The sequence below is a fragment of the Bacillus sp. CZDM1 genome, assembly GCF_055502545.1.
This window is the reverse complement of record NZ_JBUESO010000002.1, coordinates 1-115,343: the sequence shown is the minus strand read 5'-3', so window position 1 is coordinate 115,343 and position 115,343 is coordinate 1. Positions and strand designations below refer to the sequence as shown.

Sequence of the window (115,343 nt, the reverse complement as noted above, 5' to 3'; positions counted from 1 at the left end):
TGAAGTATCAGATTTCAAAGGTTTAATCGATATGTGGGATGTGATCAATGAAGTTGTGATCATGCCAATCTTTGATAAGTATGACAATGGCATCACAAGAATCTCTAAAGATCTTGGCCGCGTTGGCATTATTAAAGAAATGTTTGCAAAGACCCGTGAATTTAATCCTGGGGCAACACTATTATTAAATGACTTTAATACTTCTATTAACTATGAAATCTTAATTGATGGCTGCTTGCAGGCTGGTATTTCCATTGATGCGATTGGCATTCAGTCACATCAGCATCAGGGATATTGGGGACGTGAGAAATTAGAAGAAGTACTAGATCGTTTCTCCCACTTTGGACTTCCCCTGCACTTTACAGAAAACACACTGACATCCGGGCATCTTATGCCGCCTGAAATAGAAGACCTGAATGATTATCAGATTCCTGAGTGGCCATCAACACCAGAGTTTGAAGAACGTCAGGCAAAAGAAGTTGAAGAAATGTATTCTATACTGTTTAAACATCCTCAGGTAGAAGCCATTACGACCTGGTCCTTTAGTGATGATGGTGCATGGCTTGGTGCTCCTGCTGGATTTGTTAGAAGAGACAATAGCCCAAAACCTGCTTATGAAGTATTAAAGAAACTCATTAAAGGTGACTGGTCTACAAATGTGACATGTAAGACAGATCAAAACGGTTTCGTTTCATTTGAAGGATTCCTTGGTGAATATGATCTTGTTTGTAGAGATAAGAAAGTAAGCTTTAAATTAGATAAAGATGCTGAACCAGTACAAATTACAATCTAATCGATGTACTTAAAAAAAGCTTCCGTCCAAATTCTGGCCGGAAGCTTTTCATTTATCTTATATTCTATCCATGATTACACTTTAGTGAATGCTAAGCGTTGTATTTTTCGCCAATATTGGTTATCACCGGATGTAAAGTGCACCATACTTGCATCAAAAACTAGCTCACGTTATTATTTAAGATTGGTAAGACACTTTTCAATCTTGTTTTTTTAACTCCTAGGAGGAAACGAAATGAATGTCATCGAGGTTCAAAATTTACGGAAAGAATTTAATTCATATACAAGCAGGCCCGGTTTGGCTGGAGCGTTTCGAGATTTATTTACGAGAAATTATAAAGTCCATGCGGCTGTTGATAATATTTCACTTACGGTTAAACAAGGGGAAATGGTTGGTTATATTGGTGAGAATGGTGCTGGTAAATCAACGACAATTAAGATGTTAACCGGCATATTGACTCCCACATCCGGTTCCATTATCGTAAATGGGATGAATCCCCATAAGCAGCGGGAGGAATTCGTGCGAACCATTGGCGTGGTGTTCGGTCAGCGGTCACAGCTATGGTGGGATATTGCGGTTCAAGAGTCTTTCCGGTTATTAAAAAAAGTATACCGTGTTTCGGATGACGACTATAACCATCATATGGGCCATGTGATCGAGACGTTAGAAATCGGTCCTTTACTAGATAAACCGGTCCGAAAGCTGTCTCTTGGACAACGGATGCGCTGCGAATTAGCCGCTGCTCTCGTACACAATCCTCCTCTTCTCTTTTTGGACGAGCCAACGATTGGGCTAGATGTATTGGTGAAATTAAAAATTCGAAAGTTTCTCCAGGAAATTAACGAACAATATAAAACCACCATTCTCTTGACGACACATGACTTAACGGATATTGAAGCTCTTTGTGAACGAGTGGTGTTATTAGATGAAGGAAAAATTATTTATGATGGCAAGTTAAATCAACTTCAACAACATGCCGTGGAAGGAAAACAAATCGAATTTGAATTTTTGTCAGAAGTTCCTCGCAGCTCCCTGCCTCGTGTCGAGAATATTCAATGGGAACAAAAGGATGCTACCACCTGGCTCGGGTATGTCAATGGGGATGAACAAATGGTCTCTCGATTGATTAGTGATGTCATCCAGAGGAATCCGATTAAGAATGTTCGAATCAATGAAGTTTCTACGGAAGAGATTGTACGGAAGATTTATGAAGAAGGTATGGCCCTCACATGAGTATGTATTTAGAAATGATTCGAGTGCGTTTTTTAATGATGCTCGCTTACCGGACAAACTATTATAGCGGGATTTTAATTTACAGCATTAATATTGGAGCCTACTATTTTTTATGGTCAGCGATTTATGGAGGGAAAGAAGAGATCCAGGGATTATCCGTCGCTCAAATGACTACCTATGTAGCAGTCGCTTGGATGGCAAGAGCGTTTTATTATAACAATATTGATCGTGAAATTGCGGCTGAAATCAAAGACGGCAAAGTCGCGATTGAAATGATCCGCCCTTATAACTATTTAGGGATGAAAACCATGCAGGCACTTGGGGAAGGCGTCTTTCGCTTATTGTTTTTCTCTGTCCCAGGTATGATTATTGTTGCCTTAATATTTCCAGTTCGCTTTGATGCTAGTTTGACAACGTGGATATTTTTCTTTATCTCGCTTGTTTTTAGTTTTATTGTTAATACGCATATCAACTTATTAACAGGTATAATGACGTTCTTTTTATTTAATAACACAGGGTTGATTCGAGCAAAACGTGTCGTGATTGATTTGTTCTCAGGATTACTTCTCCCAATCTCTTTTTATCCAGTATGGGCTCAGGACGTAATGTCGTATTTGCCCTTTCAAGCGATCAGCTATGTTCCTAGTATGATTTTTACAGAAGGCTTTGTTGGTCAAGAAATCTATAATGCTTTGCTTTCACAAGTATTCTGGGTGGTCATTTTACTGATTCCTATCCGCCTTCTATGGTCGCAGGCAAAAAAACACTTAATTGTACAAGGGGGCTGACCAATGTTTTATCTATCATTGTTCTTTCAATACGCCTCTCAATATTTAAAAACAAGGCTCACTTACCGTGTTGATACGATTATTGAAATCCTTTCTGACCTATTATTTCAAGGTGTCAACCTACTTTTCATAATAATCGTTTTCCGCCATACAGCTTTTTTAGGCGGCTGGAACCGGGATGAAATCATTTTTATTTATGGATTTTTCCTTGTTCCTTATTCGCTATTTTCGTCCTTTTTTAACATATGGGACTTTAATGAACGCTATATTGTCAAAGGCGAAATGGATCGTATTTTGACACGGCCGGTTCACAGTCTTTTCCAAATTATATTAGAACGAATCGAGCTGGAATCTTTATTCGGTGCGATTACAGGCTTATTGGTTATGGGTTATGCCATGTCGAACCTAGAACTTACTATTGCTTGGTACGATATTTTGATCTTTATTCTCATGGTGATTGGCGGGGCATTTATTTACGCTGGAGTCTTTATTTCGATTGCAACGATTGGATTCTGGTCAGACAGCCGTACCGATATTATGCCCATGATGTATAACATCAGCAATTACGGCCGCTATCCTATTAACATTTACAACAAGGTAATTCAATTTGTGTTAACGTGGATTCTACCTTTCGCCTTTGTCGGTGTATATCCAGCTTCCTATTTTTTGAATCGTGAAGAATGGTATGGCTACGCCTTTTTCACACCCGTTATGGGACTTCTGTTCTTCGGGATTGCGATTTTGCTGTGGAATGCTGGAGTCAAGAGGTATCGTGGGGCTGGGAATTAACCTTTGAATTAAAACGATAGAATCATATAGCCAACTCCTAAAACTATAATAAGCCCTTAGAAGCCATCAAGGCTTCTTAAGGGCTTTATTTCTCATTATCCCTTGAATGCATTCTGTAATTCCACAAGATCAAATTTCTTCATTTTAAGAAATGCTTTTGTTAGGCGCTCAAGTTGCTCCGGTGTGCCCTTACTCATCATCTCGTCCATCTCACTTGGCACAATCTGCCATGATATGCGAAACTTATCTTTCAGCCAGCCGCATTGCTCGGCTTCTGGAACTGCAGAGAGCCTGTCCCAGTAGTAATCAATCTCTTCTTGTGTGTCGCAATATACCATAAATGAGATAGCTTCGTTAAAATTGAATTTATGCTCATGCGCACTATCCATTGCAGCAAACCACTGATTTTCTAAGCAAAAGTCAGCGAACATGATAGTTCCTTCTTTATCAGGTTCCATGCCATCAGAGTAGCGGGCGATATGTCCCTGCTTTCCGTTCTTAAATACTGATAAATAAAAGTTAATCGCCTCTTCTGTTTTGCCGCATTGATCTCCGACAAACAAAAGTGACGTCACAATTGCAGGCCGCTCTTCACCTTCTGGATTGGAAAGCATTAATTGCCAGGATAAACCATACTTATCCTGAATCCAGCCATATCTCTCACTGAACGGATACTGATCAAGTGGCATTAAAGCTGTTCCGCCTTCGGACAATTTGTCCCAAACCTCATCTAATTTTTCACTCGCGTCTTTTTCTCGAGATGGGTCAAAATTTACGATAAAGGACACAGATGGATTGATCTTGAAATAAGGTCCTGCGCTGATTGACATGAACTTTTGCCCCCAAAGCTCAAAGGAGACGATATCGGAGTCGCCTGATGGTGTGTCATGGATCGTTGTTACATCCGTTATTTTTGAGTCCGGGAATATAGAAGCGTAAAACTCAGCTGCTTCTTTTGCTTCCTTGTCATACCATAAATGCGGAACAATTTTTTGATTTATTTTTGACATAATTAATCCTCCTTTAATTTCTACCATTTTTAGACAACATGGTTATGACCAAAAATCCAGTATAAGGCATCATTCAATATTATATTACCATTTTCCATCTGTTTGTAATTACTAATCATTTCTAAATGAAGCTATTCTCAACAAGAAAAGTGACAAACCCTATATGCTTGATAGGTGGAAAGACTATAATACAAAAAAACACTCGCAAACATTGATATAACAACGTTTGTGAGTGTTTCAATATCCAAGTAAGTGCTCGAATTGGTTTTTAGTTACCGTTATTATTATTGACCTTGCGACTTACCAATTATGCTGCTGGGTTAATTTCTAATTCAACCTTGATTTTGATGTCTTTTCCTACAAGCACGCCGCCTGTTTCAAGAGCTGCGTTCCAAGTAAGACCGAATTCTTCACGGTTAATTTTCGCTTCTGCTTCAAATCCGTAAACTTCTACGCCCCATGGGTTTGTACCCTTACCATTAAATTCAACAGCAAACGTTACTGGTTTTGTTACGTCCTTAATCGTTAAGTCACCAGTTACTCTGTAGTCATCTCCATCTCTTGTAATGCCTGTAGATGTAAATTCAATTGTTGGGTTACTTTCAACATCAAAGAAATCTGCAGATCTTAAGTGGTTATCACGATCTTCGCTGCGTGTGTTAATGCTTGCTACATCAAATTTGAAAGAAATTGAAGTTGAAGTTAAATCTGTTAAATCTGCAGCTTCTACTTCCGCAGTATAGGATTCAAATTGTCCTTTTACTTTGGATACCATCATGTGTTTTACTTCAAATCCTACGCTTGAGTGTGATTGGTCTACTGTCCATTTTGCCATTTTAAAATTCCCCCATTTTGTTTTATTGTTATCTCGAAGTTGAGATATATTACTAAAAAAATCGTTTACCTCAAAATTAAAGGCAAACTTGTTGAGATCTACAAATCCGAAAGTATAGTTCAGTTTATTGTCTCGAAATTATTTATCTCTAACTCGAGATAAATTTATCATATATTCCTTCGTACTGTCAACACTTTACGGAAATATTTTTTTGATCCAATAATTTTTAAAAAATCCTTGTACATTTTCATACAAAAAAAACACTCACAAGCGTTGAATAAACAACATTGGTGAGTGTTGTGTCTTTTCTAATAAGGCGGTATTGTTAGGAGTAATCTGTTTCTTTACTCCTACTCCTTTCATTCCCTCCAATATCCCCCATCATTTTTTTAAAGTCATTACCAGATGGACTCTGGAATAAATGAAGTCCAAATTCCGGTGCTACCGCGAAGAGATGATCAAAGATATCGGATTGTATGGTTTCATATACATCCCAGCGAATATCATTGGTAAATGCATAAATCTCAAGTGGCAATCCCATTTCAGTTGGTGCTAGTTGTCTTACGAGTAAAGTCATTTCCGGACTAATTCCTGGGTGATGTTGAAGATATTGATTAATATACGCTCTAAAAACCCCGATATTAGTAAGCGCACGGCCATTGACTGGATTATTCCGATTTATTTTATTCTTGGCATTGTATTCAGCAATTTCATGTTCCTTCGTAGTTATGTAATCTGATAGAAATTGGATCGTTTTAAATTTCTCTATCATTTCTTCTGTGCAAAACGTAATACTGTTGGTGTCGATAAATAAAGACCGCTTAATTCGGCGTCCGCCAGAAGCTTGCATCCCTCTCCAGTTTTTAAAGGAGTCAGAAATAAGAGCATAGCTTGGGATTGTGGTAATCGTTTTATCAAAGTTCTGAACTTTTACCGTATTCAAAGAGATATCAATAATATCTCCATCCGCATCATATTTAGGCATTTCAATCCAGTCACCCACTTGCACCATATCATTGGCAGCTAATTGAATCCCAGCTACAAGTCCTAAAAGTGAATCTCTAAACACGATTAGAAGAACAGCTGATAAAGCACCGATCCCGCTAAGAAGAATAAAAGGACTCTCCCCCATCAAATTGGCGATTACGACGAGTCCTCCAAGAATGAAAACAATAATTTGGACAACCTGAATATATCCTTTGATTGGCTTAGTCTTAGAGATTTCAAAGGTTAAATAAATATCATTTACGGCTTTTAAAAAGCTATTAATGACCATTAACCCAACAATAATTATATAGGTAATGGCTCCTTTTTCTATTAAGTGCTGATAGGCTGGAAAGGTGGTTGAAAAATAATAAATAATAATTGCCGGAACAATATGGGATAACCTGCGAAAAACCTTCCTTTCTAAAAGGATATTATCCCACTCGAATTTGTTATTTGTAATGATATGAGTTATGACCCTCAACACGATTTTCTGCGTAATAAAATTCGCAATAATACAGAGAATGCTTATAAAAAGAATCATAATAATAGCAGCAAGATTATCAGTAAGGACTGGATTCATCCCATATTCAAGCAGTTGATTCCGAATAAGATTCATATTTTCCTCCCTTGTATATCATCACATGTTGTCAGTTCGTTAAATACACCACCCTAATCACTCATTCTACATATATTTTTCCTAAATTGCATTTCAAAATACTCCGTTGCAAAATAGAAACATTAAACGCTACTGTAAGCTACTCAAGTGCTTCTTTTTCCATATTACTTTATTCAAAATTTTTAATTCAATCTAAAAAAGTCGAATTCCTTACTATTCTAAGGATTCGACTTTTATTAATGAGCTTTCCTAACACTATAAAAATTTACTATTATCGATTCTTGATGAATTACTCCCCTTAACCAGCTTCAACGTCGCTACGATAAGAAAGCTAACAATCACTAATAAGAGCCATGAACTCACCTTTCCTAGATGAACGAGACTCCATGCATCGCTTTGATTTGGGTATTCCCAAGCTCCAAAGAACGTGGCAATATTTTCAGCTATCCATATAAAAAATCCAATGAGCACAAAAGAAAGTGCCAGTGGCATTCGGTAACGGGTTCCACCAACCACGTATGTCACCCCTGATTTCCAAAAGACGATCATGACAAAAGCAGATAGCCACCAACGAACGTCAATCCAAAAATGGTGAGTGAAAAAGTTCAAATAAATCGCAGCTGCAAGAGGTACAACGACTAAAAACGGCGGCCACTTAACCAGTACTACCTTTAACCTCCTCCACGCCTGACAAAGATAACTCGCTACACTTGCATACATGAATCCGCTATACAACGGCACAGCTAAGATTTTGAAATATCCTTCTTCTGGATAAGACCAGGAACCCATGTGAGTCTTGAAAATTTCAAGCGCAAGTCCAATTAGATGGAACAAGGTGATAACCTTTAATTCATCTCGAGTTTCAAGCCCAGATCGCACCATCCACCACTGCATCAGAAGACAGATGATGAGCAGCCAATCATATCTTGGCAGGAAGGGAAGCTGCACAATCTGTGTTAAAGCCAAAGAGGCAAAAATAACAACAGAAAACAAACATGATAGGGCTTGCTCCCAACCAAAAAAAACGAGTTGTTTTAGTGCTCTCATAGTTTGTGCCTCCAAAGGGTTATTTCAGAGTTTGACTATCCTGTTTATGGGGTGTCTTCGTCACTTCGATATTCTAGAATATCTCCAGGTTGACAATCTAAGGCTTTGCAAATTGCCTCTAATGTAGATAATCGAATCGCTTTGGCTTTTCCATTTTTCAATATAGAAAGATTGGCCATCGTTATTCCAACCCTCTCCGAAAGTTCGGTGACACTCATTTTCCTTTTTGCCAACATCACATCAATATTTATTATAATTGCCATTGTTTTCACCTCAGACCGTTAAGTCATTTTCAGATTTTATATCGATCGCTTCTTGTAAAAGTCTTTGAAGAACGGCAGCAAAGACGGCAATCACCATTGAAGCGAAAACAGGGACCATTCCGACTATGACGAGTCCTGGTGCATCATCCAGGTCTGCTACGAGAAAAACAAATGGAATAATTAGCACATACAAACTACTGATTGTCATTGCACAGAATTTGATATTCTTTAGAGCTTTAACAGACAATTCAGAGAAGGCTTGGTTACTGTCTATATAGCTTAAAAGTTTAAAAGCCTGATACAATGCAGCGAAAAACGGTATCACTGATACATACATACCAATTACAATAGGATATAGCATATGGGCATATTCTGGATTTGCTGGATTTTTAGGTAACCATGTTAACCCAAATATACCCAAAGCAAGAACTGGAGTTCCAATAAGAAAAACAGCCATCCTTAAAAATAATGTTGAACCTCGTTTCATAAAAAGCACCTCACTAATTTATTTTCTATTTGATATTAACATGACATTTATCGTTTTACAATAAATTATTATTCTTTTTTATTATACTCTTATCGTTATGTAAAAATCCTTTTAATTTTAGACAAAAATAAAAGCAATTCCCTCATTACAATGAAATGCTCTTTATCTTTTAAGTATTTTGGAAATATTTTCAATAAAAACTTTTTAACTGCATTGATATTGAAGGAGAAAAAAGTACTGGCATAGAAATATTACCTATAGACAAACGAAAGGTGTGAGTGTGCAGTGGCGAAGATGGTAATTATGTATGAGGAACCAACGGATAAGGAGAAATTCGATCAGCATTATTTTGATGTTCATGTTCCACTTGGCAGGAAGATTCAAAATATTATTAAAGATTCTGTGCATCGCGTTGTAGATTCACAAAACACAAATTTAAACTTTTATCTGATGACCATATTAGAATTCGAGAATATGGAAAAACTTCAAGAAGCATTTGCAAGCCCCGAAGCAAAACAAGCAGAAGAAGACGGTCCAAATCTTTTTACATACCTGGAAAACCCTCCGATTATACGATTATTGAATAAAAATAAATGGGACGTTTCTTTTCCTCTATTATGAAGGAAAGACTCGTCCCATTTTCAGATTAGTTATTAAAGGAATGCTCATTACTTCCAACTACTTTTTAAATCCTTAAGAGAATAAAAGGTTCTTTTCCAGCTAATCCCTCCAGTAAATAACATAATTAGGCTAGCAATTTACATTTTCTTTATATGATATAGAACATGTGTATTTAAAGGGCTTTTTATCTCAACCTTCGGGTGATTAAAATATTTAATAAAACTCATACCGATTTTTATCATTACGTTTTTCGAAGGAGTATTAACATCAGCAGTAAAACTATAAATATTACTAAAACCCAATTCCTTAAATCCATATTGTAAACATGCTGCCGCTCCCTCGGTTGCATATCCTTTTCCCCAAGCCTCTTGTTTCAAGCGCCATCCAATTTCTACACATGGTGTAAAATCTGCCTCGAAGTTTGCCCGATGAAACCCTATAAACCCTATAAACTCTTTATTTTCCTTTACTTCCACGGCATATAACCCAAATCCACATTCTATAAATTCAGAGATAATTGATTTATAAAACACGGTTGTTTCTTCACTTGATAAGGTTTTAGGAAAATACTTCATAACCTTTTCATCCGCATTTAGTCGACTAAATGGCTCTAAGTCTGTATCTTCCCAGTCGCGTAGTTTCAATCTTGAGGTTTCTAAATAAATCATCATACACCTCCAAAAAAATTTTTATTTGAGAGTTTCATCACACTTTATTGCAATCTGAAAAGTATTAATCCAATGGCTTTTCGTTCAAAACTAAGGAATTCGAGCTTCGAATTCTAATCCTAGAAAATAACTAAGTCTACTTGCTTTAAAAAGATCCTCGAGATTGAACTCATTATAACATCCATCAATTTCATGATTTGCAATTGTAAGGTAAAATCTTTATAGAATCAAAAAATTGGGCTATGAAGCTTATTAGTAAAATATTGATCTGACTAGTAATAGATCTCGTGAAAAATATTTTAGAATAAAGGGGGAAGATAGGAATGACTGAATTAAAAGATTGGAAAAATGGTGCTAGCGGCCATAAATTCATAGCTTCTTTTAGCGGTGGAAAGGATAGTATCTTAGCGCTATATAAAGCTAGGAAGGATGGAGAAGCACTTGGACTGATTGTCATGCTGGAGGAAGAGGGGAAACGTTCGAGATCCCATGGAATGCCACCGGAGCTCATACATGCCCAGGCTAAATCAATAGGTTTGCCCGTATATACTGCAGCTGCAAGCTGGACAGATTATGAAAAAGTATTTATAAGCCTTTTAGAAAAAGCTAAAAACCAAGGAGCTGAAGTGTTAGTAACTGGAGACTTGGATATGCCTGCTCATGGCTGTTGGCATGAAAAAGTTACAAAGAATGCTGGATTAAAGCTGGGGATGCCCTTATGGGAAATGAATCACCGTGAAGCTGTCGAAGAGTTCATCAATCTAGGATTTGTAACGATCCTTGTTACTGTAAATCTATCTCTTGGAATGCTCGAAGAAGATTTAGGGAGAACATTAACCCATGAATATGTGAAGGAGCTTGAAGCTCGTGGGATTGATCCCTGCGGAGAAGGTGGAGAGTTTCATACCACAGTCATAGATGGTCCTATTTTTAAACATCACATTCCTGTTCGTAAATGTGAAATTATCAAGAACGGAGAATATGCTTTTTTACCTTTGGAGCTGGATCAGATGGCTGATATGGGTACCTTATAATAAGGCTCTTTTCGTAAATTTAGTTGTTTTTTTTGTACAAGATCCTGGACTAAGGACTAATCCTTATGGGGCACGCGAGATTTGTCCTCAAGACCCTGGATTAAGGACTAATCCTTATGGCGCCATGTGAGATTTGTCCTCAAGACCCTGGATTAAGGACTAATCCTTATGGCGGCACGTGAGATTTGTCCTCAAGACCCTGGATTAAGGACTAATCCTTATGTGACTCGTGAGATTTGTCCTCAATCCCATCGATTAAGGATGAATCTTCCTTGCCGCATTCAAACTGGTTTGGTAAATTCGAAGGCAACCGAGACATATTCAGCGGCCTTATCAAAATCCTAGAATTAAATCTGTTTGAAAACAACAATCAATACGAAAACAGCCTATAATAAAGACTTCCATCAGTGGTTTTTCCTCATCCCCCACTGATGGTGAGTAACATTTATAATAATTTCTAAGTAGAAACCTTCACAATAAAATGAATCATCATGGTTTTAAGATAACCTTTATGCAATCATCTTCATGATTATTAAATTTTTCATAGCCTAAACTTGCCTGTTCTAATGGCAAGGTATGTGTAATGATTGAGGTTGGATCAATTTCCTTTTTTACAATAAGGTCATAAATTTCAAGCATTAAATGTCTAGCCGGCGCTTGCCCCATTCGAATGTTTACGTTTCTTGTAAAGAACGGACCTAGTGGAAACATATTGTAAAGACCCCCGTAAACACCTGTGATTTGAAGTGTACCACCTTTTCTTATCGCCTTCGTTGCAATTTGGATCGGTCCAAGCGTACCGCCTTGTAGTTTTAATTTCTGTTCGATAAATTCTAACGGAGACTTCTTTCCATCCATACCGACACAATCAATTACTACATCTGCTCCCCCCTTTGTTACTTCTTTCAGAACTTCCCCCATATCTTCATGTTCGGTAAAGTTAAAGATCTCCACCTTGTTTTCACGTTTCGCGTGCTCTAGACGATAAGGAAGATAATCAACAGCAATGACTCTTTTAGCACCTTTTAACCACGCAAACTTTTGAGCATATAATCCAATCGGTCCACAGCCTAGTACGATGACGGTATCGCCCTTTTTCATCCCTGAATTGATTACACTCCAATACGCCGTGGGAAGTACATCTGATAAAAACAATAAATTTTCATCCTCTAATTCACAATCCTTTGGAACCACAAAAGGTGTAAAATTGCCAAAGGGAACTCTTAAATATTCTGCTTGACCTCCAGGGTAATCCCCAAATTTTTCTGAATAGCCAAAATAACCACCAGAGTCATAATGTGGATTCGAGTTATCACATTGGCTTTCTAGCTGATGATTACAGTAATAACACTTTCCACAACCAACAGTAAAAGGAACAACAACCCGGTCGCCCTTTTTCACTTTCGTTACATCAGGTCCGACTTCTTCTACTATTCCCATTGGTTCGTGTCCAATAACATATCCGATGGGAAGTGGAAAATTACCTTGATACAAATGTAAATCAGATCCACAAATAGCCGTCGAGGTAACTTTAATAATCACATCTTCTTTGTCTTCTATAGTAGCATCATCCACATTTTTAACGGCAACGGAATGTTTCCCTTGATACGTAACAGCCTTCAATTACAGATCCCCCTCGTATTCATTTACTCCTATTGTTTCCAAAAAGGTATAATTATAGCTACTAATGTTTAAAAAGAGATCCAATTGACTAATACGATTATTAATTAAATCATTCAGGCTCAGAGCACTTAGCCCTGAGCCTTCTGTGATTCGTATTAAATGTTCAAGTTTAATTCTCCATATTATCTACATAGAATGCATATTCCCAGTAGTTATCCTTAATTAAATGCACTTTCGTCCATATAAGCGATTTCCCAGATATGACCATCTATGTCTTGAAAGCCCCATACATACATAAAACCATGATCTTGCGGGTCGCTATAGGATTTCCCACCTGAAGACAATGCCTTATTTACTAACTCATCTACTTGTTCTCGACTTTCAGCTGATAGGCAGAAAATTGCTTCAGCAGAAGTAGTAGTATCCACAATTTCCTTTTTAGTAAATCCTTTGAAACGTTCTTCAACCATGATCATAGCATAGATATTGTCATAGATAATCATACAAGATGCAGTCTCATCGGAGAATTGTGGGTTGAACTCAAAACCTAATTCCTTGAAAAAGTTTGTGGATTTGTTTACGTCTTTCACAGGAAGATTGACAAAGATATTTTTGGATTTAAATTCCATTTTTTTCACCTCTTGCTGATACTATCATAGGCAATAAAGGCAAGTCAAAATGCTAAAAGAGGCCCTCAATGGACCCCTTTAAGAGTTATTTAGACATATATGAACTGCTAACCCAAAATATTGTGAACAAAGATACATTAATCGATTTCATTTACTTTAGTGGAACGAATCGACAGCCACGGATCAATCGCAAAAGCAAACTGTCCGGTTAGGCACAGAGATACATGTCCTGCCTCCACATGCTGATAGGTTTTATCTTCACTTGAAATAAGGTCCATGATTGGAAGGCTTTGTGATTCTAGCACTAATTCATCCCTTGTAGATGTTATTACCAATGTACTGCATTTAATATTGGTTAAATCCACCTTCTGACCGCCAATCTTCATTTCTCCTTTTACAAGCTTGTTATCTTTATATAATTCATTCATCATTTGCTTAAATGCTGCACCCGAAAATGTAACGGCATCATTCATCCATTTGTCCATATGCCGCCACTTATCAACATACTTTTGATCGTGAGCACGGGTGACCAGATTAATGATTGGTCCGATGTTAAATCCTTGGAGCGCCATAAAGATTGCATATAAAAACTCTGATGGAATCACTTCGTAAGCATCTGCAAACCGGTCAAAATTGATTGTCCCGTTTTGAAGTGCTTTAACCCATTTATTAGGAACAATGGCGTCGCTGTAGTCAACTGGTACTGCGGCCAGAACGAGATTTTTGATTGGCAGATCTGTTAGTGATGTTAGCACTGCTGAAAGCATTCCACCAAGACAATAACCCACCAAAGATATATCTTCTGCACCTGAATGCCTTAGGGTTCGTTTTACCGCAACTTCCAGATAGTCGATAAGGTAGTTATCTAAAGTGAGATCCTTGTCTTCCAAGCCAGGAGAACCCCAATCTAGTAAATAGACATCGTACCCCATTTTTGTAAGGTTGCCAACGACACTTCCTTCCTCAGAGATATCCAGAATATACGCTTTATTTAATAGAGAATACACCAAAAACAAGGGGGTCTTATACTTTTTCTCTGGAGCAGGGTGATACCACAAAACAGATTTATTTTTTTTCCAGACTGCTATTCTAGGTGTAGACTTAATTTCTGGCTTTGGTTCACTCATGACTTTATAAATAGTGTTCCACCTCTGCTTCTCAGTGTTAAGATTGAGAACAGGGATATTTACTAGTGATTTAACCGCCATCATTTATTCCACCTTTACATTATTTTCCTGTCAGAACTGGTTCTTTTTTTTCTTTCTGCAAAAGCTTCTTCATTGCCTCAATCTCATTTTGCATTTCAGATAATTTTGTAAGCTCCTGTGATGCCTTTTGCCATTCTGAATGGAGATGTTTGGTGAATTCTATTATTTCAGCAAGCATTTTATTTTGTTCCTCCGTAGCTAAAGCAAAGCTTTCTTGTAAATTCCAGATTTGCTCTTCGAGAATATCTATTTTTTCTTCAGCTTGGATGGTTTGTTTGACCGCATTGGCTACATCATTTTTGGTTGGTAGATTCATATAATTAGCCATTAATTCCCGATTTCTTTTTAACATCTCTATATATCTAGAATTTGCCTGAATGCCAACCTTTGTTATTTGGATCAATGGGTTGTTATTAAGGGATTGAAATAGTAATCCATTTAAACCTTTTTCCCACATTCCACTTACTTGTCTAAATGAATCGTAAGGATTATTTTCGGACATGAACTCTCACCTCTGTTTGATTTTTTTTGTTCTCCAATACATGTTTTTCGATTGTTTCCACTTCACTCCTATCAATATGAATGAGTACTCATTCATTACTTATTACCTGTATTTTACATTGGAAAATTGTAACTTACAATAGCCCAAATTGAAGATTCTGAAAACATTTATAAAATTGTTTAGAAAAACACCAATCAATGCGAAAACAGCCTTACAAAGTCCCCAATTTCTTTTACGGCCTTTTTGGCTTCAGGTAGTTTATTGCTTATTTGCCATACATGCCACATACCCTCCCAGACTTTTAAGTGTACCTCTACCCCAGCCTTACGAGCTTTATCCGCTAATAATTTGGCATCGCTTAACAAAATTTCAATACTTCCTACTTGAATAAACAATGGCGGAAACCCATTTAAATCAGCAAAAACGGGAGAAATCAATCTATTGTCAAGTGACTCCTCAGCTGCATATGCTTGAGCGGTCTTTCGCACAAGTTCCTTCACTAAATACGGATCTTTTTCCTTGTTTTCGATGTAGCTTTCACCCGAGCTTGTTAAATCAACCCAGGGAGACAGACAAATTACTGCTGCAGGGAGTGTTTCAGATTGATCTCTAAGCGCCAACGCAGCTGCCACCGATAAGCCCCCTCCTGCTGAATCACCTGCAAATATGATATTTGAAGATTCATAACCTTGCTTTAGAAGCCATCGATGAATTGTGAGAGTATCTTCAATTGCTGCAGGATATGGATGTTCAGGTGCAAGTCGATATTCAGGAAGGAGAACTTTTACACCTGATTCAATCATGATTCTTGCAGCCAACGATCGATGGGTATCTGCTGAGCAATAACCATATCCTCCTCCGTGCAAATAAAGAATCACCTTACCTGCCTCCGACTGATTGTTAGATATCCACTCAGCGTAAATTCCTTCAATCTGAATTTGTTCAACCTTACAGTTCTTTGGCAACTTGGAGAATTTCCGGGCAAATGAATCGATGACGTACCTGCTTTCACCAATATCCTTTTCCTTCAAATTAAGTTTTTTGGCGCCTACTTTAATACCTTTTTTAATAAAATAGCTGCTTACACTTGGCAAAACAATCCTCCCCTTTATAAAATAAATACAGGATGACTACTAAGCTAGTAAAATATGTAATTGTCTTTACACCTAATTTTACCAAAAACTATTTTTAGGCAAATAGTCACTTATGACAATTTTCGGAAGAACCATATTAAATGTCTCTCCCTTTAACTATTCTGTAACAACTTCCCATCAAAAGAGATGCACTGAAGTGGTCTGAAAAAAACTATCTAAATAGTAAAAAACCTTAGTCCGCATTCAATAGTCTAAGGTTTTCTTGATTTTGTGTTTATTGTATTTAGTAGATCGGGTGACAACCACGGATACCTTGTGGATATTTCCACCAATGTACTGGATTTAATATTGGTTAAGTCCAGACGTTAATCTATATTTTGCTTATATGCCGGTCCAGAAAATATAAAGGTGTCTCCATCTATTGGTCCAATAAATGAAGACACCTTCATATTTAAGAAAGGCTACCGTTTTTTAGAAGACTTGTACATAGTGAAGTACTAATTACTATTGGGTCTAAACCCAAAACATCGACAGTGCTGGAAAATAAGTAATTATTAATAGGTCACAGATCATTACTAAAATAAAAGGTACAATTGATTTTACTATCTTATCATATGAGACATTCGCAATACCTTTTACTATAAAAAGATCCAAACCAACCGGGGGTGTAATTAAACCTATAGAAAGATTAACAACCATGATAAGCCCAAAAAAGATAGGATCAATTCCTGCTGCCAATGCAATAGGTAAAAGTAATGGAGTTAATATTGTAATTGCGGCAGATGCGTTCAAAAAACATCCAGCAATAAAGAAAATGATATTGAACAAAATGAGTATAACGTATCTATTATCAGATATACCAGTAACAAGTTGAGTAAGATATGCTGGAATTTGTTCAGCAGTTAAAAGCCAGCCGAACAGGTTTGCAGCGGCAATAATAAACACGACCATTGCAGTCATTTTTGCAGCATTCAAAAATGCATGAGGGATATCCTTCCAATCCATATCTTTATAAACAAACTTATTTATAATAAATGCATATGCTGCGGCTGCGGCACCAGCTTCAGTTGGAGTGAAAATTCCTCCACGGATCCCAACTATAATAATTAAGGGTAAAATTAATGCCAATATACCTTCAAAGAAAGTTTTCCGAAATGACGAAAATTCAAACTTACCCGCTTCTTCAGAATAACCGTTCTTTTTTGTCAGCCAATAGTTTAACATCATGATAGATAGACCGATTAATATTCCTGGAACAATTCCTGCTGTAAATAAATCCCCGATAGAGACCCCCGCAGTTACTCCATAAACAATCATTGGGATGGAAGGTGGAATAACAACTGCAATCGTACCCGCACTTGCAACCGTTGCAGCAGCAAACCCTTTATCATATCCTTTACTTTCCATCATCGGAATCATCATTTTCCCAACAGCTGCTGTATCCGCAGCCCCAGATCCAGAAATCCCAGCAAAAAACATACTGGTTAATGTAGAAACTTGTGCTAACCCAGCTCGTACCCAACCAACTGCTGCAAAAGCAAATCCTGCTATTCTTCGACCCATGCTGCCTGACATCATTAATTCACCCGTAAGCATGAAAAAGGGAATGGCTAGGAGTGGAAACGAATCTACTGAAGTTATTAGTCTTTGAGGAATTACTTCCAATGGAATATAATAGATGCTGGACAGAAAACCCGCAACAGAGGCCATAATGAGAGAAATAGCAATTGGGACACCTATCATCATTAATATTAGTAATACTATCAGAACTACAATAGCTACTGTCATTGAAACTCCTCCTTTGTTATCCTATATTGGTACCTTCCCCGGTAACTTCGACACTAGTAATTTCACTTTTAGAAATTACCAATCCTACTAAATTAACTAAAGAATGGATGAGGCAAATTATGAAACAGATAAGTACTGCTCCGTAGATTATGGTCATATTAAGCCCCATTGAAGGAGAAATTTGTTGACTAGTAAACTTTAATATCCTTGAACCAAAAATGATTAAAAATAGGAATAAACTTGAATTTATTACTTCGATAAGTATTAATAACTTACTTTTATACTTTTTGGGTAAATAATGATGTAAAACTTCTACTTGTGCGTGTTCCTTGCTCTTGTAAACAACTCCAATTCCCAAAAAGACAATCCAAACAAACAAATAACGAATCAGCTCTTCAATCCAAGTTAAATTAAATACAGAAAAATCGACCATTGGAAGAATTTTTTGAACAAAAGCACTTTGCAAAACAAAACGTGAAAATACTTGATAAACAGTAGACAAGAAGGCAGTAACAAAAAATACAAATATGACAACTTGACTGGCTTTATTAACTGTTATACTCGTTTTCTCCATAAATTCTTTCAATTCACAGCCACCTCCACATTTTTATTTTAAAGCTTCTATTTTGTCGAATAATTCCTTACCAATAGATTCTTCGAATTCCTTATATACAGGTCTAACGGCCTCTCTAAAGGAGTTTAAATCAGGGTTTTCTTCAATTTCAATCTCCGTTTTTCGTAAATTCTCTAATAGCTCATTCTCATCTTCTAATGCAACTTTCCTTTCGTATTTAATAGCTTCTTTCGCAGATTCTTTCACAACTTTTTGAAGTTCTGCAGGTAAGGTATCAAATGTGGTTTTACTCATAATAAAAACAGCTGCATCATAATTATGGGCGGTTAATGTTAGATACTTTTGTACTTCATTAAACTTATTTAAATAAATTTGAGCAAGCGGATTTTCCTGCCCGTCTACAACTTTTTGTTCTAGAGCAGTATAAAGTTCTCCAAATGGGACTGGTACGGGAGTTGATCCAAGCGCTTTAATAAAGGAAATATATGGTGGTGATTCTTGTACCCTAATTTTCAAACTAGACGCATCCACACTCGTTTTTATTGGTTGTTTATTATTTGTCATATGCCTCCAACCGTTTTCCATAAAACCAAGATTGATTAAGCCTCTGTTTGGTAAATTGTCCGCAAGATCCTCTCCAATCTCCCCATCAAGAACTTTAAATGCATGCTCACGACTTTCAAATAAATATGGGATATTGAGTACATTAAACTTAGGAGCAAAGTTTGTAACAGGAGCGACAGATCCTATATGGAAATGTATTGAACCAATTTGAGCTCCCTCAATCTGATCTCTACCATTCCCCAGTTGACTGCTTGGGAATATATCAATTTGTATTTTTCCATCAGATTTACTTTCTACAAGTTCCTTAAATTTTGTTGCTCCTTTATGGTAAGGGTGAGTCACTGTTTGCAAATGTCCCAACCTAAGTATATATTCGGCCTTCGTTTCCTTGCTTGTTACATTGGAGCATCCACTTATGAACAAGATCACCATAAAAATTAAAATGGAAATAAACCTTTTCATTTAACAACCTCCCACGGTAATTGTAAGCCTTTTCATATTTTAAGGTGTAACAACTATCCTCTGTCCCCCTTCTCCCAAGGTACGGTCACCCAACCAATATATTCATTTTATTTTTAATTTTCTCAAAAATCAATCTTTTTTTATTTTTTTTATTTAAGATTAATAATTTTGTTGATTAGTTCATTTTAAAATGATTTAATAATAGTATGCAATATTGGTTGGGTCACCTAACCAATGGCACCAACCAATATTAACTCAGGGTTTTTGAAATTTTTAAAAGGAGGTAGAAGATTGAGTAATTTAGCTATGGAAAAAATAAAAGAAAAAAGTAATTCGATTCCTCTTTATTCCTACAAAAAAATCAAATCCCTAAAAAATAAAAAGGGATGGATACAAGGTTTACTCTTAACAATGGTACTGGCACTGCTATCTGGGCTAATAGCGAAAATTCCTGTTTTTTCTGTAATGGGTGTGATGATTATTTCCATCCTTTTAGGTATGAGTTGGAAAGGATTAATGGATGTTCCAGCAGGTTCTGATAGTGGAATTACATTTAGCAGTAAAACTTTACTTCGTGCCGGGATTATATTAATGGGATTACGATTAAATATTGAACAAATCATTTCAGCTGGTTTTTCTATTATTTTAATAGACATTGCAGTTATTACCTTCACACTTATCGTCATGATGTACCTCGGTAAGATTTTCTCCATTGACCGCCATCTTTCAGCTTTGATTGCTGTAGGAACAGCCGTATGTGGAGCTGCTGCTATTGTAGCAGTAGCTCCATTAATCGGAGCGAAAAAAGAGTTGACCGCAATTTCCGTAGCATTTATCGCCATAATGGGAACCGTCGTAACCATTGTTTACACATTTTTATACCCTTTTCTTGGATTAGACTCATACAGTTTTGGATTATTAACAGGGGCTACTCTCCATGAACTAGCACATGTAATAGCAGCAGCTGCTCCTGGAGGTGACATAAGCAGTGACACAGCATTACTTGTAAAATTAGGCCGTGTTGCGCTTCTGATTCCCGTTGCGTTTATTTTAGCAGCATTATTTAATAAAAAGCACCCTGATGCTCCAACACAAAAACGTAAGTTAAAGGATTTACCTATTCCATGGTTTATATTTGGTTTTTTACTAATGTGTCTTGTCAATACAGTCGGTATTTTATCCGAAACCATTACTCAAATGTTAATTGCTTTAAGTATCTTCTTATTATCAATGGCGATGGCTGGTTTAGGATTGAGCGTGAATTTTTTAGAATTTAAAAAGCTAAATAGTAAAGTTCTTCTTACCGGAACGATAGGATCAACAGCGTTAATTTTATTAGGATTTCTTTTCACAAAAATGTAGGAATGCTGCCTCAATTGAGGCAGCTTTAACATATTTAAATCATATAAAGTGATTTTTGTAATTACATTTGAAAATCCCTTTATGAGATGATTTAATAAAAAGGTTGGGCCAATGGAATACGGTATTTTTTTTATAAAGATAAATAAAACCATTCGAATGTAACTGGGGGTTAAGATTACTATGGAACTTAATAGAAAAGGTATTTCTGAACAAGTAGCCGATAGCATAAAGAAAAAAATTCAAGATGGAATATATAAGCCTGGGGAAAAAATTCCAGGTGAAAGGGATATGGGTATAGAGCTTTCCGTAAGTAGAAATACGGTGAGGGAAGCCTATAAAATTCTTGAAGCCTATGGATACCTTACTGCTAAACATGGTACAGGGGTTTTTGTTGCTTCACCCGAACATCAAATTCAAAAAATGGCCGAAGCATTTTTTGTTTCCTCCGATCAAATCAAAGACTTTTTCGCTGTTCGTCAAATTCTCGAAGAATCGACCGTAAAATGGGCAATCGAAAATTCAAATGTTGAACAAATTAATGAGTTAGAACAAATTATTAATGAAGCGAATGAGATCCTAGATGGCAGAATTGATTATAATCGTCTTGCGGAGTTGGATCATAAATTTCATATAAATTTAGCGAATAACTCAAAAAATGCAGTGTTAGTAAGACTCATGTATTATTTAATTGATTTACTATCAGAATCTCGAACGAAGTCCATTCAAATTCCCGGTCGAGTCAGACAATCAGTTCAAGAGCATACAAAAATTCTAGAGGCGATGAAACAAAAAGATATACCGCTTGCACAACAATATATGAAAGAACATTTAGGTAGTGTTGAGCAATCCATTACCCAGGCCACCACAACGAAATAAATAAAAAAGCTGATCTGTTTAAGGGCTCTCATACGTCCTAACCACAGACAGCTTTTATTACGTTTATTGGATTTTCTCCAGGGTAGCAGGTATAGGAAACCTTACATTAAAGTTCTTGCCTAATTTGATTAATTCCTCTTCGACATTTGCCGATAGTTGAATTCCTTCCACTAGCCGTTGCTCTCTATCTCTCTTTCTTCTTTCACCCGGATATCTAATTTCATTCGTTCCTGGTATTTTAGGAATATCCTTCATCTCACCTAAAAGGGTTTCAATTAACTCGAAAAAGCTATTTAAATCCATAAACTTCTCAATGTCCATCAAAATAAAGAAATGACCTACATTTGCTTGTTCTGTTTCATTATCATCGTAAATATTTTTTACATGAGGACCAAAAGCTGCACCTGATAGGATCCCAGTCAGAATTTCCACCGCTAATGCTAAGGCTGCACCTTTTGGTCCACCTAATGGCAAAACAGATCCTTTTAAAGCTGATTCAGGATCGTTTGTTGGCTGGCCATGTTCATCAATTGCCCACCCTTCAGGGATATTATTCCCCTGTTTAGCAGCTAAAATAATCTTCCCTCTTGCTACAATACTTGTCGATAAGTCTATGATAACAGGCTGATCATTCTTTGTAGGAAAGCCAAAAGCAATAGGATTCGTACCAAAAAAAGCATTCTTTCCACCCCAAGGAGCAATGCCTGGAGGAGAATTTGTAAATCCGATACAGGCAAGGTTATTTTCGCATGCTAATTGGCAAAAATAGGAAGCAGTTCCAAAATGATTGCTATTCTTAACAGCTATTGCAGTAATACCACTATCCTTTGTCATTCCAATCCCTTTTAAAATAGCATGATAACTAACTACATGCCCCAATCCATTATCTCCGTCTACTAAAAGAACAGAAGATGTCTTCCTATCCATTTTGAGGTTTGGATTTAGATTAATCCTTTTATCGAGGAAACGTTTGATATATATAGGGAGTCTGCTGATTCCATGACTATCAACACCTTCTAGATTTGCTCTAATTAAGGCATCAGCTACCACGGAAGAATTCTGTTTAGTCATACCCATACCTACTAATACATCTTCACAAAACACCTTAAGATCAGAATTACTATAAGTATTCATTCATATACTCCTTAAAATTTTGTCTAATTTCTACATACAAAACTTAGTGGCTAAAAAAGCTATCTCCCTACGCATAAAAGTGTAGGGAGAGAAAGATCAAGCACTTCTATATAATTTTGTCATGACAAATTCTCTATGTCCTAATGCCTCTGCACACGTGAGACGACCATTAACAGTACGAGCAATCATCTCCATTAACTTATCTCCAGCTTCTTCTAAAGAAATCTGACGAGAAAGCAAACCTTGCACGTCAACATCAATATGTTCACTCATCGTTCCTGCAGTAATTGGGTTTGCAGTAATTTTAACCACAGGTTCAATAGGATTACCGATAATATTTCCTTGTCCGGTAGGGAACAAGTGTAGTACAGCACCAGCAGCAGCCATTAATGTAATACATTCTGCAGCGGCTGAGGAAGTATCCATAAAGTATAGACCATTTCCATTTACAGGTTTTTCAGCAGGCTCCAGTACGCCAATTACTTGTTTTGTACCAGTCTTTGCAATATTTCCAAGTGCTTTTTCTTCAATAGTCGAAAGCCCGCCTGCGATGTTTCCTTGAGTCGGTTGGGATCCTAATAAATCGACACCTTTCGATTCAATTTCACCTATATAATCATTGTAGATATCCATAAATTTGTTTTTCAGTTCCGGAGTTGCCATACGCTGAGCAACTAGGTGCTCTCCACCTGTTAATTCAGATGTTTCCCCGAAGAATACGGTTGCTCCTGCATCTACTACCCGATCAACAGCTTGAGATACAGTTGGGCAAGAACCCAATCCAGTTGTCGTATCAGATTCACCACATTTAATACTAATTGTTAAATCTTTTAATTCGATTGGTTCTTTTTGCAGTTCTGTAGCCCATTGAACATACTCTTTCGCTTTCCAAGATGCCGCCCGAATTGTTTCTAAGTCTCCATTTCTTTCAATAGAGAAATAGGTTACTGGCTTACCAGTGTCTGCAATACCATCAGCAATTTTCTTTGCCCAATTTTCCTCAATCCCGATAACAACAACGGCTGCTACATTTGGATTAGACCCTGTTCCAATCATTGTTCTAAAATGCAAATCTAGATCCGGCCCATATTGAAGTCTGCCATAAGAATGTGGCAGAGCCATAGTTCCTTTTACTTGGTTTGCTACTGCTTCACAAGCTGCGTTTGATATGTCATCTACAGGTAAAATAATTACATGATTACGAATTCCAACCTTACCATTTTCTCTGCGATATCCAAAAAGTTGTGTCATTTTTTACCACCTCGCCGTTTTAATATTTTGAGTGTGAATATAGTCGCCGACTTCCCATTTAGCTGTAGTTATGCCGATTTGAACACCATATTTTAAGACAGGCTCTCCACAGTCTAAATTGACTAAAGAAATCTTGTGACCTAATGGAATATCTCCCTTAGCAGTTACTACCACATCAGAATTATCATCCATATAAATGCCGACTACTTTCTCACCCGTTTGAATAGGACTAGTCGCAACACCTACATGATCACCTCTATGATGGATTAAAAACTTATGAGTACTTACAGGGGTTGATTCCTGCTTTTCAGTCAAAGTGCTTGATTGACTATTGTTGCTCATTATATAGCCTCCTTTATTATTGGTTGGGTGACCCAACCAATTGGTATATCCTTATTAAACCACCTAAACCATTAATAGTCAATAATAATATTCAAATTTTCAAAATATTTTAATTAAATGGTTATATCGTACATAAAGAAGGATTTCCTTTTAAGATTTTTGCTACTTCCTTAGCCACTAATAAAGAGGTTCTTATCTGTGATTCATTCGTCAATCCAGCAATATGCGGCGTCAAAATGACTCTTTCACATGACAAAAGTCTATTAGATTGTGAGATTGGTTCTATCTCGAGGACATCTAGAAATGCTCCAGCAATGGTATGATTATTTAAAGCGATAGATAGTTCATTCTCATCAATAATTCCACCCCTGGAGGTATTAATAATAACGGCTGAAGGTTTCATCCTATTTAGTTCCGTTTCAGAAATTAGATACTTTGTAGCGGCGGTTAATGGAACATGTAAGGAAACAAAATCCGATACCGATAATAATTCTTCTAAAGAGTCTTTTACCTGGACACCCGTTTCAGAAACGATATGGTCATACTCAGTGATAAACGGGTCGAATCCAATTACCTTCATTCCAAAAGCGTTTGCTCTTTTAGCGACACGGTGAGATATTTCTCCTAACCCAATTAAGCCTAATGTCTTATCAGCTAGTTCTTCACCTGTATTTTTTTTTCGATTCCAATGCCCTTTTCTAATATCATAATCTGCTAGATGAAGTGGTCTATTTGCACTTAACATAGCAGCCATTACGTATTCAGCTACTGAGGTAGCATTTGCATGACGAGCGTAAATAACTTTAATGTCTCTTGCCTTTGCTGCAATTGTATCTATATTATCTAGACCGACCCCAAGACGACCAACTACCTTTAAGCGATTTCCAGCCTCTAAAAGCTCTTGATCTACTTTCGTTTGATTCCTGACTATAATTGCATCATAGTGCTTCACCACTTGGAGCAATTTTTCACGATTTCCCCATAAATTCTCATCATAATCCACTTCTAGTCCTTGTTTAACCAGTTCCTCTACTCCCTCATTCCAAATAATTTCTGTTATTAGTATTCTCATTAACAATCTCTCCTTTGTCTTAATTTTTTGTAAATTCTTAATTTATATAATACCATTTTAAATACATATGGTACAGTGACCCAACCAATTTATTCAAATAAATCTGCTCTTTTTTGTCAATTTCTTCCCCTTTTAAAAGAATAAAAATAATGTACATTAAAAAATTATAAAAAATTGTGGTCGTTTTATTTGTTGTGTTATATAATAACTAATAATAATAAACCTGTTATATAACATTGAGAAAAGGGGTAATGAAAATGAACAAAACAGATTCAATCGCACGGAGAATTCTTGGTTGGAAGCTAAATAGATGGGACCGCTGGTTTGATTATGAAAAGGGTATTTTCATTCATGATTCTGAATTTCAACCTGAGCAAAATCTTGAACATGCCATGATAATCGTTAAAAGACTAGAGGATTTCGGGTTTACTTTTTCAACAGCTGGAGAATCCGAAGTTAGCTTTAATAATATCCGCGCGAAAGGTGAAACATTAGCACAAGCGATTACCAATGCAGCCTATTCCATCATTGAACAACACTCCGTCGCCAATACCACTAGAATCTGGAGCACACTGTGCTAATATGTGAAATTCCTCCATTTTACTAAAACAACTGTCAAATGCCTAAATATATGTTAAAATCCAGTAGATATTATTACCTAGGAGATTACTACTATGATATATATTTGGGCGATTATTGGAAGTTTAATTGCTACTGTACTATTTGATATGATTTATTCCAAAATTGAGCTAGATAGAGAAATTGAAAAATCGTGGCAAGCTTTGAATGATCAGCTTGAACGTGAAGGAAAACCTCGCTGGGATCAAATGGACCCTGATGATGAAGGTAAAAAATAAGAGTCCAAAGACATGAAAGTCTTAGGACTCTTTACATAGGAAAATTTAATTTCTAATCCTAACCATTTGATTATTCACCAACAACAGTAAATCTTTCATTAAGATGCTTAGGATTTTCAACTTCATCTACCACCGCGATCGCAAAGTCAGCATAGCTGATATAACTTTCATTTTTTGAATTAACAAGAAGATGATCTTTCCCTGACTGATAAGATCCCGTTCTTTTTCCTTCTGGATTGAAAATAGCAGAAGGGCTGATAAACGTCCATGTTATATCAGAAGTCTCCTGTAATTCTTGTAGGTTCCTTGCTTGACCTTGTGCAGTTGGTTTAAACATATCCGGAAATTCAGGAGTATCGATTACTCTAACTGTTTTGTTCTCGTCGACAAAAAGACTTCCCGCACCCCCGACAACCATTAATCTTGTACTTGTTCTTTTTAACGCCTCGATTAAAGCATGGCCCGCATCCACATGAGCTTGTTCCTCTCCAAGCGGCGCTCCAAAGGCATTAATAACAACATCAAACGCTTTTAAATCATCTGATGTTAAATCGAATACGTTTTTCTCAATCACTGCAACATTTTTATCTTGAACTTTAGATACATCTCTTACGATAGCTGTTATGTTGTGTCCCCGATTTCCTGCTTCTTTCAAAATCAGGTTTCCTGCTTTTCCACTTGCTCCAATTACTGCGATGTTCATAATGATTTCCTCCAATTATATAATTTAGTTGCTTGTTGCCTTTTTTATCAATGGAACAACCTCAGTTGCCAATAATTCAATATTTTTGGCTACCTTATTAAAAGGTAATCCGCCTATATCCACTTGCGCTAGAAAACGTCTATGGCCAAAAAGCTCATGCTGATGAAGAACCTTCTCGACAATTTGCTGCGGACTTCCTACGAACAAAGCGGTATTTGGACTTGCCATATGTTCGAAGTCGGCCCTTGACATCCTTGTTCCCATTCCTCTTTGGCGATTCACATAGGACCAATAGTTTGAATAATAAGGAAAGAACTCGTCTTTGGCTTGCTGGGTAGTTTCAGCAATGAAAGCATGGCCTGTTACACCCACTTTTAATACATCCGGTGAATGACCTGCTTCCATTCCCGAATTACGGTAAAGATCCACAAGGTGTTTGAAACGCAATGGATCTCCGCCTAAAATGGCCAGGGCCATTCCAACTCCAAATTTCCCTGCACGGACGGCGCTATCAGGCGTCCCGCCAACACCAATCCAAATCGGTATTTGCTCTTGTATAGGTCGTGGTGAAATTTCTGCATTCCTTAAGGGAGAACGAAAATCACCCGACCAAGTGACTCGTTCATTTTTATTTAGCTGCAATAGCAATTCCATATGTTCAGAAAAAAGCTCATCATAATCATTGGTACTGTATCCAAAAAGCGGGAATGATTCTATAAATGCTCCTCGGCCAGCCAAGATTTCTGCACGACCATCTGAGAGCAAATCCAATGTGGCAAAATCCTCGAATAAGCGAACTGGGTCAAGCGTACTCAACACACTTGTAGTACTGGTTAATTTAATTCGATTTGTTGCTTGTGCAATAGCAGCTAAAATGACTGCAGGAGAAGAGGAAGCATAATCCAAACGGTGATGTTCCCCTACCCCAAAAACATCTAAACCAGCTTCATCCGCAAGCTTTGCCGCTTGTATCATTTCCTTCATTCGTTGTTTGGGAGTTATCGTTTTGTTCGTCAAGGGATCCGGACCGATATCAGCAAGTGTATAAATTCCTATTTCAATGCCGTTATGATTACTAGTAGACACTGTGAGTCCTCCTTATCTATACTGCTAACTCGACTTTGTTTCCAGAGGGGTCATAAGTTATAAAAGAATGGTTTACTTCCATTACATTAGCACCAATCTTTTTCAAATTAGATACTACGTGATTACGTACTTCTTCATTAGGCAAAATAAGTGTAAAAGATTCTAAACCTACACTATTTAAGGAAGGCGTTGGTGCCCCTGCTCCATTCCATGTATTTAGCCCAATATGATGGTGGTACTTTCCAGCGGAAAGAAATAGCGCCTGCACGCCATATCGATTGACAACATCAAATCCAAGTCCTTTTACATAAAATTGTTCCGTCTTCCTTAATTCAGAAATGTGTAAATGAATATGACCCATTACCGTTCCTTCCGGCATACCCTGCCACTTTTCACCTGGTTTAACAGTAGTCAATAGATTTTCAAAATCTAGCGGGTCCACTGTCATACCCACTTCTTCGCCTTTCCAGTTCCATTTAGAAGGCTCCCGATCGATATAAATTTCAATACCGTTTCCATCTGGATCATTTAAATACAATGCCTCACTTACAAGGTGATCGGAAGACCCAAATTTTATCCCCTTGTTCACCAAGTGAATCACAATATTGGCTAAATCCGTTCTTTCTGGTAAAAGGATAGCAAAATGATATAAACCTGTTGTTCTTCCTTGTTTTGGAATGACATTGTCAGGTTGTTCAAGTGATAAAATACTTGTTTTTCCATCACTTGTTAGTTTTACCGTTGAAATGGATTGCTCCAAAATATCGAAACCAAGAACATCTTGATAAAATTTTAATGAACGCTCTAAATTTTCTACCTTAATTTTGACATGCCCCACAAATGTAGTTGGTTTTGTGTGAAATCCCATAAACCCCCTCCTTGAGTCATTTTCTTATGATAATTTGTCAGCTAAAAACAAATAACATGTAGTTACTTTATGTAAGTAAGTGTATTATTGTTATTATGTATTGTCAAGTAACTAGATTTACTTTTGTTAACGAATAACATTTTGTGCTATACTATAAATAAGAGAGGTGTAATGTAATATGAAACAACCTACTATATGTCCAAAATTTGAAAAAGCCATCTCACTACTTAGTCAAAGATGGAGTGCATTAGTTATTTATCAGTTATTATCTGGTTCGCAACGGTTTACTGAAATACAGTCCGCCATTGGCATAAGTGGTAAAGTATTATCCGATCGTTTAAAGGATTTAGAACAACAAGGCATAGTAAAACGTAAGGTAATACCGGAAACACCAGTCATTATTGAGTACTCATTAACCAATAAAGGTCGGTCGCTAGAACCAGTCTTACGAGAAATAGAGAGCTGGTCTCAGCTTTGGGTGAAACCGGAACCTGAGTTATCTTAAATTCCAATTCATAACCTTTTATGGAAAAAAAAAAGAACGAATAAAGACAGTATCTTTTAATAACAAATAAGAGCAGGATACCTTGGTAAGGTTCCTGCTCTTTTCATTTTCCCTTTAATTTTCGGTGTACATATTCAATAAAAATTAACAGTGCCTAAATAAAATCCAACACAATATTTCCACTAATTCCTATTAATATAAAAAATTTTTAGGATTCAAATGGAAAGTTACTAGCAATTTCCTCAACTACAGAGATACTCTTTCTTGATAGAATATCAAACATTACCGAAGTTACCGAAGCTTCTGTGATAAGTTCGTCCGCTTGATTATAAATATATTGTTGTAATACAAAACTCTTATTTCCTAATTTTTTCGGAAAAGTCATGAATTTAAGCGTGTCTCCAAGTCTAGCTTCTTTCAAAAAGATAATATCCATCTTTAGGATAACAGTACCAACTTTTTTATTTCTCATTTTCTCATAAGAGATACCAACTCTTTTGTACCATTCACCTCGTGCATCCTCGAGGTAGGCTACAAATCGAACATTATTGACATGCCCAATGACATCAAGATCCTCTTCTTTTACTTTCATTTCATATAGAATCTCCACTTCATATTCCTCTCCTTTTATGACACTACATTATTATAGGGCTGATAAAAAGTTGGCTTCCAGCGGACAATATTTTGACCATTTACTCCAAAGATTTCCCCTGTTTCTTCAATATTACTGTCCTCTATTAATTTTGTAATAAACATCGCAACTTCATCAGAAGTTCCAATTTCCCAAAGTAGTGAAAGCGGTTCCCCTTTTTCAGCAGCTTTTTGTTTTGCTCTCTCGACATATGGCAGTGTCTTATCTGTTAGCGCTGCTGGTGCTATGGCGTTTACAATGATATGATCCCTTTTTAATTCTTTTGCCAGTGTCCAGGTCATTCCGTTTATCGCTGCCTTTGCTGCACTATAATTTATTTGTCCGATATTTCCCTCTAACCCGGAGTTTGACGTCATACTAATGATATGGCCACCTCCTTTTTGCTGCTTTATTTCTTGAACGAAAGGCTTTGTACAATAAAATGCACCTTTCACATGAACATCAATAACATCAGAAAATTCATCATCTGTCATTTTATAGGAAATTTGGTCATGTATGATACCTGCATTATTAATTAATATTGATACCTTTCCAAACTTATCTTTTGCTAGATCTACTAATTTTTTACCTGTCTGTGGATTTTCTACAGCCCCTGCTAGACCTGCTGCCCTGCCGCCCATAGAAATCAATTCATGTACGGTTTGGTTAACCTTTTCTTCATTACGCCCGTTGATGATAACAGCAATACCTTTTTGTACAAATGATTTTGCTATACTGTATCCAATCCCTTTTGTGGATCCAGTAATAATGGCTACTTGTTCATTTATTTTCATAAGCAGACCCCTTTAAATTAAATTAGTGTATTTGATCCGTTTACCTATTTAGAAATTGCTTCGTTCTTTCAATTGCTTCTTCAGAAACCATTAATTCCCCAATACTTTTCGAATCAGATATCAATGCGTCGTCTAAATTCATTTCTAGACCATTGCAAACAGATGATTTTAGAGAAGCAAGTGCCCCTGAAGGGAATTGTGAAATTTTGGTTGCATAATCAAATACGGTGTCTAGTAATGACTCTTGTGGAGTAATCTTTTCGACTAAGCCCATTTTTTCCGCTTCTTGTGCTGAAAAAATTTCTCCAGACAACATCAAATATAACCCCATGCCCTTACCAACTAATCTTGGCAGCCTTTGAGCACCACCATATCCTGGGAATAGACCTAATTTTATTTCCGGAAAACCAAATTTTGCATTATCGGATGCAAAGCGAAAATCACATGCAAGGGCTAATTCGAGTCCTCCGCCTAAGGCATACCCATTAATAGCACATATGACTGGTTTATTTAATCTAGAAATAGAAGAAAATACAGTTTGACCAAATCGTGAATTGTCTTGAGCAACTGTAGAATTTCTAAATGACAAAAATTCCTTAATATCTGCCCCAGCTACAAACGATTTATTCCCCTTCCCGGTAATAACGATTACTTTTACAGAATCATCTTCTTTAGCGTGATCAAGGTAATACTTTAATCCATTCATGACATCTTTATTTAAAGCATTCAATACTTCTGGTCTATTAATCGTTAGAAATAAAACGGCTTCCTTTTTTAATGTTTCGATCATATATGAACCTCCTTAAAGAAAACAACAATGTATTAAGTGTTTAATAGATTAAGAAAAGGATTAATGGCAAGTTTCTTGATGGGTATAGCATATGGACAAGGACAGCCAGCACAATCTTTACATTTTGTTATCCCTAGTTGTTGTGCTTTGTCTGTATAATTGTGCTCATTTTGAGGATGATTCTGAAGTTGTGCCAACTTGACGAAAAACAATGGTCCTGCAAAAGAATCCATATCTTCATAGATAAATTCCGGACACGCTGACATACAAGATTGACAGTCTGTACATTTATTTAAAATGTCAAACTCTTTCGTTGTGATAGGGTCTTTTGAGTGATTTAGATTTTGAGGGAAAAGTTCCTTATTTTTTATCATTTCGGTAATAAATTGCCTTTCAACAACTAGATCCTCGTGGACAGGTAAATTTTCTAATGCACCAACGACCATTCCGTCTTTTATTTTGGTCATACATGCCATTCTTGGACTCCCATTCACCGAAACCGCACACAAACCGCATTGTTTAAAACGGCACCCATATCGAATCGCTAGTGAATCATCTATGTTTTCTTGGACGGCCTGAAGTCCTTCTAAGACGGTCGATTCACCTGGGGTTATGGGAATGATAAATTTCTCTACTTTTTCTCTTTGCTTGCTATTTTTTAAGGTGGATTTCCTTTTTATATAAAACGATATTTCACCCAAAAAGTTCACCCCTCCACGAACAACTTTTCTTGCGTATATTTAACTAAAACATTTTTCTTTTGCCAAATTATATCCTTAATTGGGTAATCACCTCTATAATGACTTCCCCTTGATTCTGTCCGCTGAATTGCGCTTAAAACAACTGATTGGGCAGTTAATAACATAAATTGCAGCTCCATTGCTTCTAAAAACTGATGGTTATAGCTATGCTCAAATGAAATATGGATGAATTTTGACTTCTCTTTTATTTCATCTAGAGCCTTTAATGCAGATTTTAAACTGCTCTCTATTCGAATGATTCCGGCATTTTCCCACACTATTTTACTTAACTCTCTTTTTAAGCGAATTGCCTTATATTTATTACCATAATTAAATTGTTCGAGTATTTTTTGCTTCTCAAGCCTAAACTCCCCTTCTTCGATTTGATCTCCGTTGTTCGTATTTTTTATGATTTCCTCGCCAACCACTTTACCAAACGCTAATCCCTCAAATAATGACATCGATCCCATTCGACCCGCACCATGAAAGCCGCCTGCAGTTTCTCCGGCAGCATATAGACCAGAAATATTTGTTCTGCCAATTTCATCTATCTGAACGCCTCCCATGCAATAGTGCTGAGTAGGACTAACTTCAAACTTCTCTGCCCATTGCGCCGCTTTCGATCCATATGCCATTTTGAGAGTATTGGTCGTCCCTATCGACTTCCAATGCTGCCAGTTCTTTTCGCCATCTTCATATTTTCTATTCTCTGTTGGGTCTAACCAAAGTCCTCCATGAGGTGAACCATTTCCCTTTTGAACTTCTAATGCAATAGCACGGCTGACAAACTCTCTAGTTTTATTAGGTAAATTATCAACCACTATTTCTCCATTCCTATTCCTTAAGACACCATATGGACCTGCAGCCGAGGTATCTCCAACTTCTAATCCCTTCATGCCTTCCGGGTATAAAATACCAAATGGGATGAATTGGATTTGTTCCATGTCAATTAACTTCGCTCCAGCCAGTAATCCTAAAGCATATCCATCTCCCGTGGCACTTTTCATATTGTCTGAATGAGGATAATAGATCATTCCACCTCCACCACATGCTAGGATAATATTGGAGGAGACAATTCCGATCCATTTGTTATTTACCCAATCGTAACAAAGAACCCCTCCAGCCTTTCCTGCGCGAACCATAATTCTACAAACTACAACTTCCTCTAATGTTTTTATATCCATTTTTAAAAACTTGCTTCTTAGTGAATTAGCAATGGATATACCACGATTGAACGATTTTAAAGTTCGAGGAATAGTATGCCCTCCAGGTTTAACTAATTCTTTTTCACCCGGTTTGTCTGGGTTGCGTAAATAAATATGTCCCCACTTTTCTACCAAATCATTAATTGTTTTACTTCTGCTTAACAGTAATTCCACCAATTTTTTTTGATTGATATACTCCCCTGTCCTTAATACATCATCACATAGGGCTTTTTCATTTGATTCATTGGTGGTTACAATTCCACCTGAAATACGTGTATTTCCCCAGCCAATTTGATCTTTTGAAACGACACAAACATTTAAGCCGCGTTCCGCTGCAGAAATAGCTGCCATCATCCCTGCCACACCACTGCCAATGCAAACAAGATCATACTCATATATTTCCACTCGAAAGGCACCTCTGTAATAGAATTTTAAAAAAAATGCTGCAAAAAACTAAGGAGGTATGTATCCATATCCCCCTTATTGAAATAATCGTTTGGTTAATACATCTTGCTCGGTAAGAATAAAGCAATCTCTGGGAACAAATAGAGGAGAACAATCAGGATAAGGATTGGGATCATAAATCGAAATGCACCCTTAAAAATCACCTCTAGACTTAATTCTTTCACCGTACCATTTAGTACAAAACTATTCATACCCACCGGCGGGGAGATCATCGCCAGTTCAATCACCACGACTACAATTACACCAAACCAAATAAGATCAAAACCTAAAGCTTGCATAATTGGTAAGACAATTGGAATCGTAATCACGATCATCGCCAATGCATCCATGATTGCTCCCAGTAAAATATACATTAGGATAATTAGAGCAAAAGTAAGAACCTTTGGTAACGATAAATCTGAGAAAAAGTCGGCTAATAAAAGAGGAATTCTCGTAATGGTGAAGAAATAATTTAGAATAAACGCCATTATGATGATAGCGAACAGAAATCCTGTTGTTTTTAGTGTGCTGGACATCGCCTCAATCAGTGCATGAAACGTAAGCTTTTTCCTGATTAATGCAATGATAAAAGTAGCAAATGCACCAATCCCTGCCGCTTCTGTAGGATTAAATAATCCTAAATACATACCTCCAATTACAATGATAAATAACAGCAAGATCCAAATGGTTGATTTCAATGAGACAAATCGCTCTTTCCAACTTCCTTTTTCAAATGTAGTCGGAGCTAACTTTGGTTGAATTAATACAGAGACAAATATGGTTATGCAATATAATGTCATAAGCAGTATTCCTGGAAAAATCCCTGCTATCAATAATTGTCCTATTGACTGCTCTGTCAGCATTCCATAGATAATAAACGTGGTACTAGGCGGAATTAATATTCCTAATGTTCCCCCAGCTAATATGGAGCCCGCTGTTAGAGTCTTATCATAGCCTGAATTTAACATTTCTTTAGAAGAAATAACACCCATCGTAGCCGTAGTCGCTAGACTAGAACCAGAAGCTGCGGCAAAAACAGCCGATGAGGTTACCGTTGCAATCCCCAATCCTCCTCTTAATCTACCAAACCATGCTCGAAATGTTGTAAACAACTCACCACTAATTCCAGCTACAAATAAGAGTTCCCCCATCAAAACAAACATGGGGATTGTACTCATTGTGTAACTAAAACTGTGGGTCCAAACTATGGTTTCAACGGCTGTTGTCAGTACATCCCAGCCCCTAAGATAAATAATCCCTAAAAATGCCGGGGTAACCATCGCTATGGAAATGGGAACTCTTAAGAACATCAACAAAAACATTAACAATATTCCAATTAAACCGACTAATTCTACTGCCATATGCTGGGATCTCCCTTTCTCTTTTTGTCAGCGTGAATAAAATTAGTAATGGATGTAATCACCTTCAACAGTGCTTCTAATCCCCACATAAAAAAGCCAATCACAATAATAAAGTCAAACGGATAATAAGGAATGCTTAGGAGGTCTGTGCTTAATGGCATCGTTGTTTTATGTTCCATACCGACTCCAATAAAAATAAATCCGATTACTATCGTTATCAAAAAATTTAATAAGGAGCCAAAAATATCAAGGGCGTATTGGATTTTTTGAGGCAGCTTATCTACAATTAGACCTATTGAGATATGACCATCAATATTCTGGGTATAGGACAACCCAAACATAATTAAAATTACCATGCCCAATCTAACAATCTCTACATCACCCACAATGGGCGTAAAAAACATTCTTGTCAAAACAGCTATGGCGATAAATAACATCATCATACCCATTGTGATTAAAGCTAACCACTTTGCATATCTTGTCAAACTATTAACGGTTTTTGAAAACATCAAACCAACTCCTTACATATTTTTTATTAACGGCTTCTAACTCTTTCTTATTAAAAAGAGTTAGAAGCCGATTATTTTCATTAGAACGGAGTTGGATATCCTTTTTCTTCTAGCATTTTACTGAACTCTTCAACCATTTTTTCACCATCATACCCTTTTGCATTTGCATCTTTTATCCATGCATCCCAGGCAGTATTCCCTGCTTTTTTAAAATTCTGCATTTCTTCCTCAGAAAGCGTTATAATTTCACCTTTCTCTGACACTTCCTTTTCTAACGTTTTATAGGATTCTTCTAGTAAACTTGTATAATTCTCAGTAAATAATTCGGCGAATTTAGGGTTTAGGTCTTCTTCGAAAAGTTTTTTCAAATCATCAGGAAGTTCGTTAAAGAAGTCCTTATTCATAACTGGAACAAGCGGTGTTACTGAGACGCCCAGCTTTGTGATATAAGGGGCTGGCTCAAACATTTTCATGCCAATAGACCCAATAGGAGTGTAAAAAGCTGTATTAATCGTGCCCTTTTCAAGACCTTGATAAATTTCTTCTGTTACTAATGATACAGGGACACCACCCAATGCCTCAACAAATGCCGGTTCACTTTTTCCGTTTACACGCATTTTTAATTTTTTTAAGTCGTCAACAGATCGTATCGGACCACTGGAAAATATGTCATAGGCGTCTGTAGAAGTTGATCCCATTACTACAATATCCTTCAATTTATTCTCCGTATATTTTTGGGCAAATTGCCCTAAAACTTTATGAGCACTTTCAGAGCTATCAAAAGCAAAAGGTAAGCTACCGATTGTATAGGGAAAGAAACCAGTATCATAAAAATAGTTAGCAACCACTAAGCCAACATCATATAGCCCTCCTTTTACATCTTGATAAACTGAACCTGACCCGCCTAAGGCACCACCATGGTAAACATTTACCTTCACTCGTCCATTGGTTTTTTCTTCGACATATTTCTTCCATGGTTCATATACATTTGTACCCCAAGAATGAGTAGATGGATTGTAATTGCTTACATCCATTTCAATTACTTTCGTATCATTGCCACCACTTTTCCTGGATGTACTATCGCTTCCACAGCCAGCTAAAACAATCGAAACCACCAACAAAAGACTTACCATAAACAGAAGTTTCTTTTTATAGAACATTCAGTAGTCCTCCTTTTTAAAAATAAATAAAAATGATGAAATGATAATCGGTTATTTAAGGCTGCTGTTTAATATTTCAATCTTCTTCAGATTACTGATTACACAATTTGCTTCTTCTGCGATGATTTTTACGACATCCTCTGCACTTACAATTTCGTTTATTAAGCTTACACCTTGCCCTGCACTAGCCCAGCCATTTTCCAAATCCCCTTCAATTACCGCTTTTCTATTTTCTGTTCCGCGAACATAGGGTAATATTTCTTCAATTAAGTTAGACGTTTGGTCCACCTTTTGAACTTTGGTTGTATAGTTTGATTTTAGTGCTCGTATCACTCCACCTATTTTTCGTGTTAAAATAGTTGTCGCATCATCAGAAGAATCGATCAGATATTGCTTATAATTTTCATGTGCTTCACATTCTTTTGTCGCGACAAATCGTGTTCCGAGTTGAACACCATCTGCTCCTAACGACATTGCTGCCACCATTCCATGGCCATCCGTAATTCCTCCTGCCGCGACAACAGGTACGTCTACCACTCTTGTAATGTGAGGAACTAATGCAAATGTAGTTAATTCCGCCCCTCCATTATGACCGCCTGCCTCATACCCTTCACATACAATGATATTCGCACCACTCTTTTGAGCTTTCAATGCATGCTTAGCAGTCGCCGTTATCACCATCACCACTAATCCCATTTCCTTAAATATAGGAATAAAAGGAGTAGGGTTGCCTGCACTTATGCTAATAGCTTTAATCTTATCTTTATGTTTCGCTATTACATTTATATAGGGTTGATTGTCCTTGTGTTCACTAATAGGTAAATTCACCCCAAAAGGATATTTCGTTTGTTCTGTTGCAATCAAAATTTCCTCCTCAAAGTTTTCAGGAGTTCTCCCTGCTGAACCAATCTGCCCGAATCCACCTCCATTTGATACAGCTGCAGCCAATGCTCCATTTCCGACGTAAGCCATTCCACCCTCAATGATGGGATACCTAATATCAAGCAATTCACAAATCCTATTTTTCATCTTTATACCTCTCTAACATTAAAATAGTAGATACATAACCCTATAAAAAACAGGAGAAAGTATAAATCTTTGACTTTCTCCTCTAATTTTAAGGATTATAAGGTTCAATTTTGCCATCCTTAACTGTTAAAAGAGCATCCTCTGCCTGAGCCTGACCCTCTACGAAATCAACCATTCCTCTTGGTGATTCCCACTGGGTTTCATCTAAAACCTTCGAAATGGCATTATGATCATCAGTGGACCCAGCTTTATCCATCGCTTTTGCTAAGAACCAAATAGCTTCAAATCCAAGAGTCTGAATTTTTTCTGGCAGATAATTATATTCGTTCTCAAAGGCGGAAACGAATGATTGATTAAAGTCATTGTTTGCTGAATTTAGATAAATATCGGCTGAGATCGTACCCTCTACTGCCTCTAAACCTGCTAGCTTTATAAATTCTGTATTGAGGTTTCCAGGAGCCAAAAGTTTCAACGTATTTTCGTGGCCTAACTGATGGGCTTGTTTAAAGATTGCAGAATTAATTTCAATAGCAGAACTAACAACATAAATGGCTTCCGCATTTGCTGCCTTTAATTTTGTTAGCGGGTTAGTAAAATCTGTTTCCGTTAATTCGAAAAACTCAGTTCCGACTATTTTAGGTGCTCCATTTCCGGACCAATTCTTTTTCAATATTTCTAACTCCACTTGCCCATAATCTGTATTTTCAGCTATAACAGCAACAGTTTTAGGCTTTAATGTATCCTTAACAAAAGTATGGAATACCTTTCCTCTCATATCATTTGTCGTGTTCAAACGGAATCTATATGGATCACGATCGGCCATAATATCTGGGGCCGAGGAGATCGTCACAATATTGATCAGTTTATTTTTGGCTATATCCTTCTCTGCAATGGAAACTGAGCTGTTCACCCCGCCCGTAATCGCATTCACTCTGTCCTTGTTGATTAATTTATTGAACATACTGACGCCATTTTCTGGTTTTGATTGGTCATCTTCAACGACTAATTCAATTCTTCTTCCTCCAAGGATTCCCCCTTGGTCATTGATCATTTTTGCTGCTAATTTCCCACCTTCTTCAGCCTGTTGGCCATACAAAGCAGCAGGACCTGTTAAAGGGAGTACAACACCGATTTTTATTGGTTCTTTACTTGAACCTGACCCATTACTGCTGCTATTTCTGGTTGTTTGAGAACAACCTCCCAGGATTAAAACCATCCCTATTAACATCAACAAATAAACTCTCCACTTTTTCATTGATAACCTCCATTTTCATCAGAGAATTTCTAATGACGAAACCATGCTTAATAGGTATTTAGATGTGGAAAATTTAATATTTCTGCCGAATAACTGTAAAAGCCAGAGTTGGTTTTTTTACCTAAATACCCTGAATAAACCATATTTTGCAGTAATGAACATGGCAAAAATTTTGGGTTTCCTGTTCCTTGGTATAGGGAGTTCAACATATTTAAAACGTTATCTAATCCGATTAAATCTGCAAGCCGTAAAGGACCGAGCGATAGACCAAGTGCTAATTCCAATTCTTTATCGATATCATGTGGTGAGGAGATTCCTTCATTTAATAAATGTATGGCTTCATTAATTAAAACCACCGTCATCCTATTTAATAAAAACCCTGGGGAATCTTTTACAATGGTTATTTCTTTACCCATTTGAGACATCAGCCAATTTGCCTTTTCTAAAGTCTTCGTGGTTGTATGAATTCCTTTCACTAACTCTATTACTCTTGACTTTTCAAATGACTGTAAATATTGCAGTCCCACCACCGTCCTGGGATCCTGAATAAGTGAAGCGATTTTAGAAACAGAGAATAATTTACTCGTTGTAAAAAATACACTGCCAGTGGATGCTTCAATATAAAGCTGTTTAAGCAGGTTTATCTTCTCTTCGTTGTCAGGTAAAAAATCGAAAATAATCGCTAACCCTTTTGTTTCTATGTCAAAACTGGAAGTAAAGATAAACTTATTCATACTTCCTGATATTTCTCGTAGTTCATTGCCTAACTCATACTGAATGTTTTCTAGTAACTCATGGTCTTTTTCTATAAATGTAATGAAGCCTGCTTTATTTTTCCATGATAAGGCTAAGTTCAACGCATCCTCATTCGCCCCAAGGATTACGACATCCATCTAAGTCACCTCCAGTTCGTATTGAGTCGTTTATTTCAAGTTAATGTTAAACTTTTTTAACTTTTTATAAAAAGTTCTTCTGCTTACCCCAAGTCTTTCCATCGCTGCCGTTCTGTTATATTGTGATTCTTTTAAGGCTTCAATAAATTTTTCTCGTTCATCTAAACAATTTTCCTCATCACTGCTTATTTCTAGGTTTTCTTCCATTTTCACGTCACTAAAACTTCGATTTTGAATGATTTCTGGTGGTAAATGTTCAATCTGAATAACGGATTCGTCACATAAAATAACCCCATGTTCGATACTGTTCACCATTTGTCTTACATTACCTGGCCAAGAATAGGCTTTCAATGTTTCTATTACTTGCTTAGAGATAATTAACTTTTTATTATAAATATTCGAAAAATAATCTGTATAATAATTGGCTAATAATTCAATGTCCTGCGGCCTTTCTCGAAGTGCAGGTATGTGAATGGGCATGACATTAATGCGATAATAGAGATCCTCGCGAAATTGTTTCGTTTTTATCAATTCAGGAAGGTTTTGATGAGTTGCAGCAATAACTCTAATGTCAATACTAATTGGCAGTTCCCCTCCAATCCTCTCAATCTCTCTTTCTTGTAAAACTCTTAGTAATTTGGTTTGAGCATTGAGAGGCATGTCGCCAATTTCGTCTAAGAAAATCGTACCACCATCAGCTAATTCAAATTTCCCTTTCTTACCACCCTTTTTTGCACCTGTAAAGGCACCATTTTCATAACCAAAAAGTTCCGATTCTATCAAACTTTCTGGTATGGCGGAGCAATTAATTTTGATGAAAGGACCATCTTTCCGAGGGCTGGAATCATGAATAGCCTTTGCGAAAACTTCCTTTCCTACCCCGCTTTCCCCCCTTAATAAAATGGAAGCGTTTGAAAAAGCAACCAAAGAAGCTTTATTTAAGCAGGTCAAAAAAACAGGGTCACTTCCGATAATCCTTTTAAAAGGATCCTTAAGTTCATTTTTTTCGTTATACTCTTTTTGTTCTCTCTTTTTTATCTCATTTAATTTCGTAAGAGCATTATAATATCTAACTACTTCTTTGACCTGTTTAAATACGGTAACACCGCCAATCATTTTTCCATTACTGTAAAGCGGTGTTGCATCCAAAATAACTTCCGCTTTCAAATGATCCAAATAAAGAGGTTCCTGTAAGATCGGAACACCGGTTTCCATTACTTTTAGAATTCTTGCATTAGGTTCCACGTTTTTCATTTTCCTCCCGATGACTCTTTCCACTGGAACTTGCAAGATTCGAGTATAAGACGGGTTGGCATAGACGATGACTCCCTTTTCATCTACTACCACCACCCCATCATGGATATAATTCAAAACCTGTGCCAAAGGGAAGTCATGGACTGATGTTGGGCTAAAGCTTTCTTTATAAATAAATTCTTGTAAGGAATTATTATTTAATAGCATGATTTCCTGTTTTCCTCCCCTATTAATCAATAATTGCTAAAGCGCGCACTTGTCCTCCAGTTTTGCCAATGTACGGAATGGGGGCTCCAGAAAATGTAAATCTTGATTTAGGAATTTTATTGATATTTACCATATTTTCAATGATGGCAATAAAGTCATCGTTTGGTAAACCTAAAATACGCGGCCGAAGGAAATTCATGTGAACTGGCATGGAGAGGTGTCCGCATGCATCTACATTACAATTGTCAATTCCAACTGTTTTGACTTTTTTTTCCCTAAGCCATTCACCAGCATCCCTTGATAATCCCATATGTTGGAATGCATATATTAATGGATCATTCACAGTTGACCAGCCAGTAAAGATTAACACAATATCACCAGGCAAAATTTTCGATCCGCTCTTAAACTCAGCTTCTTTTAGATCTTTAGCCGTAACGATTTCTTTTGGGCCAAATCGATGGGACACATCCAGCCAGACAGCATTTCCATAACCACATTCAAGCGGCATTCTTTCAATGGTAAATTCTGATTCTGGATCACCATGGTAGCATGAATCCATATGGGTACCTGTGTGTCCGCAGATAATGATTTGCTCATTTTCAAACGAAATGATATCGTTTTTATCATATTGATTGCGTCTATTAAAATCTTTGTAAGCTTCATGATTTCGAGTACCTGATAAAAATAACGGTGTACGGCCATGTGCTGGATGCTGTGGCATTCCTTCGGATATTCCCATTGTTAAATCAATTATCTGCGTCAATGTGCTCCCCCACTTTGTATTAATTTGTTTTAATTAAAAACATTCAGATATTAAAACCCAATATGCGATCCGCCGGAAATGTTTAACACGTGGCCTGTAATATAATCAGAGCCGCTAGAGGATAAAAACACAATACCAGGTACAACGTCATCAACTTTTCCAAAGCGATTTAATACTATTTTACTTTTGTACGTATCCGCAAATTTGTCACTGCGAATCGTTTTTGTCATATCGGTTTCTACTACTCCAAATGCCACCGCATTAGTTTGAACTCGATATCTGCCCCACTCGCGGGCAGTAGACATGGTAACACCAATCACACCAGCTTTTGCTGCACTATAATTCACTTGCCCAATCGTTCCTCCTAATCCCGCGGTGGAAGTAACATTTATTATTTTTCCATTTGATAACGCTTCAGGATTTTCTTTCCCTCTTTCAATAAAAATCGGAGCAACTGCTTTTATACAATTAAATGTTCCTTTTAAACTAACGTCCAGTACCATATCCCACTGCTCTTCTTCCATTTTGTGAATCATGGCAGGTCTTATAATTCCCGCATTATTTACTAGAATATGAACTGTCCCAAAGGTCTCCCTTGCTTCCTCTACTAATCTCTTTGCGTCCTCATATACAGCCACATTTCCTTGGACTCCAATGGCTTCGCCATTTTGGTTTCTGATTTCTTGGACTGTCGCTGCAATATTTCCTTCATCAATATCATTGACAATCACTTTGGCACCTTGATTGGCTAAACCAATTGCCGTTGCCTTTCCAATTCCGTTTCCTGCTCCCGTTACAATTGCAACTTGATTTTGTAATAACATTCCCGCTTCCCCCTAACCTTTCATTTTCCTTATAAACTAGTGATATTAAAGTCCCAAATACGCTGTTTTTATTTCCTCATTATTTAACAATGAATTAGCCTTATCTTCTAATACGATCCTTCCCATCTCTAAAACATAAGCTCTGTCAGCTATCTTTAAGGCCATGTTCGCGTTTTGTTCAACTAGCAAAATACAGTGGCCTTTTTTGTGTAAAGTCTTAATGATTTTCACTACATTTTGTACTAACACTGGGCTTAAGCCTAAAGAGGGTTCATCGAACATCATGAGCTTAGGTTCAGACATGATCCCCCTTCCAATGGCAACCATTTGCTGTTGGCCTCCACTTAAGCTACTAGCAAGCTCTTTTCTTTTGCTGTACACATCAGGGAAGTATTCATAAACTCTTTCTAATAATTCTTGTAAACTTGCACCCTTTTTCGATTTTTTATATCCCATTTCTAAATTTTCCCTTACTGTCATGTCTGGGAATAATTGACGTCCTTCCGGTACAAGAGTAATCCCTAAATTATTAGTTTTATAGTAGGGGAGGTTGGAAATATCCTCTCCATTAAATTTTATTGCACCTGAATCAATGGATTCGATTCCTGCAATAGCTTTTAACGTAGTGCTTTTACCTGCTCCATTAGCACCGATTAAGGCAATCATTTCACCTTCATTTATTTGGAGAGATATCCCCTTAATTGCTTTAATGGGACCATATGAAACATGGACATTTTCTAAACTAAGCATATTCCACACTTCCTTCCTCTCTTGTGTGGTGATCATCATCTGGTGTACCCAGGTAAACCTCGATAACTTTTGGATTATTACTAACTTCTAGTGGAGTGCCTTCTGCGATTTTCTTTCCTTGATCCAGAACAATGATATAGTCACATAGATTCATAACTACCTTCATATCATGCTCAACAATTAAAATAGAAAGCCCTTGATCCTTAAGTTTCTTAATGATTTGGACTAATTTAGCTGATTCTGTTTCATTCATCCCCGCTGCTGGTTCATCCAATAATAATAATTTTGGATTTGCTGCTAAGGCTATGGCAATCTCAAGTTTCCTTTGTTCACCATAAGGAAGATTCTTAGCAATCAAATTTTTTTTATCTTCTAATTCCATCAATTCTAATATTTCAAGTGCGTTCTGTTTCATCATTTTTTCTTTTTCCAGATATCTTTTACGATTCAAGAATGCCAGCTTTAATAAGCCATTTGCTTCTAAATGTTGTCCAGTCAAAATGTTATCAAGTACAGAAAGTTCAGAAAACACACTGGTGTGCTGGAAAGTTCGAACCATTCCTAAGGATGCCGTCTGATGTGCCTTTAATTTGGTAATATTGGTCCCACTGAAGATCACTTCTCCCTCTGTAGGGGGCAAGAATCCGCTAATCAGATTAAAGAACGTCGTTTTTCCGGCACCATTTGGTCCGATAATACCCACAATACTTTCTTCCTCTACCTGGAAGGAAATATCCGAATTTGCACTTAATCCTCCAAACCGCTTAGTTAAATTAGAAACTGACAATAATACCACCTTATGACACCTCCTTTTTTTCCTCGGTAACATATTGAGAATTCATATGCCTATCCTTTGTCATTTTTGTTTTGATTATCTTAATAAGATGGGCAATCCCCTTTGGCATAAACATTATGGATAAAATTAAAATTACACCGAACACAAGCAATTGTACTTCTGGAGTCATCCATAAAAATTCTGGAATAACCGTGAAAATAAAAGCTCCAAACAATGGTCCAAGTAAAAATCCTTTTCCTCCAACGATTACCATTAATAAAGCCTCGGTTGTATAATGGACAGATAGCAAATCAGGCGTAATAATTCCCACAAATGGCCCATAAAGAGCTCCAGCCAAACCAGCAATGACAGCCGAAATCGTAAAGGCAATAATTTTATATTTGGATACATTAATTCCAATTGAACTTGCTAAAAGATTCCCTTCACGTATGGCAATAATTCCTCTTCCAAACTTTGTACCTAATATTAATTTCATGAAATAAAGGACCCCAATTAATATGAAACAAACAAAATAATAGTAATAAGTCGGTTGAGAAAGTGAAATTTGGGTAAAGGGGATCGTTGGAGAAGAAACACTAAGTCCCATCGCACCTCTGGTGATATCCGTTAAATTCAGAATAACTAAGCGAAAGACCTCCGCAAAGGCAAGTGTAATAATCGAAAAGTGAACACCTTGGAGTCTTAAAGATAAAAATCCAACACACATTCCAACAAAACCAGTTAATAATAAAGCGATAATTAAGCTAAACCAATATGGAATACTCAAGCTTTGATTTATTAAGGCAGTAAAGTATGCACCTAGTCCAAAGAAAGCAGCATGGCCAAACGAGATTTCACCTATGTAGCCAACAATAAAGTTTAAGCTGAAGGCAAATATCGAGAAGATCCCAAATGTGATAAGAATATTCAAATAATAAGGATTATTTAAAACAAACGGGAGAGAAAGTAAAACCAGGGATATGACGGCAATGTATAGTTTCTTCATTATTGAGACCTCCTTTGAAGCCCGAAGATACCTTGAGGTCTTACCAATAAGACAAGAATTAGAATAAGATAGCCAATAATTTCCTTCCAGGAGTTCCCTACTATGGATGACGCACCTGTCTCAACAAAACCTAGCAGCATCCCGCCAATAATGGCACCCGGAACACTTCCTAATCCTCCCAAAATGACAATAACAAACCCTTTTAGCATGACACTCATTCCCATGGTTGGGGTTACGAATGTGGTTGGTCCGATTAAGATCCCTGCCAGTGTAGCCAAAGAAACACCAAATATAAAAGTAAAGGAATAAATTCTTTTGATTGGAATTCCTGAAACCTTTGCCCCCATACTATTTTGTGCAACGGCCCGCATGAGTTTCCCTATATGACTGTGTTTAATAAAGAGGTTTAATAACACGATTACAACTAGCCCCAATAGTACGACTAGTATCTTTTGCTGGGTAATAAACACATTTCCGAAATGAATGACTCCATTAAAAGGGCTGTCAATTTCTCTAGGAGTGCTTCCATACGCAATTGTTACAATGTTTAATAAAACGATACTTAAGCCAAATGTTGCCAAAAGGGAATTTAGATGATCTGTTTCCAGTAACGATCTCAGCGTATAACGTTCAATTAACCAAGCAATTAATCCAATAATTATGATGGTTACTATTCCAGAGCTAAAATAATTTAAGCCTAATTCCTGTTGGAGGATATACGAGCCGAAAGCCCCAAGCATATAGAATTCACCGTGGGCGAAATTGATCATTCCTAAGATACCGAATATTAAGGTTAAACCAAGAGCAAATAATGTATATGTTAGTCCAATGACAAAACCATTTGCTAATAATTGATTAACGATTTCCATCAATAAATCCCCCTTTCTTCTTGTTACGGACATGTTCATTCGATTTAAACAGAAGGATGGCATATTTCGTATCTAAACTAAATAGCTTCCAATAATAATAGAAGCTATTTAGTTTTAGGGGTGAAGTTCTACTATTGATAACGAACGATTGAATCATCTTTAACAGTTAATGGGATTACTTCCCCTAACGCTTGACCGTCTTCAAACTTCAAATCGCCTCTTGGTGACTGCCAGTCATTACTTTCTAACGCTTTTGCTATTGCCTTATAATCATTGGAAGACCCTGCTTCCTCCATTGCTTTAACAACAAACCAGATGGATTCAAAGCCTAACATTTCCATTTTTTCTGGTTTACGGTTATATTCCTTTTCAAATGCTTCCACAAAATTTTTATTCACATCATTTTCAATGGTATTTTGATAGAGATCCGCTGAAATAATACCTTCAGCTCCGTCTCCTGCTAACTCCACCATTTTGGAATTTATATTTCCCGGAGCAAGCAGTTTCATGGAATCATTAAACCCTAGCTGATGAGCTTGTTTAAAAATGGCTGAATTTATTTCTATTGCCGCCCCAGCTACATACAAAGCGTCAGCATTTGCAGATTTTAACTTTGTTAGAGGATTCGTGAAATCTGTTTCCGTTAATTCAAAAAATTCTGTGGCAACAATTTCGGGTGCATTACTGCCTGACCAATTTTTTTTCAATGCTTCTAACTCCGCCTGACCATAGTCAGTATTTTCTGCGATTACAGCCACGGTTTTTGGTTTTAGCTGTTCAGCAATAAATGTATGGAACGCTTTCCCATCCATTTCATTTGTACTGTTTAGCCTGAATCGGTATGGATCACGATCAGCCATAATATCCGGGGCTTTAGAAACTGTTACAACGTTTAACAATCTATTTTTCGCAATCTCTTTTGTTGCCATGTTAACTGAACTGTTCACTCCTCCTGTAATGGCATCGACCCTATCATTTTCAATTAATTTCTTGAATTTATTTACACCCAGCTCAGGTTTGGATTGATCATCTTCGGTAACTAATTCGATTTTACGACCTTCTAGTATCCCGCCTTCATTATTAATCATCTTTACAGCCAATTTAGCACCATCTAAAGTTTGCTCTCCATACAGTGCTGCAGGGCCAGTTAAAGGAAGGACTGCACCAATTTTCACGATGTTTCCGCTTTCATCTTTTCCCGAACCATTAGATGATTGTGCGCATGCTCCTAGGATTAATACGACAATTAACATTAACACTAATAATCCTCTTTTTCTCATTTATAAACCCCCTTAGTTTTACTACTTATAACCAATGCAATTTTCATGCCATCTATTTAATAGGAAAACTTGTTTGATTTACATCCCTTTTCATCATTTTTTTGTGAATTTATGTAAATGTTTTGTATACTATTTTTTTCTTCTATTTACAGGGGAAACAATTTGTATACTCGTTCGAAAAATATTCTGTATGTAATCATTTGTGACTCTATTAATCTTCTAGGAAACTGTCCAAACTATAAGCTTCCACTAAAATTTTAGGGGGGGGGAGGATAATCCCCCCCTAGAATAGTGATAAACATTTGTATACCGTTATTGAAATTTACTTACTTCTACATAGGCTTTCCAAATACCATTTACTATTTTTCCAGGTCCATTGCTGCCGCCAATTTTTATTATTGTGTCGCTCTCCCCAAGAGTAGTATTGGCATCAAATCCTCTAGCAGAAACAATAATTTCAGGCTTGAAATCTAAAGGTATGCTTATGCTGGCATCTTTCTGGAGGAAATGAATTTCACCTTCTAAATCGATTGAAATCTCAGTGTTATTTATGATTTCTACATTTTTTTCTATCAATTCATTTAAAATGTCACTACGATTAATGAAGTCGATATTTAATCCATTTGAAAGTTTACCAGACCTGGCAATTACGACAACTCTATTATTTTTGTCTGCTAAATAATTTGCCGCTTCTAAACCAGCACCTCTAGATCCGAGTATCAATACGTTCTTGTTTTCAATTTTATAGTTTTGCAATACATCTACTACACTCACAATAGGTATTTTGGCCTTTAATAATTGGGGATCTAGTTTTGGGACCATACCTGAAGCGTCAATGACATAATCAATCTCCATTTCAGGTAGATCCGCTTCATCCATTTGTTTATTTAAATAGGTTGTAATATTCGGTAATTGTTTAATTTGATGAATCAAGTATTCTTTAAACCATTTCCAATTTTCTTTACCGGGGGGAGCACTGGCAACATCTAATAAGCCCCCCAGTTGGTTTTCACGTTCATATAGCAGTACCTCAAATCCCCTTTTTGCAGCAAGAATGGCAGCGTACATTCCTGTTGCCCCTGCACCAATTACATGGACCTTTTTGCAGGGGTTTACCACCCGTTTCATTTCCGGTAAAGATAATTCACGGCCGGCTCTAGGGTTCACAGAGCAGCGAATACTTTGGTGCTGTCTAAGACGGTCCGTACAATAGCCGCATGTGGTACACCTGTTGATATCCTTATAATTTCTATTGCGAGCCTTTTGCGGCCATTTTGGGTCAGCAATCAAGGCCCGGCCTAATGCAATAAAGTCTACCTTTCCTGATGTTATCGTTTCATTTGCAAACTCTGGCTCTCTAATGACTCCGACACCAATTACGGGTACATGAACGTTTTCTTTTATTTCTTTTGCCAATTGAATCCGCCAGCCTTGTTTAGCAGACATCGGGTCAATATTTTTGTCATTTGATTCAAAGGTTCCAGTTGATACGTGTATGGCACTAACTCCATAACTTTCTAAAATCTTGGCAATTTCAATGGATTCTTGCAGTTTCAAACCGCCTTCTACAAATTCATCTGCACTGTATCTGACAATGACTGGGAAATCTCTATCTACTTTTACTTTAATTCCTTGGACGATTTCTTGGATGATTTTCGTACGGTTTATCGTATTTCCTCCATATTGATCCGTCCTTTTGTTGGTGTATGGTGACAGAAAGCTTCCTAGTAAATAACCATGTGCAGCATGTAGTTCTACACCATCATACCCAGCCAATTTTGCTCTTCTTGCCGCTTTCACAAATTTTGTAACTAAATCAGATACTTCTTCTGTTGTTAATTCTTTTGGTTCTGCCTTCATAACTTTACATGCAATAGGAGAAGGGGCTACTGGTTGAAAACCCGTTATTTTCGGATTGGTTTGCCTTCCAGCGTGGTGAAGCTGAAGGAACGCTTTACAATTATACTTTTGGATTTCTTCAACTAAATAGGTATGCCCTGGAATATAGCCGTCATGATCCATAACCAGCTGTGCTTCCGTCCCCTTCCCAATGGGAGAATCTACACAAGTAAATTCAACGATGATGGCTCCAACGCCGCCTTCTGCTCTTTCTTTATAGTATTGAATGACCCTATCGTTAACCTCTCCATTTAAGGATGGCATATTGGTTTCCATCGGTGCCATCATAATTCGATTCTTTATTTTTACTGGACCAATATAAAAGGGAGAAAATAGTCCTTGTGATATATTTACAAGAGTTGAGTTCACCAAATATCCACCTCATTAATTCCTATTAAATCCGTTCAATTATAGTGGCGGTTGCCATTCCTCCTCCACAGCACATAACCTGAAGTCCATATTTTTTATCCATATCCTCTAATTCATGTAGAAGTGTAGTCATAATCCTTGCCCCGCTTGCTCCTGTTGGATGTCCTAAAGCAATTGCTCCGCCTCGAGGATTAACCTTATGAATATCAGGATTGATTTCTTTAATCCAAGCTAAAGCAACGGATGCAAATGCTTCATTGCATTCAAATATATCAATATCCTCCACCGTTAAGCCGGCTTTCTTAATAATCCTTTTTGTTGCAGGTATCGGACCCGTTAACATCAATGTTGGATCAGATCCTATGACATCCCTCGCAATAATCCTAGCTCTTGGCTTTAACCCTAGTTCTAACGCTTTTTCCTTAGACATAATCATCACGGCTGCAGCACCATCACTAATTTGACTTGAATTTCCTGCCGTAATGTGTCCGTCATCAAAAAATGCTGGCTTTAGTGAACCGAGTTTTTCTAGTGTAGTGCTCGGTCTAATTCCTTCATCCTCCGTCACTAGGATTTTTTCTCCGTCTCTTTCCACTTCAATCGGGACAATTTCCCTTTTAAAATCTCCATTACTCCTTGCTTGATACGCTAGTTTATGACTTCTTAAGGAAAACTCATCAAGGTCAATTCGGGTTATATCCCATTTTTCAGCAATCCTTTCTGCAGATTCACCTTGTTGAATCATTTCATACTTTTCAATTAACTCTTTAGGGGCTTCAACGCGATCGGAGCCTAATGGATGCCGGGTCATATTTTCTACACCAGCAGCAATGACAATATCTTGATCACCAGCAATAATGGCTTGAGCTGCTTGGTTTATTGCCTGCTGGGAGGAGCCGCATTTTCTATTTAACGTGGTCGCCGACGTTTGAATATCGAGCCCGGCCATTAGCGAACAAATTCTTGCAATGTTATTTCCCTGTTCTTCATTTTGTGTAACACAACCCACGACTACATCATCAATTTCCTTCGGGTCAACACTTGTACGTTGTAAAATAGTTTTAAGAATTTCACTTAATAAATACTCGGATCTCGTCTCGGAGTAAACCCCTTTTCTCCTGCCAACAGGTAATCTTAATGCTTCAACAATAACTGCTTCTCTCATCAGTATCCCCCCTATTCCTTTGCCAAAAGAATGGCTTCACCTAAAATAACCGCTTCATTATGTTGGTTAGAGGCTTTAAGTTCCAGGGAGATTTCTTGATTCCCTTCGCTTATCACTTTTGCTTCACAAGTGATTGTATCCCCCAGCCTTACCATTGCCCGAAACCGAACTTTAAAATTTTTAACTTCTAGATCATCCCCGGCAATTTGCTCTAAATATTGACCTACAAAACCCATTGAAAGCATTCCATGAGCAATCACGCCATTTAATGGAGAATTATTAGCAAACTCTTCATCAATGTGAATTCTATTAAAATCTCCAGATGCTCCGGCATACTGGGCAAGTTGTACACGTGTGATAGGAATCTTTACTAATTTTGGTATTTCTCTATTTAGTAGTGTATTAGATTCTATTCCCATAGTTCATCATCCCCTTATTACCAGTGTCTGGCGTTCTTTAAATACTAATTGATCACCTTCGTCATAGCCTTTTTTATCTCTAACAATAAACGTTAATTTTCCGTTTCGACCAGTCTTTTCATACACATCTGACACTAGTTCAGTACATTTCAAACGTTCACCGGCATAAAAACGTCTAACATAAACATATTCCTGTTCTGCATGCAGCAATTTACTTTTATCTAGTTTTGTATACCATTCCTGTTCTATCTCACGAAAGGTCGTTGGAAAGGTTAGTGGCGCCAGAAGTGATGGATACCCCTTTGCTTTCGCAGCCTCTTCGTTATAATAAACAGGATTCTCATCGCCTATTGCACGGGCAAATTTACGGATCGCTCCTTTTTCAATCTCCTGATATACTGGCTCACTACTCTTGCCTATTAAGCTCTTATCTATCATCTTTCACACCTCACAATAATACTTTTTCTAGACTTTCATCTATAAAGCTGCCATTGATCATCCCCCGGCCTATGACCATATGTTGAATCTCTGTTGAACCTTCATAAATAGCGGCTGGCCGTACTTCACGGTAGATCAGTTCTAACGGGTTCCCTTTAATCATCCCATACCCGCCAAAAATCTGTTGACCTTCATAGGCAACCCGTTGCGCCACTTGACTTGCATAAAGCTTAGCGATGGCTGCTTCCTTTGTCACCCGATTTCCTAAATCTTTACGATGTGCAGCATAGTAAACTAAATTTTTGGCCGCTTGTATTTCCGTGTACATATCTGCTAATTTAAATTGAATTGCCTGAAACTGGGTTATTGGACCACCAAACGCATGCCGCTGCCTGGCGTATTCTGTTGCATGTTCTAAAGCCGCTTCAGCAAACCCTACTAATTGAGCACCAACTGATGAACGGAACATATCCAAGCTTTGCATCGCGTATTTAAACCCGCGGCCTTCTTCGCCTAATAGACTTTCTTTTGGAACTCGGCAATTATGAAATGTAAGTTCCCCTATAGGATGAGGGGCAATCATGCTAAGTCTTTGAGTGACCTCAAGCCCAAAATTATCTGCCTCCACAATAAAAGTGGAAATCCCTTTTGATCCAGGTGCATCACTCGTACGGGCAAAAACAACATAAACTCCTGCATCCCCAGCATTAGATATAAATATTTTTTTCCCATTGATTACCCATTCGTCACCATCAAGTACTGCTGTTGTTTGTAAACTTACGGCATCAGAACCGGCATTTGGTTCTGTCAATGCAAAGGCAAATACCTCCTCACCGGATGTCATTTTTCCTAAGTAATGCTTTTTTTGTTCCTCAGTTCCTGCAAGCAATATAGGGTAACTTCCAAGACAGGTAACGGAATAAGTGGATTCAGCTAATGGACATTGTCTCGCAAGCTCTTCTCTTGTAATGCAAAGCATCGTCGCATTTGCTTCATCTGCTCCATTTAAACCGCCATATTCGACGGGAATATGCATACGATAGAAATCGTTTTTTGCCAGTGCCTGAACCATATCAAAGGAAAGGACATCCTGTTCTCCGAATTTTTCCTGAATCGGAATTAATTCTTTCTCTGAAACTTCTTTAATTTTTTTAATTAGCGCCTGCTGTTTTTCATTAAATCGAAAATCCATAATTTACCTCCATTTGATTAACCCCGATATTGTTAATGACATATTTGGCGATGTCGATCCGCTGCATCTCAGAAGTATGGCCAAAGATTTCTGTCAGACGCTGTGAACGATATAATTTTGATACAATCGAATCTTCCAACAATCCATGGGTTCCAAAGATCTGAACGGCATGGTTAACCGCTTTATTGGCAACTTCTGTTGAATATACCTTTGCCATCGACGCCTCCGTCCCCATTTCTTCGTTTCGGTCAAGCTTTTGTGCAGCAAGATAAAGTAACGATTTTCCCGCATTGATCCCTACCGTGATTTCAGCTATCTTAAATTGAATCGCTTGATAATCACCTATGGATTGCCCAAATTGCTCCCGGCTTCTGGCTCGTTCTAATGATTCCTTTAATGCAGATTCTGAAATGCCAATAGCTAAAGAAGCAATTGAAAGTTTGGCAATAGAGTTTGCCGGATTTAAAGCTTCAAAACTACTATCCAAATAAACAAGTAAAGATGAAGAGGGAAGGGTTACCTGGTTGAAGATCACTTTTGATAGTTTAAGTCCCCTCAGTCCCATTTTCTTTTGTTCCTGAATAACTACACCATTTGCATTTTTGGGAACTTTGAAAATGGAAAATAACTGACCGGGTATTTTTGCCAGTACTAAGAATTGTTCCGCCAATTCCGTATTAGTTACGAACCATTTTTCACCCTCTAAGATCCAGGTGTCCCTCGTCTTAACCGCTTCAGTTTGAATTCTTGTTAAATCAGATCCAGCTTTCTCTTCAACAAAAGCGGAAGCGTAAAATTTCTCATCAAATTGTTCTGCTAAGATCGCTTTACTAAAGATTAAATCCGGAAATAAACTGGCAAAAGATGGTGATACTTTCGCTAATTCATTCAAAATCGTCACCTTTGTTACCCAATTCGATTCCATATTTAATAAAATATCCCACACTCCAGAATCCTTTAATGCTTTAATATCTCCGTCTCTTATTTCTCCATTGTCCTCAAATTGATTCACATTTTTTACTACGTATTTTTTTATAAAGTCAATGGTTTGTTCTCTCAACTTTATTTGATGCTCGTTTAATTCGTAGCTCATTTTATCCCGCCTCATTTCTTTTCTTTTTTGTACCCTACTAATTTTTAACTGACCAATTTTGATAATCTTCCTTTAAATGATTCTTTAGGACCTTTCCAGAAGGGTTTCTTGGCAACTCCTTTAGAAACTGAACATACTTTGGTACTTTGTAATCTGCTAGATATTTCCCAATAAAATTGCGGACATCCTGTTCTTCCAGTGTATGTCCTTCTTTCAGGACGAGGGCTGCTAACACTACTTCTCCAAAAACTTTGTCTGGTATGCCTACAACAGCTGCTTCTAAAACACTTGGATGATTAAACAGGACATTTTCAATTTCTGCCGTATAGATATTCTCGCCACCGCGATTAATCATACTTTTCTTGCGATCAAGCAGAAAAAAGTATCCTTCGTCGTCCACATAGCCAATATCTCCTGATTTCCAGTACCCATTATCCACAAATTCTTTATTAGTTGCCTCAGGGTTATTCCAATATTCAGGAATAACGGTCGGACCTTTTATGCATAACTCACCGATTTGTTTTGGCCCCAGTTCTACACCTTCGTCATTCACAATTTTCCAATCAATAATTTTTGTCAGCATTCCCACTGAATCAGGTTTTGTTATGGCTGACTTTGGCTTCGAAAACGTACAAGACCCCGTGCATTCCGTTGCACCATAATTATTGATAAAATTCATATTGGGATAAAGACTCATCAATTGCTGAATGGTGCTGACTGCCATAGGTGCCCCGCCAGTTACAGCTAATCTTAAATTACTTAAGTCATACCGGTCCCTTTCAGGGTAGTTTAAGAGGAAAACAAATATCGTCGGCACTGTATTAATGTAAGTAATTTTTTCTTGATCGAGCAGTTCCAGGAAATTTTTAGTTTTATAGGTGTACATCAATACCGATGTTCCTCCGACGGAAACCATATGACTAAATCCTGCAATCAAACCAGACACATGAAATAAAGGGATATTAATTAAGGTGCGGTCTCTTTCATCCGTTTCTAGGTTCAAACTAAAATTGACTACATTCTGGGTGATACCCAGGTGTGTTCCTAGTGCACCTTTTGGTAATCCTGTAGTTCCGGATGTATACATAATGAATAACGGGTCGGTTCTTTTTACTTCAGTCATTTGTGCGGGCTGGTTTTCCTCTAATAAACAATCAAATGACAGCCAGAAGTTCCTTTTCTTTTGCGGAAGCCCTCCGGAAACGAATACTTTAACGTTGAGATTCGCTAATTTAAGGGATTCCTCTGCAGTTTCTAGGAGGGCATCCTCTACAATCAATACATTTGTTCCTGAATTCTTCAACATAAACTGTAATTCTGAGGGGCGTAGTCGGGTGTTAAGCGGTACCACGATTCCTCCAAGGTAGGAAGCAGCAAATACACTAATACAGAATTCGATAGTGTTATTTGACAAAATGGCAAGACGGTCGCCCTTTTTGAATTGGTAGCGATGTTGTAAATTCGCAGCCATTTTCAAAACCAACACATAAAATTCACGGTACGTGATCCTTTTTTCTTCATAAACGAGTATTTCTCGCTCTGGGAACCTATCCACGGAATTTTTTAATACTTCATTCAGGTTTTGGCATGCATTTTGATAGACTATTAAATCTCGTTCGTATATCGTTTCATTTTGAGTAAGCGCTTTACCTGACATTGAAACTACACCTCCTAAACTAGAATACTATGTCACTATCATTTACTTTTTTCTTACTTCCCAATAAAGTTCGGTTTTCTTTTCTCTTTAAAGGCTTGAACTGCTTCCAAATGGTCCTCTGTTTGTTGGAGAATAGCTTGAGCATAATTTTCATATTGGATCGTTGATCTTAAATCCTGGTTTTGAGACTTTTCCATAATCGACTTCACAAAGACCATTGTTTGAATGGGACCATTAGCTAATTCTTCTGCAAAACTTATCGCTTCGTTAAGTGCTTCTCCCTCTTCTACAACCCGATTTACAATTCCATATTGAACGGCATCCTCCGCCGATAACACTGTCCCTGAAAAGATCCATTCCTTTGCTTTCCATGGACCGACTATTTTCGGTAAAAAGTGTAACAGTCCGCAATCTGGAATGAGCCCAACCTTAGAAAAACTTAAACCAAATTTTGAATTATTCTGTGCGATGATAATATCTGCAGCCAGAGCTAAGCTAAATCCTGCGCCCATTGCATATCCATTTACTGCTGCTATCACAGGCTTTTGTAACTCTGAAATCCTCATGATGATCTTAGTCGTGTTTGTAATTTTTTCTACAGACTCAATGGTTGTCCTCTTCCCCATCCCTCTTACATCACCACCTGCAGAAAATGCTTTTCCTGTTCCAGTGATGACAACAATTTTCACCTCAGGGTCCGCTTCAACTAAATCAATCCATTCCATTAATTGGTTCTTTATGTTATGGGAAAGAGCATTGAGGGATTCGGGTTCATTTAAAGTAATAATTGCTATTCCATCGTTACATTCATATTTCACACTTCGAGTATCTTCCAAATAGACCACTTTCCTTTCTTCCACATCTAAACCTTCAATGTAGCAGCCCTTAAATCTTTCCTAAAAATCGGATGGGCGATTGAAATAAGTTCATCGAATCTTTCATTAAGGGATTTTCCGAAAAGGTGTGCAACACCATACTCAGTCACGACATAATCGATATCCGTTTTTAGGGATGTTACATAGGCAACTTTATTTGTTATTCTTGATATGGAATTATTTTTTGCTGTTGATGGCAAGGCAATGATGGATTTGCCACCAAGAGATGCCTGAGAGCCTTTAATAAAATCCATTTGCCCTCCCACGCCAGCGATTGGATAGGAACTATATTTTTCGGCGTTAATTTGTCCGGTTATATCCACCTCTAAAGCTGAATTGATAGAATAAAAGTTATCAATTTTTGATATAGTACTAATGTGATGAGTATAATCTACAGGGTGTAGTTCTATTAAAGGATTATTATGAACAAAGTCGTATAACTTTTTTGTGCCAGCAATATTGGTTGCGATAATTTTTCCTTTATTCAAGTTCTTGTATTTGTTCGTTATTACACCTTTTTCAATTAATTTGATGATTCCATCGGTAAAGGTGCCGGTATGAATACCTAAGTCTTTTTTGTTCTCCATATTCAGCAGTACACTTTCAGAAATGTTACCGATTCCTATTTGAAAGGTAGATTTATTTGGAATAATCTCCGCGACATTTTCTCCTATTTTCCGTTCTACTTCTGTAAGTGGTTTAAGCGGCATTTCAAGCAGTGGTCTTGATGTCAAAACAAAAGCATCAATCTCATTTACATGGATGGTTGTATCCCCAAATGTCCAAGGTACATTGCTGTTTACTTCTGCAATAATGTTTTTTCCGTATTGAATGGCTGTCTTGATATAATCTACAGAAATTCCAAGGCAGCAAAACCCTTTTTCATTCGGCGGTGATATTTGAATCAGAACAGTATCATTTTCTTTTTGCTTGATCCATTCTGGAATTTTAGACATATTCATCGGGATATAATCACATTCACCATGTTTGAAAGCAGTTTGCAATAATGGTGATGACAAGAAAGTTCTGATCTTAAAATACGGTAAGCATTCTCTTTTTGCGAAAATACACTGACTCCCTTGTACCATTGTGTAAATAGTAGCGTTTTGTATCCGATGTCTCTGTTCCACTAATTGTTCCACTAATGTTTGCGGCTCGTTACTAAGAGGTGCAATTAATATCGATTGGTTGGATTGAATCGTACTAATAGCTTGTTCTGCTGTCACTTTTCTAGATTCGTAATATCTCTCCCACATCTTGAATTTCATCACCCCCCTGAAATTAGACTAAATCTGTTTATGGTTTTGAAATGTGGTCTACTTTTACCCGCTCGTAATATAGCCTGCTTAATTTATTGATGAAGGGAATAACTTTTTTTCTTGGAAGATTTTAAACCACTTATTTATCATCCATTCCGTGTCAATTACTTCATAAAACCCAGCCTGACGAAGTTTAATCGTTGACACTAGGAGTGGATGGTGCAATTGATTAAGGTATCGATCGGCAAATTGAAACGATTTCCCGACAAATTCTGTTAAGTTTGGAGCATTGAGATTGTATTTAGCACGGATTTGATCCCATTCGGCTGCCCTTTTCGGCATTTCCTCAGCCAATGAAATGGGAACGGTTTCCCCAGGTTCCATACCAAGTGCCTCTGCAATCGCAGGCCAAAGGTTTTTCATCACCATTACATCTCCATTGGTTATGTTAAAGGTTTCATTGTTAGCTGTTTCTGTTTTCCCTGCCCATTCGATTGCGTTTGCTAGTAAATCAGCGTCAACAGCCTCCATTAGAGATGTTTCCTGTCCTGGATAGTACAATGGTTTTCCTTCCTCTTTAAGAAGGGCTCCATAGACACCAAGAGCAGGGATTAGATTCATCGCACTGCCAATGGACTCTCCGAAGATAATTTGCGGTCGAAAAATGGTCCAATTCCAATTCTTACCTCGGTGCTTTTTCTTAATATAATCCTCTTGTACCCAATAAAAATTTGGGATATCACGTGCATCAGACTTTCCTTCACGTGCAGGCACCTTTATGGGGCGGACATGTCCCCCATATGCTTTTGTTCCCTGTAATAAAGTAACATGTGTTAATGTATCTGCAGTCGCCCTCTCCAATGGTTCAAAAAAGTTAGATAGCATCTTTTCATTTATTAGAATTTGATCCTGCTCCAGCCATCCTGTGGTTAGATTCTGTTTTTCATAAAGAGCAGCATAAACAATATGAGTGATATCAGTCATTTTTCCGAATACTTCAGCGCATTCCTTTTCATTTGTTAAGTCCACAGAAACAAACTTTGCACCATAACAATTTGCAGGTCTTCTGCGGGATACTGCTATCACACTCATATTTTGATGGTTGGCAAAGTGCTTCATAACAGCATTTCCGACAAGCCCTGAGGCACCAACTACTAAAACCTTTTTAGGATTATCCATTTATTCCTCCTTAGCAGAAGATGCATAAGATTAAACCTCTACATGAAGCAATCGGTATAAGGACATTTATAAGAACTTTTATTTAGTGATAATTCTTACTATTCAAACCTTTGGAACATTTCGACATTTTTAGTCGGATTACCTGTTAAAACAAAAAGAATAGGATTATTTTACTACATTTTGTATGGATAACGATGATGTAATCAATGGCCATAAGTTATAAGATCCATTTGCCAATACTTCCTCACCCACTAGTTCAGCCCATTCACTTTCCGTTCCGTACTCATCTTGCCACGACCAAAGTCTCCTTGTACTGAGATGAAGCGGATGTTCGTCTGTAAAGCCCATGGCCCCATGAACCTGATGAGCAATTTTAGTCACAATTGTAACTGCTTCGCCAACTTGAATTTTAGCCATTGCCAATTCATTTTTTAATCTTCCATTGCAAAATGCCTCCACAGCGGCACCAGAAGCTGTACTTGATGCGACTACTTCACCAGCCATAACTGCTAATTGTTGTTTAATAGCTTGGAATTTTCCAATCGGTCTGCCAAACTGTATTCTTTCATTCACATATGCAAGGGATAATTCTAATACTTTTTCTAGCGCTCCTGCCATAAGGACGATTCGTGTTAGGGTACTAATGTTCCAATAGTCCTCTTCTTTTACCTTTGGGTTGATTGTTACGTTTTCGTTTGGAATAAAGATGTGATCTAAAATCACTTCGTCCCTTGGTTCACCTGCGAGATTTTCACCTTTATTGATTTGACAATTTTCAAGCAGGGTCGACGAAACAATCGATTTTCCATCCTCTGTTTTACCAAAAAGGACAATTTCCTTAACACTGCGTGCCCAAGGTATAACTCTTACTTTCCCAAAAACAACAAATCCTTCAGGTGTTTGAGTGAAATTTAATGAATCTTCTTTTCGAACTGGAGCAACCGTGACCGGATCATTAAATACGGACTTCCCTGAAGAACTCATTAGCCAATTGGCAATAAATGTTTCACCTAATGGAATGGGAGCGGAATATTTGCCTGCGATTTTTAATAGACTTAGGAAATCACCAACATCTCCTCCTACCCCGCCTGCATTCTCAGGAATTCCTGCTAAGGTCATCCCTGTTTCACTCAATACATCCCATAATTCCAAAGGCCAGATCTCTCTTTCTGCTTCCATTACTAACTCTTTTGTACAGAGGTCTTTAAAAACTTTATTAGCCGTTTCAACTATCATTTTTCGAATATCGCTCATTAAACTCCCAACCCCTTTGCAATGACGCTTCGTAAGATTTCAGTTGTGCCGCCGCGAAGTGTAAATCCAGGTGCATGTAAAATCGACTGCGCTAATAATACCTCAAGCCTGATTTTCGACTTTACGGAAGGCCGAATTGAAACTAGATCTCTCGTAACTTCAATGACTTCCTTTTCAAATTCTGTCCCTAAATCTTTTACTAACGCCGCTTCAATATCTGGTGACTTTCCTTCCTCTAGTAAACTGGCAACTCCCAATGACATCTGTCGTAAGGTCCAAAGCCTTGCAACTAATCGACCAATTTTATTTTTGGCATGGAGGTTAGGACTATTTTCAATCGTGAGCAGCAATTCTTGAAGTAACGGGTAGGTACTCAGAATCCGTTCTGGTCCGCTTCGTTCGTATGCTAACTCGGCCATACTTTGTTTCCATCCGTCACCTAAATTACCCACAAGCATATCTTCTGAAATTTCAACATCCTCGAATATGACTTCATTAAAATGATGTTCACCCGTCATTAAATGAATCGGACGGATGGTCACCCCAGGCAAAGAAATGTCTACGATCATTTGACTTAATCCTGAATGTTTTTTCCCTTCTTCAAGCGGTGATGTCCTAAGTAATACAACCATAAAATGGGCATGATGTGCACCACTTGACCAAATCTTGCTTCCATTAATCACCCACTTATCTCCAACTTTTTTTGCTCTTGTAGAAATGGATGCTAAATCTGACCCTGAGTTTGGCTCACTTAAACCAATCGCAAAAAACAATTCACCTTTGGCCATTTTTGGAAGGAAAGCCATGCGCTGTTGTTCAGTTCCATATTTTAATAGAAGCGGTCCTGTTTGACGGTCCGCAAACCAATGAGCTGAAACCGGTGCCCCAGCAGCTAAAAGTTCTTCTGTAAGAACAAAGCGCTCCAACGAAGAACGCTCATGTCCGCCATACTTTTTCGGCCAAGTCATTCCTAACCAGCCTTTATCTCCTAATTTCTTACTGAATTCTGCAGAATAACTCCCTAGCCAGGAATCACAACGAGGCTGAAAAGTACCTGCTAACAATTCCTCCTCCAGGAATTCTCGAACCTCAAATCTAAGTTTCTCAGCATCTTGTGGTAGCTTCACTGCTGGTAAATTAAGGATTTTCAATTTTACTTAACTCCCTTCTATTAAAGATGAATCATCTTTATTCGAAATTTGGTTTTCTTTTTTCAATAATTGCATTTAGACCCTCATGATAATCAGCGTGCTCCGTAACAAGTGCCATAAAGGTAGAAACACTGTCAAGTGATGTTCTTAAATCTGTTTTTAATCCTTGTTGAACCGTCCTTTTAATAAGACGAATGGCTTGCTGAGGTCCTCTTGCAAATTTCTCCGCCAACGTATAAGCTTCCACTAAAAATTGTTCATGTGGATACACATGTGTTACAAGGCCGATATTTTTTGCTTCTTCAGCACCTATAATTTTTCCCGTCCACAGCATTTCAAGCGCTTTATCCAATCCAATAATTCTTGGCAGGAAGTATCCGCCGCCATCTCCCGGAACAAGCCCTAATTTTACATAGCCTTCGCCGAATCGTGCTATATCAGATGTAATTCGAATGTCACATTGTAAAGTCATATCTAATCCTGCACCAATAGCATCTCCATTGATGGCAGCAATAGTTGGTTTATCAATTTCTTCCATTAATAACGGAATTCTCTGCACATACTTCCACAAGCTATTTTTTCGATTTAGTCCTGTAGAAGAAAGATCTATATCCTTATGACCCTCCTTATTTAAAAAACCCTCGTTATTTTTTAATGCCTTAATATCTCCGCCAGCACAAAAGGCTTTTCCATTTCCAGTTAACACCAACACCCTGATTTGATCATTGTCCCGAACTTCTGTGAGTGCCCTGATCCACTTTTCAATCATTTCCACACTAAATGCATTTAATGAATCAGGGCGGTTTAGTGTAATGGTTGCTATACCATCATTTACTTCAAAAATTAAATCCTTCATAATCATCACACTCCAAATTTAAATTTATTTTTATAAAATAAATAACTATCTTATATAATTCAGAAGTTACTATTGCCAATCTGTATACCCTATGTATACACTTTAATCCTCAAATCATTTTGATATATACATTTTGTTTACATTGATATTTGATGATTAAACCTAATATTAACAATAGGGATGTAAACCACCATCAAACTAAATTAGATTTAAACGTCACTTTCTCAAATGCTGTAAATAGGTTTACATTTTAATATATCATCTCCTCTTACTTATTTTATTTGCAAGAAGCGTGCCAATTTTTTTAGGATAGACACAAAAGTACAAATAACAAATCGCAACGACATTTGCCGTAAGTGAATCAGTTACTCTCTACTTTTCGTGTGATCAAATAAAAAAGCATGCCAATTTGACAATTGGCATGCTTTCATACAATTTAATAGTCTTTATTCATTTTTCGTACATCTTTTCTAAACGCTCTTCACGTTTGTGGCTACTGCTGAGATTTTTCGTTTCTTAATCATCTGACGAATATTGGAGATACTGAAGATTCCTAATGCGACCCAGATGAATGTAAAGGTTACAGCATGGTCCTTCGTAAACGATTCTCCATAAATAAGGACTCCAAGAAATAAACTAATGGTCGGTGAAATATATTGTAAGAAGCCCACAAGGTAAAGTGGAATCTTTTGTGCCCCAATACCAAACCATAATAGTGGCAAAGCTGTAGCAATACCTGAACCTAGTAATAATAAATCATCTTTAAGAGAACCAGTTGCGAAGCTATGCTGACCATTTACACCTAAATAGGCTAAAAATAATAAAGCAAACGGTACAATAAACAATGTTTCCAGCAGCATTCCTAAAATGGAGTCTACTTTTATTAGTTTTTTTGACAATCCATAAAAACCAAAGGATAAGGCTAATATCAGTGCAATCCATGGGAATGTTCCAAGTGATAGCGTCATATAGAGTACACCGATTCCGGCCACCACAAATGAGATTGTCTGCCACACATTGGTTTTCTCACCTAATATAAAAAAACCTAACAATACGGTGACAAGAGGGTTAATAAAATAGCCTAAGCTTGCCTCAACTATGTGGTTCGAATTCACAGCAAATATATAAACAAACCAGTTTATACTAATTAATAGCGAAGCAAGGAAAAGTCCTACCCAAGTTTTTTTCTGCCTCATTTGAACTTGAAAAAAGTTTTTTAATAGTTTTCGCTTCAAAATGCCTACGATCAGTAAAACGAAAATAAAAGACCAAATGACTCGATGAGCCAAAATTTCAAGTGCTGAAACTTGATCGATAAACTTCCAATAGATCGGTAAGACTCCCCAAAAAATATACGCGCCTGCAGTATAGTAAATCCCTTTTGTATTTTCACGTTCCATTTCTTTTTCCACCTAGTTTCTGTTTAACATAGTTGTTTAATACGCTTCAAAAAACACAAGTAATTATATCATACTATTCTTTTTATGGTAGGATTCATTCTTATAGAACTTAATTTTGCCTGGGCCATTACCACGATACCCGATGGTTGGGAGATGGGCGATTTATTATCAAAGCCGAAAAATGCTGCAGCTAAATTTAACTGCAGCATTTTTCGGTTGATCACTAATTCTTAATGAGAATACTTTTCTGCTCTCGATTTGCGGATGTAATGGATGATAAAAGTAACCAAAAACGATAGTACCAAGAATCCGATAAAAATTTCGTTTGCAATGTGAATATCAACCAAAGTTAATCCCATTTTAATCGCAATAAAGGTGATTAAAATATAGGCAGTTGTTTCGAGTTCTGGTACCCTGTCCATTAATGCAATGAAGAATGTTGCCACTCCCCGCATAAGAAGAATACCAATCATACCTCCAAGTAGGATGACCCACACTTCTTCTGATACAGCGAGTGCAGTCAGAATACTATCTACTGAAAAGGCTAGGTCCATAAGTTCTACACTAATAACCGTTGCCCAGAAGAAACCAAATATTTTTACTAACCAGCCTTTTGGTTGAACTTGTTCTTCTTCATTACTTGTTTCTTTTTGACTAAGTTTGTCTTTAAAGAATTTAACTGCCAGCCATAACAGGTAAAGAGCACCGATTAATTTAATCCACCATAGTTTAATTAGAAATGTTCCTAATCCGATAAAGATAAAACGGAATATATACGCTCCCCAGAGACCATATACCAATGCCTTCTTTTGCTGCTCTTTCGGCAATGGCTTAACAAACGCAGACAATACTAACGCATTATCTGCCGATAAGATACATTCGAGTACCGCTAGAGAAAGGATTAACCCCCAAGCTTTTGGGGAGGTTAACACCTCCGCCCACATATGCCAATCTAACATTGCCGCATAGGTTGATACAATGCCTTCCCACATTCTCCATTTCTCCTTCTGTATTTAATGTTTAGTCCATTTTTTCCAGCAATTCATTCAACTTCTTGAGTCCAATAATGATTTCATTCAATGATTGGTCTGTTTCCCCCTGAATGGAATTAGAAATCTTCTCGATTAATTCTTGATTGATTTCCTCTACCACACTTTTTCCCTTTTCTGATAAAGCTACCTTTACCACTCTCTCATCGAATTCATCTCTTACACGTACTATAAGTCCTTTACCTTCAAGCTTTTTACACATGGTTGAAATATTGGTTCCGGCAATATGTAACCGGCTGGCTAAGGTGCCGATTGTATGAGAACCATGCCGATCTATTTCTAAAAGAATTCTCCCTTGCAATGTAGTTATCCCATTGTGTTCACATAGAGTGATAATTAAATTATTAGTTCTTTCATTTATTTGCCTGGTATAGCTCCAAAGGATATTTTTAAAATCGATTACATCCATGGGTACCTCCTTTTATATATAATTTATAATATATATGATTTATATATATTATAAATTATATACTTAATAATATCAAATCGTTTTTTAAATGAGTATTTATTAGAAGTAGTTCAAACAATAATGATATTCCGTAAGAGGAGGAATAACATTGGAACATACTTGGCTTTCTCTCGTGCCCTTTCTAATCGTTATCGCCATGTCGATTTGGCTAAAAAATATCTTACCTGGTCTTGTGGTCGGTCTTGTCGCAGGCTCATTGATATTTACTTCGAATATATTAGATGGAACCATTCAAAGTGTTACTTATATGGTGACTACTCTGTCGGATGAAACCAACATAAAAATCATTGGGTTTCTATATTTATTTGGCGGTCTTGTGGGGATGATGAACATTTCTGGAGGGATTAAAGGTTTTTCAGAATGGGTGGGGACAAAGATTAAAAGTGAGCGCGGACTGCTGGGGCTGATTTGGCTCACCCTCCCTTTTACCTTTATGATGCCTATGTTTCGGATTATGATGATTGGTCCCGTTGTCAAATCCCTTGCAAAAAAAATGAACGTCTCGAAGCAAAAAGTTGGGCTGACGATGGATATTTCTACTGAATCAGTCATTGTCCTTTTACCAGTCGCGACCGCATTTGTGGGCTTCATGGTTTCTTTAGTAGAAGGCAGTATCCGCGACTTGGATTTTGGAATGTCACCCTACGAAGTATTCTTATTGAGTATCCTGTTTAACTTTTTTGCGATCATTACGCTTGTTATTGGATTAATCCAAACAATATGGAACCGTGGTACTAGGAATACAAATGTAAAAGGAATCCAAGAGCAGCTGGAAGAAGAGGAGCATGAATTTCACCGCGTTGGTATCAAAAAAGAATTATCCATGGTGAAAGCTCAGCCGTGGAACTTGATTGTCCCTGTCTTTTTATTACTAGGATTTTCTCTGTTTCTGTTGTGGCAGGATGGGAGAAGTAAAGGAGCAAAAACAGTTTTTAATGCTTTTTCGATTGCAGACGCCACTTTTGTTATGCTTTTAGCTGTCTTTATCACTCTCATCCTATCATTTACTTTTTATATTATCAGACGGCAACATCTTAGTGAGCTGTTGTATCATTTTTATGATGGCGGGAATCAGATGATGGAGGCAATTAGCTTGCTCGTGCTGATTTGGTCATTAACCCTTTCAGCCGAGGATCTTGGTTTTTCTACCTTTATTAGCTCAACTTTAGGGGCATTCTTACCAGCTTGGTTAACCCCTGCCACCATCTTTCTGCTTGGCTCGGTTGTTGGCTATTTTATCGGATCCTCGTGGGGGACTTGGGGATTGTTTATGCCACTAGGTGTTTCATTAGCGGTATCGACCGGTGCTTCCATCCCATTAACGGTTGGTGCCGTTTTCGCAAGTGGAGCCTTCGGGGCGTTGGCTTCCCCATTGGGCGACACCACCATAACGACAGCTTCCATAATGGATTTACCGATTGTTGAGTATGCTCGATATAAATTGAAGGTTTCCGTAATTGGCGGAATTATTTCAATCGCTTGCTATCTTGTAGTTGCCTTCTTTATTTAGATAGCTACACAAAATTACTCGATAAATAAACACGAGCGGCTGCATCCACTCGTGTTTTTATTATCTATCAAGAAAAAGGGAATATTGACAAACGGAATATCTGTTGTTTTACTATTTAATACATAATAAATCGAATGGTTGTATTTGCTTACTTCATTTTATCCAAGGTAACTTCGAAAATCATACATAAAAAAAGGGAAAAGGGAATCGAAACTATTAATGCCAAAATTGGTCTTGAAAAATGCAATCGAATGACCATAAACATGACTACCACAAATAATAGTGACCATCCGAGATTCCACCCGTTGTGATAAGAAATTGCGCCTAATCTAACAGATACATACTCTAAAACAATAAATACTAAAATAAAAAATGAAATATAAATGCCCTGCTTGTATATACCTGATTTATATGGATATTTAGATAAAAAGACCCATGTTGATAATGGCATACCAAGTAGAATAAGCAACAACATAGGGATCATTGAGTAACCTACCCCATTTGGTTCCATTTTCCACAATTGAAATTTATAACAAAGGACTTCATACAAAGCATTCCCAAGCGCAGCAAATAACATAGAAGGATAATATTTTCTCCAATCACGATCTCCAAATTTCATTGCAGCGATAATCCATGAAATAGAGAGAATAATTGCTACCATAACCGAACACCTACCTTACCGGTAGTTTTCCAATAATAGTAAATATTAAACCCCAAAGTCTATTTCAGCACACAAAAATAGACCAACAATTTGTTGACCTATTACTTTTGCTTCTTACGGCTTATGACAGATATAGACTATCATTTTTATCGGTAATTATTATGAATGGGTTCAAACAAGTTTTCTTCACTTTTTCGAACCACTGCAAAATTGTCGACATTGTAATGCCCATGCAATGTTTTATTATGATGGTCTATGATTTGTACAGCAGTTAGGACGGTTGAGTCTTTTGTAGAATGACCATCTGCTGCTAAAGTTACATCAAACCCATTGATTGTAGCGGTTCTCACTGCCGAATCAATACAGTATTCAGTTTGACATCCCATAATAACAAGGTGTTCGATTGCATGTTCTTTCAAATAATCAAGCAAAGGTGTGCCATAGAATGAATTGGTAGCTTTTTTATCAAAAATCATTGATGACGGTGGGACCTTAATTTTCTGGTGGACTTGAAACCCTTCACCTTCACCGTCAGCCACATCTTTATCTCTTACAAAAACAACTAATGCATCAGATTCTTTTGCCTTATCAATAACCAAGTTAATATTGTTCAAGAGTTCCTCTTTTTTAAAAACACTACTATCAGATTCATTTCCTTCTATTAATTCCTGCTGGGCATCAATAACAAGCAAAGCTTGATTCACTGGCGCAACTCCTCTCATTACAATATTATCTAACACTCAAATTACTTTCATGGCTTTATGTTTAACAAATAATAGATAAAACTTCAATACCTTTTCACCTGCAAGGTATTTATCACTTTCGTATACATTTGTGCATAATTCTCCAAAGTAATCTACCAATACACCCTCTCCTCTAAAAACATAATATTCTGATATATACTTCCACAGACTATCATAGCAATCCTTTTTTAAAAAAATATTTATGACATAGCAGAGATGTTTAAATAAGTATTGTTCGAATCAAGCTTATATTATTTCATTCTAATTTCAACTGACATGATCATTACTGAAAGCATGATTCTTACCGAAATTGGGTCACAATTCACCACGAATTGTAACCCAAATTATGTATCTTTTTGATTTTTGGTAACCATCCACCCGCTATTGTAATCCAACTATTACTCTTGGACGATTTTCGGATACAATTCCTAACAAATCGTTAAATTTTCTACTACTTTCCTTCGTTTTCCTTTTCCCACTTAGCCACTTCCTCACGAACAATCGGTGCCACTTCTTTTCCCAGCAGTTCGATCGATCTCATGACATCTTCATGAGGCATGGTTCCAACTGGACAGTGAAGCATAAAGCGTGTGACTCCAACATTCTTTCGCAGGTTAATGATTTTTTCAGCAACCGAATGCGGATCTCCCACATACAAAGCCCCGTGTAGACTACGAGCAGAGTCAAAGGTTGTTTGATCATATCTTCCCCATCCACGCTCTCGCCCTAGTTTATTCATGGCCTGTTGAGTTGAAGGGAAAAACTTCGCTGCAGCTTCCTCTGTACTTTCTCCAACAAATCCATGTGAATGCGAAGCAATTGGCAGTTTTGAAGCGTCATGGCCAGCGTGTTCTGCTGCTTTCTTATAAAGATGTACAAGCGGTGCAAAATGCTGTGGACTTCCACCAATGATGGCAAGTACAAGTGGCAATCCAAGCAGGCCTGCACGGATGACAGATTCCTGATTGCCGCCACTGCCTATCCATACTGGCAGCGGATCCTGAACTGGTCTTGGATATATACCCAAATTATTGATAGCTGCCCGATGTTCACCTTGCCAAGTTACCTTCTCTGACTTCGTTATTTTTAAAAGTAGATCCAGCTTCTCTTCGAATAACTGATCATAGTCCTTTAAATCGTATCCAAACAAAGGAAAGGATTCGATGAAGGATCCCCGGCCAGCCATGATTTCCGCACGTCCATTTGAGATAGCATCAAGCGTTGCAAAATCCTGAAATACTCGCACTGGATCGGCAGAAGATAGAACCGTAACCGCACTGGTCAAACGAATTCTGTTTGTTTGTGATGCCGCGGCAGCCAGCACAACAGCAGGAGAGGACGCGGCATAATCCTCGCGATGATGCTCCCCTACTCCAAAGACATCCAGCCCTACTTGATCTGCTAATACAATTTCCTCCACCACTTCACGAATTCGTTGTGCATGACTTATGACTTTACCGGTCTCAACATCCGGTGTTGTTTCTACAAACGTGCTTAACCCTATTTCCACAAATAGCCCTCCTACTAACATTTAAACTGTTTAATCTTATCATTATCTTAACAATCATTTAAAATTTAACAAGAAATTGGCACTTCGTATCCTTCCTATATTTTATTTGAAGTATAAAAACAGCAGTTAATTACTTTCCTTATGTAGACCTTCAAAGTAAAAGTATGGCTAAAAGCTGAAAAAGTAGATATGCTGTCAATTCCTTAAGATTATTACCTAATTGATGACAAGCGATTTCTCATGCTTTCCCTAATCCAACAGCCAATACCGTATTTTCCGTTCTTGCGCGAAGTCCATTTTCCCACTTCAGGTGCCAATGGTGTGCTTGCATTGTAATCTAAGTAAATTTTTTGCATTCGGTCATCCATTCCTTTTCGAAGATAAGCCTTTATCTAGTTATTAATCTAGTTATTTCTTATTCTACTAAAAAATGATTATAACTATGAGGAGGAGATACAAGGCTGCATTCAGACTGGTTGGCTGATTCCTAAGGCAACCGCGTCCAAATCAAGGGGGTATTCAGACAAGGTAGGTGAATTCAAGAGCTACCGTGTCTGAATCAGCCTCCTAAAATTAAATCTGTTCAAAAAACAACAATCAATGCTAAAACAGCCTTTTTCTACTACTCACCAAAGCTTTTCTCTTCATATTTATAGGAATTAAAATGGAATATCTCTACGTCCACCTTTACGTTTTTTAAGGAGTTCTTATCTAAATAAAAGGTTGAAGTTTTCATTAACTTTTGATACTGCTGCGGGTGTTCTCGATACCATTTTTCACCCACGTTTAATATATCTGTATTTTTTTCCAGACCATCATTATAGATTCTCATTACTTTCGTTTTAATATCTGCTTCAATTAATTTGATTAATTCGTCTATGGGAATATCTTTTATCTTTTCTAGCAAATCTGCTTGTGTAGAAATTTCTATCGAAAACTTTGGTGAAGTCTTTCCTTTGACGTATTTTATCTTCATTTTTGGCGAACCAAGCTTAACTGCAGCTACAAGCTGTTCATCTTCTTCCACTTTTTGATCTATAGAGACACGCTTTTCTAACAGCCAATTAATATAAACAGCGTCATTCATCGAAAGGTGTTTCATAAACTTTTGCTTTTGAAAAATAGCATATCCATCAAAATATAACACTGGATAGTCTTTTTCAGCCTTCCAGGTATCATGATCAATCTTTACAGAAGGCAGTTTCGCCACCCCCATCGGCTCATAAAATTCTCTTAAAAAATGCATTAACCTTGTTGGCTTTATTTCATCCTGAAACATTTCGTCGGAATTTTTTTTATAGAGAACCGTATAAACGGCTGGATAATTAAATAATGCTTTGATATTAAAAATATCTGGTATCTTTTCTTCAGTTGTTATGAGTCGCATCGTGTGCCGTAACGACCGATTTCTGCCTACTTCCTCAATTACTTCTCTAAAGCGGTGCTTGATGAGTCTTTTACTCAAGACAAGTGTTTCTACATGGCCGAAAAAAACAGGAGGCTCTGACTTTTTATATAGCTTACTTACTGCTAAATTTAGTGTTTCTCCAGTTGCTGAAGCGATAAAAATTGGGATGGGTTCAATAGGTTTAGCTCCCTCTTGCTTCGCAACATTAGCGAAATTTAAGCCTTGAAGATAGGCGGTATATTCCTGCTTTTCTTCATCATAATCCAGTCCGATTGCCACTATATATGTTAAATCTTGAATATTTTTTAAACCTGAACAACCAGTAAGCATTAAACATCCAGTGATAAAGGGTATAATCCACATCCTTCTCATGATTGGTCTCCACCCCTTGTTGGATCATCTGGGCTTGTGTTGGTTGTTCGCGATTTATAGAATTGACGTGGAGCCATGAACAATGATTTGATAAATTCATTCACACTGATAGATGAAACTGCTCCTATATATGGAGCTCCAAAGGATGAAATGGTGGAAAAATAAAAGGTTGTTAAAATAAAACTAACAATGACGCCAAACAATCCAAAAAAAGTACTTAATAAAATTATAACGAATCGTAAGATTGTAATCGCTGTGCTTAAGTTTTGATTCACCAAGGTAAAAGAAGAAATATAGGTAATAGCTGCCACTACCAGCATCGTAGGTGAGGTTAAGCCAGCACGTATGGCTGCGTCCCCTACAATTAACCCTCCTAACACAGCTACGGTTTGACCAATGGCTCTTGGCAGACGTACGCCTGCTTCATTAAATAGTTCAAACAAAAAAAGAACAATAAACATTTCTATGGGAGTTGATAAGGGCAGTCCAAAACGCGAGACTGAAATAGTCGCAACAAGTAAATATGGAACTTGTTCTATATTAAAGGCAGAAAAGGCAATCCATGCCCCAGGTAAAAAAGCAGATATAATTACACCCAACAACCTGATAATTCTTTCTAATGAAACATATGCATAACTGATGTAAGTGTCCTCAGGTGATTTGATCTGCAATAATAAATGCACTGGAGCCAAAATGACATTGGGATTTCCATCAACCAAGAGTGCAAATCGACCTTGATTCAGTGCCTGAACAATAAAGTCTGGCCTCCCGGTATAATCCATACTTGGGAAAATTGAATACGGCCTGTCTCTAACATACGCTTCAAGCTCGTAAATGCTAGTCAATATATCTAGTTCTACTTTATCTAATCTTGTATGGATTTCATCTAGTACTCTCTGATCAATTAAATCTTCTATATAGATGAGAACCACTTTTGTTCTACTTCTTTTACCAATCGTGTATTTCTCTAAACATAATGACTCGGTGTTAAGTCTTCGGCGGATTAGGGAGATATTGGTTTTTATATCCTCTACAAATCCATCCTTTGGGCCTCTAATAGATGTCTCGAGAGCTGATTCTTCAGGTGTCCGTTTAGGTAAATCACCTGCTTTAATACTTAAGAGTGCATTCCCCAATACGAATAGTACGTTTCCTTCAAAAAGCAAATCAGATAATTCATCTAATGATTTAGAGATAACCTCTTCTGCTTGAAAGAAAGATTTAAGCTTATTTTCGACAGTACCTTGCTGATGTAATCCAAGTTTTGGCAAAATATATTGATCTAAATAATGACTGTCAATTAAGCTTTCAAAAAAAATCATTTCAAATGGTTCTTTATCAGATTGGTGCACTTTACAAAGCAGGTCATCACTTTTCATAAATCGCTTTTTTAATTCTTCGCCTTTTTCCTTATACCTTCCATTACGTAGGGGATTCGAGCTTATTGTTTTTCCCATGTTGTTTTTCATCCCTTTTCTTTAATACTGAAACAATCAATGCTGATAACAGGATTTGAAGAAGGAAAAATATCATACAGACAGGTAAAAAATATTTATAGATGGCAAAATAAAAATAATAAGATTCTACTTTTAATAACATCAGTCCGAATAATATAAGATAGATGACACCAACTAGTTTCGGATTTAGTCTGTAATGTTTCATTTTCTTGGAGAAAAATGTGCCTAAAAGATACATGAATAAACCGATACGAATTAATGCTCCAGCAAGCCATTGATATAAAGCGAAAAAATCTAAATGAGAAATATACTCCCCTATGCTTAATACACGCCACTGTTCATATGCTGGATACCTAAAATGGGCAGCTTCAGCTGGGCCAAACTCCATGATTGCAGCAGAAAGTGGGCCAAATATTAAGCCTGTTAAGGCAGTCAATAAAATAAACAAATGCTTAAATTTTATTTGTTCCTGGGAGAATGGCTGTAACAATATCACGATGTAAATTTCAAGAAGTCCGGAAAGTACATAGATTACTCCTTTCAAAACAGGAACATATCCATCCGCCAGAATAGGAAATAAGAGATGCGGATCCTTAACCGTAGTATTTGTAAGTGCAATAAATATTCCTAATAACATAACTAGGGGGAGTAACAAACCGCTCGAGATTGCCATTGATTTGACACCAGCAAGAGTTACTAAGAAACATGCTAAAATCAGGATAAAACTAATGACAAAAACAGCCGTCTCACCAAGAAAATAAGCTTTTAACCATATCATTAAGTCCCTTAATGTAATAAAAGCGCTAAGGAATAAGAATAGCATGACCGGAATAGAGAATAGGATGGAAAAACCCTTTCCTAGACGTTGTGCTATCATTGAAAAGAACCCTTCATTAGGACTATTTTTAACAATAAAATAGATTAGCCAAAGGAATATAAGAGAAATAGGATATGCAACAATAACGCTTACCCAACTATCCCTGCCTGCTGCCTGAAGAAGATTAGGTATCAAGATGACATGATTTAGTAATCCTGTTGAAAGAATCAGCAATAAGAATAGTTGCCGTGGAACTAAGATTTTTATTAAACTTTGCATGAGGACCACCGAATTTCATCATTTTGCTACTATTATTCACCAAAAATTTGAAATATATGTTTTTACTGGAATGAGTCCATAGTAGCGTCTTTGCATAAGTTATGGAATCCGGAGCAGGCATAATGAAAACAAGCCAGTTCAAATGGAACTGGCTTGTTTTCAAACTTTTATCTATCCATCCAAAAAATAAGCTTTTTGGATGGATTCCTTTGTCAAGTTAACATAATATAATTATGATTAATTATAGATTTTTTTAAGACCTTCCAGCTGTCATATCGTTATACGGCAGGATTAGCTTTTTCACCTTTTCATAGTTCATTGAACTTATCTCTCTCATTAAACGTGGAATTGCTTTTTCAGGATACCCATAATCCCGAAGCAACTTTTCCATCTTTTTCATCTCTTCCATCCTGATACCTCCAATTACATTATATTTTCATCTTTACTATTCCCTTAAATATGATTGAGCTAAATGGAAATATTTTATTCGATGCTTATTTCCAGCAATAAGACTGTATAGTCTAATCCAAAATACATAACCTATTGCTGTTTAGGAGGTGAAACAGGATGTCTAACCAAAAGCAAAACAACAAAGGTGTTGCAGAAGGTATTAAAGAAACAGCAGGTGCTGCCTTTCACACTCTTCATAGTGCCTTGGAAACCACGGAGAATGTCGCTATGAATGCTGTAGATGCGGCTAAAAATGCTGCAAACAATTTAACTGGCAATGGAAAAGGTCAACGTAATCATGATTAAAGAAAAAAAGCAAAAAATCCCTTTATGAAGGGATTTTTTTATCGCTGGAAGTATTATCATTTTAGTTGCTTATTATTTTGTAATTTTGTAATTTTTATGGTTTACAATCGTGATCAGGGGTTCATCCTTTTCTTTCGATACACCATATTGAACCATAACAGAATTTTCCCTTACGCCAGTAACAATACCTTCGAAAGGATTTCCCTCCCGTTTAAAGGAAATCTTATCGCCAACTTTAGCATTAGCCATTCTATCACCTCGACTATATATTTTCCAAAAATACATGATAAAATACTTGTTTGCCAGTGCTTATTCATCTATTTCGGGGTAATTGATTTTTATAAAATCGAAAAAAACGGTAGGATGATAATAGTAAGAGTTAGAAAAAAAACAGCCAGTGCACTTATTTTCTGATTCTCCTTCCAAAGAGTGATACCAAAGCCAAATGTATATAGTGTAATCAAGATTAATGCAACAAAAATCAATATTTGCAACCTACTCCTCCCCCAACTTTTTAGCACTTTTTGTTTGATTCCCAAAATCAACAATCTCTATCTCCGCTTTTACATCAATGTCTGCACGAAGGTATGATTTTGCCCAATTGAATTTTTGATATTCCTGAAGCGTTGCAAAATATTTCCTAGCATAGAGGGAAAGAGGGTATGGTACACCTTTTAATTTTGTTTGTGTCTTTTTAAATAGTTTTTCCATCACTTCCTCTATATGGTTCGCTATTTGTTTCTTTAAAATTTGCCGTTTTTTTTCGTCTAAATAGTTGGTATCGGAAGGATTCGTCATAATTTCCAACTTTAAAGGGATGGTGATGGAGATTCTTGGTGTAACCCCCTTTAAGTTCATTCTTACTTTATTGTTTTCTGTTTTCAGAATTCTTGCTGCAAATTGTTTCGGTTCGGCAGAAAATGGGTCGGGTATATTCACCAATATATCCTTTATATTCGTTGTATCATCTAGAATATTTACCGTACGTGTTTCTTGTCCGGTTAGTTTACTAATCATTACGCCACTCTTGAAAACAGCTGAGCCAATGAATTGTGTGTTATCCAATTCACCTGTTGCATTCAATTCACCTGCCAGATAGTCATCTTCCATTTTGATTTCAGGATTCTTCTCCCTTTTAGCCGTTGTGTACATTGCCAAAAAGAGATCAGTTCCTCTATCTGCAGTTAGAAAATAACGGAATAGTGTGGAATCGGGGATGAGCCCATTGTCAATTCCATGATTGACCATAAATTGAAAGTATTTATGTGGTCTTGTCTCCATTTTCGGACGATTATTTAGAAAATACTCATTCGCCTTTTCACTTGAAACCGCTAGATAACTATTTAGGCGAATTTCTTTATCTTTTAAAACTTCGGAAAAAGTCACATGAAAATTGGAGTCACTGGCAAATTCCTCTGATACAACAAAAATTCTTAATAGTTCATAACTTATATTACGAGAGATAATGGAATTAGCAGTTGCTTTGGCTGCAATAAAATCATTGGCATCAAACGAGATAATTTCTCGCGGCTTCTCCGTTGATCCCCCGCCGCCTTGTATACTCCCCACTTCGGGATTGGCAAGTAACATGGTGACTTTTATTTTCCCATCTTGTTTAGAAAGATCAAGTCCTAGTCCAATGACATAGGATTTATCTTCCAGTTCTTCACGATCCCAACAGCCTGTTACTAAGCAAACCATTACTAAAAGCAATAACATTCTACATACTGTTTTTGTTTTTTGCATGTTTAAATTCTCCCTTTATTAAAGCAGCCAGCCAAATACTAATCGAAATGCCGGCGAACACAGGACCCGCAATATTCATTATTATAGGTCTAAACTTTAGCGCGACATCAATAGGTGCTTCTGGAATGATTCCAATCAACAAATAAATCGTTGCCAGTGACGGGATTAAGTATTCAAAATCTTTAATATTAAAAAGATGACCGAACATAAGGGCATTTATGTACAAAAATGCAGTAAATCGAATAAATACGCACATAATCCAGACAATGAAAAAGATGATTTCGACATTCGGTATATACTCTCCTAGAGAAATAAAACGAATGGCTGTGTGGAATGGATAGGCAATTCCCGCTAATGAATGATCAAACATGCAGATATAAATTAGAATGGCTGCACTAATTTGGATACTAACGTAAACAAACGCAATCCATGTGCCTTTTTTGAATGCTTTGTTTGACGTTAGATACGGGACGACCATGGTCAATAGAAAAAAATCAGCAAATAAGGTTAGCTTTTGTGAACCTTCCTTTACTACTTCAATTTGTCCTGGACCCCAAATGGGAAACATCGAATTTATATTGCTATGCTGAGTAGCAAGCCATAAGGCAAGATAAAAAGTGAGGATTGCTGAGAAAACGAGTAGATAGGAAGCCGAACCAATATGTTGAAGTCCTTTCTTAGCGCCATACGCCGTAACTAGCATTAAAAGAACATAGATGATTAGATTAGGTGTTGTTGTAAAATAAAAGGTTCGAATGATATTTGTATACGTTCTTGTATCAAACGAAATGGCATATGAACTGATTAAAAATATGCTAAGACAAACAATAAAACCAAGATATTTTCCGAGTAATATTTTAATAACGGAAAATAAGCCTTTATCTTGATACAACGATATCGTCTTTATTAATAAATAAAGAGGGATAAAAAAGAGTCCGGCTGATAGGATTGGGATCATCCAGGCTGCGTTTTGTACCTGACTATACAGATTGGCTGGCGTATCCTCTGTAGCTTTAGCACCAACCATTAAGATAGCAATCGAAACAAATTCACGAATTCCAAGTTTTCCAGGTTTCTGATTCATATGTTTTATCCCTTTCTTTGTTTAACCATATCCTTTGGTTTTAAATATCCTGGGCGAAACCTTTCTTTCCTTGGTACATGACGGATAAGTAAGTCCTTTGACGATTGGGAATGTGGTGTCATCGGTGCAAAATATTGTGTTCCAAAGGATTTCAGTGAGAGTAAATAAAAGAGTCCAGCAATTAATAAAGCCATCACTCCATATATTCCGATAAATCCGGCAGAAAAAATAAATAAAAAACGGGTAATCCGAATCGCAAAATTCATGCTTATATCAATGATAATAAAAGAGCTTAGACCGCTTAAGGCAATAACAATAATGACAATGGGACTAATGATATTTGCTTGAACAGCCGCTTGACCCAAGATTAACGCACCAACAATCCCAATTGTTGGACCAATTGGTGAGGGCACTCGTAGACCAGCTTCACGAATAAGCTCAAAGGCAATTTCCATCATCAAGATTTCCATAATCGATGGAAAAGGCACTCTCTCCCTAGTTCCGGCAATGGCCATTAATAAATCTGGCGGAATCATCCCAACATGAAAGTTTGTAATGGCAAGATAGAAAGGAGAGGTGAATAGGGCAACAAACAGCGCAAGAAATCGTAAAATTCGAATGAAATTACCATAGGGTGTACGTAAATAATGATCTTCTGGCGAATGAAACATCGCCCAGAAGGTTGCAGGCAGGATTAAACAACTAGGTGAATTTTCCATTAGCAAAATTATATGCCCTTCTTCGATAAATGCAGCCGCACGGTCAGGACGTTCGGTATAGACTATAGTAGGAAATAAAGACCTTGGTCGCTCTTCTAGATATTGCTCTAAAATACTTAAATCGATAATACTATCAACATCAAATGAATCTAGCTTATCTATTATGGTTTTTAGCAGTTCTTCATTTACAAGGTCATTTTGATAAACCAGAAATACATTGTTCCTGGATCGTTTTGAAATAGTCTGAGTTTTAACGAGAAGATTTTCATTTTTTATTTTTTTACGGATTAAAGCAATATTGTCGATTACCCTTTCATTAAAAGCTTCTTTTGCCCCTTTTACAATTACCTCATTTTCAGACTTTTCAATCGAACGGCCACTAATTTTGGTCGTTTCAAACAAATAACATTGGTCATCGCCATCCACAAATAAGGCGGTGTTCCCACTAGTAATAAATTCTGTAATCTCCCCAATATTTGTATTTGTACTTATAATAGGATAGGAAACGATATCTAGAATTTTTTCTGACGGGTGCTCGTTATCAATTAATGGCTCCTGGATACTCTGCATAATAATTTGTAAATCTACCATTGTGCTCAAGTAAATAATAAAACCCTTGCGTTTAAGGGAAGTGATGGTGAACTCACGCACTTTGACATCAATATTATCGGGAACAGAAAAAAGAGACTTAAAAGTCGCTAAATTTCGCTCATAACATGTGCTTATGTCTTGTTCTTTTAATTCCAGTTCCTCAGTATTGGGTTTCTCCTTAAATTCTGACTCTGTATTTAGACTTTTCATCAACAACTTGGAGATTTTTTTCCTCATCCTAAACCCCTCCCAGTTTTTATATCGTTTTCCATTTCTAGGTGTTTTATGTATGTATAGGGACTTAAGAAAATTTGAAAATTTTTATTTCGAAATACGAAAAAGATGGTACAATACATGTTATTAAATGATGGGATTAGGAGATTGTCATGAAAAAGAAATGGATAATATATGGAATGTTGTTTATCGCTACAGCCACATGGGGAAGTGCGTTTATAGCTGGTAAAATTGCGGTTCAAAGCTTTGAACCGTCAACGGTAGCATTTTTACGTTTTTTAGGGGCTGCGGTCCTTTTGTTTCCAATTATGTGGATCATGGAAAAAAACCGAAAGAAACCTACACTCAAGGATTATGGATTATTTGCTGTTCTCGGATTAACCGGTATTGCACTCTATAATATCTGCTTTTTTATAGCCACCAAGCAGGCACCGGTTATTAAGAGTTCACTATTTATTGCCTCAAACCCAGTATTAATTGTTCTTTTATCTGGGGTATTTTTAAAAGAAAAAATCACAAAGAATCATATTATTGGCATGGTAATAGCCCTATCTGGTGCTGCCTTTATTATCACAGATGGACATATCCTCACATTGTTTCAACTTGGATTTGAAACCATTGATTTTGTTTTACTTGGTGCCGTCATTAGCTGGGCTTTATACAGTGTGGTGGGTAAAGTGGTGTTGAAAAAATATAGTGCCGTGGAATCCACTACTTACGCGGTTGCGTTCGGTACGGTATTTTTAGCACCTTTTGCATTTGTAGAAACATCCTGGCAGGATATCGCTCAGGCTAATGTTTCAACTTGGGTAGCCATTGCCCATATGAGTATTTTTGTAACCGTCGTTTCCTTTATCATGTATTATTACGGAATCAAAGAGGTTGGTGCAGCCAAAGCTTCTATTTTTATTAATGTCATGCCGGTATCGGCAGTATTAATGGCTACCATCTATTTAGGAGAAACCTTCACCTGGGCTCATGGAATTGGGGCTGCATTTGTATTAACCGGAGTTTATATTGGAACAAATACGAAGTTATTTAACCGTAAATTACCTGCTGCTAATGTGGTAGATTTCCATTAAAAAAACCAAGAATCAATGAAGTCCTTGGTTTTTCTAACTAAATTAACTATACTATTTATCTGCTAACTTCTCTAAGTGAGGTATCCTTCTGTTCAGTATTTTCATATCCTACCTGGAGGTAGTTATAAACAAGACTCAAAAACGTTTTTCCGGCCATAAGCATTGCCCGTTCATCAAAATCAAAACGAGGATGATGGTGCGGGAAAACGAAATTTGGGTCTTCCATTGCTGCACCCGTAAAAAAGAACATTCCTGGGACATGCTGCAAATAGTAAGAATAATCTTCAGACGCCATTAAAATTGGCGGCTCCGTAACCTTACCTTCACCAAAATTATTTATAGCTACTTCTCTAAAAAACTCGACTTCTTTATCATGGTTTATAATAGCAGGATAGCTGCGTGTATAATTGATCTTCGCAGTAGCATGAAAGGTAGAACAAACTCCATTGATAATTGATTTGAATTCTCTTTCCATCAGATCTCTAACTTCCGGACTTGTTGTTCGGACTGTCCCTTCGAAAACAGCTTTATCAGCAATCACATTTGCGGCATCACCCGCATGAAAAGTCCCAATCGTTAACACAGCTGGTTGAAGTGGATTAACCTGCCGGCTCACGACTAATTGTAATTGATTAATGATTTGTGTAGCTATAATGATAGAATCAACGGTTTCATGTGGGGAGGCACCATGTCCACCTTTACCCTGAATCGTAACTTCAAATCCGTCTATCGATGATGTTAGAGCTCCTTTTCTCGTCCCTAAAATTCCTGAAGGCGTCATTGAAGATAAATGAGCACCGAAAATTACATCTACCCCATCCAAGCAGCCATCCTCAATCATTTGGATGGCGCCGCCTGGATGGTACTCTTCCGCGTGTTGATGGATGAGCACAACATTACCCGATAAGTCTTCACGTACGTCGCTTAAAACTTTCGCAACTGCTAGTAGGGTCGCTGTATGTCCATCATGACCGCAGGCGTGCATGACTCCTGGAACAGTAGATTTATAAGGAACATCCTTTTCGTCCTGAATTGGCAGGGCATCGAAATCTGCTCTTAATGCTACCGTCTTGCCGGGTTTACCGCCTCGAATCGTGCCGACAACCCCTCTTCCGCCGACACCAGTCCGGACTTCAATGCCATAACTTGTTAATATTTCAGCAATCATTTTAGGTGTTTCTATCTCCTCAAATGAAAGCTCTGGATGCTGGTGAAAGTGCCTTCTCCACTCCACCATTTGTTCATACATTTCTTCTAATTTCGTATGTAAGTTAGTCAACATTAGTAAACTCTCCTTTATAAAGACTTTTTCATGAATCACATTGAGCCTTATCTCCATCTAGCTGGAAGGGTATCCCAAGCATAAGCAGATCGTATTCTTTGGCCTCTTGGGCATGCGAAAAATAATAGAAAGTAACCACCCAAAAGATAACAAAAAAGGAAGTCATAATCCTATGTGCATAAAGCTGCCCAAGACCAGGCACAAATAGCGACCATACTACGGCTATTATAGGGTTTCTTTTATCAAGATAATTTATTTCCACTGCTCCTAGGCTGAAGGTATTGAAACTGTGATCCTCACTGTCTGCCAGCAGATAAATTTTGTTCATATCAACCGTTGTTCGATAACTATCCCATATGGTAAAAAGGTAAACTGGAATATACATTAAAAGCCATCTTGTGTCTAATACTTCCTTCGCCATATCGATATTTCCTTGAAAGGAATAAATCATAGCTAGATTAACATGGGCTTTAATATTCACGATAACTTCCCAAATAAATAGTACATACCCTCTAAGGTACTTTGATAAAAGCAAATGTCCGAATCCTGGAAAGGCAGCGGACCACCAGGCAATTATATAAGGATTACGTAAGTGAATTTGAGAAATGCCTAAAATGCTAACATGTGCTTTGTATCGTCTAGCAGTGTTATCATTGGTATAGTTGTTCATTTGTGCACCTACAGAAAACAATTAATTTCCAATAGTTTTCCAAATAAAATATTTATTATCCTATTTTTACTTTTATCCTACTGACTTTAATCCAAAATAAAAACTCGTCCAAGTGAACGAGTTGTATTACGAATTATTTATCTTAACGGTGTTTTTTTCCATTTCAATCATTCTTTTTAAGTATTCATATTCTGATTTTTCGAGAATATCTATTTCCCTGTTTGTTGCCAGCAGGATTTGGTCCCTGCATTTAGCGACTCTTTGAATCATCGGATGTATGGTTAAACTTGATAGATTAACAAAGTCATATAAATCATTTAGACACACGGGCAGTTTATAGCCTTTATTGCTGGAGGCAATTAATAATCCCTGATCGCGCAGCTTCGAAACAATGTTGGAGCGAAAATAATGTTGTTTGATTTTGTTGATTCTGATGGCATTCAGGTTATCAAGAATTTCCTCCGTATACACATACTCATCCGGATTTTCTTTCAGATTAAATAGAAGAAACTTTAGTAAATCAATTCGGACTCTTTCATCCTCTTCTTCACTTTTTCGATGTTCCTCAATGTATTGATAAGCCAAATTAACAGCTTGTTTAATGATAATCTGATCGGTTTCTGAATCCGTTTTTTCAAAATGGTAGTCATAGAGATAGTGCTTATAATCATGTGGCCACAGATTTATGGTGATGATTTTGTTTTTCAAAAGTTTATAAAACGCTGGATACTGTTTTGAGTGATGTTTTCCATCATACCCTTTTGCTATCGTCCCGGCAATAAACTCTGACAATTCAAGAAGAATTTGTGATTGGCTATTGTTAAAACCAAACGTTGAATAATTAAATAAATCCGGGATGCACCTCTGTTTTACGTAAGCGATAAATTCCTGCATAAACTCCTTTGGTCCATGTTCATCAGCGACAAGATCAAGGGTTTCAAAGGTACGATATAAATCTTCAAAAATCTTACGATTAAAAAATTTAATAAACGTCTTTTCATAGGTAACACCGCTGTCCTCCCTAATTTTCCGTTTATCAATGACATACGCATACACTTTAAAGGGTAAATCCTTTAGGTCTTTTAGGATTTCTATTCGAAGATTATCGTCTATTTCACCGTGTTGAAAGTGTTTTAATTTAATTCTTTCTACTTCTTGCTCAAGGATTTCTTTATCAGAACCTTTTACTAAGATAGAAACGATTATAAAGTGGGTCGAAGTCTCTAGTTGCTCAAAATCGAATCCATAATGGCCATATTCATTTACAAAAGCATATTGGATATCATTCAATTTTATCCCACCTCGCCAATGGAAAAACTTATTATACTTAATTCAACAAAAAATCATCTAAACCCTTTTAAATCTGCTAATTTCCCCTTAAAACCCCTCCGGGACTTTAGTACCTATTGTAAAAAAAACTTATATTACAAATTTCTTGAAGGATACTATGGTATATATTTGTTTTTGCGAAAGGAGAATCATACGCAAGGTGAATGTTCAAAAATACGAAATTAGAAAGTTAAATCCTCATAGTGACGAATTTACTTTATTACTTTACCTAGATGATTCGTTAACTGAGTTTGCTAACGAACTGGGCAGCGAACCCTCTACAGATATAAGCCTGCAAGCAACAGCCAAGCAAATTATCAAAGAACGGTACCCTGGTTTAAAAGTAACGTTGATTAAGGTAATCCTAGGAGGTATGGCGGTAACATCAATCTCGTTAAGTACAAATGATAATAATTCTGTTCAAGCAGCAGAAACCCCTGCAATTGCAGCTCAAACCGATGGAGGTTCGATCACTTCCTACACCGTTGTGGCAGGCGATACTGTATATGGTATCTCGAAAAGGTTTGGAACAACACCTGAGGCTTTGAGACACACAAATCATTTAGTAACTAATTTTCTTAGAATTGGTCAAGTATTAACCATCCCTTCATCGGAAACTAAACAATACACTGTGGTCGGGGGCGATACTTTATATAGTATTTCTAAACGGTTCGGATCGACTGTTGCTGCCTTGAAAAGTGCGAATAACTTAACTAGTGACATTCTTTCAATCGGACAAACGTTAACGATTCCAGGTGCCGGCGTTACACCTGCTCAGCCGTCTGCTCCTGCACAATATACAGTAGCTGCTGGGGATACTTTATATAGTATTTCGAAACGCTTCGGGTCGACTGTTGCTGCCTTGAAAAGTGCGAATAACTTAACTAGTGACATTCTTTCAATCGGGCAAACGTTAACCCTTCCAGCTGCTGGCGCAGCACCTGCTCAGCCGTCTACTCCTGTACCTACACAATATACTGTGGCGGCAGGGGATACTTTATATAGTATTTCGAAACGCTTCGGGTCGACTGTTGCTGCCTTGAAAAGTGCGAATAACTTAACTAGTGACATTCTTTCAATCGGACAAACGTTAACGATTCCGGCTGCTGGCGCAACAACATCCCAACCACTTGCCCCTGCACCCGCACCACTTATCAAAGAACTAAGAGATACCTTTACATATTCCGTCAAATCTGGGGACAGTCTTTCCGTCATCGCGAAACAATTTGATGTTACTGTTGACAGTATTCGAGCCGCGAACCATTTAAATAGCGATTTTTTACAAGTGGGTCAAGCTCTAACAATTCCTGATGGATTGAATACACCTTCTCAGACAGGAATCAACACCATTACCTACACCACACATACCGTTGCATCTGGTGACAACATATGGGACTTAAGCGTACGATATGGAGTTCCTCAGGCCGATTTATTAAAAGCCAATAACCTGACAACGAGAAGTATGCTTTCAGTTGGTCAAAAATTGAAAATACCTGTACACAACATTGGAGTAAAAGAAGTTGTCAGTGAAAGACATGGGGAATTGATGGATTGGTGGACCGAGGCTCAATATATTTTTACCATTGGAAAGACAGCAAAAGTGACAGACTTTGAAACGGGAAAAAGTTTTTATATAAAACGAACGATTGGTGCAAACCATGCTGACAGTGAGACAGTTACTACGAATGATTCCAACATTGCAAGAAGTATTTGGGGCGGATTTTCCTGGACACCACGAGCAGTAGTCCTCGAAGTAGACGGGAGAAAAATTGCGGCCAGCATGAGCTTTATGCCCCATGAACGAGAGTATATTGCAAACAATGGCATTACGGGACATTTTGACGTTTATTTTGGAAATAGCACACGTCATGTCGATGGGAAAGCGGATGCCAAACATCAAGCGCAGGTTGAAAAAGCCGCTGGCATTCGGTAAATGGGGCGTTTTTTGGTTATTTTCAAAAATAATTAGGGATTGCGATGATTGTGTGCTATACTAAGTCTACCATTTGCTTTACGTTTTACGTTTTTCGATTACCCGCCCTGCTCAATTTTTGAGCAGGGTTTTTTGTTAAAATATTTTCTATTCGTGACCGTTTACCTTGTTTTTTTGAGATGATGGGAACGATTTGCTCCTAATCGTTACCGCTATCCAGACTATTCCTTGTTCATGGTAACGATAAACTCTTAATCGTTACTGATAGTCCGACTTTTCCTCGTCCAAGGGCACGATTCCCTTCTTATCGTTACCGCCACTCCTATTTTCCCTAATAAACGGGCACGATTAGTTTCAGAGCTTTTTCAGGCACAAAAAAAAAGACTCTCGAATGAGAGTCTTTTTATATATGTCGGTTCTAATTATGCTTTACGAACGTTAGTAGCTTGGGGTCCACGTTGACCTTGTTCTACTTCAAAAGTAACTGCTTGACCTTCGTCTAAAGTTTTGAAACCTTCGCTTTGGATAGCTGAGAAATGTACGAATACATCGTCTCCTGCTTCTCTTTCGATGAATCCGAAACCTTTTTCTGCATTAAACCATTTTACTTTACCTTGTTCCATTTGTTGTTTCCTCCTCGTGTGCTGTGCACACATTGTGTTACTATCCTTGCTCAGTTCTTTAGACGTAAAGTTTGAAAACTTTTTAATCCAACTGACAAACAAAAATAATTCTTCTTTACTATAACAGAGATATCCATTTAAAGCAAATTAATATCCCAAGATTTTTTCTACACTGTTTCCAATACCTCTTGTAACATTGTTCCCTGCTGAGAAAAATTGATATGCCAAGAGAAGGCTTTTTCTAATACATGCGGGGTTTGACCGCCTCTAGTCAAAGCTTCTTGGTAATATTCACGAAGCTGCCCACGGTACATTGGATGGGTACAATTCTCAATAATTAATTCCACCCGTTCTCTTGGTGCAAGACCACGTAAATCTGCATAGCCCTGCTCCGTCACAATCACATCCACATCATGTTCTGTATGATCCACATGTGAAACAAAAGGAACGATACTTGATATGTTACCGCCTTTTGCAATCGATTTTGTTACAAAAATGGCCAAACGGGCGTTGCGGGCGAAGTCTCCAGATCCACCAATACCGTTCATCATTTTTGTACCTAACACATGGGTAGAATTTACATTTCCATAGATGTCTACTTCTAACGCTGTATTAATAGAAATCAATCCAAGTCGACGGATAATTTCCGGATGATTTGAAATTTCCTGCGGTCTCATGATTAATTTGTCACGGTACTTTTCAAAATGAGCAAATACCTCTTTCATTTTTCCATCTGAAAGAGTAATCGAGCAGCAGGAGGCAGTCCGCACTTTCCCGGCATCAATCAGATCAAACACCGCATCCTGTAATACTTCTGAATAGACCTCTAAATCTTGAAATTCGGAATCAATCATCCCATGTAGAACTGCGTTAGCGACGGATCCAATTCCTGACTGGAGCGGTGCCAAACGTTCTGTCAGTCTTCCAGCAGCCACTTCCTTACGTAAAAACTGAATCAAATGCTGAGCCATGATTTCCGTTTCCTCATCAGGCGGGACGATTGTTGACGGAGAATCAAGCTGGTTGGTAAAAACGATGCCTTTTACCTTTTTGACATCAATATTAATACCGTATGTTCCAATGCGGTCATCCGTTTCGGTTAAGGGGATTGGTTCCCTATCCCCTTGTTTCCCAGGTTCATATAAATCATGGAGTCCTTCAAGATTTTCATTTTGAGCTAAGTTGATTTCAATGATGATTGACTTTGCATTCAAGGCAAACGACAATGAATTTCCTACGGAGGTAGTTGGAATAACCATTCCATCCTCTGTAATTGATACCGCTTCCAAAATAGCAAAATCAATAGGGGCAATCACATTGGCACGTACCATTTCAGCAGTGTGTGACAAGTGTTGATCGACAAATAATAGCTCGCCGCTATTAATCTTCTTTCTCATTGTCGGATCTGCTTGAAACGGAAGTCTTTTTCCAAGAATCCCAGCTTCTGCAAACAATTTATCTACATCAGAGCCTAAGGAAGCGCCTGTATAAACGTTGACTTTAAAGTTTTCGGACTTAGCCCGATTTACCAATGCAAACGGAACTGCTTTCACGTCACCTGCACGTGTAAAGCCGCTTAGCCCCAATGTCATTCCATCTTCAATCCACTCCGCTGCCTCTTCCGGTGTCACGACCCTGTCCCAAAGCCTTGGATCCCTAATCCGTTTTAAATTATTTTCCATCATCCATCCCACTCCCCTTTATCCTTATTTTAACTGAAGATGTTTATCAAAAAGGGAAATGGGGGACTAACTACGGAATTTTCAGACAAAACAGCGAATTCGATTTCTAAAGCAGCAGAATTAAAAACCAAGCAGTCTGCGAAAATAACTGGAGTACGATTGACTGACTGGCACTCTGTCCCCGTTATCCATTGACAGAATAAAGGTGGAATGCGTATCAGGAAATATCTCTTTAATATGATCGACATTGACAATAAACGAGCGATGGCAACGGATAAAATGATCTTTTGGCAGCAAAAATTCAAAATCCTGTAAGGTGTTTTTATGGGTACCAGAATGTTTCTTACCATTTACAACCGTTTTTTTCTCCTTGGCTTCTAAATAAATTACCTCGGAAAAAGGCATGGGAATCCAGCCATCCTCCGTTTTAATCGTTACAACTAATTTTCCACTCGTTAAAGCAGGAAAAATCGCTGTAACACACCCTTCCAACTTCCCTTCATGGAAAAATGGCACCGCCATTCCATGATACGGGACGCCAAAGACATCCCGGTCGATAAATTCCGATACCTTCTGCCTAGAAGATATCGCTTTATGAGCAATGGTCCCATCCTTCAAAAGGTCACCTCGCCGGATCTTCAAATCCACCCTTTTACTAGGGCGATAATAGATATACTCACTGGTATCCGAGACCGCAATCGAAATTTCCTCTGAAAATAATTCACTAATGACATCTAACAGGGAAACAACTGTAATACTCTTCAATTGGAATCTCCCCCGTCCCTTAATTCTAGTTTTTCTAAATAATATTTTATTAGATCCTGATACTCCTGCATCTCAAGTTTGCCTTTTTCATTAAGGATGTAGGTTCCCCTTTTAATCCTGTCAAACCATCCATAATAGTTTTTTGTTAAGATAGAGGGTATTTTATCACCTGCTCCCAGATCTTTTAATGCTTTCGGGGATAACGGTCCCATTTTATTTAGGAGACAAGCAATTTGAATGCAATTTTCTTTGTAGGCAGTCATGATTTTCGTCCGATTACTTCCCCCCACATTGAAATCGGCACTGCGTCCGCTAATTTCCTTCAAGATGGCTTCTCGCTTCAACTTATTTCTTGCAGCGGCTTTGGTGCGATTATAGGGGATTGGATGGATAAGAATATCTGCTGTTGAACGGTTTCCTGAGAAGGAAACGACAATTAAACCCAGCTCAAGCCTTTTAATTAACTGACATTTATCTGCCCATTGTTTAGATTTCATCCGAACTTTTGGTTTAGGAATCGCTATATATACTTGATTTGTTAACTTTTGCCGTTTGGCTGCTTGAATAAGAAGATCTACACTTAAGGTGAGCTTTAATTCAATAATGACCAGCTCCTCCTCTTTAACTGCAACGATATCACAGTCCTTTACTTCACCATAAACTTCATAGCCCTCGCCTGAAAAGTACCTCTGTATCGGTTTATATAAATCTACCTCTTGTAGTTTTTTCTTCTCTTTCATTTGTATCTCCTACTAATCTTTTTCTCCTAGTAATCTTAACATGAAAAGGTTAGAGGTTTAACTTAGATTTTAAAGGAATTACTATATAACAATTTTTTACAAGTCAATTGTATTTGAAATAGCCTATTCTGTCAGAATTATGTTACTATTATTTTTGTTAGAATAAATAGAGAATTTGAAGTAGTAACATGGGGGTTTAAAATGAAGAATAAATTCTTAGCACAGCTACATTGGGTAATACCTGGGTTTATCCTTATTTTTGGATTACTATTATTATTTTATCAAAACTTTACTAAAGTGACCGAACCGCCTGTCTCAGATTGGAGCAGGGCCTTAACGGTTGGAGTCACCGATCTAAATAAACTGCCTCCTGTACAAGTAACAGAAGATGGAGAATTTGTTTTTACTAGATTCGAGGGTGGAAAATTAGCCACTACAACACTTGGAAAAGACTACAAGGTTAAAGATCAGAATACATACGACATTCCAGTTGATAAATGGACACAAGTATATCAGCAAGACGATACAATCATCTACTTTGATTTTAAAAATATTTATGATCAAGATATGAATACTATTATTACAGATGTTGAGAAGTTTTATCCTTTGGAAAACAGTATTCTTTATGTAAAAGAAAACTCACTCTTTCAACTTACACCGGATAGTAAGAAATCCGAAAAAATTATGGATGTTGATTTAAAGAAACTAGATATTATTCCGCAGAAAAACGAAGAGGGAGTAAGTATACTAGCCTATGCTTCAGATCCAAACGGTGTCGATCTTACATTGCATCAATTATTTAACGGAAAAGTAAATACCGTTTATCAAACAAGATTAAAGGTTGACCCAGGAAAAATTGTTAACGATATCTCCTTTGCATTGGAAGATCAAACCTTAGCACTTTTACTCCAGGAAGAGCTGCAATCTACACAAGGAAATCCAGAGTTTTTCAACTACTTTATGCAAACAAAGGTTACGAGCCAGGCTGCGCCACCGCTATTTGAATTACATTTTCAAGACCCAGCCGGTACAAAAAACCTGACTGAGGTTTCAGATGTCGTTCTTAAATTTAAAAATGATAAACCAACTATATTATTTCATGCTAATGGGCGAACAGAAACTCAATTCAATGATAGCTCAACCTTTAATATCTATACTGCGGAAATAAACCAAGAAGGAAGAACGAAAATAGAGAGACGCAGCAATACTCCAGAAATTTCAACTAATCCACAGTGGATAAATGAAAATACGATTGCATGGGTGGATTTGGATGGTGACGGACATAAAATAAAAATAGCATCATCTAATAAAGTTGCTATTAGTGAATTAATTGAGTTCACTCAGAATGATTGGCTGCATGCACTTGGAAAAACGCTTGGCATGGTTACTTCGTCATTTTTTGGGATTGCCTTTGCAGTCATTTGGTTTATATGGCCCATTTTTTTCATTGTGTTCATGTATATGTTCAGAAATAGAATTGCTGATCGCGACCCTGCTTGGTACTTTTACACAGGAATTGGGCTTTATGCTGTAGCAGCATTAATTTGGAGAGATCGGTTTTTTGTTGACAACATTTATAGTAATGCACCGAATTACTTAACTTTTACCGGCAGCTCCTATATTTACATGATTTTATTCGCAATCATTGCTTTTTGGTTAACGATTCAGACGAAAAAAACAAATCATTGGGCCGGTACTGTAAGAATTATGTATTTTGTTGGTGTTCACATCTTACTCTTAACCATATTCTTCGGTCCTTATATCATTTAGCATAATAAACTCCCCATTTACAACTCTGAAATGGGGAGTTTATTTGTATATGGGGGAAGTTAACTTTCGTTTATTCCCTCATTTTTTCATCAAGAATTTTGAAAACCTTCGTCTGACCTTAAATTAATTATGACAAAAAAAAGGACATCATCTAAAGGATGATGTCCAGATATATCTTCAACTATGTTTTAGTTAAGCATTAAGGGTTTCTTTAACAAAATCCACCTCAAAACCTAAATCCTCAATCATTTGATGATCTGCAGTAGTTTCTTGTCCTGAAGTGGTTAAGTAATCCCCTACAAAGATGGAATTCGCTGCATATAATCCACACGGCTGCAAACTTCCCAGGTTAACTTCTCGTCCACCCGAAATTCTGATTTCCTTCGTTGGATTCACAAACCTCATAAGCGCTAAAACCTTTAAGCAGTATCTAGGATTTAACTCCTTTGTGCCTTCAAGAGGAGTACCCTCTATTGCATGTAGAAAATTAACGGGAATGGAATCTGCATCTAATACCTTTAGACTCATTGCCACGTTTACTACATCCTCTTTTGTTTCCTTCATACCAACAATTATCCCTGAACAAGGAGAAATCCCTGATTCTTTTACTAACTCAACCGTATTAACTCGATCATCAAAAGAGTGTGATGTGGTGATGGAGTCGTGGTGATCTTCTGAGGTGTTTAGGTTGTGATTGTAGCGATCAACACCAGCTTCCTTCAGCTTAGCTGCCTGGTCTGGTTTTAAAATTCCAAGGCAGGCACAAATTTTCATTTGATATTTGTCCTTTATTTCCTTTACTGCTGTAACAACCTGGTCTAATTCATGATTACTAGGACCGCGTCCACTTGCTACAATGCAATAGGTACCGGCATAAAGCTGATAAGCTTGGTCTGCTCCTTTAAGGATGGTATCTTTATCCACCATTCGATATTTTTGAATCGGAGCATTAGAGATACTTGATTGCGAACAATAGCCACAATTCTCAGGACAAAGACCTGATTTCGTATTAATTAACATATTAAGCTTAACCTTATTTCCATAATAGTGATGGCGAATTAAGTAAGCTCCCTGCAATACCTCTAATAACTCCAAATCCGAGGAATTTAGAATACTTAATGCTTCCTCTTTCGTAATTTCATGACCATTTAGCACTTCTAAAGCCAATTCATTCCATTTACTCATATAATCCCCCCGTTAACTCACTTTTCTAGCATTGCTAAATTGACTTCTCGACAAGGTACGTTTTAAACGATGTCCCATAACACCTGCTAAAATGGCTAGAATAATATCCTTTGGAAGAGGAACAACCATCCATAACCAAGCGAGCTTATAGGTAAAGCCATCTGGTGCGGAAGCCCAAACTTTATAAGCTGCGTACATCCAGTTCGTCCCGAAAAGATAGTTGATTACCATCCCAACAAGTGCTGCGAAAACAAATACCCCAACAGTGTTTTTCACTTTTTCAATTATGTAACCTGTTACATACGCTGTAAAAACATAAGAAACAATAAATCCAAAGGTTGGCTTCAAGAACATGCCAAATCCCCCGCCAAATTGAGCAAATACAGGTACTCCTACTAATCCAACGAAAGCATAAACCATCATAGCGATTGCTCCTAATCTACTGCCAAGAACAACTCCTGCTAAAATCGCAAAAAATGTTTGCAGCGTTATAGGTACTCCCCCCACGACCATGAATGGAGCTAGCGATGTAATGTTAGCCCCCACAGCCATTAGAGCCACAAACATTGCAGCTAATGTAAGTTCAGAAGTTTTAAGTTTCATAACCATTCCCCCAAAATATTCTATAAATAAAGATTAATTGGTTCGTGCATTTATGTCAACTATAAATACAATTAGGTTTACATATAAATTTTTAATTATGACCGGAGTTTACCACTCTGGCCCAAAATGCAGTATCCACTTAAAATTTATTTTCATATTATAAGATAGGTATTTGACTAGATAAAGAGTAAGTATTTGTTCTAGTTTTAAAAGGAGCTGCAAAGGGAAATGACGATTAGAAGAGCAACCTTCGAGGAGACTCAACGAATCTTGAATTACCATTTAGAGGTATTAAAAGAAGCCACAATGGGCTACGTAAAGCCAAGCCGTGAAAAAGCAATTGAAATGATGACACCTTTTTTAAATGGCGGTGGTTATTATCTTGTTCGGGTTAAAAATAATGTTATTCAAGGCTGGGTGGGATTAGGTCGTATCATCGATCAAAACAGTGATGAAGAGGTAGGCTTTATCAATGAGATGTATGTGCTCCCACCCTATCGCAAACAGGGAGCTGCGGAAAAATTATGCAAGGCCGCTTTCATACAATTACGTGCAGAGGGCCATAAAAAGGTTCAATTGAATGTTTATGCAGGAAATCCTGCCAAGCATCTTTATGCAAAGCTGGGTTTTAAAGACGTTTCCACCCTTATGTCAGTAAACTTAGATTAACTTTTGTAATGTTTTAATTTAAGGCTGTGATATTATTCATTGTTGATTTTCGTGTAGGGTTGATCATTCATAGGCGGAGAATTTCCGTCTATTGTAGATAAAGGTACCTTAAGAAGCAGATATAAGCGGAAATATTCCGGTTACCTGCTTTAAATAAGACAAAATCCAATGATTTGGATACCATAAGCGGAAAAACTCCGCTTATTATGAAAAATGGCTATTTCCCAATTTAAGCGGAAATTCTCCGCTTATTTTCCAAACACAGTAAAATCAACATTCAGATTTAACACAGCCTAATTTTAAAAAAAGGGTCAGCAGAAAAATCTGATGACCCTTTACACCTTTCAACAGAATTAAAGGGAATCAGATATCCTCTTTGATTCCCTCAGCCTCCATTTTTTGATGCGTAGGGGACGAGTATACTATTCTACTCTTTAAAGTATTGCACTATTGTCCCTTTCCCATCTTCCACTTCAACCATGCCATATGCTCCATTTATAAATGTAATTTGTGGGGGAACATGTCCACAATCAATGTCATAAACTATCGGGATTTCGAGCTCATCAGATAAGTCTTGGTAAACATCCTCAATCGTATAGTTTTCAACTGGTTCATTGGCAGGACTTCGACCAAATATGATACAAGTACAGTTTTCAAACCATCCTGCTAATTTCATTTGCATTAAAGATCTGCGCAAATCAGTTGTTTTTAACTCACAATTTTCAAAATACCACATGATGGGTTCATCATGAATATGCTTTTCCCTAAAGTTCTGTAAATCCCCATAAGGAGTACCAATTAAATGTCTGATAATATCAATGCAGCCTCCCAGCAAACGCCCTTCAGCCTTTACCTTTACACCCGAAACGATTTTCCATTTGGTTTCCACTGTTAAGTGAAAAACACAAGGTGATGGGTTGTCATGCTGCCACTTCTGTTGATATTTTTCAGATGAATATTGGGTAATCGATGACCCTGTTTTTGTAGATAAAACACTTACCCACATAGCAGTTGTATCATCAGAAAATTCGCCTCTTAAATCAATTAAGTTCGTTCCATGTGCAGTAGCTATACCTGTCTTTAACGTAATAGCCAGCAGCAACATGCTCGTATCCGAATAACCGAGCACCCACTTGTTTTTCATATTATCAAAATCAAGCTCTTCAAGGATTTCAATGAGCAGTTCTCCACCCCACGGCGGAAGGATGAGATCGATTGCTTCATTTTTCATCATTTCATTAAACTCTTGGGCACGCTTTTTTGCAGGAGAAGATTTTGCTTTGTCCTGAGTCCATAAGGTATCACCACATATAATGCAATAGCCGTTTGCTTCTAATCGGCTGCATGAAAGTTTCACCAACTCGTGCAGCTCTTCTTCTACACCTGATGAAGGTGCTGTTACTCCTATAGTTGCCCTTTTTTTCAAAAATGGATATGTAATCATCTCAACTCTCCCATCCCCTTAAATAGTAGAAATTCATTACCATTATTCTACAGTTTTCAAGGAGATGGGACTAGTCCAATTTGTAGGATTCTTTATGAAATGTGGCCATATATTTGAGGCAATCTTCCCCTTTTAATGGAGTAGCAGGCTTACTTTTAAGGTAAAGAACCATTGCCATATAATGTTGTGGCCCCCATTTATAGCAATGCTTATAATCATCTAACAAATGAAAACCACATTTTTCCCAGAAATGAATTCTTGCTTGATTTTCAGACGTTTCATCACATTCTATCTCAACCAGAATACGTTTGAATTGAGGCTCTGACCGTGCCCACTCTATGATGTAATCACAAATCTCTTTTCCAATCCCATGACCACGCAAGTCCTTCCGTACCGCTAAGTAATCCAGCAGCAGTACACTTGAACTGGGTACCGAGCCCGTCAGTGCCATGGCAAAAACCTCATCGTTTTCCTTTAACACATGGAGAGAACTAAGCCCCCTTGCAAACATATTTCTAATAATCTTTTCAGGTTTGGTCGCATGCTCTCCAAAGGCGACATTATAGATATCCCTCGTCTTTTGCCAAAGGTCTTCGTCCCACTGTTTCGTTGTAATAAATTCCATGCTTCTAGTTCCTTTGTTTGAAATTTTTATGATCTTTTTAGCATCCTGCCAGCCAGATGCGGTTGTCTTTCCATATACCATTGAAAGAACCAAATTGATGCGGCCAGCCAGAAACCGCTGGCAAAATACCCGCCGATTACGTCACTTGGATAATGGACGCCCAAATAAATTCTACTTATCCCTATCATAAAAACTACAAAGGCACTAAACAGCAGTAAAAGGCTCCGTCCTGCTGAATTAAAGATATGGCGCCAAAGTAGGAAGGTTAGTATTCCATACACCGTAAAAGCATTCATGGCATGCCCACTTGGAAAGCTATATCCACCAATTTCAATCAGCTGATGTAAATCAGGACGCGCTCTTTGGAAGATTTCTTTGAGTAATAGGTTAAGTAAAGGTGAACCTGCGACAACAGCGATAAATAATATCAACTCTCTGCGGTGGTGCAGTACCTTATATAGAAAAAAGATAATCAATAAACATAATACGACTACTACTTGTGTTGAACCAACCACGGTAAAAAACTCCATGACCCTGGTGAGGAAGGGGGACTCTTGGGATTGAAGTGCTCTAATGACGCTATGATCAAAATCCACAATCACATCTGCCCTTATGAGAATCGCCACTAACCCAAAAGCCACGAGTGACACTAGGCTAATAATAAAGGCACGAGTAAGTTGAAACTTCAAATTCATATCATTACCCCTTCATAATCGATAAACATATAATTTCCCATCCAAACCAATCCTACTAATACATCACAAACAAAAAAGCACCAAATATACAAAAACCGCTGCATAAAAGCGATTTATTGTATATTTGGTGCCTGTCACCGTATTATGCGAACTTCTCCGCTAAGGTTGTTTCTTGTTTTACTTGCATGATTTGTTGTGTTTTGATTTCGTTTTTTCTGTTCATTTCAAATATTTTTAGATGCTCTGATTGAATTTTATTATCTGATAATGCTTTGGTTAGGATTGGTGCTAAGATATGAGCGTCTTTCATTCCACAATTAATCCCGATTGCACCGGTAGGAGTCATGGTATGAGCTGCGTCCCCTATTAAGATTAATCCGTCCTCCACCCAGGTTTCACAACGAGAGCTTTGTACCTTTAAACATACAAAATCGTTCCATGATAAAAGGTTCTTATTAACACTTTCCTCAAGTTCTGGAAAACTTTCGATCAATGGTTCTAGAAAGGGCTGAATGGAACCTTTTCTTAGGGTTGGAAATGACCCCTCCGCAATATTCCAGCCGATTTGGATGAGTCCTCCCGTCTGTGAAAACAATGCCAACTGATGTCCGTTTACCAGAACCATTCTTGTAGTAGGTTCCCACCCTTCTGGAGCCGGAATTTTTGCCCATAGAACATCATACCCGTGTGTCATTTCAATCGTTGGGATTTTTGCAAGCTTTCTGACTGTTGAGTACCGTCCATCTGCACCTATCGTAACCTTGCTTGAAATGTGGATTGCTTCCCCATTCTGTAATGCTTTCACACCTGTATAGTATCCTTGTTCATCTTGAATCAGTTCTTTCACTGTGGTGTTAAATAATAGTTGAAAATGATTATTTTCCTCTGACTCTTCGATGATTGCACTTAATAAATGTGCTTGAGGCACATGAATTCCTACATGATCCTCGTGGTTTCCTGGAGTAATACTTTTTACTATATTTCTACCAGCGAAGTATTCTACTTTTTTCATTTTAAGTATACCTAGCTCTTCTATTCTCTCAAATAATTGATGTTCTTTTAGAATTGCCTCAGTTTCAGCGTTTATATGCTCGCCTCTGAATTGACGATTAACTCCAGCAGATCGTTCAATAATAATGGTAGATACCCCGTTTTTAGCTAATAAATGTCCGAGTAATGTCCCTGCAGGTCCGCCGCCAACGATACAAACATCTGCTTGTAAGTTCATTATACCCACCTTCTAGTGTTATATTATCTTATCAATATATCATAAATGTATTATCAACAATTAGTTTAGTTTCAAAAGTTTCTTAATAAGAAAAAAAGTTAAGTATAGAGTAACAAATTAATAGTACTTGGTCAATCTTTATTTGTTTATGTAGCAAACAAATAAATCATCACTTAAATGTTCGCAATTTTATTAATAATTTGTAAAATTTACTTCATTAAGTTTGAAGTTATTTTAAGATGATGTTAATGAATGTTAAGAAATGGAAAATTGCATCTATTTTTTTTCAAAAGCTTGTATGATAATCCTGTAGTACAAAATTGCAAGCATTCAAGGAGGAATTTTAAAGATGAAAAGTTACAAAACATGGTTAGTTGCTGTTATGTCCGTTTTTATGTTACTTGGAGTTGCCACTGGATGTGCTGATGCTGGAAATGATGACACAGAAACAGAAGAAACAGAACAAAACGAAGAAGGTACTGAGGAAGGTACTGAGGAAGGTACTGAGGAAGGTACTGAGGAAGGTACTGAAAATACAGAGGAATAAGTAATTATTTGTACATTATATATTTAACAATACACAAGGCGGCTGTCAGCCGTCTTGTTTTGTACTTAATTTATGTTTTACTAGAATATTTGTCCTAAAGGTGTTTTTTCTAACATTCTTAAGCTTGTCCCTTAATGAAGAAACAATGATAGAGGCAATCAACCAGAGCAAAAGTCCTAATAAAATACTTAAAGACCAATTTCCGTTGATTTGCAATACAGTCCAAACCGTTGCCACGCAGACAACACCGCCAATCATTCCAAAAACCGAACCATTTGCAATCTTAGCGGCCTTCTTTGAACCAGAAGCAATTCCTACCATTAAAACGGCTGTAATCATCACGGCTGGAAATGCGGCAAAGATTCCAGCAAGGATTTTCCAAGGAGAAATGACCGTTATTAAATAGCTTACCATCACCGCTGTCCCTCCGAGAGTAAAACGAATCATTAAATCTTTATACATAAGTAGCACCCTTTCTTATGAGTAAGTGGTAATCATCACAACCGCCATTGATACAACTAACCAAAATCCCATAGCCTGGATAAGTCCGCGTTTCCAACCTTGTCTTGGCAGGAGGTATCCTGCAAGAATGGCCACGAGAATATTAATTCCCATGCCGACGATGGCGCCTTTTGATAATAGAATGGAATGGGCTACTAATTCATCTCCACTGAAGTCCAAACCAACTGTCAATAAAGCCGCTAAATACACGGCTGGAAAAGCTGCAAAAATACCCCCAGCTTTTTCACCTAAATTCCTAGCAACAAGTGTTGAAACAACGACAGCTGCTCCTCCTAACAAAAATCTAATAAGTAAGGCACTTATTGAAAGTTCTCCCATTGTGCTTCACCTCTGTTTTTTTGTGAAATACTAAAATGATTTATTCTATCATTTGTGAATTTATTCACATGAAATGATACAAGTTCATTTTACCGCATTTTCTCTTCTCCATATGTGAACATTTCCTAACTTTTTTTAAAGCGTTACCATACTAAAGAAAAAAACCCTTCAATTAGGGTTTCCGTTTGTTTCCTCTATTCTCAATCATTAATAACCTTTTTTTGTATCAACTTTATTAGTCAAAAGCTTGTTTTCGTCGATGTTTTTAAGAGTTTCTAAAAAGCAAGCTGCCCCCTCATTTGCTGATGTAACCGCAGAAATATGTGGAGTAATTTGAATCCTTGGATGACTCCATAATGGATTGTCTTCTGGAAGTGGTTCTTGTGCAAGGACATCGAGTACGGCAAAGCTGACTTGGTTGTCTGTCAAAGCCTGCAGTAAGGCTTCTTCATCTACTGAAGCCCCTCTCCCCACATTAATAAATCCCGCATTCGATAGTTGACCAAAGATAGCACCGTCGAATAATTTCTCCGTCCGTTCTGTCAACGGCAAAGTATTGATCACATAATTCATTTCACTTAATAGAGAAAAATGAGAATCAAGCTTCAAGACTTCAGTATAATATTCTTTTTCCTTCCCACTTAAAGAAACCCCATAGACGTCTACCCCCAGCCGAGAAAAAACCTTTGCAATCATTTGACCAATTTCACCGGTTCCATAAACTAAAATTTTTTGTTCACCTAATAATTTCGGGGTACGCTGCTCCCATCTTTTTTGCTGCTGTTTTTCTAGGAAGGTATCATGAAATTGTAAATCCTTTAGGATGTAACTTAAGCAATACTCTGCAATTCTCTGCCCAAACGAACAAATCGTTCTGGTTAATAGGATCTCATCATTCCATTCCTTCTTAAATAAAAAACGGTCAACCCCTGCACCTAGCGAATGAACCCATTTCACTGAGCTATAATCATAGTCAGCTTTTAGATTAAATGAAACTAGCGCATCTGCCCAGCTTAAATCAGCTTGGGTCAGTTTTTCCTCAGGAATAAAACGAAAGGACTTTCCTGGGACTTCCTTTTCTATTAATAATTGAAGCTCTTTATACATTGGGCTGACTAGTAAAATATTTCTAATATCCATGGCTTTCCCCTCTTCTCAATAAAGCTTACTCTTTCGGCACATCGAGTGCTTGATAGGCTGTCTGATACCTGCCGCCATCTGCTACTTCTGAATGATACAATGCCTTAAGTGCAAAGTTCTTTTCAAGATCATGTTCATTTATTAACTCTTTTAAGTGCATCTGCAGTTCTTTATTTTCTTTTACTAATTGTTTCATTTGTGATTTAAAATACTTCATTATAGTAACTCCTTCTTTATTATAAAAATAAGGACGATTATTGTATATTTAATCGTCCAAAATTAGTTAAAATTATTTTAAAGCCTTACTCACTTTTAGCTTCTTTCCTTTGACGGTTGTCTTTTCCATTGCTTGGAGGACTACTGAGCCTTTTCCATTAAGGATGTCAACATAGGTTAGGTTGTCCTGGATGGTGATAATGCCAATATCTTCAGCTGTAACTCCAGGGATATTGGAGATTGTCCCAACAAAGTCTACCGCGCGAAGCTTTTTCTTCTTACCGCCACCAAAGTGGAGCTTGGTAATATCCTTGTTAATTCGAGCTGTTTTATTATTTCTTACAACTCTCCGGCCGCTAAGTTTTTCTTCAAATGCTGCTTTTCCACTCGTAACCTCATCCTGGGTTGGAACTTCCAACTTAGGGATTTCAAAGCCAATATATCTTTCAATTGCCTTAACAAATTTCTCTTCATATGGTGTCGCGAAGGTAATCGCTTTTCCTTTGTTTCCGGCTCTTCCTGTTCTTCCTGTCCGGTGAACATAACTCTCTTTTTCCATTGGAACATCGTAATTAATAATCAGTGTCACATTATCAATATCGATTCCCCTAGCGGCGACATCTGTTGCTACAAGATAGCGGAAGTTCCCCATTTTAAAGCCATCCATTACGCCAAACCGATCCTCTTGTTCAAGCCCGCCATGAAGTCTTTCACAAGAATAATTGGCTTTTTCCAACTCTGTATAGACATTTTCCACATTTTCTTTTGTTCGGCAAAATATAATGCAGCTATCTGGATTTTCAACCACTGTTAAATCTTTCAACAGTGAAACCTTATCTTCATCCTTTACTTCAACCACAGCATGTTCAATCGTATTCGTTGTGACACCCGTAGCTACAATTTCAATATGGATAGGATCTTTCATATATTGATGACAAAGTTTTTCAACATCCTTCGGTAAAGTTGCTGAAAACACCATCGTTACTCGGTTCTCTGGGAGTTCTTTTATGATGGCTTCCACTTCATCAATAAAGCCCATATTTAACATTTCGTCCGCTTCATCAATAATTAGATATTTGATTTTATCTAATTCAAGCGTTCCCCTTTCGATATGGTCCATCGTACGACCAGGAGTCCCGACGACTACATGTGTTTTTTGTTTCAATTCTTCCTTTTGTTTTGAGAAAGGTTCTTTTCCATAAACCGCCATCGCTTTAATTCGTTTAAACCGGCCAATATTCGTAACATCTTCACGAACCTGGACAGCCAGCTCACGAGTAGGTGTAAGTATTAATGTCTGGGGCTTTCTTTCCTCCCATTCCATCATCTCGCAAATAGGAATCGCAAAGGAGGCTGTCTTACCGCTGCCTGTTTGTGATTTTACAACCAAATCTAGATTCTCTAAAGCCTTTGGTATCACTTCTTTTTGTACTTCAGTGGGATTATCGTACTTTAACACTGTAAGCGCCCTTCTTATTTCCTCGCTTAAATGATAATCCTCAAACTTTTTTTCACTCATATAGTAACCTCATTTTTTTGTATTATCCAACTTCTATATAGGATTTCTCTGAAAGAATTATCATATGCAAAATCTGAATATGTTCATTATACTTGAAATACAAGACATTTCGACTTTTTATTTCAACACTCTGTTACACAACAGCTTTACAAGACTCAAGAGAACGGGTACATTAAATAAAGAAGCTGTTTAGCACTTTTCTCTATATAAATATCAGAAAAGTCAAAAACGTAGTGAAAAATCTGTTATAATGTAAGTATCCTGTTTTTAGGATAGTATAGATCACTCACTTAACAGTAATTTTATACATCTGTGGATCTCTTTTTTTTTAATTAAACTAAATTTTCTACTAGGAGGTAATCTATGTATAAAATCAAGGATAAGGAAAAGCTTTTCATTTACACTGGACCCGATGGATCTGGAAGAAAGACCATTGCCAAGATGGTCGCGACCGCGTTTGATATGGAAACAGTCCTTTCTTACACGACTCGTCCTCCCCGCCATTATGAACAAGATGGTGTTGACTACCATTTTGTTACAGACGAAACCTTCAACAAGCTGAAAGACAACCAAGAATTTCTTGAGTGTGTGGATATCGACGGGATTCATTATGGAATCCGCGAAGAAGATATCGTCAAAGCGTTTGAAGATCATAATCTTGTCTATTTAACGCTAAATCCTGAAGGCACCGAAAAGTTGAAAGAAATGTATGGTAACAAGGTTATGCGCTTATTCATCTATTCTGACCGTGACACCGTTATCGAAAGACACAAAGCACGAAATGATAAAGAAGAAGATATCCAAAGACACTTGGCACACTATGATGAAATCATGGCATATAAAACTCAATGTGAGCAAGTTTTTGAAAATTATGACTCACCACAGGTATCTTATCAGGTTAGTGAAGTCATTGAAGCTTACCTTGACCGAAATAGAATTGTCACCGATTATTAAAAAAAGGTCCATTTGATGGGATATTTTAGATCCTGTCATTGGATTTTTTTTTATGGGGATGTATGTGATAACAATTTTTGAATGTATTATTATTGTGCCCAAATAAAACAGAATACAGCTTGATATTGTCTTTATAACACTGTATAATTAAGTGTTGAAAACATTATTTAGGGGGAACTCTTTTTGTCGATCGAAGTAGGCAGCAAAGTACAAGGTAAAGTAACGGGTATTACTAATTTTGGAGCGTTTGTAGAATTACCAGGTGGCACAACTGGCCTTGTGCACATTAGTGAAGTAGCTGACAGCTATGTTAAAGACGTTAATGATCACCTCAAAGTTGGAGATCAAGTTGAAGTTAAGGTAATTAGTGAGAAAGACGGAAAAACTGCCTTGTCTATTAAAAAAGCTATTGATAAGCCAGAAGGGCAAACTTCTTCTTATTCCCAGCGTCCACAACGCCAAGGTAGAGATAATAGGCAATCAAAAGACTTCCGTTCAAAAGGCGGCAACTTTAAACCAAAAGAAAACTTTGAAGATAAAATGGCTAAATTCTTAAAAGCTAGTGAAGAAAATTTATCCAGCTTAAAACGCAGCACCGAAACAAAACGTGGCGGCAGAGGCGGAAGACGCGGATAATTATAGATAAAAGAAGGCAAGCCCTAATACGGCTTGCCTTCTTTTTTATTATTGTGGTTTCGTCACTATTGCCTTTATTTCTTATTCAATTCATCTAAAAGCGGAAAAAGCTCTTCTAAGTGTTGAATTTCATAGGTTGGTATGACTTCATTTCTATCTTTATCGTGACGGTTGATCCAAACGGATTTAATCCCGACCCTATTTGCACCTAGAATATCAGTCATTAAGTTATCCCCTACCATTAGGACTTCATCCTTCTCTAAGGACATGAGTGACAATGCATGCTCAAATATCGATGGGTCAGGTTTCCCCTTTCCAAACGCTCCAGAAATAAGTATTTCGTCGAAATATGGAACAAGGTCAGGTGTAATCGATAGTTTTGTATGCTGTAGATCCGGTGAACCATTCGTTAACAGAAGAAGTTGATACTTTCCTTTTAGCGTATCTAGGATAGTAAACGTCTCTTCGTACACAAATGGCAGGCTCCTGCGCTCTTGCGGGAATCTTTCCGCCAATTCATGCCCAAAAGCAGGATCCTCCACTCCCATTGCCTTAAGTCCTGCTGTCCATGCTTCTTTTCGATAGCTTGGGACGATTTCTTTCATTTTTCTAAAATCATCATGATCATCTAAAAAATTTCCCCATAATCCCTCAAATGGATTAATACCAATCATTTGTGTAAATGAATAGGTTTCATAGGAGGAATATAAACTTTTTGCAGCCTCACGTACCGCATCTTCCAATTCACTTGCATCTACTCCATACCGTTCTTCTGCTACTTTACATGTCGCAACAAATGCTTCCTTGATACTTTTTTGATCCCAAAGCAGTGTATCATCTAAATCGAAAAAAATTGCTTTTATCATTTTCGCTGCCTCACCTTTCACCTAAATATATTTTACTAGTTTACCACTTTTCGAATTAAATGAATATTCTTTCACAAAAATAAAATAAATTCAACGAACATAGCCAATTATATATATCTAAAAGGTACATAAGAGTTTAGGCACCTTCCGATAAAACCAAAATACTATTTCGAATATTTCTAATACTGGTATAATAAAAGTATATAGACTGGGTGAAGACTAAACCCATAAAGGGGTATTGACATGTTGACTTTGTTGGTTACCATGGTGGAACGGTTAGGGATTCTCGTAATGATTGCCTTTATTTTAACGAGATTTCCATTCTTTCGAGACATGATTTATCAGGAGAAATTAAAAGGCAAGCAGCAGTTGACTGCCATTGTTTTCTTTGGTTTCTTTGGGATTATTGGCACGTATTCTGGTCTAACTCTCAGCACCGACAGCCTTGAAATCAATCGCTGGACTTCCGATTTAAACGCCGATGAGGCAATTGCCAACTCGCGGGTGATTGGTGTGGTATTAGCGGGTCTCCTCGGAGGCTATAAAGTCGGGCTGGGTGCAGGATTAATTGCAGGGATTCATCGTTTTACCTTAGGAGGATTCACAGGGCTGGCCTGTGGGCTTGCCACTATAATCGCCGGGGTTCTTGCGGGAATCTTTCATCGGAAAAATAAATTGGTCAAACTAAGATCCGCTTTTTACATTGGTGCTCTAGCAGAAACATTGCAAATGGCAGTCATTCTACTCCTTGCCCGTCCATTCGAAAAGTCATGGACTTTGGTAGAAATCATTGGAATGCCAATGATCTTAGCAAACGGACTAGGCTGTGCACTATTTCTGCTTATCATTAAGAGCGTTATCAGTGAGGAAGAAAAGGCAGGTGCCATGCAGGCACAAAAGACATTGAGAATCGCTGAAAAAACACTTTCTTACCTAAGAAATGGGCTTACCACGAATTCTGCTAAAATTGTCTGCCATATTCTCCATAATGAAATGAATACGAGAGCGGTGGCAATGACAAATTTGTCAGAAATATTAGCACATGTTGGACTTGGTCATGATCATCATCGTTCTGAAAGTCCCATCCAAACTGAAATTACAATGGAGGCTATCGACAAAGGTGAAATGGTTGTGGCAGATCAGCAATCCATTCACTGCCGTGTTAAGAGCTGCCCTCTTGGTGCAGCCGTTATTGCACCATTGAAACAGCGTGGAGAAACGATTGGAACTTTAAAGTTTTATTTCGCTTCCGAGAAAGAAATAACACCCGTGAATATGGAACTGATATCAGGGCTTAGCTCCCTATTAAGTAACCAGCTTGAACTAGCTGATGCGGACAAGTCTTATCAACTGGCAAAGGAAGCTGAGATTAAAGCACTTCAGGCGCAAATTAGTCCTCATTTTCTATTTAATACACTTAATACCATCCTTTCACTTGTCCGGGTTGACCCGGCTAAGGCACGAAAATTACTACTTTCTTTGTCCCATTTCTTGCGCCAAAATTTATCTGTCACAACCCAAAGGATGACTACATTAGAGCAAGAATTAAACCATGTCAAAGCCTATTTAGCAATAGAAGAAGCTAGATTCAAAGATAAATTACAAGTAGTTTATGATATCGAAGAGAGTGCTCTTTTAGAGACAATCCCCCCTCTTACACTTCAGCCCATCGTAGAGAATGCGATCAAACATGGCATGAAGGATACTGAAAGGAACGGTATCGTAAAGATTACTATTCATAAACAAAATCTAGCGACGTATGTAAAAGTTGAGGATAACGGGATTGGAATGAATATAGAACGCACAAGTCAAATCTGCAAAAGTCCCATTAATTCTGAAACAGGAAGCGGTCTAGCCCTTTACAACGTTAATCGAAGGCTGACCATCATGTATGGTGACCATGCAGGCCTTCAAATTAATAGTGAGCTGCATAAAGGAACGGAAATTGGCTTTTCTGTCCCCTGTACGGAGGTAAGGTAAATGGAAACTTTTATTCGAACATTAATTGTTGATGACGAACCCTATAGCCGAGATGAATTAAAACACTTATTAAGTGCGTTTCCAACAATTAAGGTTGTTGGTGAAGCTGAATCAGGGGAATCCGCCATCATAAGTGCAATTCAACTTCAGCCTGATGTAGTTTTTTTGGACGTAGAAATGCCTAAAATGAATGGTATGAAAGCAGCAAAAGCACTATTGGAACTTAAAAAAGTTCCATCGGTTGTCTTTGCTACCGCTTATCCGCAATTTGCAGCTGAAGCTTTCCGATATGACGCGATTGATTATCTATTAAAGCCCTATGATGAAGAGCAATTACAAGAAACAGTTCATCGTATTGAGAAAAAGTTTACTACTCCTATCGAACAGGATATAGGAAAACCTCAAGGAAAACTTGCCGTCGAAGTCGAAGGTGAAATTATTTATCTTGAACCAAAAGAAATCCTCTATATAGTCAGAGACGATAAAGTAACAAAACTCATTACGAAAAGTAGTGAATTTGAAACCAAAACACCGCTTAAGGATTTGGAGAGCAGATTATTAAGCTATGGATTTTTTAGAATTCATAAAAGCTTTCTTGTAAATCTGGAGGTTGTTAACAGGTTGTCACCATGGTTTAACGGTGCCTATCAGTTGGAAATTGAAGGAAGAAAAGAATTGCTATCGGTTAGCAGGAATTATGTTAAAGCATTACGGTCTCGTTTAGAAATTTAAACCAAGAAAGCGTTTTAACTATTCTTAATTTTTTTGCATCTTAATTCATCTGACGAGCATGATATTCTTATTTTTCTACCTTTTAATCTAAAATCGCTCTATTCTTCCTCTCACTCTTTTAAACTTATATGTGAAAACGTATTCATTTTTTTTAAAAGGGGGAGAAGGAATTTGTATACTTTTTTAGCAGGGATTGCACTCTTAATTATTGGTTATTTTACCTATGGTAAATTTATTGAAAAAATGTTTGGTGTGAAGGAAGATCGAGCAACACCCGCCTATGTTAATAACGATGGCGTTGACTATGTACCAATGAGCACACCTAAGAATTCCTTAATACAGTTATTAAACATTGCTGGAACGGGTCCAGTTTTCGGTCCAATTATGGGAGCTCTTTACGGTCCTGTTGCCTTTATCTGGATTGTCATTGGCTGTATTTTTGCAGGAGCTGTACATGATTATTTAACAGGGATGATATCTATCCGCAACCGTGGTGCCCATTTACCGGAGCTAGCAAGTAAGTTTTTAGGAAAAGTGATGAAGCACGTGGTAAATGCTTTTGCTGTTCTGCTGCTATTATTAGTAGGTACGGTATTTGTTTCTACACCTGCAAGCCTTCTTCATGTTTTAATGGATGGGAAAATAGCATTAGGATTAATAATTGGAGCCATTTTCATTTATTACATTGCAGCTACTCTTCTTCCGGTTGATAAAATCATTGGTCGTTTATATCCGTACTTTGGTGCATTGCTATTAATCAGTGCATTAGGTGTAGGAATCGGAATGATCGTAACAGGTGCACCGATCCCTGAATTATCGTTAACGAATTTCCACCCTGCTAATGCACCTATTTTACCTTTGTTATTTTTCACGATTTCATGTGGCGCACTCTCTGGGTTTCATGCGACACAAACACCAATTATTTCACGTACTACTCAAAATGAAAAACAAGGCCGTAAAATCTTCTATGGCATGATGATCACTGAAGGTGTTATCGCCATGATTTGGGCAGCTGCTGGAATGAGCTTATTCAATGGCTATAACGGATTGAATGATATTTTAGCCGCAGGCGGCCCTGGAGCGGTTGTCAGCCAAGCCTCAACTGCTCTGCTTGGAGCAATTGGTGGAACACTTGCAGTTCTTGGTGTAGTTGTACTGCCGATTACTTCTGGGGATACAGCTTTCCGAAGTGCACGTATGATCATTGCAGAATACATTAACGTCGCCCAAAAGAAATTTTCAAGCCGCTTATGGATTGCAGTGCCATTATTCGTGATTTCAGCAGTTCTTACACAAATTGACTTCAACCTATTGTGGAGGTACTTCAGTTGGGCTAATCAAGCAACAGCCGTTATTGCACTCTTTGTCGGGGCTATGTACTTGTATATCGCAAGGAAAAATTACTATGTTGCCCTAGTACCTGGTTCCTTCATGTTAGTAATGGTTATAACTTATATCTTAAATGCGCCTATCGGTTTCGGATTATCGATGTCAATCTCTTGGATTGGCGGCTTTATCGGTGCAGCCGTACTTATTGGGTTATTCTTCCGTGCTGCTAAAAAGGCACGAGCCAATAATCTTCCACTTGAAGAAGACGTGACGGGCTGGAAGGCTGCCTAATCAGTCGTATAATAAACTGAAAGTGCACTCATTGAGTGCACTTTTTTCTTTCCCTATTCTATTAAAAACCTTTCAATGATCTTTTGTATTTCATTTTCTGTATAAACAAATGAAATTTCACTGCCTTCTTTTAATGATGGCAATTGGCCAATAGCTTCTTCCGTTAATTGGAATGCGACCTTTTCCCCCTTAACATCCACCTCTATGGTATGCGGATCCATTTGTCCGACGAGTATCCCTGAAGCTTTCGTATATAACGATTGTTCAACGATTAAATCGGTTACCACTTTAGCCTGTTCCTCCTTTGCTGTTAAAAATACTTCAATACGATAACGACCATTATAAAGATCGGAAATGGTAAACGAGTTTTGAATCTCTTGATTATTCTCTAACGTCACCTCGCTGATTGCCTGCGTAGACATGACTTCCTCAGAGTATTGTTTGACCTTTTTTCCTTCTTTATCGTAGATAATGTAATCAGCTTGAAGCCCCGTTAGAAACGATAATTTTTGAGATTCACCCGATAAATTTTTCACTTTGTAATGAATAATGATAGAATTGTTTTCTTCTTGTGTTTCAATTGTTGGATGAAATCTTGCAACAATTTCATTTTGTTTTGGGGACTCTGTTAAGTTCTCCTTTTTCACACCCTCACCGTTCCCGTTTGTATTATTTCCCGTACCACAAGCACTTAATAGTCCTGCTGCTAATACGATCATCATCATTTTTTTATATAACATAAATGAAAATCTCCTTTTAATCGAATTACCTTAATAGTCGATTAAAAGGAGATTGGCGTTACATAAATATTTATATTTTTAAAAGATTTTTGAATCCTACAAACCACCAAGGTACGCTTTTTTGATTTCCTCACTTGCTTGCAACTCTGCGGCTGTTCCTGAGATTTCGATCCGACCCGTTTCAATAACGTAAGCACGGTCTGCTACAGATAGTGCCATATTCGCATTCTGCTCCACCAGCAGGATTGTTGTTCCATCTTGGTTGATTTTCTCAATGATTTGAAAAATCGTCTTAACCATTAACGGAGCCAATCCCATTGAAGGCTCATCCAATAAAAGCAGCTTAGGTTTCGCCATAATCGCTCTTCCCATCGCCAGCATTTGCTGTTCTCCCCCAGAAAGGGTTCCCGATAACTGCTTTCGACGCTCTTGCAATCTCGGAAAAAGCTCGTAAACACTTTGAATATCTTTGCGGATTCCTGCACTATCTTTTCTTAAATAAGCACCTAGTTCCAGGTTTTCCTCTACGCTCATATTGGCGAACACACGGCGCCCTTCAGGTACATGTGAAATACCCGATTTCACAATAGCCTGGGGAGCTTTGCCAGAAATCGAACTGCCTAAGTATTCGATGGTCCCTGACTTTGGCTTAAGCAGCCCAGATAATGTCTTAAGAAGAGTGCTTTTTCCTGCACCATTCGCTCCAATCAGTGTAACAATTTCCCCTTCATTAATTTCTAAATAAAGGCCTTTTAGGGCATGAATATTTCCATAAAAAACATCTATTCCATTTACTTTAAGCATGGTCACTCGGAACCTCCTCTCCCAAATAGGCCTCGATTACTTTTGGATGATTTCGGATTTCCTCAGGCGATCCCGCTGCAATCAGTTGTCCATGGTCTAAAACATAAATTCTTTCACATATTCCCATCACGAGTGCCATATCATGTTCAATTAATAGAATCGTTAAATCAAACTGTTTTCGGATAAAAGCAATTAATTCCATGAGCTCCTGTGTTTCTTGCGGGTTCATACCTGCAGCAGGCTCATCGAGCAACAATAATTTTGGACTTGCCGCCAACGCTCTGGCTATTTCTAATCTACGTTGCTGACCATATGGTAAATTCTTTGCTTTTTCATCTTTAAATCTGTCCAATTGAAATATCTTTAAAAACTCAAGTGATTTTTCCTCCATTACCTTTTCCTCGGAGAAATGGGATGGAAGGCGGAGGATGGAACTTAAAATGGAATGCTTCGCTAAGGAATGATAAGCAACCTTTACATTATCTAATACAGATAATTCACTGAAAAGACGGATGTTTTGAAACGTACGGCTTATACCCTTTCGTGTTACTTGGTATGGAGCAAGTCCATTCAGCCTTTTTCCATCGAACAAAATGTCACCCTCTGTCGGGACATATACGCCCGTCAGCAAATTAAAGCTTGTTGTTTTCCCGGCACCATTCGGACCAATCAAACCGACCAATTCACCTTGATTAAGTTCCATATTAAAGCCTGAGACCGCCTTTAAGCCACCAAACTGAATCCCCGCATTTTTTACCTGCAGTAGAGCTCCCACGTTAAATTCCTCCTTTCGCATTTTTCTTTTTGCCAAAGAAATCTGTAATCTCACGAGTTCCCATTAACCCCTGAGGACGATAAAGCATAACAACGACCAAAACCAAACTGTAAATAATCATCCGAGTCTCAGGATATTGCTGTAAATAGGTTGAAATAACCGTTAACAGAATCGCAGAGATCACCGAACCAGATAAACTTCCAAGTCCACCTAAAACAACAAAAATTAAAATATCAAATGATTTTAAGAACCCAAAGTTGGTTGGCTGGATAATATAAAAGTTATGAGAAAACAAACCGCCGGCAATACCTGCAAAGAAGGAACCAATGGCGAAGGCCGCAACTTTGTAAAATGTCGTGTTGATTCCCATTGCATCTGCCGCGATTTCATTTTCCCGAATCGCTATACACGCTCTTCCATGCCGCGAGTTGGTAAAATTCGATATCACTAGAATCGTGATAACGAGACATACAAATGCACTTGTCCAAGTCGTCATATTAGAAACCATCATTCCGGCAGCTCCGCCAACATACTCAATATTTAAGAAAACAATTCTAATAATTTCACCAAATCCAAGTGTTGCAATAGCCAGGTAATCTCCTCGCAGTCTTAAAGTAGGTATGCCAACAAGCAGTCCTGCTAATGCAGCCACAATTCCTCCGATGATGATTGCTAACACGAAAGGCAGTTCAAATTTCATCGTGATGATTGCTGATACATACGCCCCAACAGCAAGGAAACCAGCATGTCCAATTGAAAATTGTCCGGTGATCCCAATTACCAAGTGAAGACTCACCGCTAATATAATGTTAATGATCATAAGGGTCAACATATTGCTATAAAAAGCGTTTAATATCCCAGTTTGAATTAAGACTTGGCCAATTCCATAGATAACCGCTGCTAAAATGAGAAATAGCCAGAATTTAGTTACTTTTTTCATCTGTCTATCCCACCTACACTTTCTCTCTTGTATTTTTACCAAAGATGCCTGTTGGCCTAAAAATTAGGATAAGGATTAATATGATAAACGCTGCTGCGTCTCTCCATAAGGAAAATCCTAGGGCACTAACAATCGATTCAACAACCCCTAAAATAAGACCACCGACCATGGCTCCTGGGATTATTCCAATTCCACCTAGGACCGCCGCAACAAACGCCTTTAATCCAGGGATAATTCCCATTAGTGGTTCGATTTTTGTATAATAGACACCAAAAATGACACCTGCTGCCCCAGCTAAAGCAGAACCAATCGCAAAGGTATATGAAATGGTTCTGTCTACATTAATACCCATTAATCTCGCTGCATCGATGTCATGTGATACTGCTCGCATGGCTTTACCGACCTTTGTACGGTGAACAATAATTTGTAAAATAATCATAAGTCCAAGTGACACAGCCAGGATAAAGAGGGATTGACTGTTAATTTGTGCACCAAACAAGTTAAATGTTGTGCTCGGTAATACATTGTCAGGGTAGGCCTCGGGTTGGGCTCCTCGGACGTAAATCACACCGTATTCAATTAGTAACGACATTCCAATTGCCGTAATTAAGGCAGCAATTCTTGTTGCATTTCGAAGACGTTTGTAGGCGATTCTTTCTATCAATACTCCAAACACCGCACAAAACGCCATTGAGAATAATAATGCTGGAAAGAAGCCCAGCCCCCATCCCTTAATCGCATAAAACCCGACGAACGCACCTACCATAAAAACATCACCATGAGCAAAGTTTATTAATTTTATGATTCCATAAACCATGGTATAGCCTAATGCGATTAAGGCATAGATGCTGCCGAGTGAAATTCCGTTTATCAATTGTTGTAGCCACTCCATCGTTCTCACTCCTTTTTCTTCCAGAAATAATTCTTTACAAAAGTAAAATGGAAGGAGTATCCTTCCATTTTACTTAACTAGTACTTTTAAGGATTTACTTTTGTGTTAAACACTTGTTTACCATCTACATATTCTAAAATGGTTGCTGTTTTGATCGGATGATGGTTTTCATCAATCGTTACTACTCCAGTAACAAGGCTTAAATCTTTTGTTTTTGCTAATTCTTCCTGAATTTTACTAGAATCTGTGCTGCCTGCACGCTTTATGGCATCCGCTAAAAAGTAAACCGTGTCATAGCCAAGCGCATTGAAAGCGTTCGGTGCTTCGCCATTGTTCTGTTCTTTAAATGCTGAAACGAACTTTTGGACCTTTTCATCTGGATCTTCAGATGAGTAATGGTTGATTAGGTAGGTATTATTTAATGCTTCAGCTCCAGCCAAATCAACTAACTTTGGAGAATCCCAGCCATCAGCTCCAACTAAAGGAACATCGATTCCTAATTCACGCGCTTGCTTTACAATTAAGCCAACTTCTTCATAATATCCAGGGATAAAAATGAATGAAGGATTTTTTGCTTTGATACGAGTTAAAGTCGCACGGAAGTCTGTATCCTTTGCTACATATGCTTCTTCCGCAACTATTTTAGCACCTGCTGCTTCAAAAGTTTCCTTGAAGGCATCGGATAAACCTTTTGCATAATCACTTGAGTTGTCAGCAAAAATAGCTGCATCTTCAACTTTTAATGTATCTAGGGCAAAATTGGCAGCCACTGTACCTTGGAAAGGATCAATGAAAGAAGTACGAAAAACGAATGGTCTTACTTTCCCTTTTTCATCTACTGTAACACTTGGGCTTGTACCGCCTGGAGCCATTAGAACAGTCTTCGTATCATTCGCAATCTGAGCTTGAGCAACTGTATTACCGCTTGTTGCTGCTCCAATAACAGCTGTTACCTTATCTTGGCTTGTCAACTTAATAATACCGTTTGTAGCCTCTGCTGCTTCAGATTTATTATCTACTTTCACAACATCAAACTTCTTACCGTCAACGCCGCCATTATTATTGATCTCTTCAACAGCCATTTCAACACCTTTTGCCATTGATTCACCATATGACGCAACATTACCTGAAAGCTCTAAATTCACTCCCAATTTAATGGTATCTGAATTGCCGCCCTCTGAACTATCCTTCGCTCCTCCTGCACACCCTGCTAACACTCCAGCAAAGATGGTAGAAGCCATAAACACACTAACTAATTTCTTTTTCATGGTGTTTCCCCCTTTGATTGAATTTTCAGATACCTACAACAGTACTTTAGTATCTTCTTAGACCCCATGATATTTGTTTACCGCCTTAATTAATTAACATAAGTTATTGTAGTACTTTTTTCATTGTTAGTCTAGTATATTATTTCAATATTTCAGAAATTTTTATTTCTTTTAAAAATTAAAGCGCTTTCTTGTTGTTGCAGTATATTTTAATAACCTTTCATGAAAGGTTTTTTTTAGTATACTAAAAACACTAATTAACTATTATTCCAAAAAATGTATTCCTATGGTGAAATACCATTTTGATATTTGTTTTTCTTAGCTGGAAATCGAACTTGAAGGGAATCAAAAGCGTGGACTAAGAGCTATTCGTTACCATTTTTCTCTAAAAGTGCCGCCGCGCGGTCACGAATCTCGATCCGATCCTGTTTACAACCAATTGTCCTATCGGACAAAACAAAAAAGCACAACCCTATTCAGGTTGTGCTTCGTTTGCCTGGCAACGTCCTACTCTCACAGGGACAAAGTCCCAACTACCATCGGCGCTGAGAAGCTTAACTTCCGTGTTCGGTATGGGAACGGGTGTGACCTTCTCGCCATTGCTGCCAGACTATAAAATTGAGGTATCATTCCCTCAAAACTAGATAATTTCAGTAGAAGTGTGTAAAAACGAGTTCGCTTTTAAAAATTGGTTAAGTCCTCGAACGATTAGTATCAGTCAGCTCCAC

Annotated in this window: 117 protein-coding genes, 1 rRNA gene and 1 pseudogene (1 of these 119 running past the window's edge); 23 read left to right on the top strand and 96 right to left on the bottom strand. The window is 37.6% G+C overall.

The features are described 5' to 3' along the window. From ACY3XC_RS05100 to ACY3XC_RS05085, 4 genes are all read left to right on the top strand, one after another. Positions 1 to 793 carry the 3' portion of an endo-1,4-beta-xylanase gene (locus ACY3XC_RS05100; RefSeq protein WP_464867560.1) on the top strand. It extends 440 nt beyond the left edge of the window, so only the last 793 of its 1,233 coding nucleotides appear in the window; its start codon lies beyond the left edge, outside the window; its stop codon occupies positions 791 to 793. Between the two features lie 234 nt (positions 794 to 1,027). Beyond that, entirely contained in the window at positions 1,028 to 2,026 is a 999-nt protein-coding gene (locus ACY3XC_RS05095) for an ABC transporter ATP-binding protein (protein WP_179159850.1), read from the top strand. Continuing rightward, complete coding sequence (locus ACY3XC_RS05090) at positions 2,023 to 2,814, top strand: ABC transporter permease (protein ID WP_464867559.1); 792 nt, start codon at positions 2,023 to 2,025, stop codon at positions 2,812 to 2,814. The genes ACY3XC_RS05095 and ACY3XC_RS05090 overlap by 4 nt, the downstream gene beginning before the upstream one ends. A 3-nt stretch (positions 2,815 to 2,817) precedes the next feature. Continuing rightward, on the top strand, positions 2,818 to 3,603 hold the full coding sequence (locus ACY3XC_RS05085; protein ID WP_464867558.1) for an ABC transporter permease: 786 nt from the start codon (positions 2,818 to 2,820) through the stop codon (positions 3,601 to 3,603). 95 nt (positions 3,604 to 3,698) lie between these two features. On the opposite strand, the gene ACY3XC_RS05080 is transcribed toward ACY3XC_RS05085, so the two are convergent. The 6 genes from ACY3XC_RS05080 to ACY3XC_RS05055 form a co-directional block, all read right to left on the bottom strand. Further along, positions 3,699 to 4,613 carry a VOC family protein gene (locus tag ACY3XC_RS05080; protein WP_464867557.1) on the bottom strand — a complete coding sequence of 305 codons (915 nt, stop codon included), beginning with the start codon at positions 4,611 to 4,613 and terminating at the stop codon, positions 3,699 to 3,701. Positions 4,614 to 4,920: 307 nt separating this feature from the next. Next, positions 4,921 to 5,448 carry a YceI family protein gene (locus ACY3XC_RS05075; protein ID WP_464867556.1) on the bottom strand — a complete coding sequence of 176 codons (528 nt, stop codon included), beginning with the start codon at positions 5,446 to 5,448 and terminating at the stop codon, positions 4,921 to 4,923. 325 nt (positions 5,449 to 5,773) lie between these two features. After that, positions 5,774 to 7,051 carry a mechanosensitive ion channel family protein gene (locus tag ACY3XC_RS05070; protein WP_464867555.1) on the bottom strand — a complete coding sequence of 426 codons (1,278 nt, stop codon included), beginning with the start codon at positions 7,049 to 7,051 and terminating at the stop codon, positions 5,774 to 5,776. A gap of 255 nt (positions 7,052 to 7,306) precedes the next feature. Beyond that, the gene (locus ACY3XC_RS05065) at positions 7,307 to 8,098 is read right to left on the bottom strand and encodes a DUF817 domain-containing protein (RefSeq protein ID WP_464867554.1); all 792 of its coding nucleotides are present in this window, start codon (positions 8,096 to 8,098) and stop codon (positions 7,307 to 7,309) included. Positions 8,099 to 8,142: 44 nt separating this feature from the next. Continuing rightward, positions 8,143 to 8,361: a helix-turn-helix domain-containing protein gene (locus tag ACY3XC_RS05060; RefSeq protein WP_133367729.1), complete on the bottom strand. Its 219-nt coding sequence runs from the start codon at positions 8,359 to 8,361 to the stop codon at positions 8,143 to 8,145. A gap of 10 nt (positions 8,362 to 8,371) precedes the next feature. After that, positions 8,372 to 8,848, bottom strand: coding sequence for a DUF2975 domain-containing protein (locus ACY3XC_RS05055; protein WP_464867553.1), 477 nt, complete (start codon positions 8,846 to 8,848; stop codon positions 8,372 to 8,374). A gap of 294 nt (positions 8,849 to 9,142) precedes the next feature. Here ACY3XC_RS05055 and ACY3XC_RS05050 point away from each other — a divergent pair, with 294 nt between their 5' ends. Further along, on the top strand, positions 9,143 to 9,469 hold the full coding sequence (locus ACY3XC_RS05050) for an EthD family reductase (protein ID WP_464868031.1): 327 nt from the start codon (positions 9,143 to 9,145) through the stop codon (positions 9,467 to 9,469). 137 nt (positions 9,470 to 9,606) lie between these two features. Here ACY3XC_RS05050 and ACY3XC_RS05045 read toward each other — a convergent pair whose 3' ends face one another. After that, positions 9,607 to 10,137, bottom strand: coding sequence for a GNAT family N-acetyltransferase (locus ACY3XC_RS05045; protein WP_464868030.1), 531 nt, complete (start codon positions 10,135 to 10,137; stop codon positions 9,607 to 9,609). Between the two features lie 323 nt (positions 10,138 to 10,460). On the opposite strand from ACY3XC_RS05045, the gene ACY3XC_RS05040 reads away from it, so the two are divergent. Next, positions 10,461 to 11,171 (top strand): Dph6-related ATP pyrophosphatase, encoded by a 711-nt coding sequence (locus ACY3XC_RS05040; RefSeq protein ID WP_464867552.1) that lies wholly within the window; start codon positions 10,461 to 10,463, stop codon positions 11,169 to 11,171. Positions 11,172 to 11,660: 489 nt separating this feature from the next. Here ACY3XC_RS05040 and ACY3XC_RS05035 read toward each other — a convergent pair whose 3' ends face one another. The 8 genes from ACY3XC_RS05035 to ACY3XC_RS05000 all read right to left on the bottom strand — a co-directional run bounded on the left by ACY3XC_RS05035 (position 11,661) and on the right by ACY3XC_RS05000 (position 19,615). Next, positions 11,661 to 12,794 (bottom strand): zinc-dependent alcohol dehydrogenase, encoded by a 1,134-nt coding sequence (locus ACY3XC_RS05035; RefSeq protein ID WP_464867551.1) that lies wholly within the window; start codon positions 12,792 to 12,794, stop codon positions 11,661 to 11,663. Between the two features lie 218 nt (positions 12,795 to 13,012). Further along, complete coding sequence (locus ACY3XC_RS05030; RefSeq protein WP_179159861.1) at positions 13,013 to 13,423, bottom strand: VOC family protein; 411 nt, start codon at positions 13,421 to 13,423, stop codon at positions 13,013 to 13,015. A 137-nt stretch (positions 13,424 to 13,560) separates the two neighbouring features. Beyond that, positions 13,561 to 14,634 (bottom strand): alpha/beta fold hydrolase, encoded by a 1,074-nt coding sequence (locus ACY3XC_RS05025; protein ID WP_464867550.1) that lies wholly within the window; start codon positions 14,632 to 14,634, stop codon positions 13,561 to 13,563. A 16-nt stretch (positions 14,635 to 14,650) separates the two neighbouring features. Next, a complete protein-coding gene (locus tag ACY3XC_RS05020; RefSeq protein WP_179159863.1) occupies positions 14,651 to 15,133 on the bottom strand; it encodes a polyhydroxyalkanoate biosynthesis repressor PhaR in 483 nt (160 codons plus the stop codon). Positions 15,134 to 15,327: 194 nt separating this feature from the next. Then, positions 15,328 to 16,227, bottom strand: a complete 900-nt coding sequence (locus ACY3XC_RS05015) for an alpha/beta hydrolase (RefSeq protein WP_464867549.1) — start codon at positions 16,225 to 16,227, stop codon at positions 15,328 to 15,330. Between the two features lie 513 nt (positions 16,228 to 16,740). After that, a complete protein-coding gene (locus tag ACY3XC_RS05010) occupies positions 16,741 to 18,015 on the bottom strand; it encodes a TRAP transporter large permease (protein WP_464867548.1) in 1,275 nt (424 codons plus the stop codon). A 16-nt stretch (positions 18,016 to 18,031) separates the two neighbouring features. Beyond that, entirely contained in the window at positions 18,032 to 18,601 is a 570-nt protein-coding gene (locus tag ACY3XC_RS05005) for a TRAP transporter small permease (RefSeq protein WP_464867547.1), read from the bottom strand. 21 nt (positions 18,602 to 18,622) lie between these two features. After that, the gene (locus ACY3XC_RS05000) at positions 18,623 to 19,615 is read right to left on the bottom strand and encodes a TRAP transporter substrate-binding protein (RefSeq protein WP_464867546.1); all 993 of its coding nucleotides are present in this window, start codon (positions 19,613 to 19,615) and stop codon (positions 18,623 to 18,625) included. Positions 19,616 to 19,906: 291 nt separating this feature from the next. On the opposite strand from ACY3XC_RS05000, the gene ACY3XC_RS04995 reads away from it, so the two are divergent. Together ACY3XC_RS04995 and ACY3XC_RS04990 are read left to right on the top strand one after the other, a co-directional pair. Then, entirely contained in the window at positions 19,907 to 20,977 is a 1,071-nt protein-coding gene (locus ACY3XC_RS04995; RefSeq protein WP_464867545.1) for a YeiH family protein, read from the top strand. Between the two features lie 180 nt (positions 20,978 to 21,157). Further along, positions 21,158 to 21,853 carry a FadR/GntR family transcriptional regulator gene (locus ACY3XC_RS04990; RefSeq protein WP_464867544.1) on the top strand — a complete coding sequence of 232 codons (696 nt, stop codon included), beginning with the start codon at positions 21,158 to 21,160 and terminating at the stop codon, positions 21,851 to 21,853. Positions 21,854 to 21,916: 63 nt separating this feature from the next. Here the strand turns inward: ACY3XC_RS04990 and ACY3XC_RS04985 are convergent, their stop codons facing one another. The 4 genes from ACY3XC_RS04985 to ACY3XC_RS04970 all read right to left on the bottom strand — a co-directional run bounded on the left by ACY3XC_RS04985 (position 21,917) and on the right by ACY3XC_RS04970 (position 25,652). Beyond that, positions 21,917 to 22,987, bottom strand: coding sequence for an Ldh family oxidoreductase (locus ACY3XC_RS04985; protein ID WP_179159904.1), 1,071 nt, complete (start codon positions 22,985 to 22,987; stop codon positions 21,917 to 21,919). Positions 22,988 to 23,083: 96 nt separating this feature from the next. After that, positions 23,084 to 24,238, bottom strand: a complete 1,155-nt coding sequence (locus tag ACY3XC_RS04980) for a UxaA family hydrolase (RefSeq protein ID WP_179159905.1) — start codon at positions 24,236 to 24,238, stop codon at positions 23,084 to 23,086. 3 nt (positions 24,239 to 24,241) lie between these two features. Further along, positions 24,242 to 24,580: a UxaA family hydrolase gene (locus ACY3XC_RS04975; protein WP_179159906.1), complete on the bottom strand. Its 339-nt coding sequence runs from the start codon at positions 24,578 to 24,580 to the stop codon at positions 24,242 to 24,244. A 121-nt stretch (positions 24,581 to 24,701) separates the two neighbouring features. Further along, positions 24,702 to 25,652: a hydroxyacid dehydrogenase gene (locus ACY3XC_RS04970; RefSeq protein ID WP_464867543.1), complete on the bottom strand. Its 951-nt coding sequence runs from the start codon at positions 25,650 to 25,652 to the stop codon at positions 24,702 to 24,704. Between the two features lie 257 nt (positions 25,653 to 25,909). Between ACY3XC_RS04970 and ACY3XC_RS04965 the strand changes: the two genes are divergently transcribed. Both ACY3XC_RS04965 and ACY3XC_RS04960 read left to right on the top strand, forming a co-directional pair. After that, complete coding sequence (locus ACY3XC_RS04965; RefSeq protein WP_464867542.1) at positions 25,910 to 26,233, top strand: BC1872 family protein; 324 nt, start codon at positions 25,910 to 25,912, stop codon at positions 26,231 to 26,233. Positions 26,234 to 26,326: 93 nt separating this feature from the next. Then, positions 26,327 to 26,509, top strand: a complete 183-nt coding sequence (locus ACY3XC_RS04960; protein WP_464867541.1) for a hypothetical protein — start codon at positions 26,327 to 26,329, stop codon at positions 26,507 to 26,509. Positions 26,510 to 26,579: 70 nt separating this feature from the next. Here the strand turns inward: ACY3XC_RS04960 and ACY3XC_RS04955 are convergent, their stop codons facing one another. From ACY3XC_RS04955 to ACY3XC_RS04945, 3 genes are read right to left on the bottom strand one after another with little or no spacing between them, the layout of a single operon-like run. Next, positions 26,580 to 27,212 carry an NAD(P)-dependent oxidoreductase gene (locus tag ACY3XC_RS04955; RefSeq protein ID WP_464867540.1) on the bottom strand — a complete coding sequence of 211 codons (633 nt, stop codon included), beginning with the start codon at positions 27,210 to 27,212 and terminating at the stop codon, positions 26,580 to 26,582. Between the two features lie 24 nt (positions 27,213 to 27,236). Beyond that, positions 27,237 to 28,298: an LLM class flavin-dependent oxidoreductase gene (locus tag ACY3XC_RS04950; protein ID WP_464867539.1), complete on the bottom strand. Its 1,062-nt coding sequence runs from the start codon at positions 28,296 to 28,298 to the stop codon at positions 27,237 to 27,239. A 16-nt stretch (positions 28,299 to 28,314) separates the two neighbouring features. Next, positions 28,315 to 29,166, bottom strand: a complete 852-nt coding sequence (locus tag ACY3XC_RS04945; protein WP_464867538.1) for a VOC family protein — start codon at positions 29,164 to 29,166, stop codon at positions 28,315 to 28,317. Between the two features lie 178 nt (positions 29,167 to 29,344). Between ACY3XC_RS04945 and ACY3XC_RS04940 the strand changes: the two genes are divergently transcribed. After that, positions 29,345 to 29,671 carry a winged helix-turn-helix transcriptional regulator gene (locus tag ACY3XC_RS04940; protein ID WP_464867537.1) on the top strand — a complete coding sequence of 109 codons (327 nt, stop codon included), beginning with the start codon at positions 29,345 to 29,347 and terminating at the stop codon, positions 29,669 to 29,671. Between the two features lie 208 nt (positions 29,672 to 29,879). Here the strand turns inward: ACY3XC_RS04940 and ACY3XC_RS04935 are convergent, their stop codons facing one another. From ACY3XC_RS04935 to ACY3XC_RS04765, 35 genes are all read right to left on the bottom strand, one after another. Next, a complete protein-coding gene (locus tag ACY3XC_RS04935) occupies positions 29,880 to 30,281 on the bottom strand; it encodes an acyl-CoA thioesterase (RefSeq protein WP_464867536.1) in 402 nt (133 codons plus the stop codon). A gap of 17 nt (positions 30,282 to 30,298) precedes the next feature. Further along, positions 30,299 to 31,096 carry an SDR family NAD(P)-dependent oxidoreductase gene (locus ACY3XC_RS04930; protein ID WP_464867535.1) on the bottom strand — a complete coding sequence of 266 codons (798 nt, stop codon included), beginning with the start codon at positions 31,094 to 31,096 and terminating at the stop codon, positions 30,299 to 30,301. A gap of 40 nt (positions 31,097 to 31,136) precedes the next feature. Then, a complete protein-coding gene (locus ACY3XC_RS04925; protein ID WP_464867534.1) occupies positions 31,137 to 31,886 on the bottom strand; it encodes an enoyl-CoA hydratase/isomerase family protein in 750 nt (249 codons plus the stop codon). A 32-nt stretch (positions 31,887 to 31,918) separates the two neighbouring features. After that, positions 31,919 to 32,587 carry a 2Fe-2S iron-sulfur cluster-binding protein gene (locus ACY3XC_RS04920; protein WP_464867533.1) on the bottom strand — a complete coding sequence of 223 codons (669 nt, stop codon included), beginning with the start codon at positions 32,585 to 32,587 and terminating at the stop codon, positions 31,919 to 31,921. 5 nt (positions 32,588 to 32,592) lie between these two features. Further along, on the bottom strand, positions 32,593 to 34,236 hold the full coding sequence (locus ACY3XC_RS04915) for an FAD-dependent oxidoreductase (RefSeq protein ID WP_464867532.1): 1,644 nt from the start codon (positions 34,234 to 34,236) through the stop codon (positions 32,593 to 32,595). Between the two features lie 95 nt (positions 34,237 to 34,331). Beyond that, entirely contained in the window at positions 34,332 to 35,636 is a 1,305-nt protein-coding gene (locus ACY3XC_RS04910) for a TRAP transporter large permease (protein ID WP_464867531.1), read from the bottom strand. Then, a complete protein-coding gene (locus ACY3XC_RS04905) occupies positions 35,627 to 36,145 on the bottom strand; it encodes a TRAP transporter small permease (RefSeq protein WP_464867530.1) in 519 nt (172 codons plus the stop codon). Before ACY3XC_RS04905 ends, ACY3XC_RS04910 begins: the two co-directional genes overlap by 10 nt. 80 nt (positions 36,146 to 36,225) lie before the next feature. Further along, positions 36,226 to 37,305 (bottom strand): TRAP transporter substrate-binding protein, encoded by a 1,080-nt coding sequence (locus tag ACY3XC_RS04900; protein WP_464867529.1) that lies wholly within the window; start codon positions 37,303 to 37,305, stop codon positions 36,226 to 36,228. Between the two features lie 51 nt (positions 37,306 to 37,356). After that, a complete protein-coding gene (locus ACY3XC_RS04895; protein ID WP_464867528.1) occupies positions 37,357 to 38,334 on the bottom strand; it encodes an NAD(P)H-dependent flavin oxidoreductase in 978 nt (325 codons plus the stop codon). 88 nt (positions 38,335 to 38,422) lie between these two features. Further along, positions 38,423 to 39,589, bottom strand: a complete 1,167-nt coding sequence (locus ACY3XC_RS04890; RefSeq protein WP_464867527.1) for an ABC transporter substrate-binding protein — start codon at positions 39,587 to 39,589, stop codon at positions 38,423 to 38,425. 47 nt (positions 39,590 to 39,636) lie between these two features. Further along, positions 39,637 to 40,482, bottom strand: a complete 846-nt coding sequence (locus ACY3XC_RS04885; protein WP_464867526.1) for a 3-hydroxyacyl-CoA dehydrogenase family protein — start codon at positions 40,480 to 40,482, stop codon at positions 39,637 to 39,639. A 30-nt stretch (positions 40,483 to 40,512) separates the two neighbouring features. Beyond that, positions 40,513 to 41,943, bottom strand: coding sequence for a sigma-54 interaction domain-containing protein (locus ACY3XC_RS04880; RefSeq protein WP_464867525.1), 1,431 nt, complete (start codon positions 41,941 to 41,943; stop codon positions 40,513 to 40,515). A gap of 22 nt (positions 41,944 to 41,965) precedes the next feature. Continuing rightward, positions 41,966 to 42,706: a cyclase family protein gene (locus tag ACY3XC_RS04875; protein ID WP_464867524.1), complete on the bottom strand. Its 741-nt coding sequence runs from the start codon at positions 42,704 to 42,706 to the stop codon at positions 41,966 to 41,968. A 50-nt stretch (positions 42,707 to 42,756) separates the two neighbouring features. After that, positions 42,757 to 43,530 carry an SDR family NAD(P)-dependent oxidoreductase gene (locus tag ACY3XC_RS04870; RefSeq protein WP_464867523.1) on the bottom strand — a complete coding sequence of 258 codons (774 nt, stop codon included), beginning with the start codon at positions 43,528 to 43,530 and terminating at the stop codon, positions 42,757 to 42,759. A gap of 45 nt (positions 43,531 to 43,575) precedes the next feature. Continuing rightward, the gene (locus ACY3XC_RS04865; RefSeq protein WP_464867522.1) at positions 43,576 to 44,280 is read right to left on the bottom strand and encodes an ABC transporter ATP-binding protein; all 705 of its coding nucleotides are present in this window, start codon (positions 44,278 to 44,280) and stop codon (positions 43,576 to 43,578) included. Then, positions 44,273 to 45,076, bottom strand: a complete 804-nt coding sequence (locus ACY3XC_RS04860) for an ABC transporter ATP-binding protein (protein ID WP_464867521.1) — start codon at positions 45,074 to 45,076, stop codon at positions 44,273 to 44,275. Before ACY3XC_RS04860 ends, ACY3XC_RS04865 begins: the two co-directional genes overlap by 8 nt. Position 45,077: 1 nt before the next feature. Further along, positions 45,078 to 46,061 (bottom strand): branched-chain amino acid ABC transporter permease, encoded by a 984-nt coding sequence (locus ACY3XC_RS04855; protein ID WP_464867520.1) that lies wholly within the window; start codon positions 46,059 to 46,061, stop codon positions 45,078 to 45,080. Then, positions 46,061 to 46,930, bottom strand: coding sequence for a branched-chain amino acid ABC transporter permease (locus ACY3XC_RS04850; protein ID WP_464867519.1), 870 nt, complete (start codon positions 46,928 to 46,930; stop codon positions 46,061 to 46,063). Before ACY3XC_RS04850 ends, ACY3XC_RS04855 begins: the two co-directional genes overlap by 1 nt. 131 nt (positions 46,931 to 47,061) lie before the next feature. Further along, positions 47,062 to 48,210 (bottom strand): ABC transporter substrate-binding protein, encoded by a 1,149-nt coding sequence (locus tag ACY3XC_RS04845; protein WP_464867518.1) that lies wholly within the window; start codon positions 48,208 to 48,210, stop codon positions 47,062 to 47,064. A gap of 312 nt (positions 48,211 to 48,522) precedes the next feature. Then, on the bottom strand, positions 48,523 to 50,478 hold the full coding sequence (locus tag ACY3XC_RS04840; RefSeq protein WP_464867517.1) for an oxidoreductase: 1,956 nt from the start codon (positions 50,476 to 50,478) through the stop codon (positions 48,523 to 48,525). A gap of 25 nt (positions 50,479 to 50,503) precedes the next feature. Continuing rightward, entirely contained in the window at positions 50,504 to 51,643 is a 1,140-nt protein-coding gene (locus ACY3XC_RS04835; protein ID WP_464867516.1) for a thiolase family protein, read from the bottom strand. An 11-nt stretch (positions 51,644 to 51,654) separates the two neighbouring features. After that, positions 51,655 to 52,062 (bottom strand): MaoC/PaaZ C-terminal domain-containing protein, encoded by a 408-nt coding sequence (locus ACY3XC_RS04830; RefSeq protein WP_464867515.1) that lies wholly within the window; start codon positions 52,060 to 52,062, stop codon positions 51,655 to 51,657. Positions 52,063 to 52,068: 6 nt separating this feature from the next. Further along, positions 52,069 to 52,500 carry a MaoC family dehydratase N-terminal domain-containing protein gene (locus ACY3XC_RS04825; protein WP_464867514.1) on the bottom strand — a complete coding sequence of 144 codons (432 nt, stop codon included), beginning with the start codon at positions 52,498 to 52,500 and terminating at the stop codon, positions 52,069 to 52,071. A 10-nt stretch (positions 52,501 to 52,510) separates the two neighbouring features. Beyond that, complete coding sequence (locus ACY3XC_RS04820; protein ID WP_464867513.1) at positions 52,511 to 53,692, bottom strand: acyl-CoA dehydrogenase family protein; 1,182 nt, start codon at positions 53,690 to 53,692, stop codon at positions 52,511 to 52,513. Then, positions 53,676 to 54,785: an acyl-CoA dehydrogenase family protein gene (locus ACY3XC_RS04815; protein ID WP_464867512.1), complete on the bottom strand. Its 1,110-nt coding sequence runs from the start codon at positions 54,783 to 54,785 to the stop codon at positions 53,676 to 53,678. Before ACY3XC_RS04815 ends, ACY3XC_RS04820 begins: the two co-directional genes overlap by 17 nt. Positions 54,786 to 54,822: 37 nt before the next feature. Then, positions 54,823 to 56,442 (bottom strand): class I adenylate-forming enzyme family protein, encoded by a 1,620-nt coding sequence (locus tag ACY3XC_RS04810; RefSeq protein WP_464867511.1) that lies wholly within the window; start codon positions 56,440 to 56,442, stop codon positions 54,823 to 54,825. 53 nt (positions 56,443 to 56,495) lie between these two features. Continuing rightward, a complete protein-coding gene (locus ACY3XC_RS04805; protein WP_464867510.1) occupies positions 56,496 to 57,302 on the bottom strand; it encodes an enoyl-CoA hydratase/isomerase family protein in 807 nt (268 codons plus the stop codon). 2 nt (positions 57,303 to 57,304) lie between these two features. Beyond that, positions 57,305 to 58,585 carry an acetyl-CoA hydrolase/transferase family protein gene (locus ACY3XC_RS04800; protein WP_464867509.1) on the bottom strand — a complete coding sequence of 427 codons (1,281 nt, stop codon included), beginning with the start codon at positions 58,583 to 58,585 and terminating at the stop codon, positions 57,305 to 57,307. A 78-nt stretch (positions 58,586 to 58,663) separates the two neighbouring features. After that, positions 58,664 to 59,755, bottom strand: a complete 1,092-nt coding sequence (locus ACY3XC_RS04795) for an SDR family oxidoreductase (RefSeq protein ID WP_464867508.1) — start codon at positions 59,753 to 59,755, stop codon at positions 58,664 to 58,666. A 165-nt stretch (positions 59,756 to 59,920) separates the two neighbouring features. Then, the gene (locus ACY3XC_RS04790; protein WP_464867507.1) at positions 59,921 to 61,009 is read right to left on the bottom strand and encodes an acyl-CoA dehydrogenase family protein; all 1,089 of its coding nucleotides are present in this window, start codon (positions 61,007 to 61,009) and stop codon (positions 59,921 to 59,923) included. Continuing rightward, positions 61,009 to 62,160 carry an acyl-CoA dehydrogenase family protein gene (locus tag ACY3XC_RS04785; RefSeq protein WP_464867506.1) on the bottom strand — a complete coding sequence of 384 codons (1,152 nt, stop codon included), beginning with the start codon at positions 62,158 to 62,160 and terminating at the stop codon, positions 61,009 to 61,011. Before ACY3XC_RS04785 ends, ACY3XC_RS04790 begins: the two co-directional genes overlap by 1 nt. A 37-nt stretch (positions 62,161 to 62,197) precedes the next feature. Then, positions 62,198 to 63,016, bottom strand: a complete 819-nt coding sequence (locus ACY3XC_RS04780; RefSeq protein ID WP_464867505.1) for an enoyl-CoA hydratase/isomerase family protein — start codon at positions 63,014 to 63,016, stop codon at positions 62,198 to 62,200. 470 nt (positions 63,017 to 63,486) lie between these two features. Continuing rightward, complete coding sequence (gene rarD / locus ACY3XC_RS04775) at positions 63,487 to 64,416, bottom strand: EamA family transporter RarD (RefSeq protein ID WP_464867504.1); 930 nt, start codon at positions 64,414 to 64,416, stop codon at positions 63,487 to 63,489. Between the two features lie 230 nt (positions 64,417 to 64,646). After that, a complete protein-coding gene (locus ACY3XC_RS04770; RefSeq protein WP_464867503.1) occupies positions 64,647 to 65,408 on the bottom strand; it encodes a TerC family protein in 762 nt (253 codons plus the stop codon). A gap of 28 nt (positions 65,409 to 65,436) precedes the next feature. Then, the gene (locus ACY3XC_RS04765) at positions 65,437 to 65,874 is read right to left on the bottom strand and encodes a MarR family winged helix-turn-helix transcriptional regulator (RefSeq protein ID WP_464867502.1); all 438 of its coding nucleotides are present in this window, start codon (positions 65,872 to 65,874) and stop codon (positions 65,437 to 65,439) included. A gap of 148 nt (positions 65,875 to 66,022) precedes the next feature. Here ACY3XC_RS04765 and ACY3XC_RS04760 point away from each other — a divergent pair, with 148 nt between their 5' ends. Continuing rightward, positions 66,023 to 67,444, top strand: coding sequence for a Na+/H+ antiporter NhaC family protein (locus ACY3XC_RS04760; protein WP_464867501.1), 1,422 nt, complete (start codon positions 66,023 to 66,025; stop codon positions 67,442 to 67,444). A gap of 148 nt (positions 67,445 to 67,592) precedes the next feature. On the opposite strand, the gene ACY3XC_RS04755 is transcribed toward ACY3XC_RS04760, so the two are convergent. The 9 genes from ACY3XC_RS04755 to ACY3XC_RS04715 form a co-directional block, all read right to left on the bottom strand. After that, the gene (locus ACY3XC_RS04755) at positions 67,593 to 68,105 is read right to left on the bottom strand and encodes a CBO0543 family protein (protein ID WP_464867500.1); all 513 of its coding nucleotides are present in this window, start codon (positions 68,103 to 68,105) and stop codon (positions 67,593 to 67,595) included. Between the two features lie 146 nt (positions 68,106 to 68,251). Beyond that, on the bottom strand, positions 68,252 to 68,809 hold the full coding sequence (locus ACY3XC_RS04750) for a cysteine hydrolase family protein (RefSeq protein ID WP_464867499.1): 558 nt from the start codon (positions 68,807 to 68,809) through the stop codon (positions 68,252 to 68,254). 36 nt (positions 68,810 to 68,845) lie between these two features. Beyond that, positions 68,846 to 68,968 (bottom strand): hypothetical protein, encoded by a 123-nt coding sequence (locus tag ACY3XC_RS04745; RefSeq protein ID WP_256989183.1) that lies wholly within the window; start codon positions 68,966 to 68,968, stop codon positions 68,846 to 68,848. Between the two features lie 331 nt (positions 68,969 to 69,299). Further along, positions 69,300 to 70,358 carry an LLM class flavin-dependent oxidoreductase gene (locus tag ACY3XC_RS04740; RefSeq protein ID WP_464867498.1) on the bottom strand — a complete coding sequence of 353 codons (1,059 nt, stop codon included), beginning with the start codon at positions 70,356 to 70,358 and terminating at the stop codon, positions 69,300 to 69,302. Between the two features lie 212 nt (positions 70,359 to 70,570). Further along, positions 70,571 to 70,714 carry a hypothetical protein gene (locus tag ACY3XC_RS04735; protein WP_464867497.1) on the bottom strand — a complete coding sequence of 48 codons (144 nt, stop codon included), beginning with the start codon at positions 70,712 to 70,714 and terminating at the stop codon, positions 70,571 to 70,573. A 266-nt stretch (positions 70,715 to 70,980) separates the two neighbouring features. Then, the gene (locus ACY3XC_RS04730) at positions 70,981 to 72,138 is read right to left on the bottom strand and encodes a Ger(x)C family spore germination protein (protein ID WP_464867496.1); all 1,158 of its coding nucleotides are present in this window, start codon (positions 72,136 to 72,138) and stop codon (positions 70,981 to 70,983) included. Beyond that, on the bottom strand, positions 72,135 to 73,595 hold the full coding sequence (locus ACY3XC_RS04725) for a spore germination protein (RefSeq protein WP_464867495.1): 1,461 nt from the start codon (positions 73,593 to 73,595) through the stop codon (positions 72,135 to 72,137). The genes ACY3XC_RS04730 and ACY3XC_RS04725 overlap by 4 nt, the downstream gene beginning before the upstream one ends. After that, positions 73,561 to 74,691, bottom strand: coding sequence for a GerAB/ArcD/ProY family transporter (locus ACY3XC_RS04720; protein WP_464867494.1), 1,131 nt, complete (start codon positions 74,689 to 74,691; stop codon positions 73,561 to 73,563). The genes ACY3XC_RS04725 and ACY3XC_RS04720 overlap by 35 nt, the downstream gene beginning before the upstream one ends. Before the next feature lie 253 nt (positions 74,692 to 74,944). After that, entirely contained in the window at positions 74,945 to 75,100 is a 156-nt protein-coding gene (locus tag ACY3XC_RS04715; protein WP_221826201.1) for a hypothetical protein, read from the bottom strand. A gap of 158 nt (positions 75,101 to 75,258) precedes the next feature. On the opposite strand from ACY3XC_RS04715, the gene ACY3XC_RS04710 reads away from it, so the two are divergent. Beyond that, a complete protein-coding gene (locus ACY3XC_RS04710) occupies positions 75,259 to 75,447 on the top strand; it encodes a hypothetical protein (protein ID WP_221826203.1) in 189 nt (62 codons plus the stop codon). Positions 75,448 to 75,519: 72 nt separating this feature from the next. On the opposite strand, the gene ACY3XC_RS04705 is transcribed toward ACY3XC_RS04710, so the two are convergent. From ACY3XC_RS04705 to ACY3XC_RS04690, 4 genes are all read right to left on the bottom strand, one after another. After that, complete coding sequence (locus ACY3XC_RS04705; RefSeq protein ID WP_179159917.1) at positions 75,520 to 75,696, bottom strand: DUF2187 family protein; 177 nt, start codon at positions 75,694 to 75,696, stop codon at positions 75,520 to 75,522. A gap of 246 nt (positions 75,697 to 75,942) precedes the next feature. After that, the gene (locus tag ACY3XC_RS04700; protein WP_464867493.1) at positions 75,943 to 77,193 is read right to left on the bottom strand and encodes a Ger(x)C family spore germination protein; all 1,251 of its coding nucleotides are present in this window, start codon (positions 77,191 to 77,193) and stop codon (positions 75,943 to 75,945) included. Next, positions 77,168 to 78,277 carry a GerAB/ArcD/ProY family transporter gene (locus ACY3XC_RS04695; RefSeq protein WP_464867492.1) on the bottom strand — a complete coding sequence of 370 codons (1,110 nt, stop codon included), beginning with the start codon at positions 78,275 to 78,277 and terminating at the stop codon, positions 77,168 to 77,170. The genes ACY3XC_RS04700 and ACY3XC_RS04695 overlap by 26 nt, the downstream gene beginning before the upstream one ends. Positions 78,278 to 78,282: 5 nt before the next feature. Then, entirely contained in the window at positions 78,283 to 79,824 is a 1,542-nt protein-coding gene (locus tag ACY3XC_RS04690; RefSeq protein ID WP_464867491.1) for a spore germination protein, read from the bottom strand. Positions 79,825 to 79,973: 149 nt separating this feature from the next. Between ACY3XC_RS04690 and ACY3XC_RS04685 the strand changes: the two genes are divergently transcribed. Then, entirely contained in the window at positions 79,974 to 80,903 is a 930-nt protein-coding gene (locus ACY3XC_RS04685) for a DMT family transporter (RefSeq protein ID WP_464867490.1), read from the top strand. 55 nt (positions 80,904 to 80,958) lie between these two features. On the opposite strand, the gene ACY3XC_RS04680 is transcribed toward ACY3XC_RS04685, so the two are convergent. The 3 genes and pseudogenes from ACY3XC_RS04680 to ACY3XC_RS04670 all read right to left on the bottom strand — a co-directional run bounded on the left by ACY3XC_RS04680 (position 80,959) and on the right by ACY3XC_RS04670 (position 84,145). After that, a complete protein-coding gene (locus ACY3XC_RS04680) occupies positions 80,959 to 82,185 on the bottom strand; it encodes a M20 metallopeptidase family protein (protein WP_464867489.1) in 1,227 nt (408 codons plus the stop codon). A gap of 73 nt (positions 82,186 to 82,258) precedes the next feature. Further along, positions 82,259 to 82,855: pseudogene (locus ACY3XC_RS04675) on the bottom strand (hypothetical protein); the annotation flags it as partial. 126 nt (positions 82,856 to 82,981) lie between these two features. Then, entirely contained in the window at positions 82,982 to 84,145 is a 1,164-nt protein-coding gene (locus ACY3XC_RS04670; protein WP_464867488.1) for a hypothetical protein, read from the bottom strand. A gap of 199 nt (positions 84,146 to 84,344) precedes the next feature. Between ACY3XC_RS04670 and ACY3XC_RS04665 the strand changes: the two genes are divergently transcribed. Next, on the top strand, positions 84,345 to 86,117 hold the full coding sequence (locus tag ACY3XC_RS04665; protein ID WP_464867487.1) for a muramidase family protein: 1,773 nt from the start codon (positions 84,345 to 84,347) through the stop codon (positions 86,115 to 86,117). A 422-nt stretch (positions 86,118 to 86,539) separates the two neighbouring features. Here ACY3XC_RS04665 and ACY3XC_RS04660 read toward each other — a convergent pair whose 3' ends face one another. The 4 genes from ACY3XC_RS04660 to ACY3XC_RS04645 all read right to left on the bottom strand — a co-directional run bounded on the left by ACY3XC_RS04660 (position 86,540) and on the right by ACY3XC_RS04645 (position 89,927). Next, a complete protein-coding gene (locus ACY3XC_RS04660) occupies positions 86,540 to 86,740 on the bottom strand; it encodes a cold-shock protein (RefSeq protein WP_026568674.1) in 201 nt (66 codons plus the stop codon). Positions 86,741 to 86,907: 167 nt separating this feature from the next. Continuing rightward, positions 86,908 to 88,422 (bottom strand): acetyl-CoA hydrolase/transferase family protein, encoded by a 1,515-nt coding sequence (locus ACY3XC_RS04655; RefSeq protein WP_464868029.1) that lies wholly within the window; start codon positions 88,420 to 88,422, stop codon positions 86,908 to 86,910. Positions 88,423 to 88,542: 120 nt separating this feature from the next. Then, a complete protein-coding gene (locus ACY3XC_RS04650) occupies positions 88,543 to 89,187 on the bottom strand; it encodes a LytTR family DNA-binding domain-containing protein (RefSeq protein WP_464867486.1) in 645 nt (214 codons plus the stop codon). Then, a complete protein-coding gene (locus ACY3XC_RS04645) occupies positions 89,184 to 89,927 on the bottom strand; it encodes a DUF2161 domain-containing phosphodiesterase (protein WP_464867485.1) in 744 nt (247 codons plus the stop codon). Before ACY3XC_RS04645 ends, ACY3XC_RS04650 begins: the two co-directional genes overlap by 4 nt. Before the next feature lie 201 nt (positions 89,928 to 90,128). On the opposite strand from ACY3XC_RS04645, the gene ACY3XC_RS04640 reads away from it, so the two are divergent. Continuing rightward, positions 90,129 to 91,697 carry a hypothetical protein gene (locus ACY3XC_RS04640; protein ID WP_464867484.1) on the top strand — a complete coding sequence of 523 codons (1,569 nt, stop codon included), beginning with the start codon at positions 90,129 to 90,131 and terminating at the stop codon, positions 91,695 to 91,697. A 192-nt stretch (positions 91,698 to 91,889) separates the two neighbouring features. Here the strand turns inward: ACY3XC_RS04640 and bioB are convergent, their stop codons facing one another. Together bioB and ACY3XC_RS04630 are read right to left on the bottom strand one after the other, a co-directional pair. Beyond that, positions 91,890 to 92,882: a biotin synthase BioB gene (bioB, locus tag ACY3XC_RS04635; protein WP_464867483.1), complete on the bottom strand. Its 993-nt coding sequence runs from the start codon at positions 92,880 to 92,882 to the stop codon at positions 91,890 to 91,892. Positions 92,883 to 92,894: 12 nt separating this feature from the next. Next, on the bottom strand, positions 92,895 to 93,491 hold the full coding sequence (locus ACY3XC_RS04630; protein ID WP_464867482.1) for a biotin transporter BioY: 597 nt from the start codon (positions 93,489 to 93,491) through the stop codon (positions 92,895 to 92,897). A 222-nt stretch (positions 93,492 to 93,713) separates the two neighbouring features. Between ACY3XC_RS04630 and ACY3XC_RS04625 the strand changes: the two genes are divergently transcribed. Further along, complete coding sequence (locus tag ACY3XC_RS04625) at positions 93,714 to 94,154, top strand: GNAT family N-acetyltransferase (RefSeq protein WP_179159932.1); 441 nt, start codon at positions 93,714 to 93,716, stop codon at positions 94,152 to 94,154. A gap of 427 nt (positions 94,155 to 94,581) precedes the next feature. On the opposite strand, the gene ACY3XC_RS04620 is transcribed toward ACY3XC_RS04625, so the two are convergent. From ACY3XC_RS04620 to ACY3XC_RS04605, 4 genes are all read right to left on the bottom strand, one after another. After that, positions 94,582 to 95,598 (bottom strand): S66 family peptidase, encoded by a 1,017-nt coding sequence (locus ACY3XC_RS04620; RefSeq protein WP_464867481.1) that lies wholly within the window; start codon positions 95,596 to 95,598, stop codon positions 94,582 to 94,584. 70 nt (positions 95,599 to 95,668) lie between these two features. Then, a complete protein-coding gene (locus ACY3XC_RS04615) occupies positions 95,669 to 96,223 on the bottom strand; it encodes a GNAT family N-acetyltransferase (protein ID WP_464867480.1) in 555 nt (184 codons plus the stop codon). 26 nt (positions 96,224 to 96,249) lie between these two features. Then, positions 96,250 to 96,918, bottom strand: a complete 669-nt coding sequence (locus tag ACY3XC_RS04610; protein WP_464867479.1) for a phosphatase PAP2 family protein — start codon at positions 96,916 to 96,918, stop codon at positions 96,250 to 96,252. A 142-nt stretch (positions 96,919 to 97,060) separates the two neighbouring features. Further along, positions 97,061 to 98,146, bottom strand: coding sequence for an FAD-dependent monooxygenase (locus ACY3XC_RS04605; protein WP_464867478.1), 1,086 nt, complete (start codon positions 98,144 to 98,146; stop codon positions 97,061 to 97,063). Positions 98,147 to 98,495: 349 nt separating this feature from the next. Between ACY3XC_RS04605 and ACY3XC_RS04600 the strand changes: the two genes are divergently transcribed. After that, on the top strand, positions 98,496 to 98,693 hold the full coding sequence (locus tag ACY3XC_RS04600; RefSeq protein ID WP_464867477.1) for a hypothetical protein: 198 nt from the start codon (positions 98,496 to 98,498) through the stop codon (positions 98,691 to 98,693). Positions 98,694 to 98,738: 45 nt separating this feature from the next. Here the strand turns inward: ACY3XC_RS04600 and ACY3XC_RS04595 are convergent, their stop codons facing one another. The 5 genes from ACY3XC_RS04595 to ACY3XC_RS04575 all read right to left on the bottom strand — a co-directional run bounded on the left by ACY3XC_RS04595 (position 98,739) and on the right by ACY3XC_RS04575 (position 102,408). Then, positions 98,739 to 99,155, bottom strand: a complete 417-nt coding sequence (locus ACY3XC_RS04595; protein WP_464867476.1) for a DUF3147 family protein — start codon at positions 99,153 to 99,155, stop codon at positions 98,739 to 98,741. A gap of 15 nt (positions 99,156 to 99,170) precedes the next feature. Continuing rightward, positions 99,171 to 99,533, bottom strand: a complete 363-nt coding sequence (locus ACY3XC_RS04590) for a DUF3147 family protein (protein ID WP_464867475.1) — start codon at positions 99,531 to 99,533, stop codon at positions 99,171 to 99,173. A gap of 207 nt (positions 99,534 to 99,740) precedes the next feature. Beyond that, positions 99,741 to 100,673, bottom strand: coding sequence for a D-2-hydroxyacid dehydrogenase (locus tag ACY3XC_RS04585; RefSeq protein ID WP_464867474.1), 933 nt, complete (start codon positions 100,671 to 100,673; stop codon positions 99,741 to 99,743). Between the two features lie 25 nt (positions 100,674 to 100,698). Continuing rightward, entirely contained in the window at positions 100,699 to 100,890 is a 192-nt protein-coding gene (locus ACY3XC_RS04580; RefSeq protein WP_095251783.1) for a hypothetical protein, read from the bottom strand. A gap of 72 nt (positions 100,891 to 100,962) precedes the next feature. Further along, positions 100,963 to 102,408, bottom strand: a complete 1,446-nt coding sequence (locus ACY3XC_RS04575) for a DEAD/DEAH box helicase (RefSeq protein WP_464867473.1) — start codon at positions 102,406 to 102,408, stop codon at positions 100,963 to 100,965. A gap of 363 nt (positions 102,409 to 102,771) precedes the next feature. Here ACY3XC_RS04575 and ACY3XC_RS04570 point away from each other — a divergent pair, with 363 nt between their 5' ends. Then, positions 102,772 to 103,362, top strand: coding sequence for a guanylate kinase (locus ACY3XC_RS04570; protein ID WP_464867472.1), 591 nt, complete (start codon positions 102,772 to 102,774; stop codon positions 103,360 to 103,362). 183 nt (positions 103,363 to 103,545) lie between these two features. Further along, complete coding sequence (locus ACY3XC_RS04565) at positions 103,546 to 103,998, top strand: S1 domain-containing RNA-binding protein (RefSeq protein WP_179159942.1); 453 nt, start codon at positions 103,546 to 103,548, stop codon at positions 103,996 to 103,998. 74 nt (positions 103,999 to 104,072) lie between these two features. On the opposite strand, the gene ACY3XC_RS04560 is transcribed toward ACY3XC_RS04565, so the two are convergent. Next, complete coding sequence (locus ACY3XC_RS04560; protein ID WP_464867471.1) at positions 104,073 to 104,864, bottom strand: HAD family hydrolase; 792 nt, start codon at positions 104,862 to 104,864, stop codon at positions 104,073 to 104,075. Between the two features lie 243 nt (positions 104,865 to 105,107). Here ACY3XC_RS04560 and ACY3XC_RS04555 point away from each other — a divergent pair, with 243 nt between their 5' ends. From ACY3XC_RS04555 to ACY3XC_RS04545, 3 genes are all read left to right on the top strand, one after another. Beyond that, complete coding sequence (locus ACY3XC_RS04555; RefSeq protein WP_464867470.1) at positions 105,108 to 106,844, top strand: LytS/YhcK type 5TM receptor domain-containing protein; 1,737 nt, start codon at positions 105,108 to 105,110, stop codon at positions 106,842 to 106,844. Next, entirely contained in the window at positions 106,845 to 107,576 is a 732-nt protein-coding gene (locus tag ACY3XC_RS04550) for a LytR/AlgR family response regulator transcription factor (protein ID WP_464867469.1), read from the top strand. Positions 107,577 to 107,747: 171 nt separating this feature from the next. Continuing rightward, a complete protein-coding gene (locus tag ACY3XC_RS04545) occupies positions 107,748 to 109,196 on the top strand; it encodes a carbon starvation CstA family protein (RefSeq protein WP_464867468.1) in 1,449 nt (482 codons plus the stop codon). Positions 109,197 to 109,249: 53 nt separating this feature from the next. On the opposite strand, the gene ACY3XC_RS04540 is transcribed toward ACY3XC_RS04545, so the two are convergent. The 7 genes from ACY3XC_RS04540 to rrf all read right to left on the bottom strand — a co-directional run bounded on the left by ACY3XC_RS04540 (position 109,250) and on the right by rrf (position 115,225). Beyond that, positions 109,250 to 109,936, bottom strand: coding sequence for a BsuPI-related putative proteinase inhibitor (locus ACY3XC_RS04540; protein ID WP_464867467.1), 687 nt, complete (start codon positions 109,934 to 109,936; stop codon positions 109,250 to 109,252). Between the two features lie 96 nt (positions 109,937 to 110,032). Then, the gene (locus tag ACY3XC_RS04535; RefSeq protein WP_464868028.1) at positions 110,033 to 110,740 is read right to left on the bottom strand and encodes an ABC transporter ATP-binding protein; all 708 of its coding nucleotides are present in this window, start codon (positions 110,738 to 110,740) and stop codon (positions 110,033 to 110,035) included. Then, a complete protein-coding gene (locus ACY3XC_RS04530) occupies positions 110,733 to 111,515 on the bottom strand; it encodes an ABC transporter ATP-binding protein (protein WP_464867466.1) in 783 nt (260 codons plus the stop codon). The genes ACY3XC_RS04535 and ACY3XC_RS04530 overlap by 8 nt, the downstream gene beginning before the upstream one ends. A gap of 1 nt (position 111,516) precedes the next feature. After that, positions 111,517 to 112,455 (bottom strand): branched-chain amino acid ABC transporter permease, encoded by a 939-nt coding sequence (locus ACY3XC_RS04525; protein ID WP_179159949.1) that lies wholly within the window; start codon positions 112,453 to 112,455, stop codon positions 111,517 to 111,519. 13 nt (positions 112,456 to 112,468) lie between these two features. Continuing rightward, positions 112,469 to 113,347 carry a branched-chain amino acid ABC transporter permease gene (locus ACY3XC_RS04520; RefSeq protein ID WP_251639329.1) on the bottom strand — a complete coding sequence of 293 codons (879 nt, stop codon included), beginning with the start codon at positions 113,345 to 113,347 and terminating at the stop codon, positions 112,469 to 112,471. 86 nt (positions 113,348 to 113,433) lie between these two features. After that, on the bottom strand, positions 113,434 to 114,615 hold the full coding sequence (locus ACY3XC_RS04515) for an ABC transporter substrate-binding protein (RefSeq protein WP_464867465.1): 1,182 nt from the start codon (positions 114,613 to 114,615) through the stop codon (positions 113,434 to 113,436). A 494-nt stretch (positions 114,616 to 115,109) separates the two neighbouring features. Further along, positions 115,110 to 115,225, bottom strand: a 5S ribosomal RNA gene (rrf, locus tag ACY3XC_RS04510). Positions 115,226 to 115,343 lie beyond the last annotated feature (118 nt).

Excerpts from the sequence above, each read along its gene's own strand:
- ACY3XC_RS05095 (WP_179159850.1), top strand. The coding sequence starts at position 1,028 with ATGAATGTCATCGAGGTTCAAAATTTACGGAAAGAATTTAATTCATAT.
- ACY3XC_RS05090 (WP_464867559.1), top strand. The coding sequence starts at position 2,023 with ATGAGTATGTATTTAGAAATGATTCGAGTGCGTTTTTTAATGATGCTC.
- ACY3XC_RS05085 (WP_464867558.1), top strand. The coding sequence starts at position 2,818 with ATGTTTTATCTATCATTGTTCTTTCAATACGCCTCTCAATATTTAAAA.
- ACY3XC_RS05080 (WP_464867557.1), bottom strand. The coding sequence starts at position 4,613 with ATGTCAAAAATAAATCAAAAAATTGTTCCGCATTTATGGTATGACAAG.
- ACY3XC_RS05075 (WP_464867556.1), bottom strand. The coding sequence starts at position 5,448 with ATGGCAAAATGGACAGTAGACCAATCACACTCAAGCGTAGGATTTGAA.
- ACY3XC_RS05070 (WP_464867555.1), bottom strand. The coding sequence starts at position 7,051 with ATGAATCTTATTCGGAATCAACTGCTTGAATATGGGATGAATCCAGTC.
- ACY3XC_RS05065 (WP_464867554.1), bottom strand. The coding sequence starts at position 8,098 with ATGAGAGCACTAAAACAACTCGTTTTTTTTGGTTGGGAGCAAGCCCTA.
- ACY3XC_RS05060 (WP_133367729.1), bottom strand. The coding sequence starts at position 8,361 with ATGGCAATTATAATAAATATTGATGTGATGTTGGCAAAAAGGAAAATG.
- ACY3XC_RS05055 (WP_464867553.1), bottom strand. The coding sequence starts at position 8,848 with ATGAAACGAGGTTCAACATTATTTTTAAGGATGGCTGTTTTTCTTATT.
- ACY3XC_RS05050 (WP_464868031.1), top strand. The coding sequence starts at position 9,143 with ATGGTAATTATGTATGAGGAACCAACGGATAAGGAGAAATTCGATCAG.
- ACY3XC_RS05045 (WP_464868030.1), bottom strand. The coding sequence starts at position 10,137 with ATGATTTATTTAGAAACCTCAAGATTGAAACTACGCGACTGGGAAGAT.
- ACY3XC_RS05040 (WP_464867552.1), top strand. The coding sequence starts at position 10,461 with ATGACTGAATTAAAAGATTGGAAAAATGGTGCTAGCGGCCATAAATTC.
- ACY3XC_RS05030 (WP_179159861.1), bottom strand. The coding sequence starts at position 13,423 with ATGGAATTTAAATCCAAAAATATCTTTGTCAATCTTCCTGTGAAAGAC.
- ACY3XC_RS05025 (WP_464867550.1), bottom strand. The coding sequence starts at position 14,634 with ATGATGGCGGTTAAATCACTAGTAAATATCCCTGTTCTCAATCTTAAC.
- ACY3XC_RS05020 (WP_179159863.1), bottom strand. The coding sequence starts at position 15,133 with ATGTCCGAAAATAATCCTTACGATTCATTTAGACAAGTAAGTGGAATG.
- ACY3XC_RS05010 (WP_464867548.1), bottom strand. The coding sequence starts at position 18,015 with ATGACAGTAGCTATTGTAGTTCTGATAGTATTACTAATATTAATGATG.
- ACY3XC_RS05000 (WP_464867546.1), bottom strand. The coding sequence starts at position 19,615 with ATGAAAAGGTTTATTTCCATTTTAATTTTTATGGTGATCTTGTTCATA.
- ACY3XC_RS04990 (WP_464867544.1), top strand. The coding sequence starts at position 21,158 with ATGGAACTTAATAGAAAAGGTATTTCTGAACAAGTAGCCGATAGCATA.
- ACY3XC_RS04985 (WP_179159904.1), bottom strand. The coding sequence starts at position 22,987 with ATGAATACTTATAGTAATTCTGATCTTAAGGTGTTTTGTGAAGATGTA.
- ACY3XC_RS04980 (WP_179159905.1), bottom strand. The coding sequence starts at position 24,238 with ATGACACAACTTTTTGGATATCGCAGAGAAAATGGTAAGGTTGGAATT.
- ACY3XC_RS04975 (WP_179159906.1), bottom strand. The coding sequence starts at position 24,580 with ATGAGCAACAATAGTCAATCAAGCACTTTGACTGAAAAGCAGGAATCA.
- ACY3XC_RS04970 (WP_464867543.1), bottom strand. The coding sequence starts at position 25,652 with ATGAGAATACTAATAACAGAAATTATTTGGAATGAGGGAGTAGAGGAA.
- ACY3XC_RS04965 (WP_464867542.1), top strand. The coding sequence starts at position 25,910 with ATGAACAAAACAGATTCAATCGCACGGAGAATTCTTGGTTGGAAGCTA.
- ACY3XC_RS04960 (WP_464867541.1), top strand. The coding sequence starts at position 26,327 with ATGATATATATTTGGGCGATTATTGGAAGTTTAATTGCTACTGTACTA.
- ACY3XC_RS04955 (WP_464867540.1), bottom strand. The coding sequence starts at position 27,212 with ATGAACATCGCAGTAATTGGAGCAAGTGGAAAAGCAGGAAACCTGATT.
- ACY3XC_RS04945 (WP_464867538.1), bottom strand. The coding sequence starts at position 29,166 with ATGGGATTTCACACAAAACCAACTACATTTGTGGGGCATGTCAAAATT.
- ACY3XC_RS04940 (WP_464867537.1), top strand. The coding sequence starts at position 29,345 with ATGAAACAACCTACTATATGTCCAAAATTTGAAAAAGCCATCTCACTA.
- ACY3XC_RS04930 (WP_464867535.1), bottom strand. The coding sequence starts at position 31,096 with ATGAAAATAAATGAACAAGTAGCCATTATTACTGGATCCACAAAAGGG.
- ACY3XC_RS04925 (WP_464867534.1), bottom strand. The coding sequence starts at position 31,886 with ATGATCGAAACATTAAAAAAGGAAGCCGTTTTATTTCTAACGATTAAT.
- ACY3XC_RS04910 (WP_464867531.1), bottom strand. The coding sequence starts at position 35,636 with ATGGCAGTAGAATTAGTCGGTTTAATTGGAATATTGTTAATGTTTTTG.
- ACY3XC_RS04905 (WP_464867530.1), bottom strand. The coding sequence starts at position 36,145 with ATGTTTTCAAAAACCGTTAATAGTTTGACAAGATATGCAAAGTGGTTA.
- ACY3XC_RS04900 (WP_464867529.1), bottom strand. The coding sequence starts at position 37,305 with ATGTTCTATAAAAAGAAACTTCTGTTTATGGTAAGTCTTTTGTTGGTG.
- ACY3XC_RS04895 (WP_464867528.1), bottom strand. The coding sequence starts at position 38,334 with ATGAAAAATAGGATTTGTGAATTGCTTGATATTAGGTATCCCATCATT.
- ACY3XC_RS04890 (WP_464867527.1), bottom strand. The coding sequence starts at position 39,589 with ATGAAAAAGTGGAGAGTTTATTTGTTGATGTTAATAGGGATGGTTTTA.
- ACY3XC_RS04885 (WP_464867526.1), bottom strand. The coding sequence starts at position 40,482 with ATGGATGTCGTAATCCTTGGGGCGAATGAGGATGCGTTGAACTTAGCC.
- ACY3XC_RS04880 (WP_464867525.1), bottom strand. The coding sequence starts at position 41,943 with ATGCTATTAAATAATAATTCCTTACAAGAATTTATTTATAAAGAAAGC.
- ACY3XC_RS04870 (WP_464867523.1), bottom strand. The coding sequence starts at position 43,530 with ATGTTATTACAAAATCAAGTTGCAATTGTAACGGGAGCAGGAAACGGA.
- ACY3XC_RS04865 (WP_464867522.1), bottom strand. The coding sequence starts at position 44,280 with ATGCTTAGTTTAGAAAATGTCCATGTTTCATATGGTCCCATTAAAGCA.
- ACY3XC_RS04855 (WP_464867520.1), bottom strand. The coding sequence starts at position 46,061 with ATGAAGAAACTATACATTGCCGTCATATCCCTGGTTTTACTTTCTCTC.
- ACY3XC_RS04850 (WP_464867519.1), bottom strand. The coding sequence starts at position 46,930 with ATGGAAATCGTTAATCAATTATTAGCAAATGGTTTTGTCATTGGACTA.
- ACY3XC_RS04845 (WP_464867518.1), bottom strand. The coding sequence starts at position 48,210 with ATGAGAAAAAGAGGATTATTAGTGTTAATGTTAATTGTCGTATTAATC.
- ACY3XC_RS04835 (WP_464867516.1), bottom strand. The coding sequence starts at position 51,643 with ATGAGAGAAGCAGTTATTGTTGAAGCATTAAGATTACCTGTTGGCAGG.
- ACY3XC_RS04830 (WP_464867515.1), bottom strand. The coding sequence starts at position 52,062 with ATGGGAATAGAATCTAATACACTACTAAATAGAGAAATACCAAAATTA.
- ACY3XC_RS04825 (WP_464867514.1), bottom strand. The coding sequence starts at position 52,500 with ATGATAGATAAGAGCTTAATAGGCAAGAGTAGTGAGCCAGTATATCAG.
- ACY3XC_RS04820 (WP_464867513.1), bottom strand. The coding sequence starts at position 53,692 with ATGGATTTTCGATTTAATGAAAAACAGCAGGCGCTAATTAAAAAAATT.
- ACY3XC_RS04815 (WP_464867512.1), bottom strand. The coding sequence starts at position 54,785 with ATGAGCTACGAATTAAACGAGCATCAAATAAAGTTGAGAGAACAAACC.
- ACY3XC_RS04810 (WP_464867511.1), bottom strand. The coding sequence starts at position 56,442 with ATGTCAGGTAAAGCGCTTACTCAAAATGAAACGATATACGAACGAGAT.
- ACY3XC_RS04800 (WP_464867509.1), bottom strand. The coding sequence starts at position 58,585 with ATGAAATTCAAGATGTGGGAGAGATATTACGAATCTAGAAAAGTGACA.
- ACY3XC_RS04795 (WP_464867508.1), bottom strand. The coding sequence starts at position 59,755 with ATGGATAATCCTAAAAAGGTTTTAGTAGTTGGTGCCTCAGGGCTTGTC.
- ACY3XC_RS04790 (WP_464867507.1), bottom strand. The coding sequence starts at position 61,009 with ATGAGCGATATTCGAAAAATGATAGTTGAAACGGCTAATAAAGTTTTT.
- ACY3XC_RS04780 (WP_464867505.1), bottom strand. The coding sequence starts at position 63,016 with ATGAAGGATTTAATTTTTGAAGTAAATGATGGTATAGCAACCATTACA.
- rarD (WP_464867504.1), bottom strand. The coding sequence starts at position 64,416 with ATGGAACGTGAAAATACAAAAGGGATTTACTATACTGCAGGCGCGTAT.
- ACY3XC_RS04770 (WP_464867503.1), bottom strand. The coding sequence starts at position 65,408 with ATGTGGGAAGGCATTGTATCAACCTATGCGGCAATGTTAGATTGGCAT.
- ACY3XC_RS04765 (WP_464867502.1), bottom strand. The coding sequence starts at position 65,874 with ATGGATGTAATCGATTTTAAAAATATCCTTTGGAGCTATACCAGGCAA.
- ACY3XC_RS04755 (WP_464867500.1), bottom strand. The coding sequence starts at position 68,105 with ATGGTAGCAATTATTCTCTCTATTTCATGGATTATCGCTGCAATGAAA.
- ACY3XC_RS04735 (WP_464867497.1), bottom strand. The coding sequence starts at position 70,714 with ATGCAAAAAATTTACTTAGATTACAATGCAAGCACACCATTGGCACCT.
- ACY3XC_RS04730 (WP_464867496.1), bottom strand. The coding sequence starts at position 72,138 with ATGAGAAGGATGTGGATTATACCCTTTATCACTGGATGTTTAATGCTT.
- ACY3XC_RS04725 (WP_464867495.1), bottom strand. The coding sequence starts at position 73,595 with ATGGGAAAAACAATAAGCTCGAATCCCCTACGTAATGGAAGGTATAAG.
- ACY3XC_RS04720 (WP_464867494.1), bottom strand. The coding sequence starts at position 74,691 with ATGCAAAGTTTAATAAAAATCTTAGTTCCACGGCAACTATTCTTATTG.
- ACY3XC_RS04715 (WP_221826201.1), bottom strand. The coding sequence starts at position 75,100 with ATGGAAGAGATGAAAAAGATGGAAAAGTTGCTTCGGGATTATGGGTAT.
- ACY3XC_RS04710 (WP_221826203.1), top strand. The coding sequence starts at position 75,259 with ATGTCTAACCAAAAGCAAAACAACAAAGGTGTTGCAGAAGGTATTAAA.
- ACY3XC_RS04705 (WP_179159917.1), bottom strand. The coding sequence starts at position 75,696 with ATGGCTAATGCTAAAGTTGGCGATAAGATTTCCTTTAAACGGGAGGGA.
- ACY3XC_RS04700 (WP_464867493.1), bottom strand. The coding sequence starts at position 77,193 with ATGCAAAAAACAAAAACAGTATGTAGAATGTTATTGCTTTTAGTAATG.
- ACY3XC_RS04695 (WP_464867492.1), bottom strand. The coding sequence starts at position 78,277 with ATGAATCAGAAACCTGGAAAACTTGGAATTCGTGAATTTGTTTCGATT.
- ACY3XC_RS04690 (WP_464867491.1), bottom strand. The coding sequence starts at position 79,824 with ATGAGGAAAAAAATCTCCAAGTTGTTGATGAAAAGTCTAAATACAGAG.
- ACY3XC_RS04685 (WP_464867490.1), top strand. The coding sequence starts at position 79,974 with ATGAAAAAGAAATGGATAATATATGGAATGTTGTTTATCGCTACAGCC.
- ACY3XC_RS04680 (WP_464867489.1), bottom strand. The coding sequence starts at position 82,185 with ATGTTGACTAACTTACATACGAAATTAGAAGAAATGTATGAACAAATG.
- ACY3XC_RS04660 (WP_026568674.1), bottom strand. The coding sequence starts at position 86,740 with ATGGAACAAGGTAAAGTAAAATGGTTTAATGCAGAAAAAGGTTTCGGA.
- ACY3XC_RS04655 (WP_464868029.1), bottom strand. The coding sequence starts at position 88,422 with ATGGAAAATAATTTAAAACGGATTAGGGATCCAAGGCTTTGGGACAGG.
- ACY3XC_RS04645 (WP_464867485.1), bottom strand. The coding sequence starts at position 89,927 with ATGAAAGAGAAGAAAAAACTACAAGAGGTAGATTTATATAAACCGATA.
- ACY3XC_RS04640 (WP_464867484.1), top strand. The coding sequence starts at position 90,129 with ATGAAGAATAAATTCTTAGCACAGCTACATTGGGTAATACCTGGGTTT.
- bioB (WP_464867483.1), bottom strand. The coding sequence starts at position 92,882 with ATGAGTAAATGGAATGAATTGGCTTTAGAAGTGCTAAATGGTCATGAA.
- ACY3XC_RS04630 (WP_464867482.1), bottom strand. The coding sequence starts at position 93,491 with ATGGTTATGAAACTTAAAACTTCTGAACTTACATTAGCTGCAATGTTT.
- ACY3XC_RS04625 (WP_179159932.1), top strand. The coding sequence starts at position 93,714 with ATGACGATTAGAAGAGCAACCTTCGAGGAGACTCAACGAATCTTGAAT.
- ACY3XC_RS04620 (WP_464867481.1), bottom strand. The coding sequence starts at position 95,598 with ATGATTACATATCCATTTTTGAAAAAAAGGGCAACTATAGGAGTAACA.
- ACY3XC_RS04615 (WP_464867480.1), bottom strand. The coding sequence starts at position 96,223 with ATGGAATTTATTACAACGAAACAGTGGGACGAAGACCTTTGGCAAAAG.
- ACY3XC_RS04610 (WP_464867479.1), bottom strand. The coding sequence starts at position 96,918 with ATGAATTTGAAGTTTCAACTTACTCGTGCCTTTATTATTAGCCTAGTG.
- ACY3XC_RS04605 (WP_464867478.1), bottom strand. The coding sequence starts at position 98,146 with ATGAACTTACAAGCAGATGTTTGTATCGTTGGCGGCGGACCTGCAGGG.
- ACY3XC_RS04600 (WP_464867477.1), top strand. The coding sequence starts at position 98,496 with ATGAAAAGTTACAAAACATGGTTAGTTGCTGTTATGTCCGTTTTTATG.
- ACY3XC_RS04595 (WP_464867476.1), bottom strand. The coding sequence starts at position 99,155 with ATGTATAAAGATTTAATGATTCGTTTTACTCTCGGAGGGACAGCGGTG.
- ACY3XC_RS04590 (WP_464867475.1), bottom strand. The coding sequence starts at position 99,533 with ATGGGAGAACTTTCAATAAGTGCCTTACTTATTAGATTTTTGTTAGGA.
- ACY3XC_RS04585 (WP_464867474.1), bottom strand. The coding sequence starts at position 100,673 with ATGGATATTAGAAATATTTTACTAGTCAGCCCAATGTATAAAGAGCTT.
- ACY3XC_RS04580 (WP_095251783.1), bottom strand. The coding sequence starts at position 100,890 with ATGAAGTATTTTAAATCACAAATGAAACAATTAGTAAAAGAAAATAAA.
- ACY3XC_RS04575 (WP_464867473.1), bottom strand. The coding sequence starts at position 102,408 with ATGAGTGAAAAAAAGTTTGAGGATTATCATTTAAGCGAGGAAATAAGA.
- ACY3XC_RS04570 (WP_464867472.1), top strand. The coding sequence starts at position 102,772 with ATGTATAAAATCAAGGATAAGGAAAAGCTTTTCATTTACACTGGACCC.
- ACY3XC_RS04560 (WP_464867471.1), bottom strand. The coding sequence starts at position 104,864 with ATGATAAAAGCAATTTTTTTCGATTTAGATGATACACTGCTTTGGGAT.
- ACY3XC_RS04555 (WP_464867470.1), top strand. The coding sequence starts at position 105,108 with ATGTTGACTTTGTTGGTTACCATGGTGGAACGGTTAGGGATTCTCGTA.
- ACY3XC_RS04550 (WP_464867469.1), top strand. The coding sequence starts at position 106,845 with ATGGAAACTTTTATTCGAACATTAATTGTTGATGACGAACCCTATAGC.
- ACY3XC_RS04540 (WP_464867467.1), bottom strand. The coding sequence starts at position 109,936 with ATGTTATATAAAAAAATGATGATGATCGTATTAGCAGCAGGACTATTA.
- ACY3XC_RS04535 (WP_464868028.1), bottom strand. The coding sequence starts at position 110,740 with ATGCTTAAAGTAAATGGAATAGATGTTTTTTATGGAAATATTCATGCC.
- ACY3XC_RS04525 (WP_179159949.1), bottom strand. The coding sequence starts at position 112,455 with ATGAAAAAAGTAACTAAATTCTGGCTATTTCTCATTTTAGCAGCGGTT.
- ACY3XC_RS04520 (WP_251639329.1), bottom strand. The coding sequence starts at position 113,347 with ATGGAGTGGCTACAACAATTGATAAACGGAATTTCACTCGGCAGCATC.
- ACY3XC_RS04515 (WP_464867465.1), bottom strand. The coding sequence starts at position 114,615 with ATGAAAAAGAAATTAGTTAGTGTGTTTATGGCTTCTACCATCTTTGCT.